Source organism: Halomonas sp. AOP43-A1-21, from assembly GCF_052376775.1.
In the GTDB taxonomy this organism is placed as follows: Bacteria; Pseudomonadota; Gammaproteobacteria; order Pseudomonadales; family Halomonadaceae; genus Vreelandella; species Vreelandella colorata.
In genome coordinates, this window is the sequence record NZ_JBQSWC010000010.1 from 1 (window position 1) to 112380 (window position 112380).

114 protein-coding genes and 1 pseudogene (1 of these 115 only partly in view) are annotated in these 112380 nt (G+C 54.7%); 48 read left to right on the forward strand and 67 right to left on the reverse strand.

Annotated features, from left to right (window positions below; translation table 11 throughout):
• The 3 genes from ACT3R7_RS07340 to ACT3R7_RS07350 form a co-directional block, all read right to left on the reverse strand.
• The coding region (locus ACT3R7_RS07340) for an AAA family ATPase (RefSeq protein WP_496198957.1) at positions 1-2280 on the reverse strand (2280 nt) is incomplete at its 3' end.
• Between the two features lie 663 nt (positions 2281-2943).
• Positions 2944-3549 (reverse strand): glutathione S-transferase family protein, encoded by a 606-nt coding sequence (locus tag ACT3R7_RS07345; protein ID WP_193091381.1) that lies wholly within the window; start codon positions 3547-3549, stop codon positions 2944-2946.
• Positions 3550-3551: 2 nt separating this feature from the next.
• Positions 3552-4760, reverse strand: a complete 1209-nt coding sequence (locus tag ACT3R7_RS07350; RefSeq protein WP_193091380.1) for a YbfB/YjiJ family MFS transporter — start codon at positions 4758-4760, stop codon at positions 3552-3554.
• 152 nt (positions 4761-4912) lie between these two features.
• On the opposite strand from ACT3R7_RS07350, the gene ACT3R7_RS07355 reads away from it, so the two are divergent.
• Positions 4913-5806, forward strand: a complete 894-nt coding sequence (locus ACT3R7_RS07355) for a LysR family transcriptional regulator (RefSeq protein ID WP_192538388.1) — start codon at positions 4913-4915, stop codon at positions 5804-5806.
• A 51-nt stretch (positions 5807-5857) separates the two neighbouring features.
• Here the strand turns inward: ACT3R7_RS07355 and ACT3R7_RS07360 are convergent, their stop codons facing one another.
• Positions 5858-6193, reverse strand: a complete 336-nt coding sequence (locus ACT3R7_RS07360) for a zinc ribbon domain-containing protein YjdM (protein ID WP_192538390.1) — start codon at positions 6191-6193, stop codon at positions 5858-5860.
• Positions 6194-6526: 333 nt separating this feature from the next.
• Positions 6527-7777, reverse strand: coding sequence for an MFS transporter (locus tag ACT3R7_RS07365; RefSeq protein ID WP_225736188.1), 1251 nt, complete (start codon positions 7775-7777; stop codon positions 6527-6529).
• 61 nt (positions 7778-7838) lie between these two features.
• Here ACT3R7_RS07365 and ACT3R7_RS07370 point away from each other — a divergent pair, with 61 nt between their 5' ends.
• The gene (locus ACT3R7_RS07370) at positions 7839-8837 is read left to right on the forward strand and encodes an AraC family transcriptional regulator (protein ID WP_192538392.1); all 999 of its coding nucleotides are present in this window, start codon (positions 7839-7841) and stop codon (positions 8835-8837) included.
• Positions 8838-8861: 24 nt separating this feature from the next.
• Here the strand turns inward: ACT3R7_RS07370 and ACT3R7_RS07375 are convergent, their stop codons facing one another.
• Both ACT3R7_RS07375 and ACT3R7_RS07380 read right to left on the reverse strand, forming a co-directional pair.
• Positions 8862-10211 (reverse strand): carboxylesterase family protein, encoded by a 1350-nt coding sequence (locus ACT3R7_RS07375; RefSeq protein WP_193091379.1) that lies wholly within the window; start codon positions 10209-10211, stop codon positions 8862-8864.
• 111 nt (positions 10212-10322) lie between these two features.
• Positions 10323-10892: a pyridoxamine 5'-phosphate oxidase family protein gene (locus tag ACT3R7_RS07380; protein WP_193091378.1), complete on the reverse strand. Its 570-nt coding sequence runs from the start codon at positions 10890-10892 to the stop codon at positions 10323-10325.
• Positions 10893-11077: 185 nt separating this feature from the next.
• Between ACT3R7_RS07380 and ACT3R7_RS07385 the strand changes: the two genes are divergently transcribed.
• Entirely contained in the window at positions 11078-12046 is a 969-nt protein-coding gene (locus ACT3R7_RS07385; RefSeq protein ID WP_193091386.1) for a zinc-binding metallopeptidase family protein, read from the forward strand.
• Between the two features lie 7 nt (positions 12047-12053).
• Here ACT3R7_RS07385 and ACT3R7_RS07390 read toward each other — a convergent pair whose 3' ends face one another.
• A complete protein-coding gene (locus ACT3R7_RS07390) occupies positions 12054-12950 on the reverse strand; it encodes a LysR family transcriptional regulator (RefSeq protein WP_193091377.1) in 897 nt (298 codons plus the stop codon).
• 145 nt (positions 12951-13095) lie between these two features.
• Between ACT3R7_RS07390 and ACT3R7_RS07395 the strand changes: the two genes are divergently transcribed.
• On the forward strand, positions 13096-14064 hold the full coding sequence (locus ACT3R7_RS07395) for an AEC family transporter (protein WP_193091376.1): 969 nt from the start codon (positions 13096-13098) through the stop codon (positions 14062-14064).
• A 39-nt stretch (positions 14065-14103) separates the two neighbouring features.
• Here ACT3R7_RS07395 and ACT3R7_RS07400 read toward each other — a convergent pair whose 3' ends face one another.
• Positions 14104-14520, reverse strand: coding sequence for a GNAT family N-acetyltransferase (locus ACT3R7_RS07400; protein WP_496198958.1), 417 nt, complete (start codon positions 14518-14520; stop codon positions 14104-14106).
• A gap of 53 nt (positions 14521-14573) precedes the next feature.
• The gene (locus tag ACT3R7_RS07405) at positions 14574-15329 is read right to left on the reverse strand and encodes an ArsR/SmtB family transcription factor (RefSeq protein ID WP_193091374.1); all 756 of its coding nucleotides are present in this window, start codon (positions 15327-15329) and stop codon (positions 14574-14576) included.
• A gap of 70 nt (positions 15330-15399) precedes the next feature.
• On the opposite strand from ACT3R7_RS07405, the gene ACT3R7_RS07410 reads away from it, so the two are divergent.
• Both ACT3R7_RS07410 and ACT3R7_RS07415 read left to right on the forward strand, forming a co-directional pair.
• Positions 15400-15747 carry an NIPSNAP family protein gene (locus tag ACT3R7_RS07410; protein WP_193091373.1) on the forward strand — a complete coding sequence of 116 codons (348 nt, stop codon included), beginning with the start codon at positions 15400-15402 and terminating at the stop codon, positions 15745-15747.
• A complete protein-coding gene (locus ACT3R7_RS07415) occupies positions 15744-16091 on the forward strand; it encodes an antibiotic biosynthesis monooxygenase family protein (RefSeq protein WP_193091372.1) in 348 nt (115 codons plus the stop codon). The genes ACT3R7_RS07410 and ACT3R7_RS07415 overlap by 4 nt, the downstream gene beginning before the upstream one ends.
• Positions 16092-16341: 250 nt before the next feature.
• On the opposite strand, the gene ACT3R7_RS07420 is transcribed toward ACT3R7_RS07415, so the two are convergent.
• The 7 genes from ACT3R7_RS07420 to trpB form a co-directional block, all read right to left on the reverse strand.
• Positions 16342-16656: a hypothetical protein gene (locus tag ACT3R7_RS07420; RefSeq protein ID WP_193091371.1), complete on the reverse strand. Its 315-nt coding sequence runs from the start codon at positions 16654-16656 to the stop codon at positions 16342-16344.
• A 92-nt stretch (positions 16657-16748) separates the two neighbouring features.
• On the reverse strand, positions 16749-17033 hold the full coding sequence (locus ACT3R7_RS07425) for a type II toxin-antitoxin system RelE family toxin (RefSeq protein WP_193091370.1): 285 nt from the start codon (positions 17031-17033) through the stop codon (positions 16749-16751).
• Complete coding sequence (locus tag ACT3R7_RS07430; RefSeq protein WP_192538402.1) at positions 17023-17274, reverse strand: type II toxin-antitoxin system Phd/YefM family antitoxin; 252 nt, start codon at positions 17272-17274, stop codon at positions 17023-17025. Before ACT3R7_RS07430 ends, ACT3R7_RS07425 begins: the two co-directional genes overlap by 11 nt.
• A gap of 53 nt (positions 17275-17327) precedes the next feature.
• The gene (locus tag ACT3R7_RS07435) at positions 17328-17657 is read right to left on the reverse strand and encodes a hypothetical protein (protein ID WP_226940089.1); all 330 of its coding nucleotides are present in this window, start codon (positions 17655-17657) and stop codon (positions 17328-17330) included.
• A 66-nt stretch (positions 17658-17723) separates the two neighbouring features.
• Positions 17724-18053: a hypothetical protein gene (locus ACT3R7_RS07440; RefSeq protein WP_193091369.1), complete on the reverse strand. Its 330-nt coding sequence runs from the start codon at positions 18051-18053 to the stop codon at positions 17724-17726.
• Positions 18054-18378: 325 nt separating this feature from the next.
• Positions 18379-19218, reverse strand: coding sequence for a tryptophan synthase subunit alpha (gene trpA / locus ACT3R7_RS07445; protein ID WP_193091385.1), 840 nt, complete (start codon positions 19216-19218; stop codon positions 18379-18381).
• 32 nt (positions 19219-19250) lie between these two features.
• Positions 19251-20456 (reverse strand): tryptophan synthase subunit beta, encoded by a 1206-nt coding sequence (gene trpB / locus ACT3R7_RS07450; RefSeq protein WP_193091368.1) that lies wholly within the window; start codon positions 20454-20456, stop codon positions 19251-19253.
• A 106-nt stretch (positions 20457-20562) separates the two neighbouring features.
• Between trpB and ACT3R7_RS07455 the strand changes: the two genes are divergently transcribed.
• A complete protein-coding gene (locus ACT3R7_RS07455) occupies positions 20563-21465 on the forward strand; it encodes a LysR family transcriptional regulator (RefSeq protein ID WP_193091367.1) in 903 nt (300 codons plus the stop codon).
• A 30-nt stretch (positions 21466-21495) separates the two neighbouring features.
• On the opposite strand, the gene mmuM is transcribed toward ACT3R7_RS07455, so the two are convergent.
• The gene (gene mmuM / locus ACT3R7_RS07460) at positions 21496-22455 is read right to left on the reverse strand and encodes a homocysteine S-methyltransferase (protein ID WP_193091366.1); all 960 of its coding nucleotides are present in this window, start codon (positions 22453-22455) and stop codon (positions 21496-21498) included.
• A complete protein-coding gene (locus ACT3R7_RS07465) occupies positions 22452-23882 on the reverse strand; it encodes an amino acid permease (protein WP_193091365.1) in 1431 nt (476 codons plus the stop codon). Before ACT3R7_RS07465 ends, mmuM begins: the two co-directional genes overlap by 4 nt.
• A 330-nt stretch (positions 23883-24212) precedes the next feature.
• Here ACT3R7_RS07465 and ACT3R7_RS07470 point away from each other — a divergent pair, with 330 nt between their 5' ends.
• Positions 24213-24773, forward strand: a complete 561-nt coding sequence (locus ACT3R7_RS07470; protein ID WP_193091364.1) for a hypothetical protein — start codon at positions 24213-24215, stop codon at positions 24771-24773.
• A 72-nt stretch (positions 24774-24845) separates the two neighbouring features.
• On the opposite strand, the gene ACT3R7_RS07475 is transcribed toward ACT3R7_RS07470, so the two are convergent.
• Together ACT3R7_RS07475 and ACT3R7_RS07480 are read right to left on the reverse strand one after the other, a co-directional pair.
• Positions 24846-25883, reverse strand: coding sequence for a T6SS phospholipase effector Tle1-like catalytic domain-containing protein (locus ACT3R7_RS07475; RefSeq protein ID WP_319643917.1), 1038 nt, complete (start codon positions 25881-25883; stop codon positions 24846-24848).
• A 43-nt stretch (positions 25884-25926) separates the two neighbouring features.
• A complete protein-coding gene (locus ACT3R7_RS07480; protein WP_193091363.1) occupies positions 25927-26556 on the reverse strand; it encodes a LysE family translocator in 630 nt (209 codons plus the stop codon).
• Positions 26557-26685: 129 nt separating this feature from the next.
• On the opposite strand from ACT3R7_RS07480, the gene ACT3R7_RS07485 reads away from it, so the two are divergent.
• Complete coding sequence (locus ACT3R7_RS07485) at positions 26686-27252, forward strand: P-loop NTPase family protein (RefSeq protein ID WP_193091362.1); 567 nt, start codon at positions 26686-26688, stop codon at positions 27250-27252.
• A 98-nt stretch (positions 27253-27350) separates the two neighbouring features.
• On the forward strand, positions 27351-28286 hold the full coding sequence (locus tag ACT3R7_RS07490; protein WP_193091361.1) for a glycerophosphodiester phosphodiesterase: 936 nt from the start codon (positions 27351-27353) through the stop codon (positions 28284-28286).
• A gap of 23 nt (positions 28287-28309) precedes the next feature.
• Here the strand turns inward: ACT3R7_RS07490 and ACT3R7_RS07495 are convergent, their stop codons facing one another.
• From ACT3R7_RS07495 to ACT3R7_RS07505, 3 genes are read right to left on the reverse strand one after another with little or no spacing between them, the layout of a single operon-like run.
• Positions 28310-29203, reverse strand: coding sequence for a dihydrodipicolinate synthase family protein (locus ACT3R7_RS07495; protein WP_193091360.1), 894 nt, complete (start codon positions 29201-29203; stop codon positions 28310-28312).
• A 49-nt stretch (positions 29204-29252) separates the two neighbouring features.
• A complete protein-coding gene (locus ACT3R7_RS07500; protein WP_193091359.1) occupies positions 29253-30134 on the reverse strand; it encodes an SMP-30/gluconolactonase/LRE family protein in 882 nt (293 codons plus the stop codon).
• Positions 30124-30981 (reverse strand): SDR family NAD(P)-dependent oxidoreductase, encoded by an 858-nt coding sequence (locus tag ACT3R7_RS07505; protein WP_193091358.1) that lies wholly within the window; start codon positions 30979-30981, stop codon positions 30124-30126. Before ACT3R7_RS07505 ends, ACT3R7_RS07500 begins: the two co-directional genes overlap by 11 nt.
• Before the next feature lie 172 nt (positions 30982-31153).
• On the opposite strand from ACT3R7_RS07505, the gene ACT3R7_RS07510 reads away from it, so the two are divergent.
• Positions 31154-32098, forward strand: coding sequence for a LysR substrate-binding domain-containing protein (locus ACT3R7_RS07510; protein ID WP_193091357.1), 945 nt, complete (start codon positions 31154-31156; stop codon positions 32096-32098).
• 6 nt (positions 32099-32104) lie between these two features.
• Here ACT3R7_RS07510 and ACT3R7_RS07515 read toward each other — a convergent pair whose 3' ends face one another.
• Positions 32105-33151 carry an SDR family oxidoreductase gene (locus ACT3R7_RS07515; RefSeq protein ID WP_319643916.1) on the reverse strand — a complete coding sequence of 349 codons (1047 nt, stop codon included), beginning with the start codon at positions 33149-33151 and terminating at the stop codon, positions 32105-32107.
• Between the two features lie 227 nt (positions 33152-33378).
• On the opposite strand from ACT3R7_RS07515, the gene ACT3R7_RS07520 reads away from it, so the two are divergent.
• The 5 genes from ACT3R7_RS07520 to ACT3R7_RS07540 all read left to right on the forward strand — a co-directional run bounded on the left by ACT3R7_RS07520 (position 33379) and on the right by ACT3R7_RS07540 (position 36236).
• Positions 33379-34212, forward strand: a complete 834-nt coding sequence (locus ACT3R7_RS07520) for an AraC family transcriptional regulator (protein ID WP_193091356.1) — start codon at positions 33379-33381, stop codon at positions 34210-34212.
• 14 nt (positions 34213-34226) lie between these two features.
• Positions 34227-34835 (forward strand): LysE family translocator, encoded by a 609-nt coding sequence (locus tag ACT3R7_RS07525; protein ID WP_193091355.1) that lies wholly within the window; start codon positions 34227-34229, stop codon positions 34833-34835.
• A gap of 211 nt (positions 34836-35046) precedes the next feature.
• Positions 35047-35229 carry a type II toxin-antitoxin system HicA family toxin gene (locus ACT3R7_RS07530; protein ID WP_192538432.1) on the forward strand — a complete coding sequence of 61 codons (183 nt, stop codon included), beginning with the start codon at positions 35047-35049 and terminating at the stop codon, positions 35227-35229.
• A gap of 38 nt (positions 35230-35267) precedes the next feature.
• Positions 35268-35687: a type II toxin-antitoxin system HicB family antitoxin gene (locus ACT3R7_RS07535; protein ID WP_193091354.1), complete on the forward strand. Its 420-nt coding sequence runs from the start codon at positions 35268-35270 to the stop codon at positions 35685-35687.
• A gap of 237 nt (positions 35688-35924) precedes the next feature.
• Positions 35925-36236, forward strand: coding sequence for a hypothetical protein (locus ACT3R7_RS07540; RefSeq protein ID WP_018918691.1), 312 nt, complete (start codon positions 35925-35927; stop codon positions 36234-36236).
• A 140-nt stretch (positions 36237-36376) separates the two neighbouring features.
• Here the strand turns inward: ACT3R7_RS07540 and ACT3R7_RS07545 are convergent, their stop codons facing one another.
• Entirely contained in the window at positions 36377-36658 is a 282-nt protein-coding gene (locus ACT3R7_RS07545) for an addiction module antidote protein (protein WP_192538437.1), read from the reverse strand.
• Complete coding sequence (locus tag ACT3R7_RS07550; protein ID WP_193091353.1) at positions 36655-36957, reverse strand: type II toxin-antitoxin system RelE/ParE family toxin; 303 nt, start codon at positions 36955-36957, stop codon at positions 36655-36657. The genes ACT3R7_RS07545 and ACT3R7_RS07550 overlap by 4 nt, the downstream gene beginning before the upstream one ends.
• 177 nt (positions 36958-37134) lie before the next feature.
• Here ACT3R7_RS07550 and ACT3R7_RS07555 point away from each other — a divergent pair, with 177 nt between their 5' ends.
• Positions 37135-38661 (forward strand): alpha/beta fold hydrolase, encoded by a 1527-nt coding sequence (locus ACT3R7_RS07555; protein WP_496198959.1) that lies wholly within the window; start codon positions 37135-37137, stop codon positions 38659-38661.
• 756 nt (positions 38662-39417) lie between these two features.
• On the opposite strand, the gene ACT3R7_RS07560 is transcribed toward ACT3R7_RS07555, so the two are convergent.
• Entirely contained in the window at positions 39418-39717 is a 300-nt protein-coding gene (locus ACT3R7_RS07560) for a hypothetical protein (RefSeq protein ID WP_193091351.1), read from the reverse strand.
• Positions 39718-39818: 101 nt separating this feature from the next.
• Between ACT3R7_RS07560 and dusA the strand changes: the two genes are divergently transcribed.
• Positions 39819-40898: a tRNA dihydrouridine(20/20a) synthase DusA gene (gene dusA, locus ACT3R7_RS07565; protein ID WP_193091350.1), complete on the forward strand. Its 1080-nt coding sequence runs from the start codon at positions 39819-39821 to the stop codon at positions 40896-40898.
• Between the two features lie 43 nt (positions 40899-40941).
• Here dusA and ACT3R7_RS07570 read toward each other — a convergent pair whose 3' ends face one another.
• Together ACT3R7_RS07570 and ACT3R7_RS07575 are read right to left on the reverse strand one after the other, a co-directional pair.
• Positions 40942-42396: a catalase gene (locus ACT3R7_RS07570; protein WP_192538443.1), complete on the reverse strand. Its 1455-nt coding sequence runs from the start codon at positions 42394-42396 to the stop codon at positions 40942-40944.
• Between the two features lie 213 nt (positions 42397-42609).
• On the reverse strand, positions 42610-43641 hold the full coding sequence (locus ACT3R7_RS07575; RefSeq protein WP_192538445.1) for a succinylglutamate desuccinylase/aspartoacylase family protein: 1032 nt from the start codon (positions 43639-43641) through the stop codon (positions 42610-42612).
• 235 nt (positions 43642-43876) lie between these two features.
• On the opposite strand from ACT3R7_RS07575, the gene ACT3R7_RS07580 reads away from it, so the two are divergent.
• Positions 43877-44488 (forward strand): TetR family transcriptional regulator, encoded by a 612-nt coding sequence (locus tag ACT3R7_RS07580; protein WP_018918695.1) that lies wholly within the window; start codon positions 43877-43879, stop codon positions 44486-44488.
• Positions 44489-44555: 67 nt separating this feature from the next.
• A complete protein-coding gene (locus tag ACT3R7_RS07585) occupies positions 44556-45494 on the forward strand; it encodes an alpha/beta fold hydrolase (RefSeq protein ID WP_192538449.1) in 939 nt (312 codons plus the stop codon).
• A gap of 9 nt (positions 45495-45503) precedes the next feature.
• Here ACT3R7_RS07585 and ACT3R7_RS07590 read toward each other — a convergent pair whose 3' ends face one another.
• The 13 genes from ACT3R7_RS07590 to ACT3R7_RS07650 all read right to left on the reverse strand — a co-directional run bounded on the left by ACT3R7_RS07590 (position 45504) and on the right by ACT3R7_RS07650 (position 62884).
• The gene (locus ACT3R7_RS07590) at positions 45504-46178 is read right to left on the reverse strand and encodes a hypothetical protein (protein ID WP_192538451.1); all 675 of its coding nucleotides are present in this window, start codon (positions 46176-46178) and stop codon (positions 45504-45506) included.
• Positions 46179-46390: 212 nt separating this feature from the next.
• Positions 46391-49576, reverse strand: a complete 3186-nt coding sequence (locus tag ACT3R7_RS07595) for an efflux RND transporter permease subunit (protein ID WP_193091349.1) — start codon at positions 49574-49576, stop codon at positions 46391-46393.
• The gene (locus ACT3R7_RS07600) at positions 49576-50853 is read right to left on the reverse strand and encodes an efflux RND transporter periplasmic adaptor subunit (RefSeq protein ID WP_193091348.1); all 1278 of its coding nucleotides are present in this window, start codon (positions 50851-50853) and stop codon (positions 49576-49578) included. The genes ACT3R7_RS07595 and ACT3R7_RS07600 overlap by 1 nt, the downstream gene beginning before the upstream one ends.
• 114 nt (positions 50854-50967) lie before the next feature.
• Positions 50968-52440 (reverse strand): TolC family outer membrane protein, encoded by a 1473-nt coding sequence (locus tag ACT3R7_RS07605; RefSeq protein WP_193091347.1) that lies wholly within the window; start codon positions 52438-52440, stop codon positions 50968-50970.
• Positions 52441-52682: 242 nt separating this feature from the next.
• A complete protein-coding gene (locus tag ACT3R7_RS07610) occupies positions 52683-53528 on the reverse strand; it encodes a fructosamine kinase family protein (protein WP_193091346.1) in 846 nt (281 codons plus the stop codon).
• Positions 53529-53655: 127 nt separating this feature from the next.
• Positions 53656-55143 (reverse strand): xylulokinase, encoded by a 1488-nt coding sequence (xylB, locus tag ACT3R7_RS07615; RefSeq protein ID WP_193091345.1) that lies wholly within the window; start codon positions 55141-55143, stop codon positions 53656-53658.
• The gene (locus tag ACT3R7_RS07620; protein WP_193091344.1) at positions 55143-56630 is read right to left on the reverse strand and encodes a mannitol dehydrogenase family protein; all 1488 of its coding nucleotides are present in this window, start codon (positions 56628-56630) and stop codon (positions 55143-55145) included. Before ACT3R7_RS07620 ends, xylB begins: the two co-directional genes overlap by 1 nt.
• Before the next feature lie 115 nt (positions 56631-56745).
• A complete protein-coding gene (locus tag ACT3R7_RS07625) occupies positions 56746-57423 on the reverse strand; it encodes an HAD family hydrolase (RefSeq protein ID WP_193091343.1) in 678 nt (225 codons plus the stop codon).
• Positions 57420-58568: an ABC transporter ATP-binding protein gene (locus tag ACT3R7_RS07630; RefSeq protein ID WP_193091342.1), complete on the reverse strand. Its 1149-nt coding sequence runs from the start codon at positions 58566-58568 to the stop codon at positions 57420-57422. Before ACT3R7_RS07630 ends, ACT3R7_RS07625 begins: the two co-directional genes overlap by 4 nt.
• 11 nt (positions 58569-58579) lie before the next feature.
• Complete coding sequence (locus ACT3R7_RS07635) at positions 58580-59461, reverse strand: carbohydrate ABC transporter permease (RefSeq protein ID WP_192538469.1); 882 nt, start codon at positions 59459-59461, stop codon at positions 58580-58582.
• 29 nt (positions 59462-59490) lie between these two features.
• Positions 59491-60381 carry a carbohydrate ABC transporter permease gene (locus tag ACT3R7_RS07640; protein WP_193091341.1) on the reverse strand — a complete coding sequence of 297 codons (891 nt, stop codon included), beginning with the start codon at positions 60379-60381 and terminating at the stop codon, positions 59491-59493.
• Positions 60382-60459: 78 nt separating this feature from the next.
• Positions 60460-61779 carry an ABC transporter substrate-binding protein gene (locus tag ACT3R7_RS07645; protein ID WP_193091340.1) on the reverse strand — a complete coding sequence of 440 codons (1320 nt, stop codon included), beginning with the start codon at positions 61777-61779 and terminating at the stop codon, positions 60460-60462.
• A 154-nt stretch (positions 61780-61933) separates the two neighbouring features.
• Positions 61934-62884, reverse strand: coding sequence for a sugar-binding transcriptional regulator (locus ACT3R7_RS07650; RefSeq protein WP_193091339.1), 951 nt, complete (start codon positions 62882-62884; stop codon positions 61934-61936).
• Between the two features lie 184 nt (positions 62885-63068).
• Between ACT3R7_RS07650 and ACT3R7_RS07655 the strand changes: the two genes are divergently transcribed.
• A complete protein-coding gene (locus ACT3R7_RS07655) occupies positions 63069-63380 on the forward strand; it encodes a YqfO family protein (RefSeq protein WP_018918709.1) in 312 nt (103 codons plus the stop codon).
• Between the two features lie 20 nt (positions 63381-63400).
• Here the strand turns inward: ACT3R7_RS07655 and ACT3R7_RS07660 are convergent, their stop codons facing one another.
• Complete coding sequence (locus ACT3R7_RS07660) at positions 63401-63958, reverse strand: NUDIX hydrolase (protein ID WP_193091338.1); 558 nt, start codon at positions 63956-63958, stop codon at positions 63401-63403.
• Between the two features lie 93 nt (positions 63959-64051).
• Between ACT3R7_RS07660 and ACT3R7_RS07665 the strand changes: the two genes are divergently transcribed.
• From ACT3R7_RS07665 to ACT3R7_RS07675, 3 genes are all read left to right on the forward strand, one after another.
• Entirely contained in the window at positions 64052-64720 is a 669-nt protein-coding gene (locus tag ACT3R7_RS07665; RefSeq protein ID WP_193091337.1) for a CoA pyrophosphatase, read from the forward strand.
• Entirely contained in the window at positions 64717-65385 is a 669-nt protein-coding gene (locus ACT3R7_RS07670) for a 2OG-Fe(II) oxygenase (RefSeq protein WP_193091336.1), read from the forward strand. The genes ACT3R7_RS07665 and ACT3R7_RS07670 overlap by 4 nt, the downstream gene beginning before the upstream one ends.
• Before the next feature lie 457 nt (positions 65386-65842).
• Positions 65843-66295, forward strand: a complete 453-nt coding sequence (locus tag ACT3R7_RS07675) for a PRC-barrel domain-containing protein (RefSeq protein WP_193091335.1) — start codon at positions 65843-65845, stop codon at positions 66293-66295.
• A 185-nt stretch (positions 66296-66480) separates the two neighbouring features.
• On the opposite strand, the gene ACT3R7_RS07680 is transcribed toward ACT3R7_RS07675, so the two are convergent.
• Entirely contained in the window at positions 66481-66903 is a 423-nt protein-coding gene (locus tag ACT3R7_RS07680) for an OsmC family protein (protein ID WP_018918714.1), read from the reverse strand.
• A 293-nt stretch (positions 66904-67196) separates the two neighbouring features.
• Between ACT3R7_RS07680 and ACT3R7_RS07685 the strand changes: the two genes are divergently transcribed.
• On the forward strand, positions 67197-68102 hold the full coding sequence (locus ACT3R7_RS07685; protein WP_193091334.1) for a DMT family transporter: 906 nt from the start codon (positions 67197-67199) through the stop codon (positions 68100-68102).
• Here the strand turns inward: ACT3R7_RS07685 and ACT3R7_RS07690 are convergent.
• The 3 genes from ACT3R7_RS07690 to ACT3R7_RS07700 all read right to left on the reverse strand — a co-directional run bounded on the left by ACT3R7_RS07690 (position 68056) and on the right by ACT3R7_RS07700 (position 70530).
• Positions 68056-68904, reverse strand: coding sequence for an MOSC domain-containing protein (locus ACT3R7_RS07690; RefSeq protein WP_193091333.1), 849 nt, complete (start codon positions 68902-68904; stop codon positions 68056-68058). The two genes, ACT3R7_RS07685 and ACT3R7_RS07690, sit on opposite strands and share 47 nt — an antisense overlap.
• Positions 68905-68977: 73 nt before the next feature.
• Positions 68978-69973 (reverse strand): gluconate operon transcriptional repressor GntR, encoded by a 996-nt coding sequence (gntR, locus tag ACT3R7_RS07695; protein ID WP_193091332.1) that lies wholly within the window; start codon positions 69971-69973, stop codon positions 68978-68980.
• Between the two features lie 14 nt (positions 69974-69987).
• Positions 69988-70530 (reverse strand): gluconokinase, encoded by a 543-nt coding sequence (locus ACT3R7_RS07700; RefSeq protein WP_192538301.1) that lies wholly within the window; start codon positions 70528-70530, stop codon positions 69988-69990.
• Between the two features lie 276 nt (positions 70531-70806).
• On the opposite strand from ACT3R7_RS07700, the gene ACT3R7_RS07705 reads away from it, so the two are divergent.
• Together ACT3R7_RS07705 and ACT3R7_RS07710 are read left to right on the forward strand one after the other, a co-directional pair.
• Positions 70807-71271, forward strand: a complete 465-nt coding sequence (locus ACT3R7_RS07705; RefSeq protein WP_192538302.1) for a MarR family winged helix-turn-helix transcriptional regulator — start codon at positions 70807-70809, stop codon at positions 71269-71271.
• Between the two features lie 109 nt (positions 71272-71380).
• Complete coding sequence (locus tag ACT3R7_RS07710; protein WP_018918720.1) at positions 71381-71806, forward strand: organic hydroperoxide resistance protein; 426 nt, start codon at positions 71381-71383, stop codon at positions 71804-71806.
• A gap of 27 nt (positions 71807-71833) precedes the next feature.
• Here the strand turns inward: ACT3R7_RS07710 and ACT3R7_RS07715 are convergent, their stop codons facing one another.
• Complete coding sequence (locus tag ACT3R7_RS07715; protein ID WP_193091331.1) at positions 71834-72529, reverse strand: aspartate/glutamate racemase family protein; 696 nt, start codon at positions 72527-72529, stop codon at positions 71834-71836.
• Positions 72530-72782: 253 nt separating this feature from the next.
• Here ACT3R7_RS07715 and yghU point away from each other — a divergent pair, with 253 nt between their 5' ends.
• A complete protein-coding gene (yghU, locus tag ACT3R7_RS07720; protein WP_193091330.1) occupies positions 72783-73643 on the forward strand; it encodes a glutathione-dependent disulfide-bond oxidoreductase in 861 nt (286 codons plus the stop codon).
• A 91-nt stretch (positions 73644-73734) separates the two neighbouring features.
• Here yghU and ACT3R7_RS07725 read toward each other — a convergent pair whose 3' ends face one another.
• From ACT3R7_RS07725 to ACT3R7_RS07750, 6 genes are all read right to left on the reverse strand, one after another.
• Positions 73735-74052, reverse strand: coding sequence for a DUF6693 family protein (locus ACT3R7_RS07725; protein ID WP_192538305.1), 318 nt, complete (start codon positions 74050-74052; stop codon positions 73735-73737).
• A 104-nt stretch (positions 74053-74156) separates the two neighbouring features.
• Positions 74157-74672 (reverse strand): DUF421 domain-containing protein, encoded by a 516-nt coding sequence (locus ACT3R7_RS07730; protein WP_192538306.1) that lies wholly within the window; start codon positions 74670-74672, stop codon positions 74157-74159.
• Between the two features lie 126 nt (positions 74673-74798).
• The gene (locus ACT3R7_RS07735) at positions 74799-75122 is read right to left on the reverse strand and encodes a hypothetical protein (RefSeq protein WP_192538307.1); all 324 of its coding nucleotides are present in this window, start codon (positions 75120-75122) and stop codon (positions 74799-74801) included.
• A 130-nt stretch (positions 75123-75252) separates the two neighbouring features.
• On the reverse strand, positions 75253-76242 hold the full coding sequence (locus ACT3R7_RS07740; protein ID WP_192538308.1) for a lipid A deacylase LpxR family protein: 990 nt from the start codon (positions 76240-76242) through the stop codon (positions 75253-75255).
• 258 nt (positions 76243-76500) lie between these two features.
• On the reverse strand, positions 76501-77040 hold the full coding sequence (locus ACT3R7_RS07745; RefSeq protein WP_192538309.1) for a YaeQ family protein: 540 nt from the start codon (positions 77038-77040) through the stop codon (positions 76501-76503).
• Between the two features lie 191 nt (positions 77041-77231).
• Positions 77232-77927 (reverse strand): glutathione S-transferase family protein, encoded by a 696-nt coding sequence (locus ACT3R7_RS07750; protein WP_192538311.1) that lies wholly within the window; start codon positions 77925-77927, stop codon positions 77232-77234.
• Between the two features lie 241 nt (positions 77928-78168).
• On the opposite strand from ACT3R7_RS07750, the gene ACT3R7_RS07755 reads away from it, so the two are divergent.
• The 3 genes from ACT3R7_RS07755 to ACT3R7_RS07765 are packed head-to-tail and all read left to right on the forward strand — an operon-like array spanning position 78169 to position 81371.
• Complete coding sequence (locus tag ACT3R7_RS07755; protein WP_192538312.1) at positions 78169-79548, forward strand: GntP family permease; 1380 nt, start codon at positions 78169-78171, stop codon at positions 79546-79548.
• Positions 79549-79557: 9 nt separating this feature from the next.
• On the forward strand, positions 79558-80328 hold the full coding sequence (locus ACT3R7_RS07760) for an SDR family oxidoreductase (protein WP_192538313.1): 771 nt from the start codon (positions 79558-79560) through the stop codon (positions 80326-80328).
• Between the two features lie 32 nt (positions 80329-80360).
• On the forward strand, positions 80361-81371 hold the full coding sequence (locus ACT3R7_RS07765; RefSeq protein ID WP_192538314.1) for a zinc-binding dehydrogenase: 1011 nt from the start codon (positions 80361-80363) through the stop codon (positions 81369-81371).
• An 82-nt stretch (positions 81372-81453) separates the two neighbouring features.
• Here the strand turns inward: ACT3R7_RS07765 and ACT3R7_RS07770 are convergent, their stop codons facing one another.
• The 5 genes from ACT3R7_RS07770 to ACT3R7_RS07790 form a co-directional block, all read right to left on the reverse strand.
• Positions 81454-82227 carry an enoyl-CoA hydratase-related protein gene (locus tag ACT3R7_RS07770; RefSeq protein ID WP_192538315.1) on the reverse strand — a complete coding sequence of 258 codons (774 nt, stop codon included), beginning with the start codon at positions 82225-82227 and terminating at the stop codon, positions 81454-81456.
• Between the two features lie 98 nt (positions 82228-82325).
• Positions 82326-83954: an acyl-CoA synthetase gene (locus ACT3R7_RS07775; RefSeq protein ID WP_192538317.1), complete on the reverse strand. Its 1629-nt coding sequence runs from the start codon at positions 83952-83954 to the stop codon at positions 82326-82328.
• 142 nt (positions 83955-84096) lie between these two features.
• Positions 84097-85884, reverse strand: a complete 1788-nt coding sequence (locus tag ACT3R7_RS07780) for an acyl-CoA dehydrogenase (protein ID WP_192538318.1) — start codon at positions 85882-85884, stop codon at positions 84097-84099.
• Between the two features lie 136 nt (positions 85885-86020).
• Positions 86021-87394 carry an MFS transporter gene (locus ACT3R7_RS07785; RefSeq protein ID WP_192538319.1) on the reverse strand — a complete coding sequence of 458 codons (1374 nt, stop codon included), beginning with the start codon at positions 87392-87394 and terminating at the stop codon, positions 86021-86023.
• A 147-nt stretch (positions 87395-87541) separates the two neighbouring features.
• Positions 87542-88177 (reverse strand): class I SAM-dependent methyltransferase, encoded by a 636-nt coding sequence (locus ACT3R7_RS07790; protein ID WP_192538320.1) that lies wholly within the window; start codon positions 88175-88177, stop codon positions 87542-87544.
• 44 nt (positions 88178-88221) lie between these two features.
• Between ACT3R7_RS07790 and ACT3R7_RS07795 the strand changes: the two genes are divergently transcribed.
• The 3 genes from ACT3R7_RS07795 (at position 88222) to ACT3R7_RS07805 (ending at position 90051) form a co-directional block, all read left to right on the forward strand.
• Entirely contained in the window at positions 88222-88605 is a 384-nt protein-coding gene (locus tag ACT3R7_RS07795; RefSeq protein WP_192538321.1) for a VOC family protein, read from the forward strand.
• A 108-nt stretch (positions 88606-88713) separates the two neighbouring features.
• Complete coding sequence (locus ACT3R7_RS07800; RefSeq protein ID WP_192538322.1) at positions 88714-89112, forward strand: DUF4870 family protein; 399 nt, start codon at positions 88714-88716, stop codon at positions 89110-89112.
• Between the two features lie 3 nt (positions 89113-89115).
• Entirely contained in the window at positions 89116-90051 is a 936-nt protein-coding gene (locus tag ACT3R7_RS07805; RefSeq protein ID WP_192538323.1) for a lysophospholipid acyltransferase family protein, read from the forward strand.
• On the opposite strand, the gene ACT3R7_RS07810 is transcribed toward ACT3R7_RS07805, so the two are convergent.
• Positions 90045-91649 carry a sulfatase-like hydrolase/transferase gene (locus tag ACT3R7_RS07810; protein WP_192538324.1) on the reverse strand — a complete coding sequence of 535 codons (1605 nt, stop codon included), beginning with the start codon at positions 91647-91649 and terminating at the stop codon, positions 90045-90047. The two genes, ACT3R7_RS07805 and ACT3R7_RS07810, sit on opposite strands and share 7 nt — an antisense overlap.
• Positions 91650-91855: 206 nt before the next feature.
• Between ACT3R7_RS07810 and ACT3R7_RS07815 the strand changes: the two genes are divergently transcribed.
• From ACT3R7_RS07815 to ACT3R7_RS07825, 3 genes are all read left to right on the forward strand, one after another.
• Complete coding sequence (locus ACT3R7_RS07815; protein WP_407648041.1) at positions 91856-93403, forward strand: OpgD/OpgG family glucan biosynthesis protein; 1548 nt, start codon at positions 91856-91858, stop codon at positions 93401-93403.
• A complete protein-coding gene (gene mdoH, locus ACT3R7_RS07820) occupies positions 93396-95414 on the forward strand; it encodes a glucans biosynthesis glucosyltransferase MdoH (protein WP_192538326.1) in 2019 nt (672 codons plus the stop codon). The genes ACT3R7_RS07815 and mdoH overlap by 8 nt, the downstream gene beginning before the upstream one ends.
• Before the next feature lie 94 nt (positions 95415-95508).
• Positions 95509-96288 (forward strand): creatininase family protein, encoded by a 780-nt coding sequence (locus ACT3R7_RS07825; protein WP_192538327.1) that lies wholly within the window; start codon positions 95509-95511, stop codon positions 96286-96288.
• Positions 96289-96307: 19 nt separating this feature from the next.
• Here the strand turns inward: ACT3R7_RS07825 and ribA are convergent, their stop codons facing one another.
• A complete protein-coding gene (gene ribA / locus ACT3R7_RS07830) occupies positions 96308-97414 on the reverse strand; it encodes a GTP cyclohydrolase II RibA (protein WP_192538329.1) in 1107 nt (368 codons plus the stop codon).
• A 181-nt stretch (positions 97415-97595) separates the two neighbouring features.
• On the opposite strand from ribA, the gene ACT3R7_RS07835 reads away from it, so the two are divergent.
• On the forward strand, positions 97596-98369 hold the full coding sequence (locus ACT3R7_RS07835) for a RibD family protein (RefSeq protein ID WP_225736180.1): 774 nt from the start codon (positions 97596-97598) through the stop codon (positions 98367-98369).
• A 63-nt stretch (positions 98370-98432) separates the two neighbouring features.
• On the opposite strand, the pseudogene ACT3R7_RS07840 reads toward ACT3R7_RS07835, so the two are convergent.
• From ACT3R7_RS07840 to ACT3R7_RS07855, 4 genes and pseudogenes are all read right to left on the reverse strand, one after another.
• Positions 98433-99296: pseudogene (locus ACT3R7_RS07840) on the reverse strand (lysylphosphatidylglycerol synthase transmembrane domain-containing protein); the annotation flags it as partial.
• 4 nt (positions 99297-99300) lie between these two features.
• Positions 99301-101241, reverse strand: coding sequence for a glycosyltransferase family 4 protein (locus tag ACT3R7_RS07845; protein ID WP_496198960.1), 1941 nt, complete (start codon positions 101239-101241; stop codon positions 99301-99303).
• Positions 101238-101636: a 6-pyruvoyl trahydropterin synthase family protein gene (locus ACT3R7_RS07850; RefSeq protein ID WP_018918747.1), complete on the reverse strand. Its 399-nt coding sequence runs from the start codon at positions 101634-101636 to the stop codon at positions 101238-101240. The genes ACT3R7_RS07845 and ACT3R7_RS07850 overlap by 4 nt, the downstream gene beginning before the upstream one ends.
• 24 nt (positions 101637-101660) lie before the next feature.
• Positions 101661-102644 (reverse strand): zinc-dependent alcohol dehydrogenase, encoded by a 984-nt coding sequence (locus ACT3R7_RS07855; protein WP_192538333.1) that lies wholly within the window; start codon positions 102642-102644, stop codon positions 101661-101663.
• Positions 102645-102952: 308 nt separating this feature from the next.
• Here ACT3R7_RS07855 and ACT3R7_RS07860 point away from each other — a divergent pair, with 308 nt between their 5' ends.
• The gene (locus ACT3R7_RS07860) at positions 102953-103684 is read left to right on the forward strand and encodes a CDP-alcohol phosphatidyltransferase family protein (protein ID WP_192538335.1); all 732 of its coding nucleotides are present in this window, start codon (positions 102953-102955) and stop codon (positions 103682-103684) included.
• Positions 103685-103742: 58 nt separating this feature from the next.
• Here the strand turns inward: ACT3R7_RS07860 and ACT3R7_RS07865 are convergent, their stop codons facing one another.
• Complete coding sequence (locus ACT3R7_RS07865; protein WP_192538336.1) at positions 103743-104153, reverse strand: DUF1090 domain-containing protein; 411 nt, start codon at positions 104151-104153, stop codon at positions 103743-103745.
• Between the two features lie 209 nt (positions 104154-104362).
• Between ACT3R7_RS07865 and ACT3R7_RS07870 the strand changes: the two genes are divergently transcribed.
• The 9 genes from ACT3R7_RS07870 to modC form a co-directional block, all read left to right on the forward strand.
• Positions 104363-105295 carry a CysB family HTH-type transcriptional regulator gene (locus tag ACT3R7_RS07870; protein ID WP_193091328.1) on the forward strand — a complete coding sequence of 311 codons (933 nt, stop codon included), beginning with the start codon at positions 104363-104365 and terminating at the stop codon, positions 105293-105295.
• Between the two features lie 125 nt (positions 105296-105420).
• Complete coding sequence (locus ACT3R7_RS07875) at positions 105421-106488, forward strand: sulfate ABC transporter substrate-binding protein (RefSeq protein ID WP_496198961.1); 1068 nt, start codon at positions 105421-105423, stop codon at positions 106486-106488.
• Between the two features lie 59 nt (positions 106489-106547).
• A complete protein-coding gene (cysT, locus tag ACT3R7_RS07880; protein WP_192538338.1) occupies positions 106548-107378 on the forward strand; it encodes a sulfate ABC transporter permease subunit CysT in 831 nt (276 codons plus the stop codon).
• A 12-nt stretch (positions 107379-107390) separates the two neighbouring features.
• Positions 107391-108278 (forward strand): sulfate ABC transporter permease subunit CysW, encoded by an 888-nt coding sequence (gene cysW, locus ACT3R7_RS07885; RefSeq protein ID WP_193091327.1) that lies wholly within the window; start codon positions 107391-107393, stop codon positions 108276-108278.
• Between the two features lie 30 nt (positions 108279-108308).
• Positions 108309-109388 (forward strand): sulfate/molybdate ABC transporter ATP-binding protein, encoded by a 1080-nt coding sequence (locus ACT3R7_RS07890; RefSeq protein WP_192538340.1) that lies wholly within the window; start codon positions 108309-108311, stop codon positions 109386-109388.
• A 108-nt stretch (positions 109389-109496) separates the two neighbouring features.
• The gene (locus tag ACT3R7_RS07895) at positions 109497-109880 is read left to right on the forward strand and encodes a winged helix-turn-helix domain-containing protein (protein WP_192538341.1); all 384 of its coding nucleotides are present in this window, start codon (positions 109497-109499) and stop codon (positions 109878-109880) included.
• A gap of 81 nt (positions 109881-109961) precedes the next feature.
• Positions 109962-110747, forward strand: a complete 786-nt coding sequence (gene modA, locus ACT3R7_RS07900; protein WP_192538343.1) for a molybdate ABC transporter substrate-binding protein — start codon at positions 109962-109964, stop codon at positions 110745-110747.
• Complete coding sequence (modB, locus tag ACT3R7_RS07905; RefSeq protein ID WP_192538344.1) at positions 110744-111442, forward strand: molybdate ABC transporter permease subunit; 699 nt, start codon at positions 110744-110746, stop codon at positions 111440-111442. The genes modA and modB overlap by 4 nt, the downstream gene beginning before the upstream one ends.
• On the forward strand, positions 111435-112380 hold the 5' portion of the coding sequence (modC, locus tag ACT3R7_RS07910; RefSeq protein ID WP_192538346.1) for a molybdenum ABC transporter ATP-binding protein. The gene runs 170 nt beyond the window's last position; only the first 946 of its 1116 coding nucleotides appear in the window; the start codon lies at positions 111435-111437; the stop codon falls past the right edge of the window. Before modB ends, modC begins: the two co-directional genes overlap by 8 nt.

Sequence of the window (112380 nt, forward strand, 5' to 3'; positions counted from 1 at the left end):
AAGCTGCTGCTCCAACCAAGTCAGTGCGTCCGTGATATACTTAGGAGCCACGACCGGCTCATCCGAAGAGATCATTTCAAAAATACTAGCAGCGAATTCACCTTTATCGAACGAACCGTGCATAAGCGCATGAAGTGCAACCAGCAGTTCTGGAGTGCTTTCGGCTTTAGCAACCCTTTTTGACACCGAGCCTAGTGCCCCCTTCGGTGCTTCAATCTCTTCACCATCCTCATCGAGTTTTTCATCCATCAGGTTCTTAAACCAATGCAAATTCGTCAGGACTAGTGAATCCTCAAACGTGCTGGGCCAGCTGCCATCAGCTTCTTCTACAGGTAATTGCCAAGCGAAACGCACAAGGCAATCTGCGACCTCACTCCATACTAATTGAGCTTCAGTCGGGTTCTTAAAATCATTCAATTGTTCCAGTTTCGGATGCCATTCACGAAGAGTTTGGTTACCGCAGTGAAGCCCACCTTGCCCCGTGTTCGCAACAGCCATGAGCCTTTTGCTAGGCTCTCCATTTTTCTTGGGCTTACCTTCTTTTTCTTTAGAGGGATCGATGTCAGTAATGATGACCGTAGGAATACGGAGTTTCTCGACGAGTGGCTTGAGTCGGTGAGCATGGCTCCCCCCAATATCCAAAAAGGAAACATATCTGCTCCTCAATGCCTTAAAGTCTCGCTCAATAAAGAGCGGCACAAGCATTCGCTCTGCACTACCCTCAACGAAAACAGCTGCGTTGGCGAACAACAGATCCGTGTGCTGAACACGGAAGTAGCGTTCCGCGAATTGACGGGTCTTTTTGTCATCACCAAAGACCTGTCCAAGATTGACCACTTCGGTCGCTGGAAATGAATTCGTAGCACTCTTGGCTATGCGACGTACATACCTGAGTCGGTCGAAGTTCTCTGAATGAGCAAGATGGCTAGAATGCGTACTAATGAGCAGCTGGCTTTTAAGGCCGGACACGCTCTTCAAAGGGCTGATAAGTTTGTGCGCTTTATCGGGAAAGATGCGCTGCACCTGAACGTGAAGATGCGCTTCAGGCTCCTCAATCATCACCAAGTGAATGGGTTCAGGAGAACCTTTTTCAGGCTGGAGGCGAGCAGCTTTAAAGGAAACTAGCTGGTAGCTAAGGGACTGGAGATTCTGGTAACCGAGCCCAATAGAGTGTTCAGGTAGGAGCTCTTCTAGTGAATCCTTTTGCATACTGTACTGGACAGCTGTTCCATGATCGAGCAGATCCGCCGTCTGAATGCGAGTTCGAAAGCGAATCTCTTGGGGATCATGTAAGCCCGGATAGCCAAGCTCCCTCACTTCCTCAACTGAATCGGCGATGGCGTCATGAATCTTCTCATCCAAATCTCTCTGTGCCTCAGCTACGGCTTGGATAAGATCCGCACGGTGACCGTGTCCAGTGCTGGAAACGTTTAAGTGCTGCTGGGCAAATTTGAGAAGTTGATTTGAAAACATTCCGACTCGGTGCGGACCCGAAACAGACCTAGACCCTGCTTCTTCACTTCCAAGTCCACGCTGGGCAGCTACAAAGTCAACGCGTATGAGTCTAGATAGGTGCTTACGCTCAATTGGATTGGCATCTTCAGAGAGTGTCTGAGTAGCATAAGTCGCAGGACTCGTCACTGGGTTATTATCTGCACTTAGCTTGTATACGCGAACATGGCCAAGCTTAGATGGCTCACGTAACCAAAAATCGAGCAGGTCAATTGGCCATGCTAGCGAGTCCGCCCCCATGTCCTTTACCGGTAAACGCGCATTGTTATAAGCCCATGCCAGTTGCTTTAGATCATCTATGCTTGCGGCTGGCTCCAACCGCAGACGAACACCGACAGCCCCTCCTTTCCAACTGAGCTTGGAAAGGAATGGTGCGACGTAGTGGTACATACCGGGCTCCGCATCAAACCAGAGATCCAATGTTGGCATGGCCGCAAGAATTATCTGGAGCTGCTTTTCCCACAGCCCTTCGGCGCCAGCTACTGTTAATGGATCTTCGGTCAGCGCCTCCCAATTTCTACCTAGAGCTCGCAGTTCTGGCCATTGCGAGATACTGATATCGAATGCGCCAAAAGAAGACTGATCCGCAAGAAAATGGCGGATGGCGGCTAAAACCGAGGTTTTACCACTATTGTTTGCGCCAACTAAGATGGTTGTTTTTTTGTCAACTTCTAGCCGAATTTTGCCCAGCCGACGAAACTGGCAGAGTTCTATAAACCGAAGCGATATATCTCCGGACGAAAGAGAATCTGGTTTTTTTTCTGCCATTAAAGCGCCTCGCAAACGAAATGTAGGATGCGCACCCAGACAGCACATAGGGCGCCCCCAAAAGCTAATGTTGTTATGTTAGTAACGTGCTTATATATATACGACTCGACCGAGAGCCGAGAGGAATCTAGGTTCGATAACAATTGTTACCGACCGTCGTCTATAGTCGGCCACTGAAATTTATTAATAGTCCGCTTTGGGTCGAAAGATGTCATTTATCAATTGACTCATAAGATCCTATCCCGCCCCCATCGACTCAGCTGATTGCTCATAACTCCAAGTAACACTCTGAATCTTACCCAGCGAAAAAAATACTGTATGCCCTTTAAAAAAGGCGATAAGTCATGCTTTCAGAAACGCTGAATAAGTCGTCTACCGGCACGTCTTTGCATGAAAAGTAGTGGCGTGGCAGATAGCCGCGTTCGCGGGGGGCAACCGTCCGTAGAGCCGGCCAGCAGAATGCCGTTGGCCTGCCCTTGTATGAGCTGCTTGGTAGGGTGAACCGTTGGCAAGCATTCTGCATCGTGTGTTCCCTGCGGAGTTTTTCGCTCTAATATCCTGAGACTAGCAGTTAACTTAGATTAATCCCATCGCGGCGGATTAGTTTTTTAATCGGTAGCGCTGGCGTTGCAGTGGCCTTTTCTCCTCGTCGCTGGATCATCGTTACGGTGTGGTAAACGCAGTCGCCTGAAAGCTCGAACGTGTGATCACACCCTGGTGCCACGAAGCAAGCGGTCGATAGATCTCCTGCCACGCTACCTCCGGCAATCTGAAAGCGAGGTAATCCAACGCCACTGCGACAGCGATTTCACCAAGATTAATGGCGTCCACAGGTGCTTCACCAAGCTCTCGGTTCAATTGTTCGAGCAGCCGCTGAACGGCCCGCGAACGCCGTTGGCCCAGCACGCTATTGTCGACCTCATTGCCGGTGTGCTTTCTGGCAATCACCATCGTAAAAGCCGCTTCCATGAGGTTTTGCCCCAACCCCGCCAAGTGCATCACCTCGCTCAAGCGAGACGTTGGCAACACGGGCTTCTCCGGATAAGCGCTATCCAGGTAAACAGCAATCAGCATTGATTCGCTGAGCGTAGTGCCTTCCTCGGTGACTAGCGCAGGAATACGCCCGGCAGGGTTGGCCTTGAGTAGTGCGGGGTCGTCTACCCAGGGGTCACACCATTTCAGCGTAACGGCTTTGCTCAGGCCTTTTTCTAGTAGCACGATGCGCACCAGGCGCGCGTAGGGCGATGTAACGTTTAGGTAGAGTTCCATTATTATCTCCTGTTTTGAGCAGTAAGCGCCGCGTTGCGCTGCTGCAAAGCACGACTAAGCAGTACCAGCAAAAAGCCTGCGACGAGCATGAGGCCGCTGATGGCGAACAGCGGCGAGTAAGTGCCCCAAACGCCATAGAGTGCCGACATGGCATAGCCAGCCACTGCCTGGGCAGCAGCAAAAGCGGCGGTGGCTTGCCCCCAGATTTTCTTGTGCGCGGTTGGCCCTACCAACTCAGCAAGGCGGCCCGAGGTGAGTGCGACAATGCCGGGAATCATCGCCCCTACCATAAAAGAGGAAACCGATTGGCTGATCAGTGCTAGCGAGAACACCGGCAGCAGAACAGCGGCAGCCTTCGCTACAAAAGCAATCGCCAAACCATAATGCCAACCTGCTCGCTGCGCCAGGGCGCCGACCATTAGCGGCCCGCACACCGCCCCTAAGCCAAAGATGCCCCACTGAAATGAAGCGGCCTGGTTACCTAATGCGTTTTCCCTGGCGAGATAATCCACCCAGAACACGGTATGGGGCACAAACCCAACCGCATCCAGGGCATACGCACTAATGACCAGCCACACGACGACCTTTACCCCCGAATACTCCCTGGATTTATTGGCCGTTGGGCTGGCCGTGGCAGGTAACGCCAGCCGAGTGATGCTGTGATTGCATAAAAGCCCCGCCATAATGCAGAGCAGCCCCAACGCGCCCCACGTAAACGCGAGACTTAATTCAAGCAGCAATGGCACGATGAAGGCTGAAAGCAGTGCGCCCAGGCCAATCCCCGTAAACACCATGGCACCGACACGGGTTCGTCTTTCTGTGGGCGTGGCCGCCAACGCCAGCGAAGGGCCAACCACCATTAAGATGGCGCCCGCAATGCCCGACACCAGGCGCCAGAAGAAGAACCAGGTGAAACCGCCCTCCCCAGCGCAAAGCACAAAGCTTAAAGCGATACCTGCGAAGCTTGCCGCCATTACGCAGCGCGTAGAAAAGCGCTCACTCAGGGCGTGGGCGACAAGCGCACCGATAAAGTAGCCCAGCAGGTTGGCGGCCCCCAGGTAGGCGCCCTGGCTTGCGGTAAACCAACCCTCCTGAATAATCGCTGGTAATAGCGGCGTGTAGGCAAAGCGAGCAATGCCGATCCCCGCCAGGGTCGCCATTATGCCGGTCATCAGGGCGGGCAAATCGTGGGAAGTAAATTTTCGGCTCATCAGGTTGTGTCCTTTTTGTGCCGCCTTTCAGGCAAGGTGGGCAGCGCGGTAGTACACAGCCAGACTACGGATGAGGAGTTATTCCTAGAAACGATTTGTTTTGATAGCTACTATTTTTTTTGAGATAACGCTGGCTTGGCAGAAAGGTGAGTATGCAGCTTAAATCATTACGACTATTTATGGCGGTGGCCGAGACAGGCAGTTTCGTGGCAGCGGCAAAACGCTTGCACACGGTGCAATCCAACGTGACAACTCACATCAAGAAACTTGAGGAGGAGTTAGGCGTACAGCTTATTCATCGTGCGGGACGTGTTCGCCCTACAAGCGCTGGTTTGGCGCTGGTGGAGTACGCTGAGCGCATGTTGACTGCCCATGATGAAGCGGTATCGCTGTTCAAGGGTCAGGAGAAGGCGTGTGGGCGGCTACGGATAGGCGCCATGGAGACCACAACGGCATTGCGCCTTCCCCCAATACTAGCGGCGTATCACGCAGCGCAGCCTGATGTTGATATCCAGCTCAAGACCGGGCCAACGGCTGAGCTGGTCGAGCTGCTGCTAAACGGGCAGGTAGACTGTGCCTTCGTGGCTGGGCGGCTTGAGCATAGCCGCTCCCACGTGCTTAAAGCATTTAGCGAGGAACTTGTGTTAGTGGGTTCGATGCCCATGACGACGATGCCCTCTTCACAAGCGCTGCTGGCGTCTGCCTTCATGGCGTTTCGCCAAGGGTGCAGCTACCGCCAGCGTATCGAGCTATTGCTGGCGTCCTATGGTGTCAATGCGGGCCGGATATTCGAGTTCGGCTCGCTGGATGCGATGTTGGGCTGTGTCGCTGCTGGGATGGGCTACACGGTGCTACCGCGTGGAACGGTAGACGCTCACAAGCACCGGTTCGGGATTCACACGCTGGCTCTGCCCGCTTCTATTGCCCACATTGATACCTATTTTGTCGCCCCCGAACCGGCAACCTGGACACCGGCCCTGGCAAGCTTTGCGGATATGTTGTGTGACGCAGTGGTGGTGGATGAACTTAATCTTACTGCGTCGTAATGTGGATAGCGGTCTGATTAGTGACGTTGACCAACAACTTCCAGGCGTGGTTCAGGCCTTTTTCACAAAATGAGCGGTTACCATCATGTCGCCAACGCCGTCGACCTTGCAGTCCAGTTGATGATCCTTGCTGTCTTTGAGCCGCTTGATAACGGCTTTGGTGCCTACCTTGAGTACCAGCGAGCTGCCTTTGACTTTGAGGTCTTTGATCATCGTTACCTTATCGCCTTCCGCTAACAGCGTGCCGTTGGCATCGTTGACCGTCACAGCGTCTTCCGACTCTGTTTCAGAAGGGTTCCATTCGTGGGCGCACTCGGGGCAAATGAACAGGCTTTGATCCTGATAGACGAATTCGGATTGGCAGTTTGGGCAAGGTGGGCACGACATGAATGATGACTTCTGTGGCTTGGTTTAGGCTGCTTATGATACTGAGCCAGTATGACCTTGGCGAATATTGCGGGACTGGGCTGTGGGAAACTAACGCCAGCCTTTGTGAGGACGCTGACCGGGAGGATGTTCAGGCTTCGGTTCTTCTATTCTCTTCTCTTTCTTGAGCAAGCGAGGGCCAGCGCTCTCACGGCCATAGGCGGATACGATAAGCGCGGCGTCAGCTCATAGCGCTCGCAGGCGTTGGCCGTATCTCAACATTCAGTGTGCTGCTCCGGGTGGTGCCAGTAATGCCTGTCCCCTCCCCGGAACAAACCTGGGTTAAAAAGTCATTCAAACATGTATTCCGGCGCCGGTGGTTGCACCGTGCTGCGGTAGTTCGACCCGGACGCGCAGAGCAATCACGAGTGCGGCGAGCAACATCACCGCGCCTGCGGTAATGAAAACGCCGGTGACGCCACTAAAGCCGAAAACAAGGCCACCCAATGCAGCGCCGGTGGCGATGGATGATTGCACCGCCGCGACGACCATTCCACCGGCGGTCTCCGCTTGATCGGGCACGGCGCGCGCAACCCAGTTGGACCAAGCCACCGGTACACCGCCGAAGGCCATGCCCCACAGCGCGACCAGGAGCATCAGCGCGGTTCCCTGGACGGGTAGCAAGATCATGCCGAACGCTGCCACACCTACCAGTGCCGGCATCAGCACCAAGGTCGCGCGCAGGCTACGTTCCATCAGCCAGCCGGCCAGCAGCGTACCGACGAAGTTGGCGAAACCGAACCCCAGAAGCATCAGCGCCAAACCGTCGACATCAATGTCACCCACGCTTTCAAGCGCCGGTCGAATATAGGTAAACAAGGCATATTGGCCCGTATGGGCAAGTACGCAGCCCATCATGCCAATCGCAATACCCGGGCGGCGGAGCAGTTCAAGCACCGATGCGGTATGCGTCATTTTGCGCGGCGCCATACGCGGTAGCGTGCACCATTGAAAGACCAGCGTAATCCCGCCAACAGCTGCAGCGGCGATAAAGGCACTGCGCCAGCCATAGAGCCCACCCAGGTAGCTCCCCAGTGGCACGGACACCACCGTTCCGATCGCGATGCCGCTGAAGATGATGGAGAGTGCTCGCGGCACCAAATTGGCGGGCACTAGCCGCATGGCCACGGCTGCCGCCATGCTCCAGAAGCCCCCCAACGCGATGCCTAATAGAATGCGCATCACCAGCAGCACGGTCAGGTTGGAGGAAAGCGCCACGAGCAGGTTGGAGGCGATCATTAGGATGGTAAACGCCAGCAAGACCACGCGCCGATCGAAACTGCGCGTTAACCTGGGCACCAGCAGCCCGGCAAACAGAGCCATCACCGCCGTCACCGTCACCGCTTGACCCGCGAGTGCCTCCGACACGCCGAGGTCTGTTGCCATCGGCGTCAACAGACTGGCGGGTAAGTACTCCGCCGTCAGCAACCCGAACACGCCCATTGCTAGTGAAAACACCGCCATCCACGCCGGTGCAGCAGGTTCACTGCTGGCCGCACCGCCTGTATCGGCCATTTTTCCAGCATCAAAAACGTCATTACTCATTTCGAAACTTCTCTAGAAACTTTTGAAGCTGAAAGTCTAGAGCTGTAAACCTGGATGATCTATGATCATAAATCTCATTTTTTTGATCGAAACGCCTAAAATGACCAATAAAGATAAATTTGCCCTGTCATCTGATCTCATCAGCGAACTGCTGACCGGCATGCGCCTGCGTGGCGTCCAATACCGCCGCATTCAGACAGGCCCATCTTTCGGTTTAGGCTTCGAAGACAAGCCAGGACACGCTTACTTCCACTTTCTGGCGGTTGGTACTGCCTTTTTACGTACAGATGATGGTGAGTTGCATGAACTGTCCGCTGGAAGCGCTGTGTTTATACCTCAAGGGGGGAGGCATCAGCTTCTATCGGATGCGAAGGTTTCATTTCAGAGCATCGACACATTCGATGCTGCGCCCCTTGGCGAAGCCGTCAGCGGGGTAGACACATGCCCCAGTACTCACCCGACACCCAGTGCCGTCATTTTCTACGGTTGCATGGAGTTCGATCTAGGCGGCATGCAGGGGCTTGGTAAATTGATGCCAACCGTCATGGTGGCTGACACGCTGGGGGATCGCTACCCTGGCTTGCTGCCTATGCTTGATTCAATGAAACGGGAAATCTGCGCCGGTCGTATCGGTTTCGCGGGTATTCTGGCTCGGCTCGCGGAGGTTGCGGCAGCCATGATGGTGCGCGGCTGGATCGAGTCCGGCTGTGAAAACGCCTCTGGTCTCGTTGCGGCATTGCGTGACCCACGTCTTGCTCGTGCCATACTGGCGCTGCACCGCCAGCCTGGCCGTGAATGGACAGTGGCAGAGTTGGCTGCGGAGTCGCATGTCTCTCGCTCAGTTTTCGCACAACGCTTTCAAACCACCATCGGAGTGCCACCCCTACGCTATGCAACGGAACTGCGGATGCGTCTTGCCAATCAATGGCTCACTCAAGAAAGAGTATCTATCGACGTGGTCGCCCAACGACTCGGCTATACGTCTCAAGCGGCATTCAGTCGTGCTTTCAAGCGCGTCATCGGCAAGCCTCCTGGGGCCAGTCGGCAAATGCATTCATGATAATGAGAATGCGCTTGTCGCTAACTAGCTGGCCTGCCACCACTGCACTATTTGCGGTTCAAGCTGACCAGTGGGCGGCAGTTGCCCGTTTCGCGCGAAATCTGCCCATAGCTCGCGCAGGCGTTGGCCGTGCTCAAGCAGATCGGTTTGTTCCACGTCTTTAACGATATCGGCATATTGCCAGCTGGCGGGCTCGCCCAACAGTAGCGGAAGCTCAATGGTATGGGAGGCGCCAAACGGATAGTGGCCCTTGCCCCAATCCAGCCGATAAACGTAAGCGTTGCCACCGGCTTTCGCGTGGCGGCGGGCAAACATGAGGGCATCGCGCTTGTATATTTTGCGCGTGGTGGCAGCCACCATCGCCCTGGTGGCCCGCTCACCTATTAATGGAAACTGGCGTAGCCGCGAAAGGTTGCGAGACATCACTAGAAACAGCGCGGTTTCCTCTAAGGTGTAGCCAATAAAAATGTCGAATTTCGGCGCAGCGCGGCGCCAGGCAGCGTCTACCTCGGCCTCAATGGGCAGCGGGTAGTGGCCGTACTGGGTGCCAAACGGCATGGCGGATCTCAGCCCAAACCCTTGGGCGGCTTTAACCACCTGCTCTTGTGCGCACAGAACCTCTTCCAAGGGCGTATCGTCTTTTACATCAGCGGCCTTTCGGCTCATCTTGCCGTGCATCTTCGCCCGGTTGCGGCTGATGCCTAGCGGCGCGCTCTGGATGATGGCGCGCTGAAAAAGCCCATCAATGCCCTCGGCAATCATTAGATGGGCCGCCGCATCGCCTCCGGCGGAATGCCCAAACAGAGTAACGTTGTTAGGGTCGCCGCCCATGGCCGCAATGTTGGTGTTGACCCAGCGCAGCGCCGAAATGAGATCGAGCAGGCCCAGGTTTGCCGGGCGATTGGCATAGCCGCCCAGAAAACCCAGCAGGCCGAGCCGGTAGTTGACCGCTACCACGATCACGTCCTGTTCAAGCGCCAGCGGGCGTACGTCGTATACCGCGAGGTCTGCCGCGCCGAATACGTAAGAGCCACCGTGAATCCAGACCATCACCGGGCGCGGCGCCGTGGCGGGGCTATCCGGAATGGTCACCGACAGATGCAGCTCACCTTCGCAGTAGGCCGCCTCCTGGGGGGTAATGCCCAAGGCCTCATCCAGCTCAGGAATACTGTTTTGTGGCAAAGCGGGGGACCACTGAGTGGCCTGAATGGGCATGGTGGCAGGCGGCTCATCCTCTGGGGCGCAGAAGCGCTCTGCGCGGGCGTAGCGGATACCCGTGGCACGGATAACGCCGCGATCCCGCCAACCGATTATCTCACCGGCAGGGGTGGTGAAGCGTGGAGCATCCTGCTCGGTAGGCTCAGCGTGGGGCATGGGGTTCCTTGGAATTTGAAAGTCGTCGCGACTGAGTAGCCTACATCGTCGTGGGCTGAAGCCGACTCCTACAAAAAAAGTGCTCGCGATTTGCGTTAGCCGACGCGCCCATTACGGCACCAGCCACTGCCCTGCCCAATTATCCGCCCGCTTGAACACCGCGCGGCGGTGGTGGTGGCCCAGGTGCAGCGCTTCTATCGCTTGAATGTCGAGCCACAGCACCGCGAAAGCGCTTTCGGCCGGGGTCTTGGTGTAGTCCAGTGAATCCGCAATCGGCTCGCCCGGCGCGGGGCCGCGGCTGTAGGCGGTGCGGGCGTGTTCGGGTATTCGCTGCCAGCGCTCGCTGACCTCGTCGCCATTCAGGATGGTGACGTTGGCTTCGATGCGACATTGCAGCATTTGCTCGGCATCCCATACGTGCAGCGCGGCCACGGGGTTGGCGCGCAGGGCAGCGATTTTATCGGAGTGAATATCGGTGTAGGTGGCAAGCGTGGCGGCCTGCTGATCGGCTTCGCGCAGCACTACCGTGCGGGCTTGGGGCATACCATTGGCGCTTACAGTGGCCAAGGTGGGATGACGTGCCGCAGCGTGGCGGTCGTTGACGCCTTGAGTCAGGCATGCCCAGAGGTGAGCATAGAGTCGCGGCAACTCTTCTACCCAGCGGGGTTCGCTTATCGCCATGGGGCACCTTTCGAGAGAATATTAAGCAGACGTGTTATTCGTATGCGGTTATTTATAACACGCTGAAATCGTTGCGGGCTAAAGCCTTCGCCTACAGCGTATGCAGACGATAAGCGTGAAGGCATTGGACGTAGCCGCGCATCCCTGCCTAGACTCAAGGCTCCTTTCTTATGAGTACCCGGCCCATGCGCGTTTTCTCCAACCCGGTCGGTGCCGGTTCGTTGTGGTTTGATAACCTGGTGACCGCCGATGGCGTCCCGGTGGCTTACGACCCCCAGGCGCGAGCGTTTATTCCCATGCCGCCCTTCTGCGCCAACCGTGACGTGATTGGCTGCAACTGGATTGCACCTAACGAGGGTGAGTTCTGTCGCGCCTGTGCGATGACCGCTCTGGCGCCGGACCCGGAGATTCCCGACGCCATTCCCAACTGGGCGCTGACCGAGGCCGCCAAGCGCTGGGTGATCGATAACCTGGGCCGCTGGCACTGGTTTCGGCCGGAAGACCCGGGCGCACCGCCCACCTTTCATATGCTGGCCGAAGGCGCCACGCCGGTGCCCATGGGCCATGTGGGTGGCGTGGTCACGATCAGCGTGGCCGAGGCGGACTCGGTACTGAGCACAACACGCCGCGAAGAGCTGGAAGAGCCTTACCGCACCATGATTGGCCATATGCGCCATGAAATCGCCCATATGCTGTGGTGGCGGTTAAGCCTGCGGGAAGATTTTCTGGATGCCTTTCGCAAGGCGTTTGACGATGAGCGTGCCGATTACACCGAGGCGCTCCAGCATCACTACCATGAAGGCCCGCCAGAGGACTGGCGCGCGCACTATGTCTCGACCTACGCCTCGGCTCACCCGCATGAAGACTGGGCGGAAACCGTCTCGCACCTTCTGCACCTGACCGATATCACCGACAGCTTCGTGGCTTCGGGCATGGATTTGCCCGAGCTACCGCGTGATCAGAAATGGGACGCCTACGCCGAACCGGATGCCGAGCGCTTGATCCATATCGCCACAGCGGTGGTGGCCGGGGTAAACAACGTCAACCGCTCCATGGGGCTTTCGGATGTGTACCCGTTCGTGCTGACAGAAGTGACGCTGCAAAAGCTGGTGTTTGTGCACGGCTGGCTGCGCCGGGGGGCGCTGGGGCTTTAAGCGCGAGTTACTCGATCAGCGAACGGCTCAGGTAGCGGGCAAACTGCTCGTACAGCTCGCTTGATTGCGAAGCGCTGAGCACCAACTGGATGGAGGGCAAATTCGGGACGCCGTTCGCCTCAGAAAGTACGCACAGCTCCTCCGATAACGCGCTTTTGGGCAGGATGCCCACTCCCAACCCGCTGATGACCGCTTTCTTGATGTTATCGAACGACCCGCTGACATAAGCGAAGTAGTGCGAGCGCCCGACACCGTTCAGCGCCATGACGGCACTGCTTCGAATCACGCACCCGTCCAGAAACGTGACCAGCGGAATATCGCGCAGGTCATCGAAATGGATCGCGCCAGCGCTTACCCAGTAAAGCGGCTCGACCTGAATGACCTGCTCGGCTTTCGATACCACCGGTTGGCCCGCCACGCCCTTGAGAATTACTACATCCAGCTGCTGCTGTTCTGCCATTCGCGAAAGCACCGCAGAGGAGGCCGCTGTGACTTCCACGCGCAGCCCCGGGTTGTCCTCAAGGCAGAGCGATATCACACGGTGAAGGTTACCCACCGCAAAGTCATCCGGTACTCCTAGCGCTACTTTTCCCTCAAGGCTTGAGGCCTTCAGCGAGTTGATCGCTCTGCTGGTACGTTGAAGAATATCGCGGGCGGCCGGTAACAGCCGCCGGCCCTCTTCGGTCAGCCCGATCACATGCCCTTGGCGCCTTTCAATGAGGCGAAAGCCAATATCTTCTTCAAGACGTTTAAGGCCAACGCTTAGCGTCGACTGGGTACGCGCCAGCACGTCACTCGCGCGACCAAACCCGCCGTACTGCGCCACAGTCACGAAAGCGCGCAGCTGTTCGAGCGTAATACCCCGCCCTTTCAAGGAAAAAGCGTCTTGGTGTTCAGACTGCATAGATGCCCCGCGCATGTGCACCGCTATCGATAAAAACGATTATAACCTTGGCACAATTCATTTAACAAAACAGCGGCCAGCTTTGATGATGACCGCCATCGAGTGCGTTTCCCACGCCGACACTTCTTCAACATGAGAAAGCGCTATGTTCCTGGTCGTCATCCCGATTTTCATGGTCATTCTTCTTGGCTACCTGTTTGGCAAAGTAAAACCCGATAGCGGCAGTTCCGATAAGCTGATCAACGACTACGTGCTGTATGTCGCGCTGCCAGCTCTACTGTTTTTAGCCATTGCCAGGGCCGATATCAACGAACTCAAGCAGTGGGGCTTTATCGCCTCGTCACTGATAGGCATCGTCTGCGTGTACCTGCTGGCCGGGTTGATTGCCCGATACAAGGGCATTGCGCTGCCCCAGTCGTCCATTCTGAGCATGGGCGCCTGTTATGGCACGACCGGCTATATGGGCGTGCCCATTCTTATCTCCGTGTTCGGGCAGGAGGCGGCGCTACCGGCGGCCATCGCGACGATCCTGCATAATATCCCCGCTATAATGGCCGTGATCATCAGCTGGGATCTGTTTGCCAGCAACCGCGCAGGCAATACCCCAGCCGCTACCAGCCTTTGGAAAGCCTTCAAGACGACCTTTACCAACCCCCTTACCGTTTCCGTGCTGGCGGGGCTTTTCTTCGTGCTGTTCGGTATTCCTCTGCCGGCATTTCTGGAAGCGTTTGCCGGTTTCCTGGGCAGCGCTGCGGGCCCGACCGCACTATTTGCGCTGGGGCTTGGCTTGTCCCGGCTCAACGTCAAAGAGCAGATAACCGGCGATGCGTTAGGCATCGTCGCACCCATGCTGTTGCTCAAGATTGTCGTGCAGCCTGCCATCACGCTGCTGTCGGGCGTGTATCTTTTCGGCATGGGGGAAGAGGATGCGCTGTGGCTGGCGGCAGCCGTTGTTATGGCGGCACAGCCTATTGGCGCGGGCGTTTACGTGTTTGCCAAGAAGTACGAATACCGCCAGGAGACGATCTCGCTGGCGATCATTGCATCCTTGCTGGTGTCGCTAATCACGCTTCCGGTCATTTTGAGCTTACTTAACGGCCAGGGTGGCTATTGACGGTATTAAGCCGAGCACCAACACGTATAAAGCGGGGCCTCAAGCGTTGGGGCCGCTGCTCAAGATAAACGAGTGAAGTTCGATATCGGTACGAAACTCCCAGCCCAGGCGCTTCCAGAAGCGCTTGCCAGCATCGTTATCCACCAGCAACATCAGGTGCGATTTCTGAATGCCTTCATTCTTTAGCGCGTTCATGCAGCGGCAGACCAGCTCGGAGCCAATACCCTGCTTTCGGCAAACCGCCGCGACCGCTAGATGCTGCACAAAACCGCGATGGCCGTCATGTCCCGCCATTATCGTGCCCACTAAATTGCCATCCTGCTCGGCGACAAAGCTCAGCCCTGGGTTGCGTTGCAAATACTTGTCGATGCCCTCACGAGAATCCGCATCGCGCAGCCGCACGCCTTCCGTGCTCAGCCAAAGCGCCACGGCGGCGTCGTAATCTTCAATTTTCATGGGGCGGTAGTGCATCAGGCTAGGTCTCAAAGAGTACAGATGGGCTATGTATGCTATATAGCTTGAATGTTTTCGATTTCAACAGGCCGTGGAGCGGTCGATGGCTGGTCTGAAACCAATGGCGTACTTTGAGATGAGAATATTGCCCGCAGCGCTTTCTCGCCTGAAGTGCTGAACGCAATCACGCGTGAATCCTTCTCTTGCTTCGCCCATCCCAGTTCCTGAATACGGGTAAGCAGCGCACTGCCAAGCGCGCCTGCCAAGTGATGCTTGCGTTCGCTCCAGTCAAGGCACGTTCGACACAGTGAGCGTTTTGAAGACGCAAGCGCGTCGGTATCAATACCCAATTGAAGAAACCACACCCGGCCATGCTTAGTAAGGTCTAGCCCTCCTGAGTGCTGTTGAAAGATACCCGTTTGAAGCATCCGCTCATACACCCATACGCCTAACTCTCCGGCTAGGTGGTCGTAACAGATACGAGCTTTACGCAGTGCAGGGTCGCGCGGGCCGGTAAAGCGGGAATCGCCTCCGCTTTTAAACGTCAGACCCATCAGCGCTTCAAGAAGGCTAGCCACTTCTGGCCCGGCCAGCATGAAATAGCGATGGCGACCCTGTTTTTCCACCGTGATCAGCTCAGCCCCCAGCAGCTTGCCAAGATGGAAACTGATGGTTTGCTTGGTTACCCCAGCAGTATCTGCCAGCTCAGTGGCGGTGTACGCACGGCCTGACATCAGAGCAGAAAGAACCTCGGCTCTGGCGTTATCTCCGATAAGCGCTGCGATGCGCACGATATTGGGGCCTTCGCTCATGGTTCGATTCTAGTCGAACCATAAGAGGCCGACAATGCGGTATTGTCCTTAAAACCAGAGGAGATACCCCATGACGATTACCTGTGTGATTCGCTACGAGATTGATCCCTTCCAACGTAGCGCCTTCAAGGAGTACGCCGAAAACTGGGGGGAAATCATTCCCCGCTGCGGCGGCCACCTCATCGGCTATTTTCTTCCCCATGAGGGATCGAATAGTGTGGCCTGGGGCCTCGTCGCTTTCGATAGCCTGGCCGCCTATGAAGCCTACCGCCTCCGGCTACAGGCTGACGAAGGCGGGCGAGCGAACTTTGCCATGGCGCAGGCTCAGCGTTTTATCCTCAAGGAGGAACGCAGCTTCGTTGAAGCGGTAGATGGCACGCTGGGTATTGCACCGACAGATGCATGGAGTGCCTTATGATTGCCGTGATATTCGAAGCGCTACCTCATAAGGATCGAAAAGACGACTACCTGGACGCCGCTAGCACTCTGGCCCCGCATCTAAAAGACATTGACGGCTTTATTTCGATAGAGCGTTTTGAGAGCCTCACCCACCCAGGGAAGATCCTATCGCTCTCCTTCTGGCGAGACGAAAAAGCCGTCAGGCAGTGGCGGACGTTCGAACCTCACCGCTCCATTCAGAAAGCGGGCCGACAGGAGATCTTTGCCGACTATCGGCTGCGCGTTGCGGCCATCATCCGCGATTACGGATTGAATGACCGGCATGACGCTCCGGAGGATTCACTTGCGGTGCATCGTCGTTAATATGCACAACGGAACACACGGTCGTCATCTTTAACCGTCACGTTGCGTTAGCTCATTAGGCTTTCAATAATTAGCAACATCACCCAGATCGTTCTGCTGGGCAGGGTTGGCAAAGTCATCCTTCTGCTCTGCCCACTTCAGCAAGGCATCAAGCGCCGGAAAGAGGGTTTCCCTCCCATTCGGTGAAGCGAAAGCTTGATCTCAATATACTGCCAGGCGCACGGCTGAGCGCGTGTTGATTTTTTTGATTTTAGAAGCCGATGCCCACACGCAGTGCTTGCAGGCCATCGAGCCTGACGCTTACCTCATCCGAAAACACAGGGTGGCCTTCCACGGTTAAATCCAGGTCAGCCTGTGTTCCGCGGTAGGTAACGCTGACGGTAAGGTTCGCAGAGGTGCTAATCGGCGCCAGCACGCCGTACTCGACGTTATCAACGCTGACCGCAGAAAGGCCACGGTTATCCAACTGTTGCTGAACTTCCTGCTTAACGGCATGGCCGTAATAGAAATACACCCCGGTATAACCCAGCGCGACCAGCACAATCAGTGAAATAAGCTTTCCCATTACGTCCTCTTGATTAAAAAATTGGGTAGTTGCCACCATGGCAATGCCATGATTTTTTCATTCATATGGAACAGTAAGTTCGGGTGGTGGAGTCACATGCGCCGTTTAAGCGAGCTATATACTTTACCTTTATCGCGTTTGCCTACGGCCAGCACGTAGACAAATAACTCGTTATCAATAATCTCGTAAACCAAACGGTACCCTGCTGAACGCAGTTTTATCTTATAAACCGCGTCGTATCCACTTAACTTGTCTGCGGGTACTCTGGGATTCTCCAACCGTTCAGCCAACTTCTTTTTGAATTGATCTCGAACGGGAGCACCGAGTTTTTCCCATTCTTTCAACGCCGCCGGTACAAATTTTAGCTTATAGGTCATCTAGCGATACCGTCACCGCTTTACTCTTGTCATCACGACGCGCCTCTACAAGCTTGGCAAGTTCGTAATCTTCCAGCATTTCCATCATGGCTTCATAGGTTTCAGCAGGCACGAGGTAAGCCGCAGGCTTATTATGGTTCAGTACTGCTATGGGTGAGCCACTGACCTGCGAAAGCAGCGCCGAAGGGTTCTTCTTCAGCTCAGAGATACTGACTGAAAAATCGGCTAGTATCTGATGCATCACGACCTCCAAAAAAGCTCTATTTTAAACACCAATTTTAGGACTTATTTTATTTATCTGCTATCTATTTTCTTTTGTGTAAGCGCCCCTTGGCGCACATGACACAACACGATAGTGGGATCACTCCCTTCGGCAGAAATAACCAACTCCCCTGACGCCTTCCAGCCACCGCTTTTACCGCAGGTTTGCCAGCCGCCCGTTAGAGAAATATGGTTGGAAAGCAGTACGGGAAATTGATGGCGTTTGGCGATACCCGCAAGCAATTCGGCATCTACTTCATAGCCCGTTTCTGAAATCAGTGCGCTGGCGATATACACGTCCGCTTGCTGTGCGGCGGCCGCTTCTGCGTGGGCGGGGTTGGCGAAGTCTGCACAAATAGCCAAGGCGATGCGTGTGTTGTTTACCGTTCAAATGCCTCTGCCAATTGGAATCAGCAGAGGCGTAGCAACTTAATCCAGGTGATCCATTGTGACGACGATATCTTCACTGGATACATCTAGGTTCATGAAGGTGTAGCTATCTTCATCTTCGTCAACCAGACGAATGTCGAAATTAGGGCTGTTATAGCCGGTTAACGTAACGCGCTGCGTTACTCCGTCCATGAGCACATCGCTACCAAGCACATCGTCTTCCCAATTTTGTGAATCGCCAGGGCTGACATACATATACATGATGGTGTAACCAGTACGGTTAGTAATATCAACGTAATAGTCGGCGGCCATTGCCAATGAAGAGCTACCCAGCATCACAAGTGCGGCTAAAAGCATTTTAATACGCATTTAGGCATTTCCTTTCGTTTTTAGTATGGGAAAAGAGGTGAAGAGTAGCGCTTGTCACCTTGGGTATATCGCGACCAGTAGCTCTCTCGCGGTGCAATATAACCGCTAACGATGAGAGAGGGTATTTTTTTAATTTAAATTAAAAAAGGCATTGTTGTTCGTTACAAAAACCCTCTAAGCAATTGAATTATATTAAATTAAACCTGTTCTCTTACATTCAATTATGGATGATAACTCACTCCCTGCGAGTCTTTACTCAAATACAGGCAAAAAAAGAGCAGGCTTAATGGCCTGCTCCTGGTATGCGTTTGCTGTGTTACGTCATTTAACTGACTTGCGGCTCGTGCACCTCTCGGCACTCTTTAACGCTTTCAGCCAGTGCACGTGCAAGGTTATGCACGCCGTTGACGGCTTCATCAGGCGTTACGGCGTTCTCGATGCAATCCACCAGCGCGGAGCCAACGACTACCGCATCGCTGAATCGGCCAATGATGGCGGCCTGTTCGGGCGTGCGAATACCAAAGCCAACAGCGATGGGAAGCTGGGTATGTTCGCGTAGCTGGCTGACGGAGCGCTCGAGTTTTTCGGGCGTGGGAGCGCTGCCGCCGGTAACGCCTGCCACCGAAACATAGTAGACAAACCCGGAGGCGTTACCCAGCACCTTGGGCAGGCGCTTGGTGTCCGTGGTGGGCGTGGCCAGGCGGATAAAATCGATACCGTGCTGGGCGGCGGGCTGACAAAGCTCGTCGTCATGCTCAGGCGGTATATCGACCACGATCAGGCCATCTACGCCGGCGCTGGCAGCGTCGGTCAAAAAGCGCTCGACACCATAGCGGTAAATGGGGTTGTAGTAGCCCATTAGCACAATGGGCGTGGTGGCGTCTTTCTCACGAAAGGCGCGCACCATTTCCAGAGTCTTGGCCTGGGTCTGGCCTTCTTTGAGGGCACGTAGGGCGGCTTTTTGAATCGCGGGGCCATCGGCCATGGGGTCGCTGAACGGCATGCCCAGCTCGATCACATCCACACCGGCGGCGGGTAGGCCGTCCAGAATGCGTTGCGATGTCGCCATATCCGGGTCGCCTGCCGTTACGTAGCTCACCAGCGCCGGGCGGTTTTCGGTTTTGAGCGCGGCAAAGCGTGCTGCAAGGCGCGCGTTGGGATTCATGGCGTCGTTCATAACAGTATCCTTCAGTGCGCTCATTTGAACTTGTCTCCCAGGTAGTGGGCCACGCTCATCATGTCTTTGTCGCCGCGACCGCTCAGGTTAACCACCATCAAGTGGTCGCTGAGGAGTTTCGGCGCCCGCTTGGCGACTTCGGCCAGCGCGTGAGCGGTTTCAAGGGCGGGGATAATCCCTTCCAGGCGACAGCACGTCTGGAAGGCTTCAAGCGCTTCATCGTCGGTGGCCGACACATACTCAACGCGCCCCTGCTCATGCAACCAGGCGTGCTCTGGGCCGATGCCGGGGTAATCAAGGCCTGCAGAAATCGAGTGGGCGTCGATAATCTGGCCGTCCTCATCCTGCAGCAGGTAGGTGCGGTTGCCGTGAAGCACGCCCGGCGCACCGCCGTTCAGGCTTGCCGCGTGCTGGCCGCTCTCAACGCCCTTGCCGCCCGCTTCAACGCCAATCATCTCGACCGAGGCATCGTTCAGGAATGGGTGGAACAGCCCCATGGCGTTGGAGCCGCCGCCAATACAGGCCACCAACGAATCCGGCAGACGGCCCTCTTTTTCCTGCATTTGCGCGCGGGTTTCATGGCCAATCACCGCTTGGAAGTCGCGCACCATGGCGGGATACGGGTGCGGCCCAGCCACGGTGCCGATGATGTAGAAAGTGTCATCCACGTTGGTGACCCAGTCGCGCAGCGCTTCGTTCATGGCGTCTTTCAGCGTACCGGTGCCGGAAGTGACCGGGATCACTTCAGCGCCCAGCAGTTTCATGCGAAACACGTTGGGCTGCTGGCGCTCGATATCCGTTGAGCCCATGTAAATCACGCAGGGCAAACCAAACCGCGCTGCCACGGTGGCCGTAGCCACGCCGTGCATACCGGCGCCGGTTTCAGCGATGATGCGCTTTTTGCCCATGCGCTTGGCCAGCAGTACCTGGCCGATACAGTTATTAATCTTGTGCGCGCCGGTATGATTAAGCTCTTCACGCTTGAGAAAAATCTTCGCGCCGCCAAAGTGCTCGGTCAGGCGCTCGGCAAAATAGAGCGGATTCGGGCGCCCTACGTAGTCGCTCTGGAAATAGGCGAGCTGGCGCTGGAATTCGGGGTCATCCTTGGCGGTGTCGTATTCGGCTTGCAGCTCAAGAATCAGCGGCATCAGCGTTTCGGCCACAAAACGGCCGCCGAATTGGCCAAACAGGCCGTTGATATCAGGCTGGATCGCAGGTTGGTTCATGATGGCCTCTCAAAGCGGGGTAAACAGTTGCATTGAAAGTAGCGCAAGCAGACGGAGATAAAAATCGATAAGATGTCATCAATATGTGAGCTGGAGTCAACAGTCGATGCAACAGAGCATGCCACCCTTAAGCGCCCTGCGCGCCTTTGAAGCCACCGCCCGGCTAGGCAGTGTTACCGCCGCGGCCGATGAGCTTAGCGTGACCCACGGCGCGGTTAGCCGCCAGCTGCGCAGCCTGGATGAACATTTTGGCGTGGCGCTGTTTGCCAAAGCGGGCCGTGGCATTGAACTGACTCACCACGGCGAAAGGCTTTATCACGGCATTGGCGAAGCGTTTACCCGCCTGCGTGATAGTTGCGCGGATCTCAAGCGTGATGTGGAAGAGGCGCCCTTCACCCTGGCCTGCCCCGGCAGCCTGCTGGCGCGCTGGTTGATTCCCAGGCTGGACCGTCTGCAACGCGACCTGCCCCAGCTCAAACTGCAGGTCGTAGTGAGCGAAAGTGAACTGCCCGCCAAGCAGGAAAATATCAGCGCTACCCTGGCCTTTTCCGAGCCGCCCTGGCCCGCCGAGGTAGACGTTGTCGAGCTAATGGCCGAGCAAATTTGCGCGGTGGTCAGCCCTCGTTTGGAAGCAAAGCTCGATCCAGCGCAGCCGGATACACTTTTTTCCGGCAAGCTTTTACACACCGCCTCGCGCCCCCAGGCCTGGCCACAGTGGGCCACCGCGCAAGGGCTTGAGCTTGCGCACCTTGAAGAGGCCTTACGCCAAGGCCAGGGGTTTGATCATCTCTACTATTTAATCGAAGCCGCCGTGGCGGTCCTGGGCGTGGCGATTGCGCCAAAACTGCTGGTGGACGATGACCTGAAAAGCGGACGACTCACCGCGCCCTGGGGGTTTATCGAAACCCCCGCCAAGCTTTGCCTATGGCTACCCCGCCACCACAACAGCCAGCGCAGTGAGCAGTTGGCCAAGTGGCTTAAGCGGGAGTTGGGCGCTTCAGTTCAATAAGCGAGAAAAGAATAAAAGCGCCCAGGCGAGCTAGCGCGACTGCCGCCACTGGGCCAGTGCCTGAATATCCGCAGGCGTTGTTCGGCAGCAGCCACCGATACCCGACGCCCCTGCCGCCAACCAATGCTCAACCCCTTGAACCAAGCCTGAAGGGCCAGTGACGGTGTGATCACACGGGGCCGGATGCCAGGTTTTGGTCACCGGGTCATATAGCTCCCCCGAGTTGGGATACACCAATACGGGTAGGCCGCACCGGCGTTTGATCGCCGCAATCAATGATTCGATATGCGCAAGTGCGGTGCAGTTTACGCCAATCGCCGCCACGCCAGGGCAGTTGGCCAGCGCTGCGGCACACTCTTCAATCGGCGTTCCATCGCTGATGTGCTCGCCATCCTTGGCCGAGAATGTAATCCAGGCCTGAGCGCCCGGATGTTCAGCCAGAAGGTCGGTGATCGCCAGCGCCTCTTCAAGTGAGGGCAGGGTTTCTACCGCCAGCAGATCAGCGCCCGCAGCCAGCAGAAGCTCAAACCGCTCGCGATGAAACTCAACCAGCCCGGCGCGATCCAGATCATAGCCGCCGCGGTACTCGCTGCCATCCGCTAGATAAGCGCCATACGGGCCAACCGATGCGGCAACCAGCGGCTTGGGGCGGTCGGTTTGCCCCGGCTGCCACACCGCATCGCGAGCCTGCTGCGCCAACGTGACCGATAGCTGAATCAGCTCACGGGCCTGCTGGGCCGTCATTCCCGCCTGCATAAAACCGTGCACCGTGGCCTGATAGCTTGCGGTAATCGCGCAGTCGGCACCGGCTTCAAAATACGCCTGATGCACCTGGCGAATCTTCTCCGGCGCCTGAGCCAGCAGACGCGCCGACCACAGGGCATCGTTGAGATCACAGCCGAGCGTTTCAAGCTCGGTGGCCAACGCTCCGTCGATGACCATAAAAGGCGCTTCCGCCAGCAGGGCCTTGATCGGGTTCAACGCACTCATACGGTCTTCTCCTCAGCGGCAATGTTTGGGTGGTCGGAACGTTGAGTGACCGCGCGATGGCGCACAAAATGCACCAGGTAACAGAGCGCCATGAACGGCACCCCGAAATAGAGCGCTACTCGCTGCTGCGGGTCAAAAGCGATGCCAATGCATGCAGCCAGACAGGCCGCAAACGCGATCAGAGGCACCCACGGGTAGCACGGGGTGCGATATACCAGATCTTTCAGCCGCCCGCCTTCACGCAGGTACTGGCGTCGGAAGTTGAGTTGGCTGAGCGTAATCGCCATCCACACCACCACCACGGCCAAACCGGAGATCGAGACCAGCACTAGGTAGACGGTTTCTGGCGCATACACGCTTGAAAACAGCGCGCCGAAGCCGCCGATCATGCTGAGCAGCAGCGCGTTCATGGGAATGCCGCGCTTGTTGAGCCGACCAAGCGACTTGGGCAAAGTGCCTTGATCTGAAAGCGTCCAGAGCATGCGCGATGAGGCATAAAGCCCGGAATTGGCCGCCGAAAGCAGCGCGGTGATGATCACGAAGTTCATGATATCCGCCGCGCCCGGTACGCCCAGGCGCTGGAATACCGCGACGAACGGGCTTTGGCTAAGCCCGGCCTGGCTTTGGGGCAACAATGCCGCAATTACAATGATGGTACCCACAAAAAATAGAATCAGCCGCCACAGCGTGGCGCGGATCGCCTTGGGCACATTGCGCGCCGGGTCCACGGTTTCCCCGGCGGCAATGCCAATAAGCTCCGTGCCGGAAAACGCAAACATCACCGCCAGCAAGGTAGTACCGATGGCCAGGAGGCTAGGCGACATGGCGCCCTCGCCCCAAAAGGCGGAAAGCCCGGGCGATGCCAACGCGGCGCCGCTTGAATCCTGCAGCGGCACCCAGCCGATGATCGCGCCCGCGCCGACGATCACGAACACTACCACCGCGATCACCTTGATCAGCGACAGCCAGAACTCGGACTCGGCAAAGAAGCGTGAGGTAAAGGCGTTTACGCCGAACACGATGGCCGCGAACAGCCCGCTCCAGTACCAGCCGGGGATATCGGGAAACCAGCGCCCCATAAACACCGCCGCGGCGGTAAATTCCGAGCCCAGCGCCACCGTCCAGGTAAGCCAATACATCCAGGCCACCATATAGCCAGTGCCGGGGCCGATATAGCGGCTGGCATGGGCGCTGAACGCGCCTGAATCCGGCATATGTACCGCCAGTTCCCCCAGGCACATCATCACCAGCCAGGCAACGATGCCGCCGACCAGATAGGCCAATACGGCACCCGTTGGCCCGGCCTGCTGCACGGTATAGCCGGAACTTAAAAACAGCCCGGTCCCAATCACGCCCCCTAACGAGAGCATCACTAAGTGGCGCGTCTGCATGCTGCGCTTGAAGTGCGCGCCCTGTTGCTCGCTCATAGTACGTCCTAGGTTTTTCTTGAGGCTCTTGATGCCCTGTAATTCAACTCGTTGGGCGCACTATATTAGTGCAAACAAAACCCGTCAAAAAGGAATAAAAACAAGATCTCTTATTCTTATTTAAAATAATCGAATGCTATGGCACCACTCCCGCTGGCTTTGCCTGACGATTTCTCGCATTGAGGGCCTAGCTATCGTGCTGGCCTGCCATTCGGTAAACTTAACAATGTATATCTGTTCCCAAGGAAACTCTTCGAGGTCAGTCGCATTGAGGATTCAAATACTTGGTTATAAAGGGCTGAAGCCAATGCTAATTAACAAGGACGCTAAATGAAGGTAAAAAGCGTAACCAAGTTATGTACCGCCAGCGTATTCGCCCTGACACTATCTGGCTGCGCGGGATTTATCGGTGGCGATCTGAAGAATACAAGAGGCGTTTATTTGCCTGGCATGACGCAATGCTCATCGGGTGACTATCGCTATCAGTTGACCGTGAAGAGTAGCGTTGTCGAAGACGGTAGCTATTTGGATCCGGCTCAATTCATTGCCGGTTGGACACTCGGTCTGATACCACTCTACTGGTTATCATTCGAGAATAGTCTCGTTGAAGTCGTTGATACTCAACCATCGGATCAAACTAAAGCCGATGAGCCGACGCTGGTTTTTTCGCGTGATTATAACGTCAGGGTTCATAAATATTACGGCATCATTTGGCCTATGGTCTTGAATACCAATAGTATCAACGCGCTCAAGGCCGATGAAGGCCACGGGCTTCGTGTCGCCCCAGGGATGGGCGCGCGCGCAGCCAGCAAGGCATTGAGCGAACTCCCCGGTGACTTTCCAAGGGATCAGCTCTGCTACGAGTCGGGCAAACGCTCACGCTTTAAATAACGCTGCAGCCCACGCCTGAACCGCCGCTTGAATCAGCCGAACACGGTTGGCCTCAGGCAGCGGTGGATACGATCAGCGGTCCAGCTCGATACCTACCCAGCCGCGCTCCTCTACCAGCGCCTTCAGATTGGGCGGCCGGTAGCTTTCATCACGCTGGTAGCGCTCTTTGACGCTTTGATGAATCAACGTCGGCTTGCCTTCGTTGACCAGTGGACGGTCGAGCTTGCCTCTTAACCGGTACACATGTCGCCGGGAATGATGTAGCTCGCCCCGCGCACCGTTGGTCAGGTTACCGTAAAGATGGGGTGCGATGGCCAGACCCGCGGCACCGGCCTCTTTTAGCATCCACTCAAGGGGTGTATCGGAAGCTTGAATACCGTTCTCATCCGGCGCTTTGCCACCGCCAACATCGCTGTGTACGCCGGCAAACCATACCTGCTTCAAATCAACGCCTTCACGGGCCTCCCACAAGGTAGGCTCGAAGTCTTCGCGTTTCTCATCGATGGCGAGCGCATGGCGCGCGGTGGCAATATTGCTGCCCATCTTGGTGTCGTAAAACTCGTTCTCATTATTGAACAGCCCGCCCAACAGGCTTAGCGGTATACCCAGCGCACCTACGGTATCCCACACACCGATGAAGTGAATGCGCTGCGAAGGGTGGCAATAGGCCTTCCGAAATGCCCTGGCCGTTTGACCGCCCGGCCAGTTTTCGTCCGCGTGATCTCGATACATATCCCAGGCCTGGGTGATCCGGCCGGCCTCCGAGCGCTTGAGAATGCCGCAGTTATTGATGAGTCCGCTCAAGGCGCGCACGGTGTAAGCACCACGGCTAAAACCGAACAGATAGATGTCGTCGTCTGGGGTGTAATTGTGAACGATATAGCGGTAGCCATCGATGATGTTCTTTTCGATCCCGGCGCCGGTTAATGCACCAATGATTTGATTACGGTACGAACCGACTCCCCACCCATAAGAGACGTGTTGGCGCATCTCACCCGCAAAGGGAGAAATGGCTCGCGCCAGCTTCAATACGTTGGTGGGGTAATCTTCTTCCAGGTCTTCTTCGGGTTGGTTCCAGGTGCCATCGGCACATACTATGATATTCGCCACTGAGTCTCTCCTTGACGCTGGGCGTTGAAAACAATGGTTCTCTCTAATGATTGGACGCCATTAACGTGCCGCCTGCGGCGATAAACAGGCCGCCGGTAGTGCGATTGAAGCGCTTATAGCGGCGCGGGCTTTGAAACCAGCGGCTTATGCTGGAGCCAAGCCTTGCGTAGGTCGACATCAGGGTGAAATCGATCACCAGCCACGTCACTGCCAGAATCACGAACTGAATCAGTTGAGGCTGGCTCACATCGATAAAGTTGGGAAACAGCGCGGCGAAGAAGAGCAGGTCTTTGGGATTGCTGATGCCCACCATAAAACCACGCCGGAAGAGCGTTTTCATCGGTACACGCTGATGGCTGGCGGCTGAAGGGCTGTGAATATCAATGCTGGAAGAATCCCGCCAGGCCGCGATGCCCAAGTAAATCAGGTAGGCACCGCCAACCAGTTTCAGAATATAAAAGGCACTTTCCGAAGCGGCCAGGATAGCGCCCAGTCCCAGCGAGGAAACTACCATTAACACCAGCGAAGACAAGGCGCCGCCCAGCACGGTGGCGGTCGTGTGCTTTCGGCCAAACTTTAGCCCGTGGCTTGTGCAAAGTAGCGCCACCGGCCCTGGAAAAATGATTAAGGCAAAGATGACGCCCACGTAGGTCAGCCAAGTCAACGTATCCACACTGAGCTCCTTTTAAGTAAAAATAGCAATCAGCAACTACTTTACGTTTTTATGCCTTAGGCGTCGTGTCTATTTGCCCAAAGGTTGTCACCTACGTAAACTAGCGCGCCGCTTGAACAGGGCTACATCATGAAAATCAATGTTGTCGGCAGCAGCGGCAGCGGTAAAAGCACGCTCTCTAAGCAATTATCCCACGCCCTGGGCGTTCCCTATATTCAGCTTGACCAGCTTTTCTGGCGTGCTAACTGGCAAGGCACACCGGACGATGAATTTTTCGTCGCGCTGGAAGCCGCTTTAAGCGCAGCCCCGGGCGGCTGGGTGCTGGACGGCAACTTTAACCGTACCCGCGATATCAAGTGGCGCGAGGTCGATATGATCATCTGGCTGGATTACGGGTTCTGGCGCGTTTTCCGCCAATCTCTCTGCCGCGCAATTGTGCGCATCATTAGCCGCAAAGAACTTTGGCCCGGTACGGGCAATCGCGAATCGTTTCGCAAGACCTTTATGAGCCGAGACTCGATTCTCTGGTGGATGCTGACCAGTTGGCGCTCCAACCAGCGGCGCTATCTTGCCGATTTGATTGACACCCGTTATCGCCATATTCGTATCGTGCGCCTTACTCACCCTCGCGAGGCCGATGCGCTTGTTAAGCACTTGGCACAAAGCCGCACTGGCGTTAACACACCCAGTACATGAAGCTTGGTGCAGAGCACAAGTTTACACACAGCGTCATTTGGAATGAGGTAATAAACGAAGTAGGGTAATTGGCTGAGCATTCACTAAAAGGAACGTTTATGAGCCATTCTTCGTTATTTACTGCCGTGTCATTAGGTCTTTTCGCTGGTGTTACCGCCTCTGCTGCATTAGCAGAAACGTCTCCGCTGGAGCAACAGCTAAAGGATCTAGATTCGTTTCAGGTGATTGCCCATCGCGGCGCCAGCGGCCACGCTCCCGAAAGCAGCATGGCCGCACTCGAGCTGGCCCATGAATGGGGAGCAAACTATCTGGAACTGGATATCCAGATGACCTCTGACGGTGAGTTGGTCGCCTTTCATGACGACACTCTTGAGCGCACCAGCAATGGCGAAGGCCATATCAACGACTATACGCTTGCCGAACTTAAAGACCTGGATACGGGGTCATGGTTTAACGACGCCTATCCTGATCAGGTGGATGACGCTTTCGTCGGCGCCGAGATATTAACGCTTGAAGAGATCTTTAACCGCTTTGGTCAGGATGCCCGCTACTACCTGGAAACCAAGTCACCCCAGTTGAACCCGGGCGTTGAAGCGGCGCTTGTTAAGCGCTTGGAAGCGTTTGATATGATCGACACTGGGCGCGTGCTGATTCAGTCGTTTGCGCAGGAGAGCCTGCTGACAATTCATGAGCTTAACGACAAGATTCCGCTGATTCAACTGGTGTGGTATTACCCAAGCGAAGAAGACGACGAACGCCTGGTTGAGTGGACAGGCGTGATACCGGGGCCGCAGGAAATCACCGATGAGGATTTTCAGGCAGTCGCTGAATATGCGGTAGGCATGGGCACCAACTTTACCTATAGAGGTGAAGAAGTCATCGATGCTGCGTTTATTCTAAAGGCTCAGGCGAACGGCCTGCCGGTACATATCTACACTATTAACGAAACCGATGAGATGCAGCATTTATTGGATTGGGGCGTGAGCGGTTTGTTTACCGACTATCCGGATCGGCTAATCAAGCTAACCGAATAACGCCACTTCACGCTCACTTCCGCCTACCGTAGATCAAGCTGCTCAACGACCTGCTCTACCCTGCTTCGCTGGTTGTCCTGCAAAGTGTTGAGCGGCAGCGGCAAACAGGGTGTGCTGACCTTGCCCAGTATTTCCGCTACGGTGGCGATAACCCGCAAGCTTCCCCCGTATTCACGGTATAAAGCCCAGAAGGGTTCAAGCTGATCAGATAGACGCTGAACCATTTGAGCGTCGCCCGCTTGGGCGGCACGCGTTATCGCCAGCGCCGTTTCAGGAAATAACCCGCCCAATACGGAATACCAGCTGTCACACCCAGCGATTAGGCCGGTGGATGCGACGGCGTCACCGCTTATTCCCAAGGTAACATCCTCTGGAATCAAGGCACGCAAACGTGCAATCCGCTCGCGGGCAGCATTGATATCCGTACTGACCGGGGGGATCTTGATTGAGCGTACTTGAGGCAAATGGGCAATACGGCCATGTAGCTCGTCGCTGAACGTAAAGTGGGTCGTGCCCGGATTATCGTAAACACACAGCGGTACGCTTAATGAACGGCAAACCGTTTCATAGTGGCTAAACACTTCGTCATCGGTCAGCTTTTGATAAGAAACCGGCGCCAGCAATATGCCGCTAGCACCCGCTTTCTGAGCGTCTTCGGCCAGCGCCAGTACGTCTCGCGTGCGCAATGCGCCAATGCCAATAATTACCGGCACGTTACCTGCGCTGTTTACCGCCAACTGAGTAACGCGAGTCCGCTCCTCTCGGGAGAGATAAGCATAGCTACCGGTTGAGCCCAACACGCCGATAGAGTCCACCTGCGCCTTGGCCAAGCGTTCCACTAAATTGGAAAACTCGCCCTCACGAATCCCCTGCTCGTTCATGGGCGTTAATGGAAATGCGCTTAGGCCGGTAAACATGGATAGCTATCCTTTTTATTAAAAGAGGGGGCCGGGTAGGCAGGCTCCGCTACCCTGGTTTGAAACGATGGCGCGGGCTTCCCGCCACCGACAGGCGTACCGCAAATAGGCCGCCAGCGTCAGGGTAGCGCTCAAGCTCATCCGCGCGCATGCCAAATCGCGCAGAGGTAATGAAAAGCGTCTTCATATCGACACCACCAAAGCAGCAGCTGGTGGGCCTAGGCACGGGAACCGAGAGCTGCTCGGTTAGTTCACCATAAGCGTTATAGCGCAGCAAGCAAGCGCCATTGAATTGGCACACCCAGATACCGCCTTCCACATCCATGGCTAGCCCATCAGGCCTTCCCAAGTGGGCAGGGGTCTCTGTGAACATAGTTATATTGCTTAGGGTACCGGCGGCCAGCGAATAGTCCGCTTGTAAGATCTGTCGTGCTACCGAGTCTACAAAGTAGAGGCAATTACCCTCATGATTCCACACCAAGCCGTTAGGTAATCCCATGCGGCCATATAACAGCGTAGGTGCTAGCTGGGTGTCAAAGCTGAAAAGTTGCCCACTCTCAGGGCGATGGCTTTCATCCATCAAACCCGTAACGAAACGACCTCTGGGGTCGCAGGCGCCGTCGTTGAAGCGGTAATGCGGCTCTGCGCTGATCGCAGCAGACATTTGTACGATCTGCCGCGTTTTCAGATCAAACACCGTTACCCGCGCACCTTCGGCGAATATTAAATTGCCCGCCTGGGTGAGCGCCAGCGCGCCGATGGTGTGGTGCGATTCATACAGCGTATAAGGCACTGCGTTACCCTGGAGTGCGTGTATCTTGCCATCGGTGATATCGACAAAGTAGAGCGTGCCGGTGCGCTCATCCCAAACGGGGCTTTCACCAAGCTCGGTCTTGACGCTTGCCCACTTGGCTATCGCATTAGCGCACATGGCCGTGTTCCTTGATGACTTCCCACTGAGCGGCCATCTCGTCAACGCTTGCCGCATAAATACGATTTAAATCGCGCGGGTAGTCGATGCCAGGATTCTCCTCGAAACGAGTGGCGCTAAACTGGCCGTTGCTGGCACGCAAGATATAGCCGCTCTCATTGCATAAGTAGCTTGCCAAGTACATCGTCCCCGGCGTCACCCACTCCGGTTTGAGATCCGAGGGCGTGCCGGTTTCGCCCCACATGCGCGTTCTGGCCACAGGCGATACCGCGTTTACCCGAATGCCGTGTTCATACCCTTCCAGCGCCAAGGCATTCATAAGGCCAATCTGAGCCATCTTGCCGGCCGCATAAGCCGCAAGCCCCTTCTGACCGTAGCAGGCATACATGGCACGGTCAGAGGTAGTCAACACGATGCGCGGTGCTGTCGAGGACTTAAGGTGCGGCCAGGCATACTTGGCAAGCCACATCGGCGCCCAGACGTTCACTGCCAATGAGCGCTCAAGGAAATCCGCCTGGGCATCATCGATGGCCTGGTAGCCGACCCAGCCCGCGTTATGGATGATGATATCCAGCCCTTGAAACTCAGAGATGGCGCGTACGATCAGCGCGTGGCACTCGGACTCATCTTCCAGATCTCCGCTGTGCGCGATAGCCCGATGTCCCCGCTCTCTCAGCGCTGCCGCCGCTTTATCGCTAATGCTGCTATCCATGCCGACCCCATCCCGGTCGGCACCGCTGTCGCTGATCACGATATTCGCGCCTGCTTCGGCAAGCGCAACGGCGTAGGTCCAGCCAAGCCCTCTGGCGCCGCCAGTAATTAGGGCTGTTCGATTCTTGAATAACATTCGCTGTTTCCTTTCTGTCTGGATAAACAAGTGTTATTCAAGGTACGCATTTAATTCTTTTTATCTAATATTAATGAGCGACAAGTTTGATATGCACAGCGTATTACTGAAATAATTTTTAATGGTTTAAAGTATTTAAAGCGCCCTATCGATTCATCCACCGAGGCCACCTATGGTCGAAACCCGCTTGCTCAAGCAGTTCATTGCCGTAGCGGAAGAGCTGCACTTTCACCGCGCCGCTGCTCGGCTCAACATGGCTCAGCCGCCCTTAAGCCAAGCCATCGCCCGGCTTGAAGACCGCCTCGGCTTTCAACTCTTTATCCGTAGCAAGCGCGAAGTAGCATTAACTCTCGCCGGTAGCGCTTTTTTAGAAACGGCCTACACCACGCTTAACCATTTGGAAACAGGTATTCAGCGGGCACGTGATGTGGCTGGTGGCGTTGCAGGGCGACTGACGGTGACTACCGTATCTTTGGCGTATTACGAACCGGTATTGGATGCGCTGCGCCAGTTCCGAAAAAGTTTGCCGAACGTTGAGCTAGTGATCCAGGAGATGCCTTCTTCGCACCAGGTTAAAGCGCTGATGACTGGCAATTCGGACGTAGCGTTTATGCGCCACATGCCCATTCCAAACTCCATTCGCTCAAGAAAGGTGCTTGAAGAGAGTATCTTGTTGGCACTCCCCATTGATCACCCAAGCGTTAACAAGAGGTCGTTGGATTTAAGCGATTTTGCTCAGGAGGATTTCGTCTTTACACCCCAGGCACTGGGGCCCGGGTATTATCATCAGCTTATGGCGCTATGCGAAACGGCAGGCTTTTACCCGAGGATCAAGCAGGAGGCCGCTCAGTTGCATACCCTGGTCGGCCTTGTAGCTAGCGGATTCGGCATTGCGCTATTACCGGAGTGCATGGCAAATGCCGTATTAAATCATAAAGTCGCTTTTTGTCCGCTGCGCCCGATTGGCGATGATTCAAACGCGGTGCTTGGCTTATATATGAACTGGCACCATGACAACGCATCGCCCTTGCTTACCAAGTTTATTGGCATGATAGAAACCCATAGTGAACGGCATTCGGCCCAAGCCTGCCAACTGGATTGGACCGATAGCACTTAATCAAGCTTATGGATGACCATTGCCACCGCCAGCGCCATAAATATTACCCGTGGTAAAGCTGGACTCTTGCGAGGCCAAGAGCACGTAGGCACCGGCGAGCTCTGCCGGCTGGCCTGGGCGCCCCAGAGGACCGTCTTCACCGAAGCTTTGTACGGCTTCTTGCGGCTGGCCACCGCTGGGCTGAAGCGGGGTCCAGAACGGGCCGGGGGCCACGCCATTAACGCGAATGCCCTGCTCGGCAAGCTGCTTGGCCAGCGCCTTGGTAAACGCAATGATCGCCGCTTTGGTCATTGAGTAATCCAGCAGGATTTTAGGCGGATCGTAGGCCACCACCGAGGTGGTGTTGATAATCGCAGCACCTGCTTCCAGATGAGGCATCGCCGCCTGGGTTATCCAGTACATGGCGTAAAGATTGGTTTTCATTGTGGCATCGAAGTCATCATGGCTAAGCTCTGTGATCGAGGGCTTCCACTGCTGACGGGCGGCGTTATTAACCAGGATATCTAATCCACCCAGTTGCTGTACTGCCGTCTCGACCAGCTCACTACAAAATGCTTCATCACGGATATCACCGGGGATGGCAACCGCAGTGCGCCCTTCGGCCTCAATTAACTCAATCACTTCCCGGGCATCAGATTCCTCTTCAGGCAGGTAGTTGATTGCTACATCAGCACCCTCGCGTGCATAAGCAATGGCGGCTGCCCGGCCGATACCGGAATCCCCACCCGTGATTAGGGCCTTGCGGCCTTCCAGACGCCCGCTGCCACGGTAGCTCTCCTCACCGTGGTCAGGCCGTGGGTCCATTTCACTGGCAAGCCCCGGCCACTCCTGCGGCTGTTCAGAAAACGGCGGTGCGGGATATTGACTGGTCGGGTCCTGCTTTTGTGGCATAGAGCCTCCTGTAGAGCTTGCGCCAGCCGCACCAGTGCTGGCAGTGGGCTGTGAAGTGGATGATTGAGCGAAAGCGGGTGCGGCAATAGCGGCGGCCATACCGGTCGCTAAACCACCCACTACCTGGCGGCGTGAAGGATCGAACGAGTTGATCGGTTTCACCATAACCTCCTTGTCATTAGCCGTACTGGGATTCAACGTTTACCGATCTAGCGTAGCAGCCAGTACCCAGAACTAAATCAAAGCTCGCCTGACTTTATGATTCATTAAGAAGATTACCGACCGTTCAAAATGGGCAGTCAACGCCCATAAAGCGCAATTTTGTACAAGCTGAGGCAAGTCGCAAGCGTTAAACTAGCGCCATATCATTTTGATAAGGGGGCTTAGCAATGGGGCAATCGTCAAGCCGCTTTCAGTTCACTAAAAGTCAGCACATACCCACACTGAAAGTGCTACAGGCAGCGATGTTCGATTTTCGCTATGACCCTCACGCGCATGAAGAGTACGCCTTTGGGGTGACGCTTTCTGGGCGTCAGGACTTTTTCAGCGGTGGGCAATATCACCGCAGCCCGCCAGGCAACGTGATCATCTTTAACCCGGACGACGTTCATGACGGCCAACCAGGCGGTGACCGTACGCTTGATTACGTCATGCTGTATGTTCACCCCGACCAGGTGAAAGCCCTATTTGAAGGCGCCTTGGGTCAGGAAACGGCGTTTCACTTTCGATTCGACAGCACATTAGTGCAGGACACCACGCTACGCGAGCGGATAACAAGCGCGGCTCAGCTTATTACCACGACAACCGGCAGTCAGATTGATCAGGAAAATTCCCTCTACCAAGTCGTTGAGCGGATCACCCAGCTAGGCGGCGCCTACCAGCCAGGGCATACCTCTACCCGGCCTGATGCGCTACTCGGCTTGGCCAAGGAGTATATTCACGCGCACTTGGATACCGACCTATCGCTTGAAGCGATTAGCCAGGCCGCGCATCTTTCCAAGTTTCATTTCCTGCGGCTTTTCCGTCAGCAGTTAGGCATCACGCCCTACCAGTACGTAATCAACTGCCGGGTTAATGCGGCGTGTAGTGCACTTGAGCAAGGCGCTTCGCTTAGCGAGGTAACGTTTCGCTACGGCTTTACCGACCTTAGCCATTTCAACCGACGCTTTAAGCGCATATACGGCGTAACGCCCTACCAATATCAGCGCCATCTTATCTGCTGAATAGAGAGATCTTTATGTTAGCCATTATTGCTTACGCCTTAGGCGTAATGTATTCGCCTGGGCCGGTGAATTTTCTAGGGCTGAATGCCGGTATGAACGGGCAGACAAAAACCTCGCTAGGCTACTGTATGGGCGTAGGCACGGCGATGCTGCTACTGTTTTTACTCTTTGGCTGGGCCGGTGCCGCCTGGATCAACGGCCAGCTACTGATAGCGGTGAGCGTTATCGGCTGTGCCTATATTATTTACTTGGCGATACACATCGCTAAAGCGCGCGTGGATCTCGATTCAATCACCCAGCCACCGCTGACGTTACGCTATCGCGATGGACTGGTGCTACAGCTGCTAAACCCTAAAGGCATTGTGGCAACTTTACCCATCGCCACCCTGCAGTTTCCGGCTGCCGGTATTCAAGGGATCAGTTTAGTGGCTTGGTCGCTGGGATTAGCATTACTTGCCGCAGGAGCCCCCGGAAGCTACATATGGGTTGGCAGCTTAGTGGGTGGCCGGATAAAAAACCCTGCCTTTTTCAGGCGCTTTAATCAGTTGATGGCGTTGCTGCTGGTGGGCGTTGCTTTGTCTATTGGCTATGAGCATGTTTGGGTGCCTTTAGTAAGCACGTAGCATGATCGTTATACTTACTTTTTCTGACCATGGGGCGAGTAAATAGGCTGCTAGAGCCACCACTAATGGCAAGAATTACAGGTCGTAGGCTGTTAATACGAACGCAGGCCCGAATAGCCTCAACGACCAAAGGGGTTATCAGAGTTATAAAATTGACCAACCCTTTTTTTGGGGTTACAGTAACTCCAGGATTAAAATAAAGGGGCAGGAGGTGAATAGCAGAGAGCTGATTAAAGAACTGGAAACGGGTGGCTGGGAACTTGTCAGAGTAAAAGGCAGCCATCACCATTTCAGGCACCCAACCAAGCCCGGCACAGTGACCGTGCCACACCCCAAAAAGGATTTAAAAATCGGGCTGGTTAAAGGAATCAGAAAAAGCGCTGGCCTTGAATAAGGTTGGCCACTGCTGCCCCTACTAACGGAGGTCAACGCATGTTGTTTCCCATTGCCATTGAACGTGGCGACAATGATCACGCCTATGGCGTGACAGTACCCGATTTGCCCGGCTGCCACTCAGCAGGCGACAGCTTTGAAGAGGCGATGATTAACGCTAAGGAAGCTATCGAAGGCTGGTTGGAAGTGGCCGTGGAATACGGCGACCCCATTCCCGAAGCCACATCCATCGAACACCATATGGATAACCCTGATTTTGAGGGCTGGATTTGGGCTGTGGTGGATATTGATCTAACCCCTTACCTCGGTAAAAGTCACAAAATAAACGTCACTCTTCCCGACCTACTGCTCAAGCAGATTGATGACTTTGTGGCCGGCCACCCTGGGGATAAAACGCGAAGTGGCTTTCTCGCACGCGTCGCTATGGCGGAACTGACCAGAGCACGTAAGGGCGCATAATCCCTATTGCACACACTCGGCCATCCGATGTGCCGAGTGTTTATAGTGCCCATATCCTGCGTAAGGGTACTGAAGCGACGGTAAGACAAACATTGGTGTGGGTTGGATACATAGCTCGAAGTATCTGATGCTGCTTTTTTGTGCCTGCAGTTTTCAAAGGGCTGTTCTAGTCTATAAATAGAAAGAGCCAATTTGGCTTGTTCAAAGCAAACATCAGGCAAGCATAGGAGTAAAGCGATGAACCATGGATCGGATGAACAGCGTAACAAGGGCGAAGAAGCTCAAAAAGCTAAACAGACGATTGATAAAGACACGCCTCATGATGCCGATGCTCAGCAAAAAGCGTCACAGCATGAAGAGCCACGCCCTTATCGACCAGATGCCAACGTTGATAACCAGAAAAACGAAGAATCCCGTTCAGAGCCTGGCCACAATACATCTGGCAAAGCAGCGCCCATTCCAGGCGCTCAAGTAGTCAAGGAAAAGCGCGCTCATAAAGACAATATTGATCAGAAGTCTGATGAAGCCGACCCTAAAGGGAGCGAGTAGTTTAGGCCTGCAATCTTAACGGCTCCAACATTATGCAAGGAACCCCGTAAATTGCACTGCACCCAAAAGTTAGATACTCATCCAGCGATCAGGGTGCAGTTCATTAAAAAGCGGGCATATCATGATGCGGGTTACCTGCCTTACGACGCTTTAGCATGCAACGAAATACCAAGGGCTTTCGTCACCGTCATGATCGTTGCAAAGCTCGGGTTCCCATCAGCGGAAAGCGCTTTGTACAACCCCTCACGGGTCAACCCAGTATCACGTGCTAGTTGTGACATACCACGGGCGCGCGCGATATCCCCAAGCGCGGCAGCTACCAGCGCGGGATCGTCTTCCTCAAAGCAAGCCTCCAAGTATAGCGCCATATCCTCTTCAGTTTTTAGATGGTCAACGACATCCCATTTACGCAGTGTGCTCATGGCGCCTCCTTCAAATCGCGTGCTAATTGCTTCGCGATATCAATATCTTTTGCCTGAGTGGATTTATCACCACCTGCCAGCAAGATCACCAGCTCATACCCCTGCTGGACAAAATACACTCGGTAGCCAGGCCCGTATTGAATCCTGAGTTCTGATACCCCTTCACCAACAGGTTCACAATCCCCGAAGTTCCCCAACTCAACGCGGCGCACTCTGGCCAAAATCTTTGCCTTGGCTCTGCTATCTCGCAACTTCACGAACCAAGTCGAGTAGGTCTCGGTGACGGTAATCATTTTCATAATCAAAATGTAAACCACAGTTAACACTAAAGCAAGTAGTCTCTTCGGTGCCACCGGGCTCGTTATTCAGCAATATGGTGTTGATACTCTTACTTAGCGTTTACTCAACTATAGTGGGGCTACGGCACAGTATTTGCCGTCCTTCTCGCCAACACACAAAAGCAATGGAGAGATGTTATGCCCTCCACTAAGCATCAGGCCGTCGCTAGCCTATGCCTAATGGCTGCATTAGGTGCTGGAATAGCTCACGCACAAGACCAAGATGAAAACACCATCCCTCGGCTAGAAAGCACAACCTGTGCAACCCAAGCGCTAAAAGACCTCAATGCCAGTTGCTACACCTTCTACGGTCAGGAAAACTGGAACAATCCAAACGGGAGAACAATTGAGCTTCCTATAGGCGTTATCGATCCGGAAACTGAAAATGATGCCGATGCGGAAAGCGACCCCGTGGTCTTTTTTCCAGGCGGCCCAGGATACTCCATCCTCGGCAATGCTGATTACATTGAGCAACTGCGTAAGGATATTGGCAACCGCTCGCTAGTGGTGTTTGATCCTCGAGGCTTTAAACATGCCACCCCATCATTGGAGTGTCCTGGCTACGCGGGCGTGTCCCCCTACCACAACATTATCCACACCCCCGCTTTAACGGCTTCACTCGACCCTATGGAGCGGATGCAACACATCACTGACGAAGTCGCTGCTTGCTATCAAAAGCTTGAAGATGAAGCCGTTGAAATTGCCCAATATACGGAAAGCTCAACCTCACGCGATCTTGATGAGATTCGTAACCTGCTTGATTACGATAACGTGAATATTTTCGGCTCCTCTACAGGGAGTGGCACTGCGCTTTCTTATGTTCGTTATTATCCCGACAGTGTGAGAGCCGCCATTCTTGGTTGGCCCTGGTACACCAGCCTTCGCAATAGAGCGCCCTTGGATGAGTTTTACACCTTAAAACGTCGATTTACAGACGTTCTAGCCATGTGCGTTGAAGACAGCGAAGCTTGCCGAGAACAAGTCCCTGCATGGTTTTTAGCCATTGATAGAACGCGCCGCGCGCTGGACGACAAGCCCTATATTGCCCAAGTAGAATCAGAGGACGAACAGAAAACACTATACTTTGATGGTGCCGCCTTCCTCGACACGCTCTACCTGATGCTACCGCAATATTATGCTGAACTGCCTCGCATTGTTTCCCAGGTAACGGAGGGTGATTACTCGTCGCTGCATGACTTCTTCATGATTGACGATTACACCCCAGTGACTGAAGCACCTAACTATGCCATGGGCGCGTTCCTGGCTCAGGCCTGTAACGACATGGGAACCAATCGGCCCACGCCACAAGACTCATTAGCTGCGGTACAGCGCGAACCCGCCATTATTGGTTTTGAACCTATCTGGCTCTGTGCTTGGTGGGGCGAAGATGGTGACGTGCCACCCGAGCATAACGACATCGTAACGACAGAGACACCAGCCCTGGCGATCCATGGCCAGATGGACCCTTGTTGCGGTACTCGCTGGAGCGATGAGCTTACCGGCACCATGCCCAATCTCAAGGCTATCGAGATGCAGGCGCTGGGGCATAGCCCGGTCAATGAGTGTCGCTCCGCCGTAATTAAAGAATTTCTGGATGACCCACTGGCGCAGGTAGATACCAGCTGCCAAAACGAAGTGCCGCTTGCTGAATGGCAATTGGAGTAGTAAGCACGCTTTACCTTAAGTTGGCAAAATTCAGACCTGTGCTAACTCATAGTTACGCCAAAAGCCCGCAACCAGGCGGGCTTTTGCTTATGGATTCAAGAACAAGCGCCCTGACTAGAGGTAGAGGCAGTGACTTGGTACCTCAGCATAAAAGCCATTTTCAAATTTAAGTAGTGGTTTAGAAAGGTGAAGGGAGACCATACGGCTTTTTTCAATAAAACATAAAAATAACAAATATTTAAAACCCACTAACAGCTAAAAAAGTAAAGATACAATCCTAGCGGATTTTTTGTTAATAGGCATGGTGCTGGGCTTAGCCTGTCAATAACCTGTGGATGAAAAAATACCATATATGCTTGAATTGATTTTCCCATAGCCTATATATAGTATGCGTCGCGTCAGGCTAAGTTGATTAAGTTTAGGCTGACAAACGAAAAAAGCCCCAGTCGTGGGGACTAGGGCCTTTCGTAAGTATCAGGCGTTAGCGCGCCTTCAACATTTGGTAAAGGAGATTATCTGATGGAGAAAATTAACACATCTCGTGTAATTTTCAACATTAAGTTGAATAAATGGTTGACGATTAAGCCGGTCTACAATCCGTATATCGGGAGGTTAACACGATGAAAAGTATTGAAATCGTGTTGTATTTCTTTGACCTTACAATGAAGTTAACAGAGCTGACGTTAACGTTGTGGCCAAACTGGCCTACGTTGCTCTGATCAAATCAAGCCCGCTTCGGCGGGCTTTTGTGTCTGCTCACCGAAAACGCTGCACCTGCTCAATAGTGGCGCGCTTGCTCCGCCCTGCTCCATCGGCAAATTCATGTAGGTAACGTTCAATGGCATCGTGTAAAGTAACTCCCTTCCATTTAGCAGTCAGTACGCCACCAGGCGCGGCCAACTCCAGTTCCCGACGCTTCGCCCACTCAACGGCCATCGCTTTTTTAGGGAATGTTTTTGACTCTGAGTAGTCTGGTTGACCATTACGGGCAATGCGGATCTGCACCATATATGAGAAACTGCCGTCCTTTTTCCGGCGCTTCCGAATCGTTGCCATTTTTGCCACTCAGATGTACCAAATCAAAAGCGGCTCAAGTACCAAATATGTACCAACGAACCATGTAAAACGTCGCACAACCACTGTAAATATGAACAGTCATGAATGATAACACAACCCAGCAAACCCGCATGAAGTCTGGCACCGCCCGCCCTGAGCTGGATAGAACTTTCTCCGTCGCCCCCATGATGGACTGGACCACCCGGGACTACCGGGCGTTTGCGCGTACGTTAACCAAGCGGGCGCTGCTGTATACCGAGATGGTGACTACCGGGGCCGTTCTGCACGGCTCGCCGCGTGAGCGTTTTTTGGGTTACAGCGACGTGGAGCATCCGATCGCCCTGCAGCTGGGTGGTAGTGATTCAGGGGAGCTTGCCGAGTGCGCGGCGATTGCCGAGGCATGGGGCTATGACGAGGTCAATCTGAACGTGGGCTGCCCAAGTGATCGGGTACAGAACAACATGATTGGCGCCTGCCTGATGGGCTATCCAGAAAAAGTCGCCGATGCTGTGCGCGCTATGCAGGCCGCGGTGTCAATTCCGGTCACGGTGAAGTGTCGTATCGGGATTGATGACCAGGATGAAGATGCCGACCTGGCGCGCTTTATCGATATAGTCGCGGACGCCGGTTGTGAGACATTTACCGTGCATGCGCGCAAAGCGTGGCTTAAAGGTTTATCACCTAAAGAAAACCGCGATGTGCCGCCGCTTAACTACCCGCGCGTGCATCGTTTAAAGCAGGACCGCCCTGAGCTGCATATTGGCATCAACGGTGGGATTAAAACGCTTGAAGAGTGTCAGGCGCAGCTTGAACACGTAGATAGCGTGATGATTGGTCGTGAAGCCTACCAAAATCCCTGGTTACTCGCAGAGGTCGATGCGCTGCTTTACGGTAAGCCGGGGCCTATCGCTAGCCGTGTTGAGGCGGCCCAGGCGTTTCGCCCGTATATTCAGCAGCGGTTGGATGAAGGCGCAAAGCTTAACCATATTACCCGTCATCTGTTGGGGCTTTTTCAAGGCTGCCCCGGCGGCCGGCGTTTTCGGCGTCTGCTATCGGAACACGCGCATAAAGAAGGCGCCGGGTTACGTTTGTTTGATGATGCTGTTGGGCTGGTTAGCGAGCTTTCTCAAGAACAGTCTCAAGAGCAGGCACAAGAACGCGAACAGCCCGCTACGACTTAACGTAGCGGGCTGTGGTGGGCGGTAATTAATCTACGTTTGCTGGTTAGTTGCCGCGCACGCCTTTCTCGATACGCTCACCGACTTCCTGATCGATATTGCGCCAATATTCAAAAGCGCGCTCTAGAACCGGCTCAGTAACGCCATCCGAAAGGTGGCCAACTACGTTGGATACCAAGCGATCACGCGCAGCGTCGTCCATTACTTCACGCACCAACGTATGCGGCTGGCTCCAGTCATCATCGTCTTTACGCAAGGTATAGGCGGTACGCACAAACTCACCGCTTGTCGCCCATACGGCATCTTCCGGGAAGCGCTCGCCATCGGCTTTGGGGCCACCTTTGCTGTTCGGCGCATACACAGGGTCCGTTGCGTTATGCATTCGCATCGCCCCGCCCTGGGTATAGCTATTGACCGGACACTTGGGCGTATTGACCGGAATATGCTTGTAGTTCACCCCCAGGCGAGCCCGGTGGGCATCGGCATAGGAGATTGAACGCGCTAGCAGCATCTTGTCGGGTGAAAGCCCGGTGCCAGGCACCATATTGTTAGGCTCGAAGGCAGCCTGATTGATTTGGCTATGGAAGTCGGTAGGGTTTTCATTAAGGGTCAGCTTACCCACTTCCATCAGCGGATAGTCATCGTGGGGCCACACTTTGGTAAGATCAAAGGGATTATAGCGATACGTTTTAGCATCCTCGAAGGGCATGATCTGCATCTGCAGTGTCCAGGTGGGATACTCGCCGCGCTTGATGGCTTCAAACAGGTCACGACGGTGGTAATCCGCATCGTTACCGGCCATCTGGTCGGCCTGTTCCTGGGTCATGCACTTGATGCCCTGGTCGGTTTTGAAGTGGTACTTCACCCAGAACCGCTCACCCTCATCATTCACCCACATATAGGTATGGCTGGAGTAACCGTTCATGTGCCGCCACGTAGCGGGCACGCCACGATCGCCCATTAGCCACGCCACCTGGTGGGCAGACTCAGGCACCAGCGTCCAGAAATCCCACTGCATATCGTGATCACGCAGGCCGTTATCCGCCCGGCGCTTTTGCGAATGGATAAAGTGCTGGAACTTCATCGGGTCACGGACAAAGAACACGGGGGTGTTGTTACCCACCAGGTCGAAGTTGCCTTCTTCGGTATAGAACTTTATCGCAAAGCCGCGCGGATCGCGCCAGGTATCCGGGCTACCGCTTTCCCCGGCAACGGTTGAGAAGCGAATCAGTAAATCGGTTTTAGTGCCTTTTTTCAGAAATTTGGCTTTGGTGTACTTACTGACATCATGAGTGACTTCAAAATGGCCGAAGGCGCCGCTACCCTTGGCGTGAGGCTGACGATCAGGAATCATCTCCCGGTTGAACGCCGCCATTTGCTCCATCAGAAAATGATCGTGTAGAACGATGGGTCCATCGGGTCCTACTGAAAGCGAATGCTCATCGCTTGAAACCGGAATACCGGCACCTGTCGTCGTATGTTTAGGATTACCGCTCGTCATTACCTTTCCTCCATGTCACGGCTGGCACGGCGCCTGGGCGCCGTTTTTTATAAAATCTATGTTTTTAATAAATTTTATGTACTGAGCAGTCGTTGTTATTTTTAATTTAAGCTAATAAGACTCACCAAAGGTATAGTCAAGCGTGGAGGATTACGCCATTTATCTGACTGAATTGCTTATTTATTGAGCCGATAGGCTTTTTATATGACGCGATTAATACAGCGCGTCGGGCAAAGGCGTAAGACTTGAGTGAAAGCTTTCAATCGCGGTTTCCGCCTCTTCAATCTCATCAAACCGGGCAATGTGATAAAGCGCTTCGCCTTCATTGGCAAGCGGCAAACGACTCATGCCGATCACAATGCCATCAGCCATCGATTTAACTTCATCTTCCTGATTGCCAAACGGATCGGCGACTTTTCCCAGCACCTCGCCTTTAGCCACCCGGGCGCCCAAACGCACCTGGGGCCTTAAAATGCCGTCGATAGGCGCGCGCGCCCAGCTAGATCCATTGGCAAGCTCTGCTGGCGCCGTCGAGCGCCGACGCTGTTCACCGGTTAGCATATCTAAGCGGCGCATCACACGTAGTACGCCCCGCACGCCCGGGGCGATGGCCCACTCGTCAAACCGTAGCGCTTCGCCCGCTTCATAGGTAAGCACAGGAATACCGCGTCCTTGCGCATAGTGGCGCAGGCTCCCTTCACGCAGCTCGGCATTGAGTATCACCGGTGCGCCAAAGGCATCCGCCATGCGCTCGGTTTCACTACCTGGGCTTAGCTGCGCGCGAATTTGCGGCAAGTTGGTCCGGTGGATAGCGCCGGTGTGCAGGTCGATAATATGCGTGGCCTTATCCACGATCTGCTCGCGAAACAGCGCGGCAATTCGCCCCCCCAGGGAGCCTGTCTCACTCCCAGGAAAACAGCGGTTAAGGTCACGCCGGTCTGGCAGATAGCGGGTCTGCTGCAAAAAACCAAACACGTTGACTACGGGCACGGCTATTAACGTGCCGCGCAGGCTTTTGATAGCTTTTGAGCGCAGCAGGCGACGGACGATTTCCACGCCATTGATTTCATCACCATGAATCCCGCCGCACACCAGCATAACGGGCCCCTCTTTGCGCCCGTGTACGACTTCAACCGTAATATGCAGGGGTGTATGGGTGTAAAGACGCGCAACCGGCACGTCGATTTGTGAACGTTGGCCGGGCTCTACGGTATGCCCAGCGAGTTGAAAAGCTGCTCGCGCCATCTTGAAATTCCTATTACCAGCGGTATTCCCACGCATGCACGATGGCATTCACCAAGTGATGCTATAAGCCTAAACGCCCATTCGCAGGGTTAGCGCCTGTGCGTTATGGAAGGCATACAAAGTTGATAACACATGTAATGCGTTTAATCATCTATCCATACAGTTTTGAATGTAAAAATCGTGGCGTATCAGATAAAATAAGATCATCTTGTGTCATTACTGAGGTTGCGTTTCCATGGCAAGAAAGACCAAAGCGGAAGCGGCTGCTACTCGTGAAGCGCTGCTGGATGCTGCCGAGGAGGTATTTTTTGCAAAGGGTGTCGCACGCACGTCTCTTGAGCAGATTGCTCGGCATGCAGGGTTAACCCGTGGCGCGGTCTACTGGCATTTTAAAAACAAGGGCGACCTGTTCATGGCACTGGTGGAACGCGTACGCATGCCGTTCCAGTCGTTGATGGACGCCGTCAGTAAAGCCGACGAAAAGCTTTCCCCGATGGAGGCCATTCGGCTTGCCTGCCATGCGGGCCTAGCACGTCTTGAGCAACCTTCTCATCAGCGTATCCTGTCGATTTTACTGCATCGCTGCGAATTTTTTAGCGATATCAATCCACTCGCCATGCAGGATGAGATCGGTGAAGAGTGTTTTTCCGAAATGCTGATCGTATTCAAGGAAGCCGAACACCAGCAGCTGCTGCGTGAAGATCTAACCCCTGAAGTCGCGACCCGCATGATGCAGTCGGTACTTGGTGGCCTTTTCCACGACTGGCTGCGCACTCCGCATGCGTTTTCCATACGCCAACGTGGCGGCGAACTGATTGACACCTTGATACGTATCATGCACCGCTAGCCCATGACATTCGCTGCAATGCAGCAATCTACCTATACTGGGATGACTGCAGGCTTTGGAGCATCCCATGGACGCCCTGGAATTTATCCGCGTACGCGAACTAGAAGTTGCCATACGTATTTGGAACCCTAACGCACCGCGCACGCTGGTAGCTTGGCACGGTTTAGCCCGCCACGGTGGCGACTTTAACGCCTTCGCCCGCGCACTGGGTGATGAATGGCGGGTTATTGCTCCCGATACGCCGGGCAGAGGGCTTTCCAGCTGGTCACTTTTTCCCTCCCACGATTATCTTTATAGCCACTACGTTAATGTTGCCATTGCGGTATTGGATCACTTCAAGCTTGAGCAAACCGACTGGCTGGGCACCTCCATGGGCGGCTTGCTAGGCATACAGTTGGCCGCCCACGCTGAGCACAGCAAGCGCATCTCGCGCCTCATACTTAACGATGTTGGGCCTGAGTTAAATAATAATGGGCTGATTGAGCTGGCAAGCTACTTTAGTACTCATCATCGCTTCACTACCTTGAGTGAATTGTATGCTGAGCTAAGAGAGCATTACGCAAGCTTTGGCATTCAGGAAGAAGCGACCTGGCGTGAGCTATTGCTAAGCAGTGCTCGCCGCCTGCCTGATGGCAGTTGGACCCACCATTTCGATCCGCGCATCAACAAGCAGTTTATTCACGATACTCCACGGGATATGTGGAAGGATTGGGCAGCTATTCGCTGCCCGGTCATGGTCATTCGTGGCGAGCACTCGACACTGCTGGATGCAGCCACTTTGCCACGCATGTCAAAAGATCAGCCTGAGCTGGTAACGCTGACCGCGCCCGGCTGCGGGCATGCGCCAATGTTAGACCGCTTAGAACAAGTGGCCCCCATTCGTCAGTTCCTTCAGCAGCCGCTACCCGCCCACTCAATATCTTCTCGACCATCCAGCACTACCGCCAATGACGCGTTACCCATAGGACGATGGCTAACAAGGCAGTGGCGGCGCTGGTTCAAGTAATGTGTAGCGTTAGGTCGAATATCCTGCGTCATGACCTTTATGGTTAAGGCGCAGTTTATTCAACCGTACCCGGGTATCCAGATATGTTTGCTCGGTGACACTGCGATAAGCGCTTTCATCGGCCAGGTATTTCACCAGTACACGGCGCTCGCCCTCTTGAGGGCAGTCGCCCTGCTTACAGTGTAGCCTTACGCGGCTATTCGGTTCATTTTCAATGACCGCGGTAGCAAATTCATTGCCTTCACGTTCAGATACCACCACCGTGGCACCTAACAGGCAGCGCCGTGTGAACGGCTTATAGCGATGCAAATTACGCTGCAGCATATGACACATCATGGCGGCGATGGGTGAGGCAATCGCAAACACTATCCATAAGACAAGTACACCCACCGGCACTCGCAGCATACCCAACGACAGCCAGCGTAATGCTAAAAGCTCAATGACTAATGAAAGCGCTCCCGCCACGACGATTAGAAACGTTAGGGCCAGCGTGGCTGGCACACCCGCAAACCCTAACGATACCAATGTGCTGGCCATATGGTCGTCGCGCAGGCTGTCACGCTCAAACAGCTCAAGCGGGGCGATTCGCACCAGCACTAATAACCAATAAAGCCCGACTAGAGCAAGCAGGAAAGTAAACACTATAGTGGGAAACTGCAGTGCAGCAGAAACAAACGGTTGCATGGCGTGTCCTCCTCCAGGCATATCGCCCGGTGTTGTTTTCGCTTGCGATGATTTTATTAGTTCAAGCTGAAAACGATTTACCTCTTTTAGGGTAGTCTAAACTATCCTTTTCTGCCGCTGAGTGTCTTGACGCGGGTCACCCCAACCTAAAAAAACGGGTGCTGCCCGAAGGCAACACCCGCTCATTAACCACTTAGCGTTTTAATCAAGCATCACTGTTGGTCGTGCTCCAGCGCTGGCTTTTGATTATCACGATTAGGGTGGCGTTTGCGATACAGCCAATCAGATACAGTGGCAATCATGGCGTAGAAACTGGGGATAAACAGACTGCCCAGAATCGCAACCGATGCCATGCCCACAGCAACCGTGGTGCCGATATGGTGGCTGCTGACGTCACTTGCGCCGGTAGCCAATGCCAGCGGTAAGGTACCGAAGATAAACGCAAGCGATGTCATAACGATCGGCCGGAAGCGTAGCTCCGCCGCGGTAATCGCTGCCTCACGAATCGACTTGCCCTGCTCTTTACGCTGCAGCTCGGCAAACTCCACAATCAAAATGGCGTTCTTCGCTGCTAGCCCCACGACCACCAGCATACCGATCTGGACATACACACTGGTATCAAGTCCGCGTAACGCAATACCCCCGATGCCGCCCAAGAAGGCAAACGGTGTGGCGGTCAGTACCGCCAGCGGCAGCGACCAGCTTTCGTACTGAGCAGCCAGGATCAGGAAGACCATCATGATACCAAACACAATGGCGAGCATCGCCGTATTACCCAGGTTGGCTTCCTGGTAGGCCGTACCGGTCCACCCCATGCCCCAGTTCGGGCCTAGTGTGTCCATAACCACCTGATCCATGGCTTCAATCGCCTGAGTCGAGCTATAACCGGGAGCCGCTCCCCCCTGGAACTGCGCACCGGTATATACCCCAAAGCGTGAAACGACCGAGGGACCCACCTGACGCTCCAGCGTGACAAACTCAGACAGCGGAATACGTTCGCCATTGCCGCCACGCACAAAGACGCTACTCACGTCATCCGGCGTTTTACGGAAGGTATCCTCGTTTTGCAGGTACACCTGAAAGTTACGGTTTTGATAACTGAAGAAGTTAACAAATCCATTACCGAAGGTGTTGGCAAGCGCTGAGTTGATATTTTCCAGCGCCACGCCATAGCTCAAGGCTTTTTGCTGATCAATTTCAGCCCGGTACGAAGGCACGTTTACGTTAAACGTGGAGAACACCTGATTTAACGCCGGATGCTGGTTTGCCGCCCCCATGATCTGCAGCGAGGCTTCGTAAAGCTCGCGAGGTGAAGCACCATCAAACGATTGCAGGTAGCCGGTGAAACCGCCCGTCGTTGAAAGCCCCATAATCGGCGGAACGTTAAAGGCCATAGCCGAACCGCCGTCAATACTCGACCCAAGCTGCATGATCTGCCCGACCAAAGAGCCGGCCGTCAGGTCACGATCGCCCCAGGGCACCATGTTAACGAAGATAATCCCACGCGCTGTATTCACCGCGCTTGCCAAAATGTCATAGCCCGCTATCGCTGAGGAATACTGCACGCCAGGAATATCTTCAATAGCGGAGCTTAGCTTCGCCATATACGTTTGGGTACGATCAAGCGAAGCCGCATCGGGTAGCGATACGCTGACCAGCACAATCCCCTGATCGGTTTCCGGCACAAGCGTTGAAGGTGTATTAACGAACAGCCAGTAAGAACCCGCTCCGACCGCAATCGTCAACGCCAACGCCAGTACCCAAAAGCGCACCAGCTTTACCACAAACCACATGTAAACCGCGGTGATGCCAGCAAACAAGCGGTCAAACAGGCGCAGCGGCGTCGTAATTGCCCGTTTGAAAGCCGATTGACGCGTATGGTGCAGGTTGTGCTTGATAAAGATGGCCGAAAGCGCAGGCGTAAACGTCAACGCCATCAAGGCTGACAGGGCCACCGAAATCGCCACGGTAATCGCGAACTGTTGATAAATCTGCCCGGTAAAACCACCCAGGAAGGCAACCGGCACGAAGACCGCAGCCATAATCAGGGAGGTAGCAATAACCGGCCCACCGACTTCTTTCATGGCGCGAATCGTGGCGTCATGAACAGAAATATCATCTTCTTCACTCAGCACACGCTCGACGTTTTCCACAACGAGTATCGCGTCATCCACCACGATCCCTATCGAAAGTACCAGGGCAAACAGCGTGAGCAGGTTGATCGAGAAGTCGAACAGGTAAAAGCCTGCAAAGGTACCGATGACCGAGACAGGAACCACCGACATGGCAATAACGGTGAAACGCCAGTTCTGCAGAAAGATAAACAGAATAACGATAACGATCAGGAAGGCTTCGATAAAGGTATGAAATACCGTTTCTACCGATGCATCGATAAACTGCGTGGTGTCATAGGGCGTTACATACTCAAGCCCAGGCGGGAAACGCCCGGCCAGATCATTCATTGTCGCCCGCACCGCATCGGCGGTTGCCAAAGCATTGGCGCCCGGCTGCTGGTTAATGATGATAGGCGTCATGGTGGAGCCATTCAGCCGTGCATCGATCCCATAAAACGAGGCGCCCAATTCGATACGCGCTACGTCCTGAAGACGCAGTGATGAGCCATCGGGATTAGTGCGCAGATAGATATTGCGGAAGTCATCCGTATTGGAAAGACGACCGCCAGCGGTGATCGTGTAGGTATAGGCACGCGGCTCACCCTGCGGGGTTGCCGCCAGGTTACCTGCCGGGATTTCAGTGTTTTGCGAGCGAATGGCGCTGGCGACTTCACTCGGGGTCAAGTCGTACTGGGCCAGCTTATCGGGATCCATCCAGATACGCATGGCGAACTCGCCGCCACCCAACACCTCGGCGTTACCTACGCCAGGCACCTGGCGCAGTTCATCAAGAACGTTAAGGGTGGCGTAGTTCTGCATGTAAACGTTGTTGTAGTCGCCGCTGGGTGACGTCAGGGCGATCAACATCAAGATGGAGTCAGAGCGCAGTTCAACGGTTACACCCTGAGACTGCACCTGCTCAGGCAGCTGCGAAAGCGCTCCCTGTACACGGTTATTGACGTTGATGGTATTGATATCACCATCGGTGCCGATATTGAACGCCACGCTCAGGCTCATGATGCCGTTATCAGCGCTGTTTGAGGTCATGTATAGCATGTCCTCTACACCGTTGATCGCCTCAGCGAGCGGCGCCGCCACCGTTTGCGCAACGGTTTCAGCATCCGCACCGGGGAACTGAGCCTGCACCGATACGGTGGGCGGCACCACGCTGGGATACTGCTCGATCGGCAGTATCCGCATGGCCATAGTGCCTACCAGTGTCAGGATAATCGCCAGTACCGTGGCGAAAATCGGACGACTGATAAAGAAGTTAGAGAGATTCATTATTGTGCACCCTCTTCCCCTTCACCTGGCGGCGTTGCGCCAGCGCCGTCGGTCATTTCTGACGCGGCTTCAGCCTGTTGCTGCTGTTCTTTCGCTTCGGCTTCTTCAACGCTTTCCACCAGCTCATCGGCATTGCCGTTAAAGGGCTGCGGATCAATCGCCATGCCGGGTTCTAGACCCGCTGGGTCACCCACTACTACACGGTCGCCCTCTTCCAGACCACCGGCAATCAGCTGCCAGGGGCCAGCCACTTCGCCTAGCTGTATGGTGCGCTCGCGTGCCAGATCCTCTTCATCCAGCACAAATACTCGCGGCCCCATCAAGCCTTGGGTGACCGCAATTTCCGGCACGGCAAACACGTTAAAGCGCCTTAAACCGTCAAGGCTCACACGTACGAACTGACCGGGCAGGATAGCGCCATCAGGGTTATCAAACGTGGCAGACGCCTGAACCGTACTGGTTCCACCATCCACCCGCGAGCCCAAAAACTCTAAACGCCCTTCCAGTTCAGAGTCGTCTGAACCGCTTAAGCCTGGCACACGCAGGCGCGCAGTAATATTGGAAGCATCACCGGCTTCGTTTAACTGACGACGCAGCTCAAAGGCATCGCGCTGGGGCATCTGGAAGCGTACTTCCAGCGGATCCAGTGGCGTGATGGTGGCAAGTTCTGTTCCGGAGTTAACGAAGTTGCCCACGTTGATCTGGCTCAAGCTGATCATGCCGGAGACAGGCGCTGATACGTTGGCATAGCCAAGGTCTAGATTGGCGCTGGTTAAGGCAGCTTCTGCCTGGGCAACATTAGCTTGCGCCACGCGCTGCTCTGCCTGCGCCTGATCATACTGCTGACGGCTTACCGAGTTCTGGCCTAACAGCTGCTCAAAACGCTGGGCATCGCGCTGGGCACGAGAATATTCGGCACGTGCACTTTGCAGATCGGCTTCGCGCTGGTTGACCGTTGCCTGATAAAGATCAGGTTCGATGGTATAAAGCGAATCACCTTCTTCCACCATCTGGCCCGGCTCAAAATGACGCTCCTCCAGATAGCCACTTACCCGGGCCACCAGGGTCACTTCGCTATCACTGCGTAACAACGATGGGTAGGATTTGTTAAGCGGAATATCCTGGCGCGCCATTTCGGCCACTTCTACCTTATGAGGCGGCGCTTCTTGCTGAGCGCCCTGTTCCTCTGGAGGCTGTTCTTGGCCACAGGCCGTCAGCGCTAGCGCAGCAATCAGCGTTACTAGACTCGCTCGGCCTGAGTGAATCACCTTTCTCATACTTGATATCCCTTGATCTTTCGAAACGTTGACTAACGGCGCCACGCTGCTTTTAAGCGACGCTAAACTTATAAAGCTTGGTCGCTAGTCTGAAGCCATGTCTATTACTATTTGTTACATACCGGGAGTGGGCGGAGCCCCAATATCCATGGCACGCTGATAATCGTCTTCACCGCCATCGGGCAGGGTAAAGCTTACCTGTTCACCGGTTAGCCAGGCGTTAACTTCTTCGATTGCCGGTACGTCAAGCAGGCCTGACTGCTGGCGCAGTGAAAGAAGATTCACCACATAGTCGTAACGGGCTTCCGCATAGTTGGCGATAGCGTTGTAGTAGTTCTGCTCGGCATTTAATACGTCAACAATATTACGCGTACCGACTTCATAGCCTGCCCGCGTGGCTTCCAGTGCACTTTGTGTAGATACAATGGCCTGTTGACGCGCTTCAACTGTTTCGACGTTGTTACTTACCTGGGTATAGAGCGAACGTACCTGCTGGATGGTGGTGCGGCGCTGTGACTCAAACTCGTACTGCGTGCTTTCTAGCTGGTAAGTCCCCTGGCGAATGCTCGCACTGGTACTACCGCCGGTGTAGATAGGCAGGTTGGCAGATACGCCAATCTGGCTTGAGGCGTCATAGCCGCTGACAGCATCAAGGTCACTGTCGGCATGCTGGTAGTTAGCAAATGCCTGGAAGGTCGGCAGACGGCCAGCACGAGCGATATCAACACCCACACGGGAAATTTCGATTCCCGCCTGCTGAGCAAGCACTTGCGGGTTACGCTGGATGGCTTGCTCGACCCAGTAATCGCGGTCGTTGGTGGGTACGCCAACCGGCATATCGCCCAGCGAGTCGATATCGGCATAACGCTGGCCGGTTAACTGCTCAAGTACTTCAAAAGCCACCTGAAGATTGCTTTCTGCCGCAATACGATCGGCACGCGACTGGTCAAAGCTTGCCCGCGCTTCTTCCACTTCGGTAATCGCAATCAAGCCCACTTCAAACTGTTCGCTGGCCTGCTCTAACTGGCGCCCGATAGCACGCTCTTGAGCCTGCCTGGCTTCTAGCACCTCGTTGGCCCGCAGAATATCGAAATAAGCGCTCGCCACATCAATCAGTAACTGCTGCTCAGTCGCGGCCAGCAAATACACCTGCTGGTCAATCTGGCGCTCGGCTTGGGTTACCTGCTGGCGCGTGACTTCGTTAAACAGTATCTGGGTGGCTTCCAAGGTAAGCGACAGGCTGTTGTAGCGGTCTTCACCACCACCGACACCCACGCCTGCACCGGTTCCCGCGTCGGTTCCGGCTCCTGGAGCTCTGGCGGACGACTGGCTTTCAAACTGTTCGTGATGTACCACGTTGCCTGATGCATTTACCTGGGGCAGCAACCCGCCACGCGCGACATCCCGCGCGGCTTCCACACCAGAATACTGGGCGCGCGCCGAGTTCAATGCAGCATTATTGCTCAATGCATCGCGGGTAATGGTGACAAGGTCAGCCGCCTGTGCGGGCAGCACAACAGACGCGGTAAGAACAGCCAATAATAAGGGTCGTAAAGGGGCATTGACTGCCCAGTGTGCCAGTCGCATGGAAGTGCCTCTAGGTGTCAACGAAGGGTGGTGCTGCAAGTAAGCCATTTATAAAGAATGGCATTATAGTTACATTCATGTATGTATGCTAGACTTGAAGTCTGCCTAATTGTATGTACACAGCATTGTCAAGGCGTGCCCCTTTACCCTAGACCAAAGCATCGTATGAAGGCACTTTTTTAGCGCTATTGAGGCTTAAGATTTTCTGCAATCATTCTGCGCGTTGGTGCTAAGCCGCTGGCTTACCTTGAATAAGACTCCAGTACTGCCACGCAGCGCTCTACTCCGCTGCGGTAGCTAGCACCAAAGAGTAGTAAATGATTAATCAATGGATACAGCTGAAAAAGCGCTTCTCGCCTTGGCCAATCAGCCGGGGCGTCCCCTTCCCAATAGGCATCAAAAAACGCCCTTCCCGGTGAACCAAACAGCGTCAGCATAGCTAAGTCGACCTCTGGATAATGGCGGTAAACAGCAGGGTCGATCACGGCGGGGCCACGTGTTGTGACTAGCACATTGCCAGACCATAAGTCTCCATGCAGAAGGCTTGCAGGTGTGTCTGGCAGCCAATCTTCAAGCTGGAAGGCGATATGCTCGATACGTGTGCGTAGTGCCTGCTCAATCAAACCTTGCTGAAAGCAGGCATCACTAAGCGGTAACAGACGCCGTTCTCGTTGAAAAGCACGCCCATCCTTAAGCGGCGCATTGGGCTGTGGCGTTCGCCCGCAAGCATTATCCTGATGCCAACCATGGGCTTCACCGATAGCGCTATGCAGCTCACGCAGACCTTCCCCCAACACGCTATCGCTGGCGGGTTCACTGGGTTGAGTAGGCAGTGATTCAAGTAGCAGCCACTCTTCATACAGCCCTAACACCTCGGGCACGATAAGCGTTTTACACGCCCCTTTAAGAGCGCGTAACCCTTCAGCCTCACCGCGCAGCCGCTCGGCCTTGTCATGCTTGACAATCACTTGACCCTGGGAAGTTTCAAGCGCATACACCGCAGCGCTATCCCCGCCGCTGAGAGGCCTTAGCTGGCCGGTAGGTCGTATTGCCTGGGCTTCAAGTAGTTCACGCAGGGTGGCATTCATGAACATCTCCGCTGGGTAGCTGGGCTTCCCAGTGTGCCTGTTACTCCCTGCGTGCGTCGATGCTCTGAATGCCTGAGCGCCTGAAAGACTGAGTACCTGAAAGACTGAGCGTCTTAAAGAATGAAAGCTATACGCCCTGGTGGCGCTGCTTCAGCGCCTGGGTGTAGCGTGTATAAACATCCTGATAGGCTTCAACGCGGGCCAGGTTGGGCTCGGCAAGCGATTGGGCATCAAGGTGAACCATACGCTGACACAACGATTCCAGGGTAACGCCCTGAGAACGCTGATCACACCAGGCGGCCTGAATCGCCGCGCCTAATGCAGCGGCGTCGGTAATCTCAGGGCAAATCACTTCGGTGCCAGTAATATCGGCCACCATTTGCCGCCATATTGGACTATTGGCACCACCGCCGATCAGACGAATCTGGCTCGCGCCCGCCGTTAAATCACCCAGCAGTTCAAGCCCATAGCGCAGCCCAAACGTTGCCCCTTCCACCACCGCGCGGCAAAGGTTTGCCTGGGTGGTATTTAAACTGGTCAAGCCCAGAAAATCCGCCGAGGCTTCCGGCAGCATTGGCACGCGTTCGCCGTTGAAAAATGGCAGCACGGTAACCCCTTCAGCGCCCACCGGGGCGTTGGCTACCTGCTCGCTAAACGCGGCCAGATCCAAACCAAACAGTTCGCGTATCCGGGTAGTCGCCGAGGTAACGTTCATGGTGCAAATAAGCGGCAGCCAGCCACCGGTGCTCGAGCAAAAATTCGCCACCATGGCGTTATCGCAGATAACCGGCTCAGGCGAGTAGGCGCATACAGTACCGGACGTCCCCAGGCTTAGCGTTATTAGCCCTGGGGTGATATTGCCGGTGCCTATGGCGCCCAGCATATTATCGCCACCTCCTGAGGACACTACCACGTCATCGCCAAGCCCTAGCTCGCGGGCGGCAAGCGAGCGCACAACCCCGGCAGGCTCATAGGCTTCCAACAGCCGCGGCAGTACGCGCTGCGGATCAAGTTCGGGGGCTATCTCTGCGAATACATCTAACTGCCAGCGCCGCGTTCGGGTATCAAAATAGCCGGTGCCCGACGCGTCGCCCGCTTCGGTCACGCGCTCGCCGGTTAGCCAAAAATTCAGGTAATCGTGGGGCAACAACAGACTATCGATGCGCCGATAGGCATCCGGCTGATGTTCTCGCAGCCAGGCAATTTTGGAGGCGGTATAGCCGGTTTGCAGTACAAGGCCGAGCTTTTCCAGGCAGCCAGCCTCGCCGCCTAAGCGGGTGACAAGGTCGCTATTCTGCGCACTGGTTTCGGTATCACACCAAAGCTTGGCGGGATAAACCGGCGCGCCGTCAGCATCGAGTGCCACCATGCCGTGCTGCTGACCTGAAATGCCGATCCCCCGCACCTGCTCGGCGCTTATCCCTGCGCGCTCCAGGGCGCTAAAAAAAGCCCCTTTTAAAGCAGCAAGCCATTCAGACGGCGCCTGTTCGCGCCGCCCGTTTTCGCCCTCATCCAGCCGGTGTGGCCGGCTTGCCTCGCCAAGAATTGCGCCCCGTTCGACATCAACCACCACGACCTTGGTACTTTGCGTACCGCAATCCACTCCGATATACATCACAGCGTTCCTTTGGAGGCCACAAGTGCTTGCAGCGTAACCCGTGCGCCGAGCTTATGCAGCGAGTTAAGCGTTTGCACATAGGCCTCATGAAAGCGCGGGTGGTCGGCTAAGTCGCCAAACAGTTCACGGTTGTCGATAAATGCACTCGGCCGGGTACGGTTTTCGGCGGCAATCGCGGTGAGCGTGTCTTTTAAGCGGTCCACTATTTCGATAGGTGCGCCCTGCTCGTCGATACCTTCAGCGTAGCGTGCCCAGCTGGCCACTACCGCAGCACTGCGCTTGACCTCACCACCGTGGGCCAGCTGGTGATGAATCACCGGCACCAGCCACTTGGGAATACGGTCTGAGCTTTCCGCACACAGCCGCGCCAACGTGTCCTTGATTTCCGGATTGGCGAAACGCTCAATCAGGGTTAAGCGGTAAGTCTCCAGATCCACGCCCGGTACCGGGGCCAGCGTGGGCGAACCCTCTTCGCGCATATAGCCCAGCAAAAAGTCCACAAATAGCGGATCCTGGCAAACCTCGTGGGCATAGCGATAGCCCGCTAAATAACCAAAATAGGTGAGCGCCTGATGGCTGGCATTTAAAAGCCGCAGCTTCATCAATTCATAAGGCTCGACATCCTCAACCACCTGCACGCCTGCCTGCTCAACCGGCGGGCGGCCCAGCGGGAAGTGGTCTTCCAGCACCCATTGGGTAAACGGCTCACACACCACGGGCCAGGCATCCTCAATACCAAAGCGATGCGCCAGCTCGTCGATATCCGCCTGTGCGGTAACGGGCGTGATGCGGTCCACCATGGCGTTGGGAAACGCGACTTCTGCAGCAAGCCACTCGCCCAGTTGGCTATCACGGGCGCGGGCGTAGGCTGTGAACATGCGCTTGGCCACATCGCCATTGCCTTGAATGTTGTCACACGACATCACGGTAAACGGCGCGATGCCACGCTCGCGTCGGCGTACCAGCGCCTCAACGACTAAGCCAAAACTGGTCGAGGGCTTTTCAGGATGGGCAAGGTCATCGCACACCTGGGGGTTTTCAAGATTGAACTCGCCGGTCACCGGGTGAAAGTTGTAACCCCCTTCGGTCACGGTGAGCGACACGATCCGAATCGCCGGGTCGGCCATCTGCTCAATCACCGCCTCCGAGTCTTCCGGGGCAAACAGGTAGTCCACCATACTGCCGATGACCCGCGGCGCGTACTCGCCGTCAGGGTGCTTAACGACCAGGGTATACAGATGATCCTGCGCGGCGAGCGCCTGCTGCATGCGTTTATCGCCCGGCATGACGCCAACCCCGACGACTCCCCAGTCAAGCGCCAGCCCCTGATTCATCAACGCATCAAGATACATCGCCTGATGAGCACGGTGGAAACCGCCCACGCCAATATGCACGATGCCCGGCGTTACCGTGCTCCGGTCATAAAGGGGAGTGCCAATGGGGGAGCCTAGTTTGCCCACATTGTGATTATTAAGCTGGGTCATCATCGCTCTCCTGGTAAGGAACTGGCTACAAAGGCGCCGCCGCCGGTAATCATCGCCACTTTATGGGTTAGCTTCATTGCCGCCCCGCTATTATCGAATGCTGATAGCCAACGGATCAGCTGGCGGCACGTACCTGCCACTCATTCACCAGCGCGCCAAGCCCCTGCATATGCTCCAAAATGCGCCAGGCGCCCGCTTGTTGAAGTCGCCCAGGCTGTTCGGCATCCACATGGCTTGCGCCGACAAAGCCAATCACGCACATACCGGCGGCGCGGGCAGCGGTAACACCGGCCACGCTGTCTTCTATCACCAGGCAATCACTGGGTAGGCAACCCAGCTCAGCGGCGGCGAGCAGGTAAAGCGCCGGATCAGGCTTTGGGTTAGCGACCTGGTCGGCGGTAAAAATGGACGTGCCCTTGCCAAACGCCTCGGCCAGCTGGGTGCTGGAAAGCGACGCCACTACCCGCTTGCGACGGCTGTTGGACACCACCGCCTTGGCCAAGGGAATCGCAAGCACGGCGTCATAGGCGCCCGCCATGGGATTAAGCTCGCACGCCAAGCGCTCCTCGATAGCCGTATCCATCAGCTCGGTGGCGTTATCTGGTAACGTATACGCGCTGTGCTGCTCAAGATATTTAAGGATATCGCCCGTGGTCATCCCCAGCGCCTGGCTTAACCGCTCGGCAACGTTTACATCCGGCAGCCACAGGCCGAGATACTCTTCCAGTACACCTTCCGCCAGCGCTTCGCTATCGACCAGTACGCCATCGCAATCAAAAATAACCACCTTCATACCGGGGCCTCGGCGGCACCCGGGGTACGGTTATCCTGACGGGTCAGCCCTGCCAACGGATGCTGGGTAAGGCTTGTCAGCGCACGGCCATCGCTATCAAACAGATGCGCGCGCTCCGGGGCGAAGCTAAAGCGCACGGTTTCATGCGCCCGGTAGCCCACATCGCCATCGGCCATCAGGGTTACCAGCAGTTCGCCCATACGCACATACAGCGATGTTTGCCCGCCCAGACGCTCAAGCACTTCAATTTGACCGCTTAACGCGCCCGCCTCATCCAGCACCAGGTGTTCTGGCCGGACACCCAGTTCTAGCGTTGCGTGCTGCTCAAGGGTCTGACCATCGGCGGGCACCGTGCACTCTCCTCCACCGGGCAAGCGAACGTGAACACCCTCAGGCGATACGCTTAACAAGTCGACATTAAAGAAATTCATCTTGGGCGAGCCGATAAAGCCCGCTACAAAGCGGTTAGCCGGGTGATGATAGAGCGCCATGGGTGAGCCCACCTGCTCAACCACGCCATCATGCAGCACGACAATCTTGTCGGCCATGGTCATGGCTTCGATCTGGTCGTGGGTGACGTAGATCATGGTGGCATTGAGCTTGTCGTGCAGGCGGGCAAGCTCGATACGCATCTGCACGCGCAGCGCGGCATCCAGATTGGAGAGCGGCTCATCAAACAGGAAAATACTCGGATTGCGCACTATCGCCCGGCCAATGGCAACCCGCTGGCGCTGGCCACCGGAAAGCGCTTTGGGCTTACGATCCAGCAGCGGCTCAAGCTGGAGCACTTTGGCCGCTTCCAGCACCTTGGCGCGGCGCTCCTCTTTAGGCACGCCGGCCAGGCGCATACTAAAGCCCATGTTGCCTTCCACGGTCATGTGCGGATACAGGGCGTAGCTTTGAAACACCATGGCCAGGCCGCGGTCGGCCGGGCCGACCTCGTTCATGCGCTGGCCATCGATCACAATGTCACCGTCGGTGGCGCTTTCCAGCCCCGCGATAATACGCATTAGCGTCGACTTACCGCACCCCGAAGGCCCGACAAAGACCACAAACTCCTGATCATTCACGTCAAGATCGATGCCCTTGAGTACCGAGGTGTCGCCAAAGCGCTTAGTAATATTGTTAAGTTGTAAGGTTGCCATGCAGAACTCCTTTACTTGACGGCGCCAAAGGTCAGGCCACGTACCATTTGTTTTTGGGTCATCCAGCCAAGAATAAGAATGGGGGCAATGGCCATGGTGGAAGCCGCCGAGAGCTTGGCCCAGAAAAGCCCTTCAGGACTTGAAAATGAGGCGATGTACGCAGTTAACGGCGCGGCCTTGGACGACGTGAGATTGAGGCTCCAAAACGCTTCGTTCCAACTCAAGATCACTGACAGCAGCCCGGTAGATGCGATGCCGGGCAGAGTGAGCGGCAAGAGCAAAAAGAACACTTCCTGCAGGGTCGACGCTCCGTCCATACGCCCGGCTTCCAGGATGTCCTTGGGCATATCCTTGAAAAAGGTGTAGAGCATCCACACCACGATAGGCAGGTTCATTAAGGTGTAAATAATGATCAGCCCGGTGCGCGTATCGAGTAATCCGACATCACGGAAAATCAGGTAAATCGGCACCAGCACGCCCACGGGTGGCAGCATTTTGGTGGAGAGCATCCATAGCAACGTGCCCTTGGTGCGCCTGGTGGGTAAAAACGCCATGGAGTAGGCAGAAGGAATGGCAATCAATAGCGCCAGAAAAGTCGAGCCAAACGCGACGGCGACACTGTTGAGCGCAAAGCGCGCATAGCCTGAACGCGCCTGAACAGCTTCATAGCTTTCAAGCGTGGGCGAAAAAATAAAGCTTGGGTCGGCAATCGCGGCGGCTTCGGTTTTAAAACCGGTCAGCACCATCCATAGAATCGGAAAGAAAATCACCAGAGCAACCGTCCAGCCCAGCACGGTGATCAACAGCGTTTTCATGCCGGCTGACCCACGGCCCGCGCTGGCACTCGTACTGGAAATGGCCTGCGCTGGCGTATTGGAACGTAGTAGTGTCATTTGTATTCTCCAAGTGCCCAGGGCGCTCGCTAGTCTTCCAGGTTTTTGGCAACCATTCGCACCAGGAAAATCGCCACAATGTTGGCCAGGATAATCGCGATCACCCCACCGGCTGAGGCGACACCCACATCAAAATCAAGCAGTGCCCGCATGTAGATTAGATAGGCCAAATTCGTGGTCGCAAGTCCAGGTCCGCCCGAAGTGGTCACAAAAATTTCGGCAAAAATGGTCAGCAGGAAGATCATTTCAATCATGATCACCACGCTGATTGCCCGCTTTAAATGGGGCAGCGTAATAAAGAAGAAGATCGCGATAGGCCCGGCACCGTCCATTCGTGCGGCTTCCACCTGGTCTTCATCCAGCGACTGCATGGCGGTGAGCAGAATCAACAGCGCAAAGGGCAGCCACTGCCACGCCACAATGATTGCGATGGAGGTTAACGGGAGCGCTGAAAACCAATCAACGGCAGGCAAACCCAGTGAGTTTGCCAACCATGCCAACACCCCGTTAGAGGGGTGCATCATCATGTTTTTCCACACCAGTGCGCTCACGGTGGGCATCACAAAAAAGGGGGAAATTGCCAGCACTCGGGCAATCCCGCGCCCGGCAAAGTCCTGCTGGAACAAGACGGCCAACAGCGTGCCGCCCACTACGGTAATCGCCAATACCCAGCCTACCAGCAGCAAGGTATTGCCCATTGCCTTCCAAAGTGCGGGGTCGGTTAGCAGATACTCGTAGTTTTCAACGCCTGCGAAGCCGCTCATGCCGGGCATCAGCAGGTTGTAGTACTGGAAAGAGAACCATATCGTCATCCCTAACGGTATGATCATCCATAGCAGCAGCAACGTTACAGCGGGGGCTTGAAGCGATAACGTTCTAAGCCCGCCGACCGTGCGGCCAGAAGCACGTGTTTTAGTCATGGGAATACCTGCGCGAAAAAACCAACGAGAAACCGTCACAACACGCCTACCCGCGTAGCGGGTAGGCGCTTTTACCTATCAGTCGTTGTAACCCGCTCGCTGCATAGTGCGCTCGGTGGCGCGCTGGGCACTGTTTAGCGCTTGCTCTACCGTGGTATCACCGGTTAACGCAGCGGCAATGCTCTGCCCTACCTGGGTGCCAATCGCCTGGAACTCGGGGATATTGACAATTTGCACGCCGGTATAAGGGTTCGGCTCTAGCGTGGAATCGGTTGGGTCAGCATTTTGAATCGCGCTCAGCACAAAATCAGCGAAAGGCGCGGCTTGCGTGTACTGCTCATTGGCGTAGGTGGATTCGCGAGTACCCGGCGGTACATTGGTCCAGCCATGGGTTTCACCGACCAGCTCAATGTATTCCTGCGATGTCGCCCAGGTGATGAACTGCTTGGCGGCATCTTTATGCTCGGAGGAGGCAGGAATCGCCAGCGCCCAGGTCCATAGCCAGTGCGAGCCTTTGGGTGTCTCCGCCACGGGCGCTGGGGCAAAACCAAGGTTGTCGGCAACGCTGGACTCGTCACCATCATAAAGCGTTCCCGCCGCGGAGGTAGCGTCTACCCACATCGCACAGTTTCCGCGTGAGAATAGCGCCAGGTTTTCATTAAAACCGTTGGAGCTGGCGCCGGGCGGGCCGTAGTTACCCAGCAGGTCCACATAGAACTCGATGGCATTTCTCCAGGGTTCAGAATTGAGCTCAGGGTTCCACTCTTCATCAAACCAACGCCCACCGTAAGTGTTTACCAGCGTGGTGACGAAGGCCATGTTTTCACCCCAGCCGGGCTTGCCACGCAGGCAGATACCCGCCACCCCTTCCTGCGCGCCGTGGAGCTGCTCGGCCCAGTCGCGCGCCTCGCTCCAGCTCGGCTGCTCAGGCATTTCAATACCGGCTTCCTCGAAGAGGTCTTTGCGGTAGTACATCATCGAGCTTTCCGCATAAAACGGCAGCGCATACGGGGTGCCATCAAGGCTTAACCCATCGCGTACGGACGTCAACAAGTCGTCGACAGCGTACTCGTCAGGCAGGTCATCCAGGGGCTCGAGCCACTCGCGCTCCGCCCAGATCGGTGCTTCATAAGCGCCGATGGTCATCACATCAAACTGGCCGCCCCCGGTGGCAATATCGGTGGTCATGCGCTGACGCAGGACGTTTTCTTCCAGTACTACCCAGTCCAGCGTGATATCCGGATGCGCCTCTTCAAACGCATCGGTCAAGCTCTGCATGATCACCATATCGTTGTTATTAACGGTGGCTACGGTGATTTCTGTTTGGGCCTGAGCATGGCCAGCCATCGCAATGGCTGCCGCTAAGGTGGTCACAGGCAAGTGACGCGCGAGTCGCATAAAGCTCTCCTTCGGCAAGTATTGGCATTATTATCGCCTGATCATTTTGATCACGTTTCGAACAAATGATCGTACTTAAACCAAAAAAAATCAAAGCTCAATGGCTTAGACTTTACGCTTACTCGCCTTGTAAGTGGCCCGCTTCAGGAGTGCGCTAGAGCCGCTCGACAATGTTTTGGGCAGCTATTTCGTCCGTAATCAGCCCTTTTAACCAACCGCCCTGGAGGGCTGCGTGAATACCGGGGGCCTTATCGTATCCTCCCGCAATCGCCACTATCATCTGCTTACCGAATTGCGCTAGCGGCAGGCTGGTAACGCGCCGAGTAATCGAGCAATCGATCACCTCGCCCCGGCTATTTAACGGCCAACCGAGCAGTTCCCCCACTGCTTCCAGCCCCAGTAGCTCATCAAGCTCGCGCTCACTGATAAAGTGGTCCTGAAAAAGCGTGGCCCGGCGATCGATCCGCCCGACGCCAATAAACGCCGCTTCGGCCTCTTTCGTTACCGTGGCAATGGCTTGAAACAGGCGCTGCGACAGCATCGCATTTTTTTCCGCAAGCGATTCGGCCACCACCGGCGCCGGCAGTAAAAACCGCTCACCGCCGGTTTTATCCGCCAATAGCATCACCGCGTCGTAACGGTTAGCCGAGCCGTCCCGAGCTACATTTCCCACCAGCGACACAAAGCGGTGCTGGGGCCGCTCCATACGGTCAAGCGCCTCGACCGCCGCACGCACAGAGCGCCCGCTGCCGAGCGAAAGGGTAAGCGGTTGGCTGCGCTCAACCAGCTTGCCGATACGCTCGGCTCCGGCAACGCCCAGGTAATACGTGGCGCTATCTGGGGCGTTTTTTTCGGCAGGCACAACATCACAAAACGTCAGCCCAAAGTGGTCACGCAGCGTACGGCCCAACGCCATGCACGTCGTAATGGGATGATCAATATGTACCTTGACCAGGCCTTCCTGGCGCGCCAGCGCTAAAAGACGCTGCACGCCAGGCCGTGAGACGCCTAACTGACTTGCAATCTCGTCCTGGGTTAGACCGCCAACGTATGACATCCAGGCCGCTCTTGCCGCCTGATCCAGCTTTACCTCAAATTTATCCATTGATTGGTTTCCCGCTCGTGTTTACGACCCCATTGACGAACCTACCGATTGCTCTATTGACCAACCCTACACAACAAGCAGCGCGCCCCCCTCAACGCCACCGGCACGACCATAAGCCGTCTATCCGCTATGATGCTATCTAGTTCATGGTTATATTTAGCCCATTGTTAACAGGAGTGACGGCATGTACAAGCTAGCGTTTTTTGTCCCTGTCGACGATGCCGAAAGCGTTAAAGAAGCGGTTTTTGAAACCGGCGCCGGGCGAATAGGTCATTATGAGGCCTGCTGCTTTCAAACCCAGGGCCGCGGCCAATTTCGTCCGATTGAAGGCGCCCACCCGCATATTGGTGAGGTGGGCAAGCTTGAGTACGTTGAAGAGCTTAAAGTGGAGCTGGTGTGTAAAGATTCGTGCATCCACGCCGCCATTGCCGCTTTGAAGCTCGCCCACCCATATGAAGAAGTTGCTTACGATGTCTGGCAACTCGACGATCTTTAGCGAATCTTCGTCGTTAGCACTCAGGCGCTGCCAAAGTAGCGTTCACGGTCTTCCGGGGTGATAGTGCTACTGTGAAGCGGAAAGTGCCCTAAAGGCCGGTCGTGGTAAAAGTGGCGCAGCGTACGTTCAATGGTGGGGAAGGCAAGTTCTTCCCAGGGAATTTCGTGCTCATCAAACAGGGCGACTTCCAGGCTTTCAACGCCTGCGCTAAAGCCACCCACCAGTTCAGCGCGAAAAATCATGTACACCTGATTAATGTGCGGCAGATCAATTAGCGTATAGAGGTCTGCCAACGTCACCTCAGCATTAGCTTCTTCATGGGTTTCGCGAATAGCTGCCTGCTGGGTGGTTTCGGCATTTTCCATATAGCCAGCGGGCAGTGTCCAGTAGCCTTTACGCGGCGCAATAGCACGCTTACAGAGCAGTACCTTGGCGCCACTAACCGGCAGTGTACCCGCCACAATACGCGGATTTTGATAATGGATAGTACCGCAGGCATCACATAGATAGCGTGACCGGTCATCGCCTTCGGGAACGGCAAAACGTACTTTCTCACCGCACTGGCTGCAAAAATTCATGGTGTGTTCCTACGGCTAAATAGCAAAGATTACCGCGTGCTTGACGCGTATGACCACTGCTGGGTAAAAAGAGACAAAGTGATTGGATACCTCATGTTAGAGAATCTACGCAAAAATCTGCAACAGCTCACCCCGCAACGGCTGGATCAATTTACGATGCCTGAAGCGGCGGTATTGCTACCCGTGGTTGATCGCCCATCACCCACGCTACTCTTTACCCGCCGGGCGAGCCACTTAACCACTCACAGTGGCCAAGTCGCATTTCCAGGCGGCAAGCGTGAGCCGGAAGATAAAGACCTTTACGCCACGGCGCTGCGCGAAGCGCAAGAAGAGATCGCACTCGATCCTGCCGTGGTGGAGCCACTAGGACGCTTATCGGATGTTATTTCACTACACGGCCTGCGGGTAACCCCCTGGGTGGGCATTATCCCTCCCGATTTACCGCTGGTAGCCGACCCAGGCGAACTAGACGCTATTTTTGAGGTGCCGCTTAGCCATTTTCTAGAAGACCGGCGCACCCATACCGATGTTATCCCCGTCGATGGCGTGCCGCATTATGTGCCCTGTTACCATGTCGACGGCTATATCATCTGGGGGCTTTCCGCGATGATGCTGGTGGAGTTACTGGCGGAAGGGTTTGGTATGTCCATCGATTTATATCAGCAGCCCCCAGGGGCGCTGCGGCATTACCCAGAACGTAAAAGCCGGCTTCCTCAATCAACGGGCCTTCATTCAGATACGCCCAAGAGTATGCGCAAATGATGTCTTTTAACTCGACCACATCGCCGGTGTTTACCCCCGCCGCCCAAGGGGCAATCGTGGATGCCCTGGTAGAACAAGGCTGGTACGTGGGCCAGGACGTTATCAATCTGGAGCTTTGCCAGGCTCTGCACCGTGAGCTTTCGCATATGGCGGAGCATGATGCGCTTGAGGAAGCAGGGGTCGGGCGTGGCCAACAGCATCACCTGCGCAAGGATATTCGTGGCGATGCCATTCACTGGCTTGATCGTGAAAGTGAGGCTCAACGCCACTACCTGAACGCCATGGGTGAGCTTCAGCAGCTACTCAATCAGGCGCTATTTCTGGGGCTATTTGAGTATGAAGCCCATTTTGCTCACTACCCGCCGGGCGCTTTTTATCAGCGTCACCTGGATAGCTTTCGCGGCCGCGCTAATCGCGTCATTTCAACCGTAGGTTATCTAAACCCTCACTGGCCAAATAATGGCGGTGGTGAAATGGTCATTTACCATCCCGGCGATCCCAGCCAGGAAGTGGCCCGCGTGATTCCTGAAGCAGGAACCTTCGCGTGCTTCTTATCCGAGACGATCCCTCACGAAGTGCTGCCGACCCATCACCCTAGGTCGAGCATTGCCGGCTGGTTCAGGCGCAATGCTTCGCTCGGAGGAGTGCTGGATCCTGCCCGCTAATCACCGGTTACAGTGTCCGGTGAACCTTCGCCAGGCACTGACCTAATCGTGAATTGATTACTGCTTTACTCCCCCCGTTTAATCATCCGCCTTAAGCGTTTACCGTTTGATATTTATAGAAGCCTTAACAAAAGTTTTTAACAAAATCATTGAAATGCTGGCCATAGCGTCTACAGTAATAAGTGTCTTAGCGCAGTGAGGCGCTTGGCAGCGATAACTATCCCCGTAGCGATTCGCAATTTTATTTTAGGAGTAATAGTTGGCTAAAAACGTAATAAGGATGTTACGTAAGAATGTAAGCTTCAGGGAGTGATGACTAATCACAAAATGATCAGTCGCAAAGAAGCATCACATTGGTTTAGGCCAGTGTCATTCATGAACTATCAGCCGCTATTAATTGATTGAGGCACCAACGTAGAAACGTTACGCCTTCATACAAGTGCAAGGAGCAAGAGTAATGAAAATGATCAAATCCGCTTTTATTGGTACCCTAATGGTTCCGGCCTTCATGCTGGCAGCTGGTACCGCGAGCGCTGAAGAAAATACCGCTACTGCCACTTCAACTGCTGAAGCGACTTACATGACCACCGCGCCGGCAGGCACTTTTTATTCAGACTCTCTCACGGGTAACGATGTTCAAAGTAGCGTCGAAGACGATGAAAACATCGGCACCATCAACGATCTCATTATCAATGAAGATGGCCAGATTGAAGCTGTAATTGTAGCTGTTGGCGGCTTCCTTGGTATGGGTGAAAAAGATGTGGCCATTGAGTGGGATTCACTCGAACTGACACAAAATGCTGATAACGACGAATATGAAATTCGCGTAAATGCATCACAAGAAGCTCTTGAAGAGGCTGAAGAGTTTGATCGCGATGCAGGCGATAATCTCGAAGCCGACAATAACTAATTAGTTATTGTTAGTTCATAAAAGCCCCGGCATATGCCGGGGCTTTTTTATGTCTATTGGTTTTTTTACATCTAATCTTTATATCTTTTTTACATCTATGAATAAAGCTAGCCATTGATAGATGTAAAATAATAGCGCACATAAAAACGCCCCTCTTTAAAGAAGGGCGTTTTGATATAAAAGCATTAGCCTTTTAATTTGGCCGTCATGCTAATGTCAGCATTTAATACTTTTGACACGGGGCAGTTTGCTTTCGCTTTCTCTGCCGCTTCTTTAAAGCTTGCCTCATCGGCGCCGTCGATATCAGCAACGACATCCAAATGAATTTTAGAAATGCTAAAGCCCTCAGAATCTTGCTTTAGGGTAACGCTCGCGCTGGTTTCAATAGCGTTTGCTGTATATCCCTGATCGCCAAGAATCATGGAAAGCGCCATTGAAAAACAGCTGGCATGAGCGGCTCCAATCAGCTCTTCCGGATTGGTGCCTTTTTCATCTTCAAAACGCTTTTTGAAGGAGTAGTTAGCATTGAGAACGCCACTTTCGGTTGAAACGGTGCCTTTGCCATCCTTCAGTCCACCTTCCCAACGTGCGCTAGCTTTACGATCCATGAAAAACTCCTTGTGCATAAATAACGATAGCCCCGGCTAACCACTACCTGACCAGCCGGGTAAAAGCGCCATTCGCCTAAAGCGAACTGGCAACCCTGTTTAGCGTAGCTGATTTTTGGCGCACTGCCGAACCCAATACCTTAAGCCACTTCCCCCGCCGCGTGAACCCCCTTATGCTGAGCTGTCAGGCTAACGTTGCCATAACCTCAGGGCCGGACAGTCCGCACGGTTTGTTAACGACTCATGGCGGCCGCAAGGGAACGCCAAGCCTTTACTCATTATAAGGATTCGCCATGTCATCAGCTGATGCGCTACGCCTGGCAGTGCTCTCGTCGCTTTGGGGGCTGTCATTTATTTTCATGCGCGTCGCATCGCCGGAGTTTGGCGCTATTCCTTTGATACTGGTCCGCATGGGCGTTGGCGCGCTATTGCTGATACCTTTACTGCTGAGCATGCACTACCTGCGGTTAATCTGGCAGCACAAAGGGCCTTTGTTATTGCTGGGCATAGTGAATCATGTTCTACCCTTTTCACTTTTAGCCCTGGCGACCATGCGCCTGGAAGCAGGTTTCACTTCATTACTGAATGCCACCACACCCATTTTTACCGCCCTGCTAGGCGCGCTGTTTTTTGCAACGCCGGTTCAACGCCAACAGTATCTAGGGCTGGCGCTTGCGTTGATTGGAGTCTACGTTCTTTCCGCCAACCGTCTGGATTTCGGAATAGGCGGTGACGGCTGGTTTATTCTGGCGGTAATTGGTGCAACGTTTTGCTACGGCATTGCGGGCAACTACTCAAAAACGCGCTTGAGTCATTTGCCGCCCCGGGTTCTGGCCGCGGGCAGCAGCGCCATGTCGGCATTGGTACTTTTGATTCCCGGCATTCTGCTTTGGCCTGACCAGCCGATCAGCACGCTTGCCTGGAGCAATGCGCTGGCGCTTGCCGTACTCAGCACAGCGCTGGCATTCCTGCTCTACTTCGGCCTGTTAGCCAGCGCAGGTGCAACGGCTACGTCAACCGTTACGTTTTTAGTACCGATCAGTGCGCTGCTATGGGGCTACTGGCTACTTGATGAAACGCTTAGCCTGCAGGTTATGGCGGGCATGATCATTACCCTGCTGGGCACGGCGGTCGCCACCCAACTGCTACGCTTTAAACCGCGCGGTGTGTCGCCGTCACCTCATCCCCCACACGAATAAGCTGTCCGTCGCCAGCACTTAACGTCGCGTTTTGACCAAAATACCCGCCTTTTAATGTTGGCTGGGTCTTGAGCGTAATTAATGTTTTAAGGGGCTCGGCGGGATCAGGGATGTGGGCGGTTTGCTGATCCACCGTGGTGATCTTGCAACGCTTACACGGCTTACGCAGTGTTAACGCGAATGCACCGGTGGATTCCTGTAGCGATTGCCAGCGGTCTTCCGCCCACGCCTCATCGGTTTCCACGACGATATTGGGACGAAAGCGATTCATGGGTACTGGCTGGCTGCCGTTCTTGTTCAGAGCACTATTAAGCGCGTTCAAAGAGCCCGTTGACGTAATCAGGAACGGGTAGCCATCGGCAAAATGCGTGTCGGCTTCGCCACCGTCTAGAAAATCCGCTTCTACCAGGCGCTTAAACTGGGTGGCAAATCGGACCAAGCTCAGACCTTTCCCGGACTCACCCAGAGCGACTTCCAACCAGCGGGAGGCCTCTTCACTTTCTGGCCAGGCTTTACAATGGTCGTCCCACACCTTGACGATGCGCAGGTTGCCGCTCGGCTCTTCAAGCGGAATTGAAAGCGGGTCAACATTGGGATGTGAAAGCACCAGAGCATCGGCGTTTAATGCTACTTCTACCGTGGCCAAAAGAGGCAGCTGGCGCTGAGTCACAAAACGCTGCTGAGCGTCGACCAGCATCCAACGACGATCCCAGGCAAGCCCGCTCGAAAGTAGCTCGCTCTGGTTAACGCTGATGCCTTTTAAGGACTTGACCGGATAGATATTGAGCTGGGTAACTTTCACGATAGCCTCGATGCAAGCGAAACGTCGTACTTTAGCCATTTAGCCCGCAGACCGCTAGCCTTGCGCTAGGAACCTACAGCGTACCGCCGGTTTCAATGGTGTACCCCATATCGATGATATCGGCAGCCGATGGCTCGCCCTGAATTCTGGCGAGCAGCGCCTTGGCGGCGGCTTCACCAATTGCCTGGCGGGGGGTGATAACGCTGGCCAGGCGAGGGGTCATTGCCTGCCCTATATCGTGGCCATGAAAACCGGCAATGGCCATTTGCCCCGGGACATCGATGCCGCGGCGCTGACATTCAAAGTACGCCCCCACCGCCACATCATCGTTGGTACAGAAGATACCATCCGTATCAGGATGGTTAATCACCACTTGTTCTAAAAGCGCCGCCCCGACGCTATAGGAAGAGCGCTGAGTACTATGTAGCGTAGTGGGTATCAGGCCGTGTGCTTCCATCGCCTGGCGATAGCCCTGTTCGCGCTGCTGCGTTCGCTCATCTAGCCGTACCGCCAGATAAACCACCTGGCGGCGCCCACGGCGTATCATTGCGCTTACCATATCAAAAGCGGCTTTGACGTTGTCGTAGCCCACCGACTGCTGTAACGGCTGGCGATGTGTATCCATGATTTCGACAACCGGGATACCTGCCGTTTCGAGCATACGCAGGCTACGCGGCGTGTGGTCATGATCGGAAAGAATTACGCCATCCACGTTATAGGAAAGCAACGAGGCAAGACTGCGCTCTTCAAGGGTAGGACTATACCCATAGTGTGAGAGCATTAGGTAATAGCCCGCCGGTTCGGTGAATGCCTCGATCCCTACAATGACATCGGCAAATACCTGATTGGTCAGCGAAGGCACCAGCACCCCTATCGAATGGCTGGTGGCGCGCGAAAGTAGGTCCGGCGCCCGGTTGGGGATATATCCCACCTGTTCGGCGGCCTTAAAAATACGCTCACGCAAGCTTTCCGAAACCGTATCAGGGGCTCGCAGGCAACGGCTAACCGTCATTTTCGTTGCCCCTACCTTGTCAGCAATATCCTGTAATGTGGGACGCTTTTTCTTCAAACGGATGCCAGCCTCTAAAGTGACGGTGTGCGGGATGAATGATTAAGTGTCGCACTAAGCGCGCTGGTAAAGCGACTCACGATCTCGGGCGGTGAAAGCGCAATGGATACAGTGACGGCTTCACTTTCTCCCGGTGGTTCCAGATCGGCGAGCTGACTGGCCAGCATATTCTCACCTTTAAAGAAGTGCCCCTCACGTGTTTCCAAGCGTTCACGCAACAGGGTCTGGTCGCCTTCCAAGTACAGAATGCGCAGCGCTGAATCCCCTTGGCGCAAGCAATCACGGTAGCGATACTTCAATCCAGAGCAGGCAATCACCACGCTAACATTTTGCTGGCGATGATCGGCAAAAAGCTCAGCCAGCGTCTCAAGCCAGCCTTGGCGGTCGTCATCGTCAAGTGGCGTTCCACTGGCCATTTTGGCGACATTTGCTGGCGGATGGTAGTCATCACCATCAATGAACTTGGCGTTCAGAGCCGCCGCCAACTGCTGGCCAATATGTGACTTTCCGCAGCCAGAGACCCCCATGACTAAAATACGATGAGAAACGGCGTCCATTGGTTTATCTCTCCGGGTTTAAACGCTGTGCAGCAAATATACAAAACCATAATCTATATGGTGTCCTATAGGTATATGCTCCCCTATAGATAGCCGCGTGAATAGTTGGATAATACGCAGATGATTTTAGTGTTACCGGTAACATAGTAAATGCAGGTTAGCGAGCCAAATTATCCATGTCAAAACAAAACCACCAACTCAAGACCAACGTCTAGGTCTGGTCAGCGAAGGCTGGTCGCGCTACATTAATCCAACGCATCCCGTCTCGGAGCCGATATGCCCGCGTTAGAACCCTGTCGATTAGAAACTTGCAGTGAGTTGGAATTAGACCATCAGCTATGTTTTGCGCTGTACTCCACCTCATTAACGATGACAAAAATTTATAAACCGCTTCTAAAGGAGTTAGGGCTTACTTATCCGCAATATTTGGCAATGCTGGTGTTATGGCAGCAAGACGGCATAACGGTAGGTACATTGAGCAAGCGCCTGCTGACCGACCCAGGCTCGCTAACGCCGCTGCTTAAGCGTCTTGAAGGCGATCAGCTGTTGATTCGTCAACGCAATCGTCAGGATGAGCGCATCGTGGAGCTATTTCTAACCGATAAAGGGCGTGAATTGCGTGAACAGGCGCGTCATATTCCTAGCTGCATAGTTAATGCCAGTGAAAAATCAATAGAAACCCTGACACAGCTAAAAGAAGACTTGGTACAGCTACGCGATAACCTACAAAAAATCGACTAGCCCTTCTCGCACTTTAAGAAAGTTTATGGAAATTTATCTTGCGCGCAAAATAAAGCTGCACTAAATTAAACCCAGTTACTCTGATCAACAACATTAAAGGAAGCTTGCTATGTCTATCGAAACCGTCGCCTACCGCGCCCATGCCAAAGCCACAGGTGGCCGTGAAGGCCAAGCCAAGTCGTCTGATGGCGCATTGGATGTCAAACTCAGCACGCCGAAAGAGCTAGGCGGCGCAGGCGGTGAAGGCACTAACCCGGAACAGCTGTTTGCTGCGGGCTACTCCGCCTGCTTTTTAGGTGCACTAAAGCATGTCGCCAGCCAGGAAAAAGTAAAGCTTCCGCAAGACACTGCCATTGAAGGCAGCGTGGGTATCGGCGCTATTCCCACAGGTTTTGGCATTGAAGTCGAGCTTACTATCAGCCTTCCCGGCCTTGAAAAGAGCGTTGCCCAGGATTTGGTCGACAAAGCCCATGTCGTTTGCCCTTACTCCAACGCAACGCGTGGCAACATCGACGTCACCCTGACGCTTGCCTAAGTTTTCCAACGTTAGCTTCTGATAGGGCTAACCTTTAAGCGCACGAGCCACTGCCCTGCTTGCATGCAGCGCAGTGGTATCGTAAAGCGGCACATGAGTATGCGCCTGCTCTACCAGTAGCGCGATTTCAGTACACCCCAGAATGACGGCCTGAGCGCCCTGCTGATGCAGACTATCGATAATTTCGAGATAGCGCTCGCGCGAGTCACTATTGATTTTCCCCTGGCACAGTTCATCGAAAATAATCCGATGCACCGCTTCGCGCTCGGTATCATCAGGCACAACCACTTCGATACCGAATGCGTCCTGCAAGCGAGCCTTGTAAAAATCCTGCTCCATGGTAAAGCGCGTACCCAACAGCCCCACGCGGGTAATACCATCTTGCATTAACTGTTCAGCAGTCGCATCAGCGATATGCAGCAGCGGAATACCGATAGCCTTTTCAATAGCCGGTGCCACCTTGTGCATGGTATTGGTTGCTAAGAGTAGAAAATCTGCGCCAGCACGTTCGATGTTTTGCGCAGCACTCGCCAGGAGCTCGCCTGCTTTATCCCAATCGCCTTGCTGCTGCAGGGTTTCGATTTCGGCAAAATCGACGCTGACCAGCACAATTTTGGCGGAGTGAAAGCCGCCTAGCGCGTGCTTTACACCTTCATTCAGCGCGCGATAATAGCTTTGCGTTGATTCCCAGCTCATGCCGCCCAGCACACCAATAACCTGCATTTTCGTCTCCTTTTTGAATCACCATGAATTATTTTATTAACTGGCTAATAACCCTCCCCCCTTGTACCAGCTTTTTACTACCCTCATAAAGTACCTACCGTATCTAAAGTACCTACCGTATCTAAAGTACCTACCGTATCTAAAGTACTTAGAGCATTTAAAGTATCTAGAATATCGAAAGAACCTAAAGCAGCTTAAGTAACCGTTTTTTGCCATGTTGGCACTGCCCACGAAACAACACAGCGAGGCTATGATGAGCGATACTCCTTACACCCCACCGCGCGTTTGGAAATGGGAACCCGGCAATGGCGGCAAGTTTGCCAACATTAACCGCCCCATTGCAGGTCCGACTCACGACAAGCCCTTACCCGTAGGCAAACACCCGCTGCAGCTCTACTCATTGGCCACCCCTAATGGCGTTAAAGTGACCGTCATGCTTGAGGAGCTTTTAGAGAAAGGCATTGAAGCCGCCGAGTATGATGCGCACTTGATCAAGATCGGTGACGGCGACCAGTTCGGTAGTGGGTTTGTCGAGGTGAATCCCAACTCAAAAATTCCTGCGCTGATGGACCATAGCACCAACCCGCCCCAGCGTGTTTTCGAGTCAGGCGCCATTCTGCTTTACCTGGCTGAGAAATTTTCAGCGTTCTTGCCCAGCGACCCGGCCAAACGTACCGAGTGCCTTTCCTGGTTATTCTGGCAAATGGGTAGCGCCCCCATCCTAGGCGGCGGATTCGGCCATTTTTACGCTTACGCCCCGGAAAAATACCAGTACCCCATTGATCGTTACACCATGGAAGTAAAACGCCAGCTAGACGTGCTGGACCGCCACTTAGCCGATAACCGTTATATGGCGGGAGATGACTACACTATCGCTGATATGGCGATTCACCCCTGGTATGGCGCCTTGGTAAAAAACCGCGTATACGAAGCGGCTGAATTTCTTGAAGCCCATACCTACCAGAATGTCATCCGCTGGGCGGATGAGCTTGATGCACGCCCTGCCGTTCAGCGTGGCCGCATGGTGAACCGCACGTTTGGAGAGCCCAGCGAGCAGCTACATGAACGCCACGATGCCAGTGACTTTGAGCTTAAAACCCAAGATAAGCTCTAAGCGATAAGGTACCGCTTCACAGCCCAAAACTAAATCAGATCACGCAGCAATAAAAAAACGGCCCTGGAGGCCGTTTTTTATTGGGGAGATACTACTGCACCCGGGAATTATTTAACGCGTAGTTCCATACCCGGTAAACATAAAAAATATAGCCAATCCCAAAGGTCACCAGCGAAATCAGTATCCACAAGATGATGTGGCCAATATTGCTGAAAATATTGATATCACACACCATTTTTCGCTCGGTACCCGTGCTTTGATCAATAACGGATGTGCGATTAATCACAAAACGGGCAAACGAGTAGGGAAAGAAAAACAGCGCGATCCCAAGGGTAAGAATACTCAGCACCAGCCACAGCAGCAGATGCCCAATGATGTCGAAAATCGACAAGTTTGCTTTAATAGTCACGTTAGGCCCTTAGCGGATGTTCTTAGGAATCGTTAAGCGGCGCAGATTACCACCGCTGGCAGGCCTCGGGAATGTTTATAAGTAAACGCTTAAGAATTTATGGATTACGGTGAGGAGTGGCGCACATCTTTAAGGCTCGAGTGATCGTGTTCGTCGCTTTCCTTTACCACACTTAATGAGCCGTCGGTTTCCAATATAACCGCGTGTGCATCTGCAACGCTACTTAGCCCATTGCTGCGAATGGCTGCTCGCACCTCGTCTTGGGTAACTCGCGCTTTATGTAGTGCCTGGGTAAGAAACTCACCGCGATAAAGCAGCATTAAAGGCTCACCGGTCACCAGCTTTTTGACCCATCGCTTGCGCACACTGAGCCATGTAATCGCATACTGTAGAAAAATCAGTAGCCCCAGCGCTAACGCTCCTTCTGCCAGCGCCACCTGCTTGGAAAGCAGAATGGTCGCAAGCGTTGAACCCAATGCAACGGTCACGATCAGATCAAACGCATTCATTTTCGAAAGCGTGCGATTGCCTGAAAGGCGTAGAAAGATCACTAATACGGCGTAAGCCAGTAAACCGACAATCAAGGTACGAAAGAGGTTTTCCCAACCATTAAAAAACATAGGCTTAATAACATCCTTGTTAGCGGGCACATCAAGAATGTGCCGAACATTGAGTGTCTTGTGCCCCTAATAAGCTAGCGTCAATTAGCGGCATCCGCCAGGTTGAAAACCTAAGACCTAAAGAACTCAGTCGGACTGGCTTTGCCACCAATCGGCATATGAGCTGTTATGCGGAGCAACCCCGGTTTCGTCGGGCGCGTTATCGTCCCACCAGACAGGCCCACGTTCGCCTAACGCTTCTTTGGCCGCTTGTACGTTATTGCGCGCCTGGCGTAACGCTTTGTCATCTTCTTGCTGCTTGGCGGTTTTTACCGCACGGCGAGCCTTCATAAGCTCATTGACGTGAGCCTGTCTTTCAGGCTCATCCAAATGCGGATTAGTACAGCGCCACAGGCGGTTCTTGGCGACAAAATAGCGCCCGTCCGGGGTATGAGGGTAAGAATTACCCATGGGGTTTATTGTCCGTTGCCATAAAAAATGCCCTTAACCAGCAAGTCGCATGGAAGCATTTTACTCCGCCCCCATTGCACTTGGGTTCAGCTACTTAGCGTTTTTTGCCAGCGGAGGTGTTTTACGCCAGTTAGAAGCTGCGTGATAGCGTGACGGCACCGTATTTATCATGCCTTTCCTGGCCATCAAACTCACGCGTGCGCTCTACTGCCGCATAGGTAACCTGCCACTGATCCCAGGCAAGCGCCAGCCCTGCCGAGGCTTCACCTACCCACTCTTTACTGTCAACCGAGTGGCTGCTGGAGAACACATTGCCGTCCAAGGTTAGATTATGTGCCACATAGTAGCCTTCAACATTAGCAAATAAGTACCACTGCCAGCCGGTGGTGCTTGTCATTCGACCACGATTACCTGGGTTGGGCGTCAGCGTCGGGATACCGCTGGCATCGTCGCCCCAACGTACGCTGTAGCCCGCGCTTGCGTAGGTATTAAGGTTACCCAGCGCCACGCTAAGGCTAGGACCATGAGCAAAGCGTTTACCCGCCAGCGGAACGTTGTGCCACCACTGGCGGCGCATGGTTACGTTAAGCAGCGGCTCATCGCCTAGCTGGTTGTCCCAACCGTTGGGTCGATCGCTATTAGTAATACGATGCACTTCACGCTGCACGCTATCGGCAAGCGATGAGGGACCAACCAAACCGATATCTACATGCAGATCCGTCGCCTGCTGCCAGCTCCCCATGGGTATATCTTCATAAAGCGATAGGCCGCCATACACCAAGCCAGCATATGGGCGATCATCTTCAATCAGCTCGGAACGCCTAATATCATCTGGCGTATAGATTTGATGCACCAGCCGAAAAGCCACGGTGTCTGCCTGCCCTATCAAGCTATTAGGTAGCGAGGTGGCTAAACGCTGGGTCCAGCTCTCAGGGCTGGGCTTAAATGCCCAGTTAGCTTCGAAACCGCTGGTAAAATGGCCATCATCACTACTCGCCAGACCATCGTTTTCATGCTTGACAGTAATGACGTTGTTATCTGCATGAGCGAAAGCAGGCAAGAGGCTCATCGCTGCTACAAGAGGAAGCAGGCGCCAGGTAGGCAGACAGAATTTGTGCATTGCTCGTTCCTTGAGTGAGGGGCAAACCGTGTTAACGCAGAGTAATGCGCCAACAAACATTGCTGATTGTATGTAAATGTGCAAAAAGATAGCAAGCAAACAAGGTTAATTATCTTCAACAAACGTCATTTAACGCGTTTTTCTTAAAAATTCTTAATCCTGGCTTTTATAGCGTAGTAGCACTACTTAACAGCCTAGTAGAACTGGTAAGTAGCTAGGCTAATAAAAAGCGTAGTAGAACTTGCCCGAGAATGAAGCTTAACGGTCGCCTAAAAGCCATTGGGGAGTAATTTCATGCTGGCCTATTTCATCAGTGATAAACAACGATCCTTCACTAATCATGATGGCCCAATTGATCGCCCGGGGCAGGTTTTGAGCAATGGTCGCTAGCGCTTCTTGAGGCAAGGCAGCCACGTGAACATTTTTAAGGTTGCTCACACTAGGTAATACCTTGTTCTCCCACACATCAATACGCCCGTAGGCGAGCAGCGACACCCGCTCAGCACGGCGCGAGCACCACGTCAAGCGCTCGGCATCCGGCAAACCTACTTCGATCCAGTGGAGCACTCGGCCATCCAGGCTTTTTTCCCAAAGGGCGGGCTCATCCACATCGGAAAGGCCGCGCCCAAATGCGATCGCTTCGCTGTACCAAAGTACATAGGCAATTAGCCGTGCGCTCATCCGCTCTTCTGTTTCAGAAGGGTGACGCGCCACGGTAAACCGTAACGTTTCATATACCCCACGATCCAAATCGGTGAGGTTGATATCGACTTTATAAGGCGTTGCGCTAAGGGCCATGGGGTTTTCCATCGGTAAATATTCGCTAGGGTTTGCGCGAAAAGTAGCTGAGCGAAGACCAGACAAGGAAAAAATCAGTGAAAAAACGGAGTTTACTTGTGTAAATGAGTATTTTGATCTGGTTTTTAACGCCGTATGGTCGAGCGCAAGCAGTTTTCGTACAAAGCCTAGTTTACCTGATGCATCGCCGGTTATGGGCAGGCCTTACGATAATCGGCGGTTAGCGTACCCTGCTTTAGCGTATCTGCTTCATGGCTGGGCTCGCGCCAGCGCTCTTCAAGTGCGTCCTGGTACCACGCCTGCATGGCTGGCTGTGCCAGCATGTGTTTTACGTATACTTGGGATGCTTCGCTCAGCGGCAAACCAAATGTTTGCACGCGAAATACGACTGGCGCATAGAAGGCATCCACCGCGGTAAAGTCTTTACCGGCTAGAAAAGGCCCGCCAAAGCGTGAAAGCCCCTGCTGCCACTGTTCATCCAGCCGCGCCATATCGGCCTTGAGAGCACTCGATAAATCATCAAGCGCAACGCGTGCCCCGCAGTTCATGGGGCATTCATTTCGCAAGGTCGCAAAGCCGCTATGCATTTCGGCGCTGGCCGAGCGCGCCCAGGCGCGTGCTGCGACATCCTGTGGCCACACCTTAGAGTGTTGCTCGGCCACATACTCAATAATGGCAAGCGAATCCCACACGGCGAGCTCTTTATCGACCAAGCAGGGCACTAGCGCTGAGGGCGAAAAGCGCTTAAACGTGGCGTAGCTTACGCCGGTCCCTCCTTCAAATGGCATAACGTACTCTTTAAAGGGGATATTGAGCGCCTTCATCAGCACCCAGGGGCGCAGCGACCATGAGGAGTAGTTTTTATTGGCGATATAGAGATCAAACATGAATACCTCATTTTAAAGAGACCAAGCGAGAAATGCGCCACTGGTAAAAACAAATACTCAATGAAATTAGAAATAAACAGTATATCCCTCTCCAGTTAAAGTTCTGTAGACCGCTTTTTACGATTTTGGCATTTTTTTGTAGCCATCTTAAACCAAGGTCGTGTATCCAAGGAGCTGCCAATCTATACGATGTTACCGATAACATTACCGGTAACAAACTTTCACTTATTGGAGCACTCGCATGGATGGTTGGACTCAAACGATGTCCGCAGGACCGCTGCTAGGCATTGCAGCCGTAGCGGTGTTGGCCCTTTTAGTATTGATCATCAGATTTAAGATGCATGCTTTTCTGGCGCTAATGCTAGTGAGTTTACTGACGGCGCTAGCCACTCAGATTCCGGTCAACGCCATTGTTCCGACCATGGTGAATAGTTTTGGAGGAACGCTAGGCGCGGTTGCTCTATTGGTTGGGCTAGGCGCCATGCTGGGCAAGCTGGTGGAGCAATCGGGGGGCGCCAAAGCCCTTGCCGATAAAATGATCGACCTATTCGGGGAGAAACGCGCGCCTTTTGCCTTGGGTATTACCTCGCTGTTGATGGGTTTTCCAATCTTTTTTGATGCGGGCTTGATCGTTATGCTCCCCATCATCTTTGCCGTGTCACGCCGTCTGGGTGGCCCTGTCCTGCTTTACGCCATGCCCGCCGCTGCAGCGTTCTCGGTTATGCACGTATTTCTACCGCCTCACCCAGGCCCCGTTACCGCATCAGAACTTTATAATGCGAACTTGGGTTTGCTACTGCTTGCCGGTGTGGTGATTGCGTTTCCACTCTGGTGGATATCAGGCTATATGTGGGGGAAAATCGTCGCTAAGCGCTACCCCTTCCCTCTCGCTGGCTCGCTGTTCGGTGAAGTCAGCGATGACAGCGTTACCAACCCGCCTTCGGTCAGCGTGGTTATCAGCATGCTGTTGCTGCCGCTTGTGCTGATCTTCATGAATACCGGCTTAGACTTCCTACGCTCAATGGGTGTTGTCGATAGCGACGCGCTATGGTTTCAGCTGCTCTCAGCGGTCGGTAACACGCCGGTGGCGCTGCTTATTTCAACGCTAGTGGCCATGCTAGTACTAGGTCGTCGCCAGGGTATCGGGGGCAGCGCGTTGGAAAAAGTTCTGGACTCTTCCTTAGGCCCGATTTGCTCGGTAGTACTGATTACCGGCGCCGGCGGCATGTTCGGTGGCGTGCTTCGGGCGTCAGGCATTGGCGACGCCTTATCTAACTCCCTCAGCGATATTGGTCTTCCGATCATTCTGGCAGCTTACGTGATTGCCGTGATTATGCGCCTGGCTCAGGGTTCGGCTACCGTGGCGTTGGTAACCGCTGCCGGACTCATGGCGCCCGCCGTGATTGGCGGTGATTTTACCTCCATGCAGGTAGTCGCGATTACCCTGGCAACGGCAGCGGGCTCTGTCTTTGCGGGGCATGTCAACGACTCTGGGTTCTGGCTGGTTGGCCGCCTTTTAGGTATGGATGTCAAGACGACGCTAAAGACCTGGACAGTTCAGCAAGCGCTGGAATCCGTTGTCGGCTTTATATTCGCCACTATTATTTTCATGCTGTTTTAGGTGAACACGATGACCAAAGCACTTTTCGATATTAGCAACCGTCTAGCACTAATAACCGGGTCCTCAAGGGGCTTGGGCAATGCACTTGCCAGGGGGCTTGCTTCACAAGGCACTCGCGTCATTTTGCACGGCCGGGATCTAGACCGCGTGAAGGAGGAAGCCTGCAACATCGCTCAGGAGACAGGCGCCAGCGTTGAAGCCGTCAGCTTCGATGTCACTGATGCCCAAGCGACCCAGCAAGCCGTGGAAGCCCTTATCGATCAATTCGGCGTTCCGGATATCTTGGTCAATAATGCCGGGCTTCAACGCCGAGCGCCGTTCAACGAATACGCGACACAAGATTGGGATGCACTTATCGCCACTAATCTGTCGAGCCTGTTTTACGTATCCCGAGCCTTGACTCCCGCCATGAGCAAACGTGGCTCAGGTAAAGTCATCAACATCGGCTCGGTACAGTCCAAGCTTGCCCGCGAAACCATTGCCCCTTATTCAGCAACCAAAGGCGGCGTTGTGCTACTCACACAGGGTATGGCTGCCGATTTGGCGCGCTTCAACATTCAGGTCAACTGCATTTCACCCGGCTACTTCAAAACCGAAATGAACACCGCGTTATGGCAAGACCCAAGCTTCAATCAGTGGGTTGAAAAACGCACTCCTGCACAACGCTGGGGACATTTCGACGAGCTGGTGGGCACGCTGGTCTATCTGTGTTCGGACGCTTCGAGCTTCGTGTCCGGACAAAATATTTTTGTTGATGGCGGCATGACCTCGGTGGTTTAACCTCCGAGAACCGCCCTTTGGGATGAAACGCCATGCAAGCATTAGTTATTCACGGTAAGCAGGATCTGCGCGAAGAGAGTCTCTCCCTTCCCGAGCTGGCAGCGGGAAAAGTTCGGCTGCGTATGGCCTTTGGCGGGATTTGCGGCTCGGACCTTCACTACTACCATGAGGGCGCCAACGGGGCCTTCGTGGTGCGCGAACCGCTTATCCCCGGCCACGAGATGGCAGGCTTAGTCGAGGAAGACCCGAGCGGCAAACTGGCCCCAGGAACGCCGGTTACCCTCCACCCCGCCACTTTTGGCAAAAGCCAGCCAGGCATTGAGGGCAAGCCGCACTTGTGGCCGGAAGGCGCCTACCTAGGCTCTGCCTCTACCTGGCCGCATACCCAAGGCGGCATGAGTGAGTATCTGGATGTGGACCCCGGTATGGTACGGGTTCTGCCTTCCTCTCTTCCGCTCAAGCGCGCCGCCCTGGCCGAACCGCTGGCGGTTGGCCTGCACGGCATTGAAGTGGCTGGCGGTGTCGAGAAGCAGCGGGTGCTGGTTTGCGGCGCAGGCCCCATCGGGCTGCTGGCAGCCGCAGCGGCGCTAGCCAAGGGCGCTTTAGAGGTGAGCATTACCGATGTGCTGGAAGGCCCGCTTTCTCGGGCGCGCGCGCTTGGCGTGCAGCGCACCTACCGCATCGGCGAAGATGAGGTTCCCCAAGAAGCATTCGACGTGGTGCTGGAGTGTACTGGCGTACCGGCCTCCATCAACGACGCGATCCTGGCGGTTCGCCGTGCAGGCGTTATTGCCCAGATTGGCATGATGCCCGCTACCCCGCAGCCGCTTGCTCTGGCACCGCTGATTGCCAAGGAAGTTCAGCTACGCGGCTGCTTCCGCTTTCATGATGAAATCGATGACGCGATTGCGCTGCTGGCCGCCGACGCCCGCTTTGATGATGTCATCACCCATGTGCTGCCCGCCGCTGATGCCCAGAACGCCTTTGCCATCGCCAAGGATTCTGAAATCTCCGGCAAGGTGCTGATTGAACTCTGGCCGTAACGTTTCTGGTTACAAAAACGTTTCTGGGCACAAAATAGAAGAAGCGGGCCAAGAGCCCGCTTCTATTGATTAACGCCTGCGCTTAAAAGTTGGGTTTGCGCTTCTCGACGAAGGCCGCCATGCCCTCTTTCTGCTCTTCACCGGCGAAGCAGAACGCAAACAGGCTGGTTTCGAGCGCCAGAGCGCTGTCGAGTTCCTGATCCATGCCGTCGTGTACGGCCTGCTTGGCGCCGCGTACCGATAGCCGACCATTGCCTTTAAGCTGCTTAGTAAATTCTTCGACATAGCTTTCCAGCTCAGCCTGGGGCATGACGCGGTTCACCAGACCGATACGCAGTGCTTCCTGCGCGTCGATCTTGCGCCCGGTGGTGACCAGATCAATGGCCATCGCCGGGCCAACACGGCGCGGCAAGCGCTGTGTGCCGCCAAAACCGGGGATCACGCCCAGCAATACTTCCGGCTGACCAAATACGGCGTTGTCGCTCGCTACCGCCCAGTCGCAGGCCAATGCCAGTTCGCAGCCGCCGCCAAGGCAAAACCCGTTCACCAGCGCGACCACCGGCACTGGCAAGGTTTCCAAACGTTTGATGGTACGCAGCGCCTGGCTTGCAAACGCGCGGGCCTCCTCGGGCGTTTTATCGCGCATTTCGGTGATATCCGCACCAGCAACAAAGGACTTCTCGCCCGCGCCGGTAATCAGTACCGCGCGCAGATCGGACTGGGCTTCAAGCTCAACCAGATGGGACTCCAACGCGGCAAGCACTTCGCTATTCAGGGCGTTCAGTGCCTTCGGGCGGTTAATGGTGAGACGTACCACGCCGTCGTTGTCGACCTTCTCAATCACTGCTTCACTCATATTGGCTCCTTCATTGTTATGGCGGCGCTAACTGGCCTGCCTTCCAACCCTAGCTAACGCTTGGTTGGGAGGCAATCACTTCTTGTATCGTCGTTTCTTTAATGCTGTTTTGCCTCTTCGCGCAGAACAAACTTTTGTATCTTGCCCGTCGAGGTTTTGGGCAACTCGCTGAACACTACCGTTTTGGGCACCTTGAAGCCGGCTAACCGCTCGCGGCAATGCGCAATAATGTCCGCTTCACTAACCTCGCCATAGCCAATTTTCAATTTTACAAAAGCACAGGGCGTCTCTCCCCACTTCTCATCCGGCTTGGCGACAACGGCGGCTTCCTCTACCGCCGGGTGGGCGTAGATGGCGTTTTCCACCTCGATAGTGGAGATGTTTTCACCGCCCGAAATAATAATGTCCTTGGAACGGTCCTTAATCTCGATATAGCCGTCTGCATGCCAGACGGCCAGGTCACCTGTGTGGTACCAACCGCCCTCTAACGCCTGCTGCGTGGCCTTTGGATTTTTTAGATAACCTTTCATCACGTTGTTGCCGCGCATCATGATTTCGCCGATGGTTTCACCATCTTTGGGCACGGGCTCCAGACTGACAGGATCGGCAACACACAGCGCTTCCAGCATATGGTAGCGCACGCCTTGCCGCGATTTGATCGTGGCGCGCTCAGCCAGGGGTAGCTCGTTCCAGGCCTCGCGCCAGGCGCATACCGTTACCGGCCCATACACTTCGGTTAACCCATACACGTGGGTTACTTCGATTCCCAATGTCTCGATACCCGCAATCACCGAGGCTGGCGGTGCGGCTCCCGCAGTCGTCACTTTTACCGGGTGGTCGAATTCGCGCTTATCTTCAGCGGGCAGGTTAACCAAGCCGTTAAGAATAATCGGTGCGCCGCTAAAGTGGCTGACGCGCTCATCGGCAATCAGCTGCATCACCTTTTTAGGCTCGACTTTACGCAGGCAAACATTGACCCCGGCATTGGCGGCAATCGTCCAGGGAAAACACCAGCCGTTGCAGTGAAACATCGGCAGTGTCCACAGGTAGATGGGATGATGCGGCATCGCCCACTCCATCACGTTGCTGACAGCGTTCAGGTAGGCGCCGCGGTGGTGATAAACCACGCCTTTAGGCTTACCGGTAGTGCCTGAGGTGTAGTTAAGCGAGATAGCCTGCCACTCATTATCCGGCAGCCGATAGGCGTAGTCGGGGTCGCCTTCGGCGAGCAGAGCTTCATACTCAACTGCGCCAATGCCTTGGGGATCGCCCAGAAACTCCATATCAGCAACATCAATGATCAATGGTTTCTGCTCAAGCATGGCGACCGCTGCCTGAACCACCTCGGAAAATTCAGGGTCCACAAGAATGGCTTTGGCCTCGCCGTGGGCCAGCATATAGCTGATCGCCTCAGCGTCGAGACGAATGTTTAGGGTATTGAGCACACAGCCCGCCAGAGGCACGCCAAAGTGCGCTTCAAACATCGCAGGAATATTGGGCAGCATGGCGGCCACCGTCTGACCTGGCTGAAGTCCGCGCTGCTCAAGCGCTGATGCAAGCTGACGACAGCGTGCCCAGGTTTCAGCCCAGTTGCGACGGATCTGGCCATGTACGATAGCGGGATAGTCGGGGTAAATGGACGCCGTACGCTCTATAAACGTCAGCGGCGAGAGCGGTACATGATTGGCGACGGTTTGGGGAAGATCCTGCTCGAAAATAGAAGACATACAGCGCTCCTTGATTGGCGAAGTCTGCCCGTTGCGCTAGCGTGTTCGCCTGAATAGCGTTTGTTGTATTAAACCGGTTTATAGCTTGTTTTCATCGCCAGAAACACAGCCGCCGCCCAAGGGCGGCGGCTGCGGCTGCGTATTAATCTACTTCAAAATCGCTCAAGCACTGGATGCCCGCTTCGATCACGGCCCGCTGGGCGCGCCCAATCGGAAGCCACTGCATAATCGCAAACTCGGCGCTGCGCATTTTGGCGGTATAGAAAGGGTCATCGCTGCCGTTGTTAAGCGCAGCCTGCGCGCTAAGTGCTGCCTGTCCCATCTGCCAGGCGCACAGCACGTGACCTACCAGGTTTAAAAACGGCGTTGCATAGCCTTGCACAGCATCTGGCCCACGGTCAGGATCTTTACCCTGTTCAAGTACCTGTTGCTGGGCGGCGCTTAAATCTTCAAGCCCGGCGGCTAACGCCTGCCCCAGGTGGCCAAGCGCCGGTTCAGCGTTAAGCTTCTCAACGGTTTCAGCCGCATCTTTTAACAGGCTGGCAAACGCTTCGCCGTTGTCGCGCTGTAACTTGCGCCCGGCTAGATCCAGCGCCTGGATACCATTGGTGCCTTCATAAATCGGTGCGATACGTACATCACGCAGCAGCTGCGCGGCGCCCGTTTCTTCGATATACCCCATTCCGCCATGCACCTGCACACCTAACGAGGCGATCTCTACCGCCTGATCGGTCGAAAAGCTTTTCACTACTGGGATGAGTATGTCGACACGCGCCTGGGCCGTTTGACGCTCTGCTGGATTGTGCGCATGGCGGGCGATATCCAGTTGAGCGGCGCAGTAAAGTGCCAAGGCACGCAGAGCATCAGTGCGGGCACGCATGGCAAGCAGCATGCGCCGTACATCCAGATGCTCGCTGATGGTACATTCCTGGCCACCACGCGCGGCGGGCAGGCGCCCCTGCTGGCGCTCGCGGGCATAGGCAAACGCGTGCTGACAGGCACGCTCAGCCACACCAATCCCCTGAATGCCGACTTTGTGGCGCGCCTCATTCATCATCGTGAACATATGGTTCAGGCCGCGCCCTTCTTTACCCACCAAGTACCCTATCGCGCCACCCTGTTCACCAAAACTTAGCGAGCAGGTGGGCGAGCCGTGGATACCCAGCTTGTGCTCAATAGCGGTACAGATCACGTCGTTGCGCTCACCCAGAGTGCCGTCATCATTGACCAGGAATTTAGGCACCAGAAACAGCGAAATGCCTTTATTGCCTTCAGGGGCATCGGGTTTGCGCGCCAGCACAAAGTGGATGATATTTTCAGCGGCGTCGTGTTCACCCCAGGTGATGTAGATCTTCTGGCCGTTTAACCGATAGTGATCGCCTTCGGGAACCGCTTTGGTGCGTACTTTGGAAAGATCCGACCCCGCTTGGGGTTCGGTCAAGTTCATGGTACCGGTCCAGGTACCTTCAACAAGTTTAGGGAGGTAGGCCGCCTTTAATGCATCACTGCCGTGATGCGCCAGCGCTTCAATAGCCCCCGCGGTCAACATGGGACAAAGGCCTAGCGCCATATTGGCGCCATGCAGCATTTCCTGTACGGCACTGGCCACCACTTCAGGCAGATTTTGACCACCTAACGCCTCGGATACGCCGATGCCGTTCCAGCCCCCTTCTACATAGGCCTGGTAGGCGGCTGCAAAGCCCTCTGGCGTTGTTACGCTGCCATCGCTCTGGCGTTTAGCGCCCTGGCGGTCGCCAATGGTATTAAGCGGCCCCCAAACGTCACCCGCCAGTTTTGCCGCTTCCTCAAGCACCGCCTCGACCAAGTCAGGCGAGGCATCCTCAAAGCCCGGTAAGCTAAGTGAACGGTGCGCCAAGAGCTCTTCAAGCACAAAGCGCAAATCGCGTATCGGCGCGGCATAGACATTCATGGCAAACCTCGGGCTGAAAATTAAACAGAGCTTTCTTAAACAATTGTTTGAAAGTATGCCTAGGATAGTAGTAATACTCGCCCAGATACCATTAGCCCAAGGTATCAGCCGCCTCCCATCCCGTTCTTATGCCTGATTATTTACGCACTGCCGATTGTTCAACATCGTCGTAGAAGGTGATATGGCTCTCATCTTCTGCAGGTGGCCCCACGACCGGCTCGACGGCATCCACATCCCAGACGGCATCGGATAAATCTTCCAGATACTCGTGCTCAAGCGCCCCTTGCAGCAACTCTTCGGTTACCACCAGCTCAGCCCCTGCAGCCGTCATGGGAGTAGTAGGTGTAAACGGCGCAACAGGCAGCGGCGCTGGGCGTACATGCCGACGCCAGGAGAAGAACGCCACCAGGAACAGGCTTAGCGAGCCGAAAGCCCAGAACAGACCCGCATCACCCATGGCGGTCATCACCGGTGAGATCAACAACGGGCTGATGGTGGCACCAATCGAGTTGATCAACAGCAGTCCCTGACTCATCCGCACCAACGCGCCTGCCGGCGCACGATCGGCGGCGTGGCTCACCGCAACCGGATACAGCGCAAATACTCCGCCACCGAGCAGGAACAGAAGCGCCCCCAGCACTAGCGTAGAGAGCGGCAGCCAGAGCATCGCTGCCGAGATCAGCACGCAGAAACCGCTAATACCAATCAGCACCATCTGCCGGTCATGCCGATCCGACCAGCGGCCAATCGGGTATTGAAGCAGCATCGCGCCCATGATTACCACGGCCATCATCTGCCCCACCTGGCTTACACTCATACCGATGCGCTGCAAGTATAGCGGCAGCAGCGTATACGCGGCAGCAACTACCATGCCTGAGCCTAAGCTGCCCATCACGCCTGTAGGTGTGAGCGTAATCAGGCGATGCGGAGGCAATGGTTCCGCATGCTCCATAATCGGTGATACGCGGGGGATCATGGCCATGGGTAACACAGAGAGCGAAGCCAGCAGGCCAATCACCATAAAGGGTGCGGTCACCCCCATCGCATTGGTCACGCCCAGCAATAGCTGGCCCACCACACCGGCGGCATACAGCGAAATCATATACAGCGCCAGCAAACGGCCGCGAACTTTCTGGTCCCCCGCTGTCAGCAACCAGCTCTCAATAACCAGATAAACACCTACCGTGGCCCAGCCGCCCACCAACCGTAGCGCAAACCATGCCCAGGGATCGAAGAACAAACCTTGCAGAAGCACCGTGACGGCGACCAGCGATGCAAAACTACCGTAAGCACGGATATGGCCAATGCGCAGCAGCAAACGGTCATTAACCATGGCACCCAGCGCCAGACCAATAAAATAGGCCGAAGAGACAATCCCGATAACCGTTGCGGACTCCCCGGCGGCATCCAAGCGTACGGTGATTAAGGTCGCTAAAAAACCATTGCCGATACCTAGAATAAACAGGCCTAACAGGGGCGCTAGCGCCATGGCCAGTAGTTGCCGCGACATGAAAACCTCACCTTGCCAAACAAGTTGCTAAAGACGCTGCTAGAGGACCGTTATCGCCTCCCACACCACGACAGGCAAGAAACGGGCGCGCAATTATTGCTTTGGATAGCACAAAGTCAACGCTTTTTCACACCTTAACTGCCGTAATCAGTGTTTTCTCAGAATAACCGTATCCTTTGCAGGAAATTCGACTGTAAACTGATGCTTTGCAGCCCACCATTCAAAGGTCGCTTCACTAAAAAAGCACACATGGGTAGGATCATTAATATAGTGCCAGCGTGAAAAGGCTGCTTGTGTGGTAACGCGCTTGGTCATCAGCCCCAAATAACCGCCGGGGGTAAGCTGGCCAACCAATTGCGCCAATACTTGGCCGGGCAGCGCCAGATGCTCCAACACTTCTGTGGCGGTAATAAAGTCATAGACATGCTGCAACACTGATGTATCGGGCGCGTAGAAAATATCGAAAATGGCCATTGGATGGCCAACTTCCTCGAACATTACCGAAAGCGTTGGCCCCGGCCCCGCACCAAAATCCAAACCCTTAGCCCCTTGAGGCAATTTGGCGCGGAGCGGGGTAAACAATCGGCCGAGAAACGCTCGATACCCCGTATCCTCGGGTGAATTTTGATGCTTATCGTATTCCGCTTTTTCATCCGCTGCGCTTAAATGCTGATCTGACGGCACAAACACCAGCGAACACGTGGCACACTGGTAATAATCACGACGGTGATCCTGGTGATATAAGCTGACTTTCGTTTCGCCACATAGCGGACAGCATCGCATCGTCGTATCCTCTGGTTTTCGGTTTTGCATTTAAGGAAAGTGGCATGCTCTCAGGTCTGGACCATCTTGTAGTGACTGTGACTGACATGGGTCGCGCGGTTGATTTCTATTCACGCGTTTTGGGGCTGGATGTACGTTATCGCGATGCACAACGGGTGGATTTAATGCTGGGCGACACGGCCTTACGGCTTCATCAAACCGATACCGATATCGAGCCGATTTCTGCCACCCCAACTCCAGGCAGCTTAGATCTGTGCCTGCGTTGCCAGCTGCCACTGGATGAATTTCAACAGCACTTGGAAGCGTTGGATATCGAAGTTGAGCTTGGCCCTGTCGCCCGCCAGGGCGCCAATGGCGCCATTGAGTCTGTTTACTTGCGTGACCCCGATGGCAACTTGCTGGAAATTTGTCGTCCGGCGCCCCGATAGAAAAAAACTTTTCTGCTTCGATGATAAGCATTGCTATGCGCGCTATTATAACGCGCTCGAACGGTATCCACAGGATGCTTAGTTTCAAAGCATGCAACAGGAGTAATCATGCGCGATAATGATACGTCTCTGGAAGGCGAAGTAATACACAACGAGACACATCAAGACTCTCCCGTCAAAAAACCCGACACCACCATGGCCATGGTCAATTATGGCCTTTATCTGGCAAGCTTTTTAGTCGGTTTCAGCATGTTTGTCGGCGTTATTATTGCCTATGTATATCGTGGTAAAGGGCCTGCTTGGCTAGATGAGCATTACCGCTACCAGATCCGCACGTTCTGGATCGGCTGTGTGTATGGTTGCATTGCGCTGGTGCTTACGCTGGCTCTAGTCGGCTTCTTGCTCTTTTTTGCACTCGCTGCATGGATCATCATTCGCTGCGTTATCGGCTTTAAAGCGTTGCAGGAACAGCGTGCCCCTGCCAACGTGGATACCTGGCTGATTTAAGCGATGCAACATAAGGCTTCCGCCAAGCGGCGTCCATTCACTCAGGCGAGCGCTATCTCATGGCTATGGAGAACGCTCGCCAAATGGCCCTTGCCACGCCTCTGGCGTATGGCCTCATTGCTCGGCCCTCAAGTTTACCGGTTCAGTAAACGCGAGCGTCGAGTCACTGAGCTCAATCTTAACGTAGTCTATCCGACTACCTCAGCCGCTCATCGCAAGGCGCTTGCCAAACAGAGTCTGAAGCATTCAACGGCGACAATGCTTGAGCTTGGCCATGCTTGGATGGCCAAGCCAGAGAAAGTGTCTGCATCAATTTTGGAAGTGCACGGCCGCGAGAAGCTGGATAGCGCCCGCGCTGAAGGCCGCGGTGTTATCGTGCTGGCACCGCACTTTGGTAACTGGGAAGTGCTCAACTTCTGGCTTTCCAGCCACTTCCCGTTTACCGCCATGTACGAGCCGCCCAAAATGGCTGAGCTTGAACCGATAATTCGCCACGGCCGCGAGCGCATGGGTGCCCAACTGGTGCCCACCAACCCACGCGGTGTGGCAGCGCTTCTCAAGGCGCTAAAGCGCAGCGAGGCCATCGGCATTCTGCCCGACCAAGAGCCCGATTGGGGCAGCGGCGTGTTTGCGCCTTTTTATGGGCGTAATGCTTACACCGCAACGCTTTTACCCAAGCTGGTCGCCCGCACCCAAGCGCGTGTGGTCACTGGCGTTGCCCTGCGCCTTCCAGGCCGCGGCTTTGCGATCCACTTTCTGGATGCCGACGAGCGTGTGTATAGCGCTGAAGAAGCGGAATCAGCCGTTGGCGTCAATGCGAGTGTCGAAGCATCGATCGCGCTTGACCCAGCCCAGTACCAGTGGGAATACAAGCGCTACCGGAAAGTCGTCGAAGAACAGCAACAGCACCCGCAAGCCAATGATTTTCGGCTTTACTGAGCCAACTGGCCAGTTTCCAGAGAAATCTCTTCACCAAACCCTTCACGCAGCCAGTGACGTAGCTGGCTCATTTTGGCGGCGCCTTGGGGGTTGTCCAAAGGCGGCAAGGTACCGTCGATAAATCCATGCGCGCGAAAAGGCGCTAACAGCCTGGCATCGCCGCTAATAATATGTACCGGCACTGCCTTGCTGGCGTTGTCGCCGGTGATGAGCGGCGCTGGCTGATGGTCACCAAGTACTATAAGCAGCGTATTGTCATCCACTACTCTTTCCGCCCAGCGCCCGGTGACATCTACAGCGTAGTCGACAGAGCGGCCATAGTGCTCGCGAACCCGTTCAGCATCCTGCCAAAGTACCTCTGGCGGGTCACCTGCATGCTCCCAGGGCGCAAAAATAGCGCCATCACCTATCGTCGACCAGTCTTCAATAACCGGCAAGATGGGTGTCCAGGGCGCATGGCTTGATATCAGCGCCATCTGGGCAAACACAGGTGTGTCACCCAGCAGTTGCCGCTGCGTATAGTCGAGCGTGAATTGATCCGGCATGGTGACCCAGTTCAAGGCAGGGCCTGCATAGTCGATATCTTTTGCTGCAAAAATATCGTCAAAGCCATACATTTTACCCTCCGGCCAGGCAAGCGTAATCGCGGGCATGATACTCAGCGTGCGCTGACCGGTTGCTTTAAAATCATCAATCAGGGTTGAGGTTTCACTATTGAGCATTAGTCGGTACCACAGCTGATTATCGATCCAGCGTCCGCTGAGTACCGTGGCATGCGCAAGCCATGACTGCCCGCCCTGAATAGGCGCTTGCAGCAATCCCGAGACGACATGCAGACTGCGCTTGGCTAACCTCTGCTCCATGGATGCAAGCGTAGGAAGCAGCAAGTCGCTATAGCGCGTATCGTTGAGTGCCGATACTCCATAAGATTCAACGAATGTAAGCAGCACGTTGTGGCCTTCAAGCCCTTGGAGCGGCTGCGCTTCAAGAGGTGCTGAGTCAAGTTGCTCGGAAAACGCAAGCCGTGCCTGATGAGTCACGCTTATCTGATGCCACTGAAAGCGCGATGCCTCAGCCATGGGCAGCGACGAATGGTGCCCTAACGGCTTCCCTGTGCTATCGGCTATGCCCAGGCCAAGCGCAACCACTAACATGTAAAGGGCTACCGCTCCTTTTATACGATGCCCCCACAAAGGACGTGCTGGAAGCAGTAAGTAAAGCAGCCCACCCAATATTCCCATCAGCAAGACGGCGCCGACGAGCATTGCGCAAACTGCCCATATTTGGCCTACATTACCTACCAGTAAGTTAAAAATTGAGCGCACCAGAGGGAGATCTAAATACAGGTTGAGGGGCCGCCCAAATGCCGCGTAAGTGGCTGCATTGCCTAGATTAGCAACGGTTACCAAGGCAACCCAGCTGATTAGAGCCACCCCCAGTAAGCGCCGCCCATAACCGACGGGGAGCATCAGCATAAGCGGTACGATGACCCATGCTTCCCAGGCGACAAGAGGCTGCCCAATGGTGCCAAAGCGCCACCATAAGGGAGCCACAAGCAGTAAATTGAGTGCTAGTGCACCAACCAATAATCGCAACATAATAGGTTCGAGACCCTCTCAAGAGGTGGGCAATCAACAGGACGGGGGACCTTACTTAGCTGTATCAAAAAAACCGTCGAATAAATGACCTTACGTTAAATAAACTGTGTGCATAAAGTACTAAACGTATAATATTTGTATTAAAAAAACATTTTAGTTAGCTCTATATAGCTTTCTTCAAGGCAGCATTCGAAAGGAAATCGTTTATGCGCTGTACGAACATGAAAAGTACAAATACTGGAAAATGGATGTTGTTGCTCGGCTGCTTTACAGCGCTGCCTCTGCCTGTCAACGCTAATCAAGATGAACACTTTAATCGAGTCATTGAGCGAGCCCAAAAGCTTGCCGAACAGACTTACCAAGCGCCAGAAGAGTCGCTTCCCCCAGCATTACAAGACGTTAATTACGACACCTACCGACAAATACGCTTTGCGCCTGAAAAGGCGTATTGGCGTGATGAAAGCCCCTTCAATCTACAGCTATTTCATAGCGGTTTCATATTTCAAACGCCCATCACCCTTAATATCATCGAGAACGACACGGTAACCCCCCTGCCTTTTTCAAGCGATGATTTCCAATACGATGACGATGCCCAGGCTCTTCTGGAGCAGGATCTGACCGGTAGCGGCCATGCCGGATTTCGGTTGCATTACCCCCTTAACAACCAAGACTACGCCGATGAGTTCGCGGTCTTTTTAGGTGCCAGCTATTTTCGCCTGACGGGTCAGGGTCAAACTTACGGGCTCTCCACGCGTGGGCTCGCCATTGATACGGCATCCCCCGAGGGGGAAGAGTTTCCGGCATTTCGAGAATTCTGGCTTTATAAGCCCGGTGCGAATGACGATGAAATAACCCTTCTCGCTCTGCTGGATAGCCCGTCTTTAAGCGGCGCCTACCGGATTACGTTACACCCGGGTGAGCAAACAGATGCAGAAATTGATGCTCGGCTCTTTGCGCGTAGCGATGTTGCCAAGTTAGGTATTGCTCCGCTGACCAGCATGTATGCTTTTGGGGAAGCCAGTGACGAGCGCCCTGATGACTTTCGCCCTCAGGTACATGACTCTGACGGCCTATTGATCCATACCGGCGCGGATGAGTGGATTTGGCGCCCGCTGAGCAACCCAAAAAATGTACACATTTCAAGCTTTTTGGATGACGCCCCCAACGGTTTTGGGTTAATGCAACGCCAGCGCAACTTTGACCGCTACCTGGATATGGAGGCCCAGTACCACCTCCGGCCCAGCCAATGGGTAGCCCCGATCGAGCCATGGGGTGCAGGGCATGTTGAGCTGGTGGAAATCCCTACGCCAGATGAAACCTTCGATAATATAGTGGCTTACTGGGTTGCCGACGAGCCGCTCAAGGCCGGAGAATCACGTAAGCTTCATTACCATACCTACACGCTCAATGATGTTCCTGAAAAGCATACGCTTGGCCAGGTCATCCGCACCCGCCATGGCACTGCCAACGTTCCAGGAACCGGTGAAGATAATGCACTAAAGCGTCAATTTATTGTCGACTTTCAGGGCGGACCGCTTAACGATATTGCCGCCGACCAACCTGTCGAGCTTGAAATTAGCACGCAGACAGGAGAAGCCAGCGCAGCGCATGTGATGCCGCTACCCGACAATGCTTGGCGCGCCAGCTTTCGCATAGAGTCTCATAATGAACCTAGCGATATTCGCCTGCGTTTAATGCTTAACGGCCAGCCGATTAGCGAAACCTGGAACTACGTGTGGTATCCCGATGCATAAAAAAAACGAACGATCACAAAAACAGCCACAAGAACTTGCATCAGAACTAGCACCCTCGATTCCATGGCTCGGGTTTCGCCGCATCCTTTTGGCCGTGCTGGTAATAAGTTCCAGCATCGCTGGCTGTGTGGCCATGTATCATGTCATTTCCAACCTGGAAATAGGTTGGCAGGTCACCATGCTGGTGCTATTTGCGCTCACCTTCACCTGGATCGCCCTAGCTTTCTGGGGAGCCGTCTTTGGCTTTATGGTATGCCTGCTGCGGCGCGATCCGTTAAGCCTACGGCGGCAAGTACCGCTTGCGCCTAACGGCAGTTTATTGGTTAGCCGAACAGCGCTGGTGATGCCAATTTATGCAGAGCCCCCCATTCCTACTATCGCGGGGCTTGAAGCTACCTGTCGTTCGTTGATCGAGCAGGCAAAAACACCGGATAACCATATTGAAACGCCGCTCAGCGAACACTTTGAAGTGTTTATTCTGAGCGACACCCAGGATGCCGAGAAGGCCAAAGTGGAAGCCGCCCATGTGGTTGCATTACAGCAACGCCTGGCAGGCCAGCTATCGGTTCACTACCGGCGCCGGGAGAACAACCTGGGCCGTAAAGCGGGCAATATTGCCGAATTTTGCTGCCGCTGGGGGCGGCGCTATGACTATATGGTAGTGCTCGACGCCGATAGTCTCATGAGCGGTGCAACGCTATTGAAGCTTGTCCATCGCATGCAGCGCCAGCCAAGCGTTGGCTTGATTCAAACCGTGCCGATCCCGGTTGGCCAGCGTACGCTGTTTGGCCTGTTTACCCAGTTTGCCTCAGCACTGTACAGCCCGATGCTGGCAGCAGGGCAAAGCTTTTGGCAGGGCGACGCTGCTAACTACTGGGGACATAATGCTATTGTCCGCACCCGGGCGTTTATGGCAAGCGCAGGGTTACCCATGCTGTCTGGCAAACCGCCGTTGGGAGGCGAAATCTTAAGCCACGACTTTGTGGAAGCTGCGCTACTCAAAAGAAGCGGCTGGCAGGTTTTGCTGGATACGTCGGCGACTACCGCTGTTTCAAGCCATAACCCTTACGCCAGCGCCTCCCACAATAGTTTTGAGGCAATGCCCAGCAACATGCTCGACTTTGCCAAGCGCGACCGTCGTTGGCTACAGGGCAACCTGCAACATTTACGCCTACTGACAGGTGCAGGGCTTCACACCCTTAGTCGTCTGCACTTTTTGTTCGGCGCATTTGCCTATCTATCGTCGCTGGTTTGGCTTGGCTTGCTGGCCTGTACAAGCCTACTGGTGGGCTATCAAGCCATCGATAACACATCCGAGCAGATGCTCCCCCAATCGCTTTCAGTGGGGCTCCTGTTGATTACCTTGGGTATGTTGCTGGCCCCCAAAGTGCTGGGTCTGCTACTGGCGTTTATTCAGTGCCCTCACGCGTTTGGTGGCCGATTCCGGCTGCTTACAAGCGCGGTGCTGGAGATACTTTTTGCCGCACTAACCGCCCCGTTGATGATGGCCTTCCATAGTCTTTTTGTTATTAACGTCCTGATAGGTGGCTCTATCGAGTGGCAGACACAACCGCGGGGTGAGCGTTCGCTACGCTGGCGAGAGGTATGGCAACACGCAGGATGGATGACACTGTGCGGCCTTGCCTGGTCAGGCGGCGTCATACTGTTTTCGCCCTCCGCCTTTGGTTGGCTAACGCCTGTCTGGTTGGGTTTGGTCGTAGCGGTACCGATTATAAAATACTCAAGTAGCAGTACCTGGGGTGGAGTCCTTAGCCAACGCTTACGACTTTTACAAACGCCCAGCGTTAGTTTAAGTCCACCGCTGCTGAATGAGTTTAATGCCCTGATGTCGCGCGATAGTTCAACGCTACCGCCAGCCGAAGACGGCGCTACGCTAACCCTGAACGCACTGCCCTGTGAGCTATCGGGCGATATGCCGTGTCAGTCGCTCTATCAGTTTAATGCGCAGACAATGACGTCCCCCGAGCCTCAAGCAAAAGAGCCTAATTAATGCTTAGCCACTGACTGGGCTGGTAAGCATCTAAGCGGGGCAACCCGCTTTGGTGCTAATACATTCAAGCTTAAAGGCGCAGGATTTAAAATTTATGATTTACCATTGGCAGTCGCTGACCACCCCTGAACTGGCCGCTCTAGCGAAGCGCGACCCGATCGCCGTTTTGGTGTTGGGAGCCATTGAGCAGCACGGCTCTCACCTGCCTCTAGGCACAGACCTTATCATCGGCGAAGGGCTGCAAGCCGCCATGCTACCTCTTCTCGACCCTGCCCTGGATGTTGTTTGCCTACCACCTATTGCGGTGGGCGCAAGCGACGAGCACGCCAACTTTTCAGGCACGTTAAGCCTTCCGGCACCGCTCGCCATAGCGACGCTTGAAGCATATGGCGAAAGCGTTTCTCGGGCTGGCATCCAGCGTTTGGTATTAATCAATAGCCATGGCGGTAACAAAGCCATCATGGATTTGGCGTCACTCACCTTGCGTAAGCGTTTTGCTATGCGCGTCGTTAAAGCAACGTACACCCGCCTGCCCCCACTTGAAGGGGCTATCAATGCCGACGAGCTGCGCTATGGCTTACATGGCGGACTGCTGGAAACCGCCATGATGCAGTACCTCGCGCCAGCCTCTGTAAAGCTTGAGGGCTATCAAACTGCCCCAATTGGCACCTTGCAGCATAATCAGCTGCTAGGGCCGGAAGGCGCGGCCGCGTTTGCCTGGCTTGCCGAAGATCTCAGCCAACACGGTGTGGCAGGCGATGCCCGCCAGGCTAACGCCGCATTGGGTGAGCGCTTGGTACAACACTACGCTAGCCAACTGGCAACCGTGGTGGCTGAAACCGCCCGGCTACCCGCAGTATCTCAAAAACCCTAGTGTTAGAGCAGCGTGGCCGCTAGCGGCTATTGCTGCCTAGCACATCGCCGAAAAGATGGCCTGCCCGGTTGGCCTTAGCACTCAAATAACGGTGGTTTTGGTCGGTGACGCTGCCATAAAGCGCCTGACGCGATACCACTTCAATACCTCCCTCACGTAGAGCTTCAATTTTTAAAGGATTGTTGGTCAGTAGCTGAACCTGGGAAATATCCAGGGCGTTGAGCATATCCACCGCGACCGCGTACTGACGCTCATCGTCGCCAAAACCCAGCACCTGGTCGGCGTCCACGGTGTCTAGCCCGCCATCCTGCAAAGTATAAGCGCGTAGCTTATTGGCAAGTCCAATGCCGCGCCCCTCCTGAGCCAAATACAGCAGTACACCACCGCCCATTGCTTGAATATCCGCGACGGCGTTGCGCAGCTGCTCACCGCAGTCGCAGCGCAGGCTGCCAAATAAATCTCCTGTCAGGCAAGCAGAGTGCATACGTAGCGGCACAGCGCCTTCTAGCGTTTCCGGCTGACCAATGACCACTGCTACATGCTCGCGCAGACCATCCGGCTCGCGGAAGAGGACAAAGCGGCTTTCAGGCGCGTCTTCAAGCGGAATACTGGCTTCGCTTACCCGCTTGAGCATGCCCGGCGCCCCCGCCAGACATTTTTCGGCATCCTTCGCCTCAACCTCTAACAGCTTACCCTGGGCAATATCCTGGGCCACGGCGCTTGCTGCCTGCTCACTGACCTCGGCACATAGGGCTGCCGGGATAAGTAACGCACGGCGCATGATGGCAACCGCCCCGCGCTCGCCGGGCCCTGCCGGCTTCAAGCCACTTAATAACGAGTGCGAAGGACGATGCGCGCTTTGCGTAACGGCCAACGCGTTCAGGTCATTCTCGCCGATATTTTCAACCAGCGGCAAACACGCAGCCTCAGCGGTAAGCGACATTCCCATCGCCTCAAGGCGGTGGCGTGTTAACACCAGTGATGGACGCGTCCCTGCAAGCTTGGCCAGCATATCCACCGACTCAATGCCTTCCAATGCCTGTACCAGCAGACGCTTTTCGCCCGTGTTGATAACGACCGGCAACCCACGGCGAATATCAAAGATAGCGCGTTCAATGTGATACATATAGGCCTCCTAATTGCCTGTTGCAGCGAATAGCGTACGCTTGCGCTGGGCCATGTGGCCCCGCAAGATAAGACGGTTTTCTCAGCGCGGAGGCGTTATGCCCGACACCGATCGTCAAAATGGCTGCACTCGTCACGAAACATTGCTGGATATTGAGGCGGCCTGGGATTGGCTTTTGGCTATGCGCCATCGTAAGCCCTCCAGCACACCAATTGAGCTCAGCCCCGAGGGGCAATGGCATACCCATACGGCTGTTACGCCAGCAGCCACTGAGCTGCTGGACTGTCTGACACCGCTGGCGAGCCACGCCTCCTGGGTGATCGCCCAGCTGGGGCAGAGCCTGGATGGACGTATTGCGACCCAAAGTGGCCACTCGCATTACATCAACGGTCAAGAAAGCCTGGTGCACCTGCACCGGCTGCGTGCCCTGGTGGATGCCGTGGTAATTGGTGCGGGCACGGCAAGCGCCGACAACCCCCAATTGACGGTACGTCACGCCACCGGCACTCACCCCACGCGGGTGGTGCTCGACCCACGTGGACGCGTGCCTCGCGATATCAAGCTGTTCCAAACCGATTCGGCGCCCACGCTGCACGTGGTGGGGCCGGATACAGCGCTTGCGCCGCCGAGTGCCAACGTTCAACGCTGCAGGTTGCCACTCAATGCCCAGGGGCAGTTCGCCCCCAGCGATGTTATTAACCTGCTCAACCAGCGCGGGCTTAAGCGCATCCTGGTGGAAGGCGGCGGCGTTACGGTTTCCCAATTTATTGAGGCCGGTGTGATCGATCGCCTGCATCTTCTGGTCGCCCCGCTGCTGATCGGCTCGGGCAGGCCCGGACTGCAAATGACGCCCATCGAAACGCTTGAAAGTGCGCTGCGCCCGACGATGCGCCGGTTCCGTTGTGGTGACGACACTCTGTTTGACGTGCTGCTGCGTGCCGCCACCTTCACCTGATGGTTGAGCGCGGTGATGACGCGATAGCGCCACCCAGATGCCCGGCAGGCTGGAAAGAAGTACCAGTACCCCATACGCCAGGGAGACCGCCACGCCCTGAGCCGTTGGCAACCCGACCAGCGCCCAAGTTGCCACCGCGGCACCTTCGCGCACTCCCCAGCCAGCAACGGAAAGCGGCACCAGCATGGCCAAAAGCAGCACGGGGGCAAGCGCCAGAATCTGCAGTGCTTCAAGCTCCACACCAATGGCACGCGCGGCGCACACCATCACGAGCCCATAGCTCATCACGATGGTCAGCGAAGAGGCTAACTGTAAATTCCACACCCCCCGACTTAACAGCCCACGCTTGATATCCAATCGCATGGAGTGCCACCACGCAGGCAGCCTTGAGGAAGACAGACGGATTAGCCCTTGCCACACCGCCACCGACACCACACAAAGTCCACCGACAATCATAAGGCTCACCGGCCACCCCAGCACGGCATGCCAAAGTGGCGACAACAGAAGCGCCGCCAGGGTCAGAATCACTACGGCGACCTGACCCGAAGTGCGCTCGATAATGACCGCCCGCCAAGCGCTGCCGCGCGATACCGACTGGCTAGCATGCCGATGGGCACGACCGGCGTCGCCCAGCACTCCGCCGGGTAACAGCTGATTCATGAGTAGCGCCAGATAGTATTCACGCCAGGCATAGCTAAAGCGCAGCGGCGCCCCTACCCGCTCAGCGGTAAACTGCCACCGCCAGGCACTCAGCATGATTTGCAGCACGCTGATAAATAGCGCTAACGCCACCCAGCCAGGCGATAACCGCTCCACCTGAGCCATGATCTCGCGCGGGTTCACAAAGAGTGCCACCGCGCCCAAAAGCCCTACGCTAATGACCCCACGCTGAACCCAGGGAGAACGCACGATGCGCTTTATGCCCATAGGCTTACTCCGCCCTCAAAGGCGTTGCGAGCAAATCACAATGGCCAACCCAAATGCCCAGCTCACCACTGGCAACGGCCTGCGTACGCCGCTCACGCCACTCGGCAATTCGGGTTGCGGCTTCGGGCGCCTGCTCTGTCGCAGCTTCGGTCCAGCCGTTGATCAAGGCCGTCATCAGAGGCTGATGTGAACGATTACCTGCCCCCAATAGCCATGGCGTTTCTACCTGTTCAACCTGATAGTTTGCCTGCTCAAGCGCGCTAACCAGCGCGCCATGGGCCTGCCCCCCTAGCGCCTCACCCAAGCCTTTATCACGCTGCTGATGGGCGATAAACAGCGCCTGCAGCCAATGATCTTCATCATCGGCTTGCGGTTCGCCATCAGCGGCGGTAAAGCCCCATTCGCCCGTAACGCTAAGCGCCATCAAAAGCGCCTGCTGGTGCGTGGTACAGTGCGTGACGAGCGTTTCAATCCAAGTCTGCGAGACGAGATCAAGCAACGCTGATGCGCTTACCAAATGGGCCGATTGCAACGGCGGGTGATCCAGTGAATCGAGCGATACGCACAGGGTTTCCAGCGTTATCGCGCTTTGATCGGCAAGCGACTTAGCACTTGCCTTGGCCTCTTCAAGTAAGGCCGCATCATGATCAATCAGCGTCCAATGCTGCGGCAAGGGCATGAAAGGGGCAAGAAAACGCATATTGCTGCCGCGACCTGCCCCCAAATCGACCAGACGCGGCGCTTGGGTACGCGCGCTTAACCACTGGGCGACTTTGCCCGGAAGCTGCTGGCTTCTAAACGTAAAATCTACCTCTTCACGCAGCGTCAGCCAGTCAGGTGCAAACTGGCTACCCGCACTCAACGCGGGCGCATGGCTTAACGCTTTTGCAAATGCTACGCCCGCGGCCTGCCAATCATTGAGCTGCTCACGCGCGGCTAATGCTCCGGCTTTCAAAGAATCACGCAGCGCCGCGTCATCACAAAAACGGCTTAGGGCATGCTTTAGGGCCTCGACATCACCCGGTGCGACTTTAAGCCCCGCGCCTTGTGGTAAGGTTTCATCCAGGGCGCCGCCCGTTGTGGTAATGACTGGCAGGCCGTGCGCCAGCGCTTCGGTTACCACCATGCCATAGCCTTCATACCAGGAAGGCAGCACTAGCGCGTCGGCCTCCTGATAGGCCTGTATCAGCGTGGCTTCATCGCACTCACCGTGCAGTTGAATATTCGCGTTAAGCGCGTTGTCTTCAATAAGCTGCTGCACGCGCTCGGCAAACGCCGCGTCACGTGCAGCGCCATAACAGTCGCACTGCCAATTGGTCGACGTCACGCCTGCCAAGGCGCGAACCAGCAGATCCTGCCCTTTACGTGGCACCAGCGTTGCTACACATAAAAGACGCAGCGGTTTACCTGGTTCTAAACCTATACTTGCCGGAATTTCACTATTGATAAGAGCCGCATCTACACCGGGCTCTACCACGCTAATCTTGGCGGCAATCGGCATTGAATAGTGGTCCGCCAATGCCTTTAAACGGCGCTGGGTAAACCGGCTAGTCACAATAATTTGCGAGACGGCGGCCAAAGCCTGCAGCTCACGCTGATGAAACTGCTGTTGCTGTGTATCGCTTAACCCTTGTTCATCGCCTAACGGATGATGCACCAGCGCCGTTATCGCCAAGCGCTCGGCGTGCTGGGCAATCACTGTAGGGAGCGCCCCCATGGCCAGGCCATCAATCACGACGGTCGCTGCATCGGGTAAGTCACCTAGCGCAGCCGATAGCTGGTCACTGGCCTGCTGGTCAGCATCAGGAAAACGCCCCGCCAGGCTAACCACATCAACAGAATGCCCTGCGCCATGCAGCGCTTCGACGATGCGAGTGTCGTAAATATATCCACCGGTGCGCTGATTAAGATCACCCGCGACGATAAGGGTTAGTGATTGGCTCATAGATCCCCTTCATAGCTTGCCCAGGCAATATGGGACTCGTGCAGTTTGACTTCCATACGGGTGATACCCTGCGCGGTCTTACCCATTTTGCCTTCGCCAATGGCATCGGCCAGGCGGCTAAAAATAACGCTGGCCATAAATTCAGTAGAAGTGTTTTTGCCCGCAAACGCCTCTTCGTCATCCAGGTTGCGATAATTCAGGTGCGATAACACTTCTTTAACCGTTTCGCTCGCCAGGCCGATATCAATCACCAGACCATCTTCATCCAATTCAGGGCGTTGAAATATCACATCAACGACATAGGTAGCCCCATGGGTACGCTGAGCGGGGCCAAAAATTTCACCTTTAAAACTATGCGCAATCATAAAGTGATCACGAACACATAGACGGTACATAAACGCTCCTGGATTTGATTAATTTCAAGTGGGATAACGAAGGCGGTGGCATAACACATCGCTGCCTGTCGCAAAGAGCTTAGGGGCAAGCTGAGGCAGCGTTTCAAAGTCACTCTCGCCGCTGATCAGGGCATCCAATCGGTTATCGGTCAAGAGGCTCAAGGCAAGGGTCAAGCGGCGCTGGTAATCCCAGCGCGGGCGTAACTTGGCAGGCAGTTGGCCCACTTGGCTGGCGCGCAGGCTAAGGCGCTGAGAATGAAAAGCCCCACCCAGAGGAATGCTCACATCGCCCTCGCCAAACCAACTCATTTCAATAATACGGCCTTCATTGCCCAGCTGAGCGAGCGCTTGGCGTAAGCCTTCAGGGTGGCCGCTGGCGTGAATAACGCAATCCTGGTCACTGGGGGCCCGCTCAGGCGTACAGAAGGTAAGGCCCAAGCGCTCGGCAAGCACTTGGCGCTCAGGGTTAATATCGATCAGCGTCGCCGTTACGCCGGGTATCTGCGCGCATAGGTAAGCTACCAGTGTGCCGACAACGCCAGCACCAATAATGCTGATCTGTTCGCCCAGCATAGGCTCAGCGTCCCACACGCCATTGATGGCGGTTTCCATATTGGCGGCGAGCACGGCTCGCGCAGCCGGTATGTTTTCAGGAATCGGCAGTACCACCGTGGCGGGCACAACATAGCGATCTTGATGGGGGTAGAGGCAAAATACCGTTTTACTAAGCAGATGCTCTGGCCCCTGCTCGACTACGCCAACGTTGCAGTAGCCATACTTGACGGGGCCCGGAAAACGCCCCGCCTGGAAAGGCGCCTGCATGCGATCCACTTCACTTTCTGGAACACGGCCATTAAACACCAATGACTCGGTGCCCCGACTAACGCCGCTATACAAGGCGCGCACTAGAACGTCACTACTTCCAACGTGGGCTAGCGGTTCGCTTTTAAGCTTGCCCGTCCCTGGGTGAGTGACCCAAAAGGCGGTGGATGTTTCTGTCGCCGACATGACGTTTCCCTATTATTAGCGTTTTCATCCAATGAATCGGGTGCCCCGATGGGTAACTCAACGTTACCAATTCATGAACGTATTGTGGCGTTTCTTAAAGCTTAGCGTAGAAAAGCCATTGGTCGATGAATGCAGGAAGCCAATTTCGTTTAATAACGTTTAAAAATCAGGTAAGCCGTTTTCAGGAACATCAATACGCTATGATGAATGAGATAGACAACACTGCGCCTATGTACAAGAATGGTACATATAAAAATATTTGCATCAATTAATTAGCTGCGGACAGACGGTTCGCTCTGCGAGATGCCATGCTTCGATTCTTTCCCTCCGCCTCTACTCCGCTTTTATCTAGTCGACTATATACCGCTGGCGAACTGACTGTGGGCAGCTTAGTACTTCTGGGGATGGGGAGTGTGTTACCGACGCTACTGGCCACTACCTTGAACTGGGGGCTGGCATTTGGGTTATATGCCCTGATTAGCTTACTGGTAATGATTTTTTGGTCTGGTGGCGCATTGGGATGGGCGAACCGCATTACGTTACTACGCGCAATACTGGTTGCCTTGGCAGCCGGGGCACTTGCCAATAACGTCTTCACCCAGGCCATTTGGCTATGGTTAGTTATCGCGACCGTGGCGCTTATGCTTGACGGTGTGGATGGCTGGATTGCCAGGCGAACCAAAAGCTATAGCGCGTTTGGCGCACGTTTTGATATGGAGCTGGATGCCCTACTGATTCTTCTGCTGTGTATCGGGCTGATCCAACTGGAATCGCTGGGCCTATGGGTGCTGCTGATTGGCTTAATGCGCTATTTTTTTGTGGCCGCCAGCTGGCATTTCACCTGGCTATCTGCGCCTTTATTTGCCAGCTTTCGGCGCAAACTGGTATGCGTTTGGCAGGTGTCCGCGCTATTGCTGGCATTAACGCCACTTACCCACCCGTTTTTGGCAAGCCTGTTAGCGTTTAGCGCACTAGTCTCGCTAGCCTATTCATTTGGGATGGATATTAGATGGCTCTACAAACAGTCTCAACATAAATAGACCCGAATGTGATCAGGCTAAATCTGGGGCGCCTCTGAGCACATAGCGCCCCGCCTACTTAGTTAGTAATCTGGCTTTGTAGCGCATTCAGCTCTTGGGTATGCATTTCTAATTCCTGGGTCGCTTCTTCGAGCTTAACGCGCCTTTTCTGAATATCGTCTTCATCGCCATCGCTTAACGCCTCTTCAAAATCCGCCTGGCGCTCCTGCACTTCGGCAAGGCTTGCTTTCACTTCGTCGGTCGCTTCGTTTAACACGCTTTCATTGGTGCAGTTGCTTTCTATCGCGTCCAGCGCACGCTGCAAACCCTCTACCCGCTGCTGATTGCCTTGTGACTGGGCATGCTCCAATTGCTGGCGAATATCAGTCGCCTTGCTTTCGCACAGGGCTTCTGCAGCGCTTGCCATGGATGGCAGTGCAAGCCCTGTCAGCAAGGCTACAACAGCTACGTTAACTACACGGTTTTTCATTGATTTTATCCCTTTTGAACGACTTATTGCTTAACGTAGTGTTACCACGCTATCGGGCGTTAGATAGCTAAATGGGATAACGGTTCTGACTTATTTTTGCCTTAGGTGTAAAAAACGATATAGATAGCAGAAAATACAATTTATTGTATAAGAACAATATTTAATATTCTTTTTTAGAATATTAAATCTGCTTTCATTGGATATCTGTCATGAATATTCAGCAACTGCGTATCGTTCGGGAAACTGTACGTCAGCATTTCAATCTGACTGAAGCCTCTAACGCGCTTTATACCTCTCAGTCAGGTGCCAGTAAGCATATTCGCGACTTGGAAGACGAGCTGGGCGTTGAGTTATTCGAGCGCCGCGGCAAGCGTATTCTTGGGTTAACCGTTGCAGGCCGCACGTTGATCGACTGCATTGAGCGCATCTTGCTGGATGTCGAAAATCTCAAGCGTTCGGCTCACCAGCTAACCCATGAAGACCAGGGAAGTCTTGCCATTGCGACAACGCATACTCAGGCACGCTATGCACTTCCCCCGATTATTGCCCAGTTCAAGAAGGCCTTTCCCAAAGTACATCTGGAGCTCCACCAGTGCGGGCCAGAGGAGATCGTTTCACTACTCAAGGCGGGCAAGGTAGATATAGGCATCGCCACCGAAGCGCTGCACGAAGAGAGCCAGCTTTTTGCCTGCTTTCCTTTTTATCACTGGTATCACGGGGTCATCGTGCCCGAACAGCACCCTTTGAACGACGGCTTACCGTTAACGCTTGAGCGAATCGCCGAGCACCCTATTGTTACCTACCATGACGGCTTTACGGGCCGAGCACGCATTGACACGGCGTTTACCTCGGTTGGCGTGTATCCCGATATCGTGCTGACTGCCCTGGATGCAGACGTTATCAAAACCTACGTTGAGCTGGGCATGGGCGTGGGGCTGATTGCCTCGATGGCCTATTACGAAGCGCGTGATCAAGGGCTTAAACTACTGGATGCCAGCGCGCTGTTCCCACGCAACACTACCTATCTGGCGCTACGGCGCGGTCATTTTCTACGCGGGTACGTTTATCAATTTCTTAAGCTGTGCCGCGATAACCTGGATGAAGACACCGTTCAGCGCGTTCTGGCAGGCCGCCAGGATTAACCTTAATCTCACACTCCACTCGCTAAGCTTAAAAAGTAATAATAAATCCATTTTATATTCGTTATTAGAATCAATAAACTTGCTTAGGCTGTCTTCCTACTTACATAAAAGCATCGGAGCAGCCAATGAACGTCTTTCACCCATCCATCCAATGGCCCCTTTCCAAGCTAGTGGCAGCCGCCTTATTGGGAGGCGCCGTATTCACCACCACGCTTGACCTACCGGCTATCGCTCACGCAGAAAGCGAGCGCGTCGAACTCCTTAACGTCTCTTACGACCCAACACGCGAGTTCTACCGGGAATACAATGCACTGTTCGGTGAATACTGGCGCGAACAGAACGGCCAAACCGTTACCGTACGTCAATCTCATGGGGGTTCGGGCTCGCAAGGCCGCTCAATTGTCGATGGCATTGATGCCGATGTGGCAACGCTTGCTCTCGCTTACGATATTGATGCACTTCACGACCGCGCCAACCTGATCCCCGAAGATTGGCAGTCGCGCCTGCCGAGCAACAGCTCGCCCTATACCTCGACCATCGTGCTACTGGTTCGCGATGGCAATCCCAAAAACATTCAGGGTTGGGGGGATCTCACTCGTGATGACGTAGAAGTCATTACGCCGAACCCTAAAACCTCAGGCGGGGCACGTTGGAACTTCCTGGCCCTGTGGGGCTATGGGCTCGAACAGTTCGATGGCGATGAAGAGCAGACATTCGACTTCATGCGCCAGGTTTTCGAGAACGTGCCGGTACTCGATTCCGGCGCCCGTGGCGCGACGAATACCTTCGTGCAGCGCCGTCTGGGCGATGTACTGCTCGCCTGGGAAAACGAAGCCATTCTTTCGGTAGAACAGCTGGGTAAAGGCGATTTTGAAATTGTGGTGCCAGAGCAAAGCATTCTGGCCGAGCCGCCCGTTGCGGTCGTGGATGCCAACGTCGACCGTAAGGGAACCCGTGAAGTCGCCGAGGCCTATCTGGAATACCTTTACTCTGATGAAGCCCAGCAGTTGGCTGCCAAACACTACTACCGCCCGAGCAACGCAAAGGTCCTGGCAGAGCACATTGATGCGTTTCCGTCGCTTGAGCTTTTCACCATTGATGATGTGTTTGGGGGCTGGCAAAGCGCCCAGGCGCGCTTTTTCAATGACGGCGGCGTTTTCGACGAGATTCTCGAATCGATCAACGCTCAATAATACTACTTCGCCACCTCGCCGGGAGCACTTGCTTCCCGGCCCTGTCTCTGGAAAACGGTATGTCGATAACGCTTGCCAAACGCCGGGTCATACCAGGTTTTGGTCTGACCATGGGCTTCACCCTGCTGTATATGGGCCTTGTGTTTCTTATCCCGGTGGGCGCTTTTTTGCTCTATACCACCAGCATGAGCTGGGAGATATTCTGGAGCGCGATTACCCAGCGTCAGGTCGTAGCGTCCTACAAGCTCTCTTTTGGCGGGTCGTTGATTGCGGCTACGATCAATCTGGTATTTGGCGCACTGGTAGCCTGGGTGCTGGTGCGTTACCGCTTTCCGGGCAGGCGCGTGGTCGATGCACTGGTTGACCTGCCATTTGCGCTCCCCACCGCCGTGGCCGGTATCGCGCTGGTGACACTCTATGCAAGCACCGGCTGGGTGGGGCAGTACCTGGAGATCTTTGGCATTCGCGTCGCCTATACCCAGCTGGGCGTCGTTGTGGCGTTGACCTATATCGGGCTGCCTTTTGTGGTTCGCACGGTGCAACCCGTTCTTGAAGACCTGGAAGCCGAATGGGAAGAAGCCTCGGCAAGTTTGGGCGCTGGCCGCCTGACAACCCTGCGGCGCGTGATATTTCCAGCGCTGCTCCCGGCCCTGTTGACCGGCTACGCCCTGGCCTTTGCCAGAGCGCTGGGAGAATACGGCTCAGTGGTTTTCATCTCGGGAAATCTGCCGTTTCGTACTGAAATCACCCCACTGCTCATCGTCTCCAAGGCTGAGCAGTACGACTATCACGGCGCCGCCGCTATTGGCACTGTCATGCTGCTGGCGGCGTTTTCCATGCTGCTGGTCATCAATGGCCTGCAGTGGTGGGCCGGTCGACGGTATGCCTAAAAGGAGTTCACTGTGAGTACTTCCCTAACCGCTACTCCCCTGCAGGATATTTCCTCCACACGCTGGCGACGCGCCACCGAAGAGCCTGCGTGGATAAGGCTAACGCTCATCACGCTCGCTTTGACGTTTGTAACGCTGTTTCTGGTGCTACCGCTAACCGTGGTGCTGTATGGCGCGCTTGAGCGCGGGATTGGCGTATGGTGGGCGGCCGTACAAGACCCCGACGCCTTGTCGGCCATTCGCTTAACGCTGCTGATCGTCGCTATCGTCGTCCCTCTCAACACCGTGTTTGGTATCGCTGCGGCCTGGGCCATTGCCAAATTCGAAATTCGCGGCAAACCCGTACTTATCTCACTGATCGACATGCCCTTCGCGATATCACCCGTGGTGGTGGGTTTGATCTTTGTCATTCTGTTTGGCTCGCAGGGCTGGCTAGGGCCTTGGCTCGCCGCCCATGATCTACGCATCATCTTCGCCGTTCCCGGCATCGTTATCGTGATTGCGTTCGGCACACTGCCGTTTATTGCCCGCGAGCTGATCCCGCTCATGCAGCAGCAGGGTAAAGAGGAGGAGGAAGCCTCATTAACGCTGGGCGCCAACGGCTGGAAAACCTTCTGGTACGTGACACTTCCCAATATCAAATGGGGCCTGATCTATGGCGTGATTTTGTGTAATGCCAGAGCCATGGGCGAGTTTGGTGCAGTTGCCGTGGTCTCGGGTCGAATCCGTGGAGAAACCAACACCATGCCGCTGCATATCGAAGTGCTCTACAACGAATACATGTTTACCGCCGCCTTTGCTGTGTCATCGCTGCTGACCGGTCTTGCGCTGGTCACGATCATCATCAAAAGCATGGTTGAGTGGCAGGAAGAGCGTCGTCAACGCATTGCCGCCACCTAACGCCAGCCTTACGCACACAAGAGAGCTTTCATGAGTATCGAGATCGATCACGTCAACAAACACTTTCGCGATTTTGTGGCCGTCGATAACGTCAGCCTTACATTCAACGAAGGTGAGCTAACCGCGCTGCTTGGCCCTTCAGGGTCGGGCAAGACCACGCTGTTGCGCATTATTGCAGGCCTTGAGCAGCCGGATACCGGACGCATTCGTTTTCACGGCGAAGACACCACGGACAAGCATGTCAGCCAACGTGGTGTCGGCTTTGTATTTCAGCACTACGCCCTGTTCAAGCATATGACGGTTTTTCAGAACGTGGCCTATGGCCTGACGGTGCGCCCCCGCCAGAGCCGCCCTAGCAAGGCTAATATCAACGCCAAGGTCATGCGCCTTCTCGAGCTGGTTCAACTGGACTGGACTGCACACCGTTACCCGCATCAGCTTTCCGGCGGCCAGCGCCAGCGCATTGCCCTGGCCCGCGCATTGGCGGTCGAGCCCAAGGTTCTGCTATTAGATGAACCCTTTGGTGCGCTGGATGCCAAGGTTCGTGCTGAACTGCGCCGCTGGCTACGACGCCTTCACGATGACATTCATGTCACCAGCGTCTTTGTTACCCATGATCAGGAAGAAGCGCTGGAGGTTTCCGATCGAGTGGTAGTTATGAACAAGGGCCGCGTAGAGCAGGATGGCTCGCCCGAGCAGGTTTACGACACGCCGGCCAATCCCTTTGTTTACCGTTTTCTCGGCAACGTTAATCTTTTTCACGCGCGGATTCATGATGGCGTGGCGCGGATCGGTGATATCCAGCTGCCTGCGCCAGAATTTCATGGCTACCATAACGAGCGCGGTGAAGCTTACGTGCGCTCCCATGAAATCGAAGTACTGGCCACACGGCAGCATGACGATGCCCTGCACAGTCAAATCGAGCTCGTTTCGGTTATCGGCCCGACAGTGCGCCTGGAGTTAAGAACCGACAACACCGAAACGCTGGTACATGCCGAGCTTTCCAAGCACCACTTTCATTCGCTAGGCCTCAAACAAGGCAGCGACGCCTGGATTAGGCCGACCCACAGCCGTATCTTCCTGCCCGATGAACGGGTAGCAAACGGCTAAACGCCCTGTAGATAAGCGCCCTTACTATACTCTTATGGGATTGATACGCCCTGGATAATCAGTCACTGCTAAACTAGAAGACTAATACCCTGGTGCAGGACACGCGATATGACACGGACCCATCATCTTAAACCAACGTTTCAGTTACGCTTGGCGCTGCATAATGATGTGGTCATCGGGCCGGGTAAAGCAGACCTGTTGGAGATGATCGACCAGACAGGCTCAATCTCAGCTGCCGGCCGGGCGCTTAAGATGAGCTATAAAAAAGCTTGGCAGTTGATTGAAACCATGAACAGCTACTTCCCGTCTCCGCTGGTTGCCACTCACTCAGGCGGCAACCAGCGAGGTGGTGCCCAGCTCACTGAGCTTGGCAAGCAGGTACTTACTCATTACCGTGCCTTAGAAAGCCAACTAACTATCGAGCAGTCTGATGATGCTCAGGCCTTGCTGTCACTGCTTTCGCCCATCAATCGCCCCGAAAACGAAGCTTAAGCGTAATTATTAATATCTTGAGCTACTCGACAATTCTGTATAATCTCCGCTATATCCACATGGAAATAACGGAATCATTCAATGAACAATGCCATATTTAATCGCCGCTTTTTAGCCGTTTCGTTAGTGTTGGCAATGCCCGTATCTGCTTATGCAACGGATAACGTTCAAGTAGCGGCAGCCGCCTCACTTACCGATGCATTTAATGAAGCTATTGCTATATATGAGTCTCAACATGATGTTGAGATAACGCCCATTTATGCCTCGTCCTCCACCCTGGCCCGGCAAATCGCTAACGGCAGTCCAACCGATCTATTTTTATCCGCTAACGTTCAGTGGATGGACTGGTTGGAAGAGCAAGGGATCAATATTCATGATCGCAGCGACCTTCTGCAAAACCGCTTAGCGCTCATCACGGCTAGCACTGACCTTCCAGAACACTTTACGCCAGGTGAAGACAGCGCTATTGCCACGCTTCTGAGTGACGAGGAGCGTCTATCCGTTGGTGATCCAGATCATGTGCCAGCAGGCATCTATACACGTCAAGCACTGGAAGCGCTGGGCGAATGGGTAACACTGGAATCAAGACTTGCGCGTGGTAACGATGTGCGTGCGGCACTCACCCTGGTTGAGCGACAGGAAACCCCCGTTGGCGTTGTGTATCAAACTGACGCTTTTGCCAGCGAGCGGGTAAGAACGCTGGGGCTCTTCCCAATCGATAGCCACGACCCTATTACTTACCCAATCGCGCTGGTGGATGCACAAGATAATGAAGCCGCTATAGCACTACGTGAGTGGCTAGCCAGTGATGAGGCGCTGAGGATTTTTGCAGCGTACGGTTTCGATACGGATATCGCAGCACCGTGACACTTTCACCGGCCGAATGGGAAGCCATAAGGCTAAGTCTGTTAATTGGCTTAGCCGCCGTGGCCTGGATTCTACCGCCAGGTATTGCCGTCGCCTGGTGGCTGGCTCGACACGAATTTCGTGGCAAGGCACTGGTAGACGGTCTCATCCACCTGCCTTTGGTATTGCCACCCGTGGTGGTAGGGTATTTATTGCTGGTGGCGCTGGGCAGGCAAGGCATCATTGGGCAATGGCTGTATAACGCGCTAGGCATATCGCTCCCCTTTACCTGGCAAGGCGCTGCGGTTGCCAGCGGTGTGATGGCCTTTCCCTTGCTGGTACGCGCCCTTAGACTTTCCCTTGAAGCGGTGGACCCTAAACTTGAAGCCGCCGCCAGCACGCTGGGCGCCAGCCGATGGCGGATATTTACCACTATCACTCTGCCGCTTGCCGTGCCCGGCCTACTCACCGGCACCGTGCTCGCCTTTGCACGGGCACTTTCCGAGTTTGGCGCGACCATCACGTTTGCCTCTAATATCCCAGGTGAAACCCGCACCCTGCCACTGGCGCTTTACACGCTGATTCAAACCCCAGGGCAAGAAGCGACGGCAGCCCGCCTGTGCATTATTGCCATTGTGATCGCCCTGCTTTCGCTGATCGCCTCTGAATGGCTGGCAAGGCGCACCCGACAACGCTTACAGGAACGCGATGGCTAATCGACCCAGCGACCCCAACAAATCAACGCCTGGCTCACTAACGCTGGCGGTGAAACAGCAATTAGGCCAGTTCCAGCTGGCCGCTACTCTGGATCTACCCGGTAGCGGTGTGACGGGCCTATTCGGCGCCTCGGGCAGCGGAAAAACCAGCTTGCTAAGACTCATCGCCGGCCTGGATAAGTCTGCTGAAGGCCATATTTACATTGGCGACCGTGCGCTACTCGATACTCAACGAGGCGTCTTTATACCTCCACACCGAAGACGTATTGGAGTGGTTTTTCAGGAAGCACGCCTGTTCCCCCATTATCAAGTGCGCGGCAACCTGACCTATGGAATGCCGCGCCACGCTACAAGTCGTTTTGATGAAATCATTGGACTACTGGGTATTGAAGCGCTTTTAGAGCGCATGCCAGGCACGCTATCCGGTGGCGAGGCCCGCCGTGTAGCGATTGGCCGTGCACTGCTCAGCGACCCACAGCTACTGCTTATGGATGAACCCTTAACGGGGCTAGACGGTGCGCGTAAAGAGGAGTTACTGCGCTATATCACGCGACTCACTCAGCAGGTGGATATTCCTGTCGTGTATGTCAGCCACGACCCGGAAGAAATCTCCGCCATCGCAGATCATCTGGTACTAATGAATAAAGGGCAGGTGCAGGCTAGCGGCAGCCTGAGCACGCTGCTTCAGCGCTTTGATTTGACGCACCAGCTAGGCGGCTTCGATGCTGCCTCGTTACTGGAGGGCGAAGTGGTTGCTCATGAAGAAGCGTACGGTCTTACCCACTTAGCATTAGATTGCGACCACCAGTTAGTGCTGCCCGGTACATCGGCGCCGTTAGGCCGCCGCTTACGTGTGCGTATTTTGGCCCGGGATATTGCCCTGGCGCTTACCCCACCCACCAACACCAGCTACCGTAACCAGCTCAACGCTACTATCA

Coding starts and splice junctions, on each gene's coding strand:
- ACT3R7_RS07755 (WP_192538312.1), top strand. CDS start 78,169: ATGGATGGTTGGACTCAAACGATGTCCGCAGGACCGCTGCTAGGCATT.
- mdoH (WP_192538326.1), top strand. CDS start 93,396: ATGCATAAAAAAAACGAACGATCACAAAAACAGCCACAAGAACTTGCA.
- ACT3R7_RS07630 (WP_193091342.1), bottom strand. CDS start 58,568: ATGGCAACCTTACAACTTAACAATATTACTAAGCGCTTTGGCGACACC.
- ACT3R7_RS07355 (WP_192538388.1), top strand. CDS start 4,913: ATGCAGCTTAAATCATTACGACTATTTATGGCGGTGGCCGAGACAGGC.
- ACT3R7_RS07370 (WP_192538392.1), top strand. CDS start 7,839: ATGATCATAAATCTCATTTTTTTGATCGAAACGCCTAAAATGACCAAT.
- ACT3R7_RS07710 (WP_018918720.1), top strand. CDS start 71,381: ATGTCTATCGAAACCGTCGCCTACCGCGCCCATGCCAAAGCCACAGGT.
- ACT3R7_RS07790 (WP_192538320.1), bottom strand. CDS start 88,177: ATGCGATGCTGTCCGCTATGTGGCGAAACGAAAGTCAGCTTATATCAC.
- ACT3R7_RS07430 (WP_192538402.1), bottom strand. CDS start 17,274: ATGCATCAGATACTAGCCGATTTTTCAGTCAGTATCTCTGAGCTGAAG.
- ACT3R7_RS07665 (WP_193091337.1), top strand. CDS start 64,052: ATGTTAGAGAATCTACGCAAAAATCTGCAACAGCTCACCCCGCAACGG.
- ACT3R7_RS07890 (WP_192538340.1), top strand. CDS start 108,309: ATGAGTATCGAGATCGATCACGTCAACAAACACTTTCGCGATTTTGTG.
- ACT3R7_RS07835 (WP_225736180.1), top strand. CDS start 97,596: ATGCGCCATCGTAAGCCCTCCAGCACACCAATTGAGCTCAGCCCCGAG.
- ACT3R7_RS07580 (WP_018918695.1), top strand. CDS start 43,877: ATGGCAAGAAAGACCAAAGCGGAAGCGGCTGCTACTCGTGAAGCGCTG.
- ACT3R7_RS07390 (WP_193091377.1), bottom strand. CDS start 12,950: ATGCAGTCTGAACACCAAGACGCTTTTTCCTTGAAAGGGCGGGGTATT.
- ACT3R7_RS07825 (WP_192538327.1), top strand. CDS start 95,509: ATGATTTACCATTGGCAGTCGCTGACCACCCCTGAACTGGCCGCTCTA.
- ACT3R7_RS07360 (WP_192538390.1), bottom strand. CDS start 6,193: ATGTCGTGCCCACCTTGCCCAAACTGCCAATCCGAATTCGTCTATCAG.
- ACT3R7_RS07895 (WP_192538341.1), top strand. CDS start 109,497: ATGACACGGACCCATCATCTTAAACCAACGTTTCAGTTACGCTTGGCG.
- ACT3R7_RS07520 (WP_193091356.1), top strand. CDS start 33,379: ATGGGGCAATCGTCAAGCCGCTTTCAGTTCACTAAAAGTCAGCACATA.
- ACT3R7_RS07440 (WP_193091369.1), bottom strand. CDS start 18,053: ATGCGTATTAAAATGCTTTTAGCCGCACTTGTGATGCTGGGTAGCTCT.
- ACT3R7_RS07400 (WP_496198958.1), bottom strand. CDS start 14,520: ATGAAAATTGAAGATTACGACGCCGCCGTGGCGCTTTGGCTGAGCACG.
- modA (WP_192538343.1), top strand. CDS start 109,962: ATGAACAATGCCATATTTAATCGCCGCTTTTTAGCCGTTTCGTTAGTG.
- ACT3R7_RS07870 (WP_193091328.1), top strand. CDS start 104,363: ATGAATATTCAGCAACTGCGTATCGTTCGGGAAACTGTACGTCAGCAT.
- ACT3R7_RS07645 (WP_193091340.1), bottom strand. CDS start 61,779: ATGCGACTCGCGCGTCACTTGCCTGTGACCACCTTAGCGGCAGCCATT.
- ACT3R7_RS07610 (WP_193091346.1), bottom strand. CDS start 53,528: ATGAATGCCACCCTGCGTGAACTACTTGAAGCCCAGGCAATACGACCT.
- ACT3R7_RS07760 (WP_192538313.1), top strand. CDS start 79,558: ATGACCAAAGCACTTTTCGATATTAGCAACCGTCTAGCACTAATAACC.
- ACT3R7_RS07550 (WP_193091353.1), bottom strand. CDS start 36,957: ATGAAAATGATTACCGTCACCGAGACCTACTCGACTTGGTTCGTGAAG.
- ACT3R7_RS07605 (WP_193091347.1), bottom strand. CDS start 52,440: ATGCGACTGGCACACTGGGCAGTCAATGCCCCTTTACGACCCTTATTA.
- ACT3R7_RS07620 (WP_193091344.1), bottom strand. CDS start 56,630: ATGACCCAGCTTAATAATCACAATGTGGGCAAACTAGGCTCCCCCATT.
- ACT3R7_RS07865 (WP_192538336.1), bottom strand. CDS start 104,153: ATGAAAAACCGTGTAGTTAACGTAGCTGTTGTAGCCTTGCTGACAGGG.
- ACT3R7_RS07715 (WP_193091331.1), bottom strand. CDS start 72,529: ATGCAGGTTATTGGTGTGCTGGGCGGCATGAGCTGGGAATCAACGCAA.
- ACT3R7_RS07795 (WP_192538321.1), top strand. CDS start 88,222: ATGCTCTCAGGTCTGGACCATCTTGTAGTGACTGTGACTGACATGGGT.
- ACT3R7_RS07675 (WP_193091335.1), top strand. CDS start 65,843: ATGAAAATGATCAAATCCGCTTTTATTGGTACCCTAATGGTTCCGGCC.
- xylB (WP_193091345.1), bottom strand. CDS start 55,143: ATGTATATCGGAGTGGATTGCGGTACGCAAAGTACCAAGGTCGTGGTG.
- ACT3R7_RS07570 (WP_192538443.1), bottom strand. CDS start 42,396: ATGACGAGCGGTAATCCTAAACATACGACGACAGGTGCCGGTATTCCG.
- ACT3R7_RS07745 (WP_192538309.1), bottom strand. CDS start 77,040: ATGGCCCTTAGCGCAACGCCTTATAAAGTCGATATCAACCTCACCGAT.
- ACT3R7_RS07875 (WP_496198961.1), top strand. CDS start 105,421: ATGAACGTCTTTCACCCATCCATCCAATGGCCCCTTTCCAAGCTAGTG.
- ACT3R7_RS07680 (WP_018918714.1), bottom strand. CDS start 66,903: ATGGATCGTAAAGCTAGCGCACGTTGGGAAGGTGGACTGAAGGATGGC.
- ACT3R7_RS07600 (WP_193091348.1), bottom strand. CDS start 50,853: ATGAGAAAGGTGATTCACTCAGGCCGAGCGAGTCTAGTAACGCTGATT.
- ACT3R7_RS07705 (WP_192538302.1), top strand. CDS start 70,807: ATGCCCGCGTTAGAACCCTGTCGATTAGAAACTTGCAGTGAGTTGGAA.
- trpB (WP_193091368.1), bottom strand. CDS start 20,456: ATGAACCAACCTGCGATCCAGCCTGATATCAACGGCCTGTTTGGCCAA.
- ACT3R7_RS07350 (WP_193091380.1), bottom strand. CDS start 4,760: ATGAGCCGAAAATTTACTTCCCACGATTTGCCCGCCCTGATGACCGGC.
- ACT3R7_RS07750 (WP_192538311.1), bottom strand. CDS start 77,927: ATGTTTGATCTCTATATCGCCAATAAAAACTACTCCTCATGGTCGCTG.
- ACT3R7_RS07365 (WP_225736188.1), bottom strand. CDS start 7,777: ATGAGTAATGACGTTTTTGATGCTGGAAAAATGGCCGATACAGGCGGT.
- ACT3R7_RS07525 (WP_193091355.1), top strand. CDS start 34,227: ATGTTAGCCATTATTGCTTACGCCTTAGGCGTAATGTATTCGCCTGGG.
- ACT3R7_RS07650 (WP_193091339.1), bottom strand. CDS start 62,884: ATGGATAAATTTGAGGTAAAGCTGGATCAGGCGGCAAGAGCGGCCTGG.
- ACT3R7_RS07540 (WP_018918691.1), top strand. CDS start 35,925: ATGAACCATGGATCGGATGAACAGCGTAACAAGGGCGAAGAAGCTCAA.
- ACT3R7_RS07470 (WP_193091364.1), top strand. CDS start 24,213: ATGAAGGTAAAAAGCGTAACCAAGTTATGTACCGCCAGCGTATTCGCC.
- trpA (WP_193091385.1), bottom strand. CDS start 19,218: ATGAATCCCAACGCGCGCCTTGCAGCACGCTTTGCCGCGCTCAAAACC.
- ACT3R7_RS07655 (WP_018918709.1), top strand. CDS start 63,069: ATGTACAAGCTAGCGTTTTTTGTCCCTGTCGACGATGCCGAAAGCGTT.
- ACT3R7_RS07415 (WP_193091372.1), top strand. CDS start 15,744: ATGATTGCCGTGATATTCGAAGCGCTACCTCATAAGGATCGAAAAGAC.
- ACT3R7_RS07395 (WP_193091376.1), top strand. CDS start 13,096: ATGTTCCTGGTCGTCATCCCGATTTTCATGGTCATTCTTCTTGGCTAC.
- ACT3R7_RS07410 (WP_193091373.1), top strand. CDS start 15,400: ATGACGATTACCTGTGTGATTCGCTACGAGATTGATCCCTTCCAACGT.
- ACT3R7_RS07465 (WP_193091365.1), bottom strand. CDS start 23,882: ATGAGCGAGCAACAGGGCGCGCACTTCAAGCGCAGCATGCAGACGCGC.
- ACT3R7_RS07660 (WP_193091338.1), bottom strand. CDS start 63,958: ATGAATTTTTGCAGCCAGTGCGGTGAGAAAGTACGTTTTGCCGTTCCC.
- ACT3R7_RS07535 (WP_193091354.1), top strand. CDS start 35,268: ATGTTGTTTCCCATTGCCATTGAACGTGGCGACAATGATCACGCCTAT.
- ACT3R7_RS07775 (WP_192538317.1), bottom strand. CDS start 83,954: ATGTCTTCTATTTTCGAGCAGGATCTTCCCCAAACCGTCGCCAATCAT.
- ACT3R7_RS07740 (WP_192538308.1), bottom strand. CDS start 76,242: ATGCACAAATTCTGTCTGCCTACCTGGCGCCTGCTTCCTCTTGTAGCA.
- ACT3R7_RS07635 (WP_192538469.1), bottom strand. CDS start 59,461: ATGACACTACTACGTTCCAATACGCCAGCGCAGGCCATTTCCAGTACG.
- ACT3R7_RS07385 (WP_193091386.1), top strand. CDS start 11,078: ATGCGCGTTTTCTCCAACCCGGTCGGTGCCGGTTCGTTGTGGTTTGAT.
- ACT3R7_RS07425 (WP_193091370.1), bottom strand. CDS start 17,033: ATGACCTATAAGCTAAAATTTGTACCGGCGGCGTTGAAAGAATGGGAA.
- ACT3R7_RS07495 (WP_193091360.1), bottom strand. CDS start 29,203: ATGTTTACCGGCCTAAGCGCATTTCCATTAACGCCCATGAACGAGCAG.
- ACT3R7_RS07810 (WP_192538324.1), bottom strand. CDS start 91,649: ATGTTGCGATTATTGGTTGGTGCACTAGCACTCAATTTACTGCTTGTG.
- mmuM (WP_193091366.1), bottom strand. CDS start 22,455: ATGAGTGCGTTGAACCCGATCAAGGCCCTGCTGGCGGAAGCGCCTTTT.
- ACT3R7_RS07505 (WP_193091358.1), bottom strand. CDS start 30,981: ATGTTATTCAAGAATCGAACAGCCCTAATTACTGGCGGCGCCAGAGGG.
- ACT3R7_RS07380 (WP_193091378.1), bottom strand. CDS start 10,892: ATGGCGATAAGCGAACCCCGCTGGGTAGAAGAGTTGCCGCGACTCTAT.
- ribA (WP_192538329.1), bottom strand. CDS start 97,414: ATGTATCACATTGAACGCGCTATCTTTGATATTCGCCGTGGGTTGCCG.
- ACT3R7_RS07685 (WP_193091334.1), top strand. CDS start 67,197: ATGTCATCAGCTGATGCGCTACGCCTGGCAGTGCTCTCGTCGCTTTGG.
- ACT3R7_RS07590 (WP_192538451.1), bottom strand. CDS start 46,178: ATGCAACCGTTTGTTTCTGCTGCACTGCAGTTTCCCACTATAGTGTTT.
- ACT3R7_RS07485 (WP_193091362.1), top strand. CDS start 26,686: ATGAAAATCAATGTTGTCGGCAGCAGCGGCAGCGGTAAAAGCACGCTC.
- ACT3R7_RS07560 (WP_193091351.1), bottom strand. CDS start 39,717: ATGGCAACGATTCGGAAGCGCCGGAAAAAGGACGGCAGTTTCTCATAT.
- ACT3R7_RS07405 (WP_193091374.1), bottom strand. CDS start 15,329: ATGAGCGAAGGCCCCAATATCGTGCGCATCGCAGCGCTTATCGGAGAT.
- ACT3R7_RS07625 (WP_193091343.1), bottom strand. CDS start 57,423: ATGAAGGTGGTTATTTTTGATTGCGATGGCGTACTGGTCGATAGCGAA.
- ACT3R7_RS07815 (WP_407648041.1), top strand. CDS start 91,856: ATGCGCTGTACGAACATGAAAAGTACAAATACTGGAAAATGGATGTTG.
- ACT3R7_RS07735 (WP_192538307.1), bottom strand. CDS start 75,122: ATGGGTAATTCTTACCCTCATACCCCGGACGGGCGCTATTTTGTCGCC.
- ACT3R7_RS07500 (WP_193091359.1), bottom strand. CDS start 30,134: ATGTGCGCTAATGCGATAGCCAAGTGGGCAAGCGTCAAGACCGAGCTT.
- ACT3R7_RS07640 (WP_193091341.1), bottom strand. CDS start 60,381: ATGACTAAAACACGTGCTTCTGGCCGCACGGTCGGCGGGCTTAGAACG.
- ACT3R7_RS07575 (WP_192538445.1), bottom strand. CDS start 43,641: ATGGCGCGAGCAGCTTTTCAACTCGCTGGGCATACCGTAGAGCCCGGC.
- cysT (WP_192538338.1), top strand. CDS start 106,548: ATGTCGATAACGCTTGCCAAACGCCGGGTCATACCAGGTTTTGGTCTG.
- ACT3R7_RS07345 (WP_193091381.1), bottom strand. CDS start 3,549: ATGGAACTCTACCTAAACGTTACATCGCCCTACGCGCGCCTGGTGCGC.
- ACT3R7_RS07455 (WP_193091367.1), top strand. CDS start 20,563: ATGCAACAGAGCATGCCACCCTTAAGCGCCCTGCGCGCCTTTGAAGCC.
- ACT3R7_RS07860 (WP_192538335.1), top strand. CDS start 102,953: ATGCTTCGATTCTTTCCCTCCGCCTCTACTCCGCTTTTATCTAGTCGA.
- ACT3R7_RS07585 (WP_192538449.1), top strand. CDS start 44,556: ATGGACGCCCTGGAATTTATCCGCGTACGCGAACTAGAAGTTGCCATA.
- ACT3R7_RS07855 (WP_192538333.1), bottom strand. CDS start 102,644: ATGTCGGCGACAGAAACATCCACCGCCTTTTGGGTCACTCACCCAGGG.
- ACT3R7_RS07800 (WP_192538322.1), top strand. CDS start 88,714: ATGCGCGATAATGATACGTCTCTGGAAGGCGAAGTAATACACAACGAG.
- ACT3R7_RS07375 (WP_193091379.1), bottom strand. CDS start 10,211: ATGCCCCACGCTGAGCCTACCGAGCAGGATGCTCCACGCTTCACCACC.
- ACT3R7_RS07850 (WP_018918747.1), bottom strand. CDS start 101,636: ATGTACCGTCTATGTGTTCGTGATCACTTTATGATTGCGCATAGTTTT.
- ACT3R7_RS07420 (WP_193091371.1), bottom strand. CDS start 16,656: ATGGGAAAGCTTATTTCACTGATTGTGCTGGTCGCGCTGGGTTATACC.
- ACT3R7_RS07595 (WP_193091349.1), bottom strand. CDS start 49,576: ATGAATCTCTCTAACTTCTTTATCAGTCGTCCGATTTTCGCCACGGTA.
- ACT3R7_RS07785 (WP_192538319.1), bottom strand. CDS start 87,394: ATGTCGCGGCAACTACTGGCCATGGCGCTAGCGCCCCTGTTAGGCCTG.
- ACT3R7_RS07490 (WP_193091361.1), top strand. CDS start 27,351: ATGAGCCATTCTTCGTTATTTACTGCCGTGTCATTAGGTCTTTTCGCT.
- ACT3R7_RS07730 (WP_192538306.1), bottom strand. CDS start 74,672: ATGTTTTTTAATGGTTGGGAAAACCTCTTTCGTACCTTGATTGTCGGT.
- ACT3R7_RS07780 (WP_192538318.1), bottom strand. CDS start 85,884: ATGAATGTCTATGCCGCGCCGATACGCGATTTGCGCTTTGTGCTTGAA.
- ACT3R7_RS07765 (WP_192538314.1), top strand. CDS start 80,361: ATGCAAGCATTAGTTATTCACGGTAAGCAGGATCTGCGCGAAGAGAGT.
- ACT3R7_RS07805 (WP_192538323.1), top strand. CDS start 89,116: ATGCAACATAAGGCTTCCGCCAAGCGGCGTCCATTCACTCAGGCGAGC.
- ACT3R7_RS07555 (WP_496198959.1), top strand. CDS start 37,135: ATGCCCTCCACTAAGCATCAGGCCGTCGCTAGCCTATGCCTAATGGCT.
- yghU (WP_193091330.1), top strand. CDS start 72,783: ATGAGCGATACTCCTTACACCCCACCGCGCGTTTGGAAATGGGAACCC.
- ACT3R7_RS07700 (WP_192538301.1), bottom strand. CDS start 70,530: ATGGACGCCGTTTCTCATCGTATTTTAGTCATGGGGGTCTCTGGCTGC.
- dusA (WP_193091350.1), top strand. CDS start 39,819: ATGAATGATAACACAACCCAGCAAACCCGCATGAAGTCTGGCACCGCC.
- ACT3R7_RS07545 (WP_192538437.1), bottom strand. CDS start 36,658: ATGAGCACACTGCGTAAATGGGATGTCGTTGACCATCTAAAAACTGAA.
- ACT3R7_RS07770 (WP_192538315.1), bottom strand. CDS start 82,227: ATGAGTGAAGCAGTGATTGAGAAGGTCGACAACGACGGCGTGGTACGT.
- ACT3R7_RS07510 (WP_193091357.1), top strand. CDS start 31,154: ATGGTCGAAACCCGCTTGCTCAAGCAGTTCATTGCCGTAGCGGAAGAG.
- ACT3R7_RS07845 (WP_496198960.1), bottom strand. CDS start 101,241: ATGAGCCAATCACTAACCCTTATCGTCGCGGGTGATCTTAATCAGCGC.
- ACT3R7_RS07670 (WP_193091336.1), top strand. CDS start 64,717: ATGATGTCTTTTAACTCGACCACATCGCCGGTGTTTACCCCCGCCGCC.